Source organism: Mesorhizobium waimense, from assembly GCF_003601975.1.
Lineage (GTDB): Bacteria > Pseudomonadota > Alphaproteobacteria > Rhizobiales > Rhizobiaceae > Mesorhizobium > Mesorhizobium waimense.
This window is the reverse complement of sequence record NZ_QZWZ01000004.1, coordinates 1-110,807: the sequence shown is the minus strand read 5'-3', so window position 1 is coordinate 110,807 and position 110,807 is coordinate 1. Positions and strand designations below refer to the sequence as shown.

General features: G+C 63.1%; 111 protein-coding genes and 1 pseudogene (1 of these 112 running past the window's edge). 68 read left to right on the top strand and 44 right to left on the bottom strand.

Annotation, left to right across the window (positions count from 1 at the left end):
- The 4 genes in view from pstA to phoB are tightly spaced (at most 38 nt apart) and all read left to right on the top strand, a layout consistent with a single transcriptional unit that may run on beyond the window.
- A protein-coding gene (gene pstA / locus D3227_RS07320) for a phosphate ABC transporter permease PstA (protein ID WP_120013462.1) crosses the window boundary here: on the top strand, positions 1-1,033 show its 3' portion. It extends 284 nt beyond the left edge of the window; the window shows 1,033 of its 1,317 coding nt (coding positions 285-1,317); its start codon lies beyond the left edge, outside the window; its stop codon occupies positions 1,031-1,033.
- A gap of 15 nt (positions 1,034-1,048) precedes the next feature.
- Positions 1,049-1,873, top strand: a complete 825-nt coding sequence (pstB, locus tag D3227_RS07315; protein ID WP_120013461.1) for a phosphate ABC transporter ATP-binding protein PstB — start codon at positions 1,049-1,051, stop codon at positions 1,871-1,873.
- A 38-nt stretch (positions 1,874-1,911) separates the two neighbouring features.
- Complete coding sequence (gene phoU / locus D3227_RS07310) at positions 1,912-2,622, top strand: phosphate signaling complex protein PhoU (RefSeq protein WP_120013460.1); 711 nt, start codon at positions 1,912-1,914, stop codon at positions 2,620-2,622.
- A 16-nt stretch (positions 2,623-2,638) separates the two neighbouring features.
- Positions 2,639-3,328: a phosphate regulon transcriptional regulator PhoB gene (gene phoB / locus D3227_RS07305; protein WP_006203872.1), complete on the top strand. Its 690-nt coding sequence runs from the start codon at positions 2,639-2,641 to the stop codon at positions 3,326-3,328.
- 36 nt (positions 3,329-3,364) lie between these two features.
- Here the strand turns inward: phoB and D3227_RS07300 are convergent, their stop codons facing one another.
- A complete protein-coding gene (locus D3227_RS07300) occupies positions 3,365-4,600 on the bottom strand; it encodes an ROK family protein (protein ID WP_120013459.1) in 1,236 nt (411 codons plus the stop codon).
- A gap of 272 nt (positions 4,601-4,872) precedes the next feature.
- Between D3227_RS07300 and xylF the strand changes: the two genes are divergently transcribed.
- The 4 genes from xylF to D3227_RS07280 all read left to right on the top strand — a co-directional run bounded on the left by xylF (position 4,873) and on the right by D3227_RS07280 (position 9,943).
- On the top strand, positions 4,873-5,913 hold the full coding sequence (xylF, locus tag D3227_RS07295; RefSeq protein ID WP_120013458.1) for a D-xylose ABC transporter substrate-binding protein: 1,041 nt from the start codon (positions 4,873-4,875) through the stop codon (positions 5,911-5,913).
- A gap of 148 nt (positions 5,914-6,061) precedes the next feature.
- Positions 6,062-7,381, top strand: a complete 1,320-nt coding sequence (locus D3227_RS07290; RefSeq protein WP_120013602.1) for a sugar ABC transporter permease — start codon at positions 6,062-6,064, stop codon at positions 7,379-7,381.
- A 13-nt stretch (positions 7,382-7,394) separates the two neighbouring features.
- A complete protein-coding gene (locus D3227_RS07285; protein WP_120013457.1) occupies positions 7,395-8,192 on the top strand; it encodes an ATP-binding cassette domain-containing protein in 798 nt (265 codons plus the stop codon).
- A gap of 131 nt (positions 8,193-8,323) precedes the next feature.
- Positions 8,324-9,943 carry a CHASE domain-containing protein gene (locus D3227_RS07280; protein ID WP_120013456.1) on the top strand — a complete coding sequence of 540 codons (1,620 nt, stop codon included), beginning with the start codon at positions 8,324-8,326 and terminating at the stop codon, positions 9,941-9,943.
- A gap of 94 nt (positions 9,944-10,037) precedes the next feature.
- Here D3227_RS07280 and D3227_RS07275 read toward each other — a convergent pair whose 3' ends face one another.
- The 6 genes from D3227_RS07275 to D3227_RS07255 all read right to left on the bottom strand — a co-directional run bounded on the left by D3227_RS07275 (position 10,038) and on the right by D3227_RS07255 (position 13,604).
- Positions 10,038-10,280 carry a YMGG-like glycine zipper-containing protein gene (locus D3227_RS07275; RefSeq protein ID WP_120013455.1) on the bottom strand — a complete coding sequence of 81 codons (243 nt, stop codon included), beginning with the start codon at positions 10,278-10,280 and terminating at the stop codon, positions 10,038-10,040.
- A gap of 83 nt (positions 10,281-10,363) precedes the next feature.
- On the bottom strand, positions 10,364-10,690 hold the full coding sequence (locus D3227_RS07270) for a hypothetical protein (protein WP_120013454.1): 327 nt from the start codon (positions 10,688-10,690) through the stop codon (positions 10,364-10,366).
- Positions 10,691-10,837: 147 nt separating this feature from the next.
- A complete protein-coding gene (locus D3227_RS41515) occupies positions 10,838-11,011 on the bottom strand; it encodes a hypothetical protein (RefSeq protein WP_167480634.1) in 174 nt (57 codons plus the stop codon).
- Positions 11,012-11,255: 244 nt separating this feature from the next.
- A complete protein-coding gene (locus tag D3227_RS07265; RefSeq protein WP_120013453.1) occupies positions 11,256-12,290 on the bottom strand; it encodes a sensor histidine kinase in 1,035 nt (344 codons plus the stop codon).
- A gap of 149 nt (positions 12,291-12,439) precedes the next feature.
- On the bottom strand, positions 12,440-12,604 hold the full coding sequence (locus D3227_RS07260) for a DUF1328 domain-containing protein (RefSeq protein ID WP_006203859.1): 165 nt from the start codon (positions 12,602-12,604) through the stop codon (positions 12,440-12,442).
- A gap of 205 nt (positions 12,605-12,809) precedes the next feature.
- Entirely contained in the window at positions 12,810-13,604 is a 795-nt protein-coding gene (locus tag D3227_RS07255) for a response regulator (protein WP_120013452.1), read from the bottom strand.
- Positions 13,605-13,827: 223 nt separating this feature from the next.
- On the opposite strand from D3227_RS07255, the gene D3227_RS07250 reads away from it, so the two are divergent.
- Both D3227_RS07250 and D3227_RS07245 read left to right on the top strand, forming a co-directional pair.
- Entirely contained in the window at positions 13,828-14,031 is a 204-nt protein-coding gene (locus D3227_RS07250; RefSeq protein WP_120013601.1) for a NepR family anti-sigma factor, read from the top strand.
- 2 nt (positions 14,032-14,033) lie between these two features.
- The gene (locus tag D3227_RS07245; RefSeq protein ID WP_120013451.1) at positions 14,034-14,585 is read left to right on the top strand and encodes a sigma-70 family RNA polymerase sigma factor; all 552 of its coding nucleotides are present in this window, start codon (positions 14,034-14,036) and stop codon (positions 14,583-14,585) included.
- 7 nt (positions 14,586-14,592) lie between these two features.
- Here D3227_RS07245 and D3227_RS07240 read toward each other — a convergent pair whose 3' ends face one another.
- The gene (locus D3227_RS07240; RefSeq protein ID WP_167480641.1) at positions 14,593-14,931 is read right to left on the bottom strand and encodes a response regulator; all 339 of its coding nucleotides are present in this window, start codon (positions 14,929-14,931) and stop codon (positions 14,593-14,595) included.
- Positions 14,932-15,147: 216 nt separating this feature from the next.
- Between D3227_RS07240 and D3227_RS07235 the strand changes: the two genes are divergently transcribed.
- From D3227_RS07235 to D3227_RS07225, 3 genes are all read left to right on the top strand, one after another.
- Positions 15,148-15,909: a Crp/Fnr family transcriptional regulator gene (locus tag D3227_RS07235; RefSeq protein WP_120013449.1), complete on the top strand. Its 762-nt coding sequence runs from the start codon at positions 15,148-15,150 to the stop codon at positions 15,907-15,909.
- A gap of 152 nt (positions 15,910-16,061) precedes the next feature.
- Positions 16,062-16,388, top strand: coding sequence for an ElaB/YgaM/YqjD family protein (locus D3227_RS07230; RefSeq protein ID WP_120013448.1), 327 nt, complete (start codon positions 16,062-16,064; stop codon positions 16,386-16,388).
- A gap of 11 nt (positions 16,389-16,399) precedes the next feature.
- On the top strand, positions 16,400-16,864 hold the full coding sequence (locus D3227_RS07225) for a hypothetical protein (protein WP_120013447.1): 465 nt from the start codon (positions 16,400-16,402) through the stop codon (positions 16,862-16,864).
- A gap of 14 nt (positions 16,865-16,878) precedes the next feature.
- Here the strand turns inward: D3227_RS07225 and D3227_RS07220 are convergent, their stop codons facing one another.
- Positions 16,879-18,411 (bottom strand): sensor histidine kinase, encoded by a 1,533-nt coding sequence (locus D3227_RS07220; RefSeq protein WP_120013446.1) that lies wholly within the window; start codon positions 18,409-18,411, stop codon positions 16,879-16,881.
- 145 nt (positions 18,412-18,556) lie between these two features.
- Here D3227_RS07220 and D3227_RS41510 point away from each other — a divergent pair, with 145 nt between their 5' ends.
- Positions 18,557-18,730 (top strand): hypothetical protein, encoded by a 174-nt coding sequence (locus tag D3227_RS41510; RefSeq protein ID WP_085983167.1) that lies wholly within the window; start codon positions 18,557-18,559, stop codon positions 18,728-18,730.
- A gap of 26 nt (positions 18,731-18,756) precedes the next feature.
- Here the strand turns inward: D3227_RS41510 and D3227_RS07210 are convergent, their stop codons facing one another.
- Positions 18,757-19,677 carry a diacylglycerol/lipid kinase family protein gene (locus D3227_RS07210; protein WP_120013444.1) on the bottom strand — a complete coding sequence of 307 codons (921 nt, stop codon included), beginning with the start codon at positions 19,675-19,677 and terminating at the stop codon, positions 18,757-18,759.
- Positions 19,678-19,927: 250 nt separating this feature from the next.
- Here D3227_RS07210 and D3227_RS07205 point away from each other — a divergent pair, with 250 nt between their 5' ends.
- Complete coding sequence (locus D3227_RS07205; RefSeq protein WP_120013443.1) at positions 19,928-21,256, top strand: PRC-barrel domain-containing protein; 1,329 nt, start codon at positions 19,928-19,930, stop codon at positions 21,254-21,256.
- 82 nt (positions 21,257-21,338) lie between these two features.
- On the opposite strand, the gene D3227_RS07200 is transcribed toward D3227_RS07205, so the two are convergent.
- Positions 21,339-22,910 carry an alkaline phosphatase family protein gene (locus D3227_RS07200; RefSeq protein WP_120013442.1) on the bottom strand — a complete coding sequence of 524 codons (1,572 nt, stop codon included), beginning with the start codon at positions 22,908-22,910 and terminating at the stop codon, positions 21,339-21,341.
- A 219-nt stretch (positions 22,911-23,129) separates the two neighbouring features.
- On the opposite strand from D3227_RS07200, the gene D3227_RS07195 reads away from it, so the two are divergent.
- The 4 genes from D3227_RS07195 (at position 23,130) to D3227_RS07180 (ending at position 26,211) form a co-directional block, all read left to right on the top strand.
- Positions 23,130-24,062, top strand: a complete 933-nt coding sequence (locus D3227_RS07195) for a VOC family protein (protein WP_120013441.1) — start codon at positions 23,130-23,132, stop codon at positions 24,060-24,062.
- A gap of 5 nt (positions 24,063-24,067) precedes the next feature.
- Positions 24,068-24,691, top strand: a complete 624-nt coding sequence (locus D3227_RS07190) for an alpha/beta hydrolase (protein WP_120013440.1) — start codon at positions 24,068-24,070, stop codon at positions 24,689-24,691.
- Between the two features lie 2 nt (positions 24,692-24,693).
- Positions 24,694-24,993 (top strand): GNAT family N-acetyltransferase, encoded by a 300-nt coding sequence (locus D3227_RS07185; protein WP_120013439.1) that lies wholly within the window; start codon positions 24,694-24,696, stop codon positions 24,991-24,993.
- Between the two features lie 159 nt (positions 24,994-25,152).
- Positions 25,153-26,211: a dipeptidase gene (locus tag D3227_RS07180; protein WP_120013438.1), complete on the top strand. Its 1,059-nt coding sequence runs from the start codon at positions 25,153-25,155 to the stop codon at positions 26,209-26,211.
- Positions 26,212-26,224: 13 nt separating this feature from the next.
- Here D3227_RS07180 and D3227_RS07175 read toward each other — a convergent pair whose 3' ends face one another.
- The 4 genes from D3227_RS07175 to D3227_RS07160 are packed head-to-tail and all read right to left on the bottom strand — an operon-like array spanning position 26,225 to position 30,908.
- A complete protein-coding gene (locus D3227_RS07175) occupies positions 26,225-26,470 on the bottom strand; it encodes a hypothetical protein (RefSeq protein ID WP_120013437.1) in 246 nt (81 codons plus the stop codon).
- A 3-nt stretch (positions 26,471-26,473) separates the two neighbouring features.
- Positions 26,474-27,733, bottom strand: coding sequence for an aminomethyl transferase family protein (locus tag D3227_RS07170; protein ID WP_120013436.1), 1,260 nt, complete (start codon positions 27,731-27,733; stop codon positions 26,474-26,476).
- Positions 27,734-27,736: 3 nt separating this feature from the next.
- The gene (locus D3227_RS07165; RefSeq protein WP_120013435.1) at positions 27,737-29,302 is read right to left on the bottom strand and encodes a phytoene desaturase family protein; all 1,566 of its coding nucleotides are present in this window, start codon (positions 29,300-29,302) and stop codon (positions 27,737-27,739) included.
- A complete protein-coding gene (locus tag D3227_RS07160; protein ID WP_120013434.1) occupies positions 29,289-30,908 on the bottom strand; it encodes a phytoene desaturase family protein in 1,620 nt (539 codons plus the stop codon). The genes D3227_RS07165 and D3227_RS07160 overlap by 14 nt, the downstream gene beginning before the upstream one ends.
- Positions 30,909-31,108: 200 nt before the next feature.
- Between D3227_RS07160 and D3227_RS07155 the strand changes: the two genes are divergently transcribed.
- The 5 genes from D3227_RS07155 (at position 31,109) to D3227_RS07135 (ending at position 36,232) form a co-directional block, all read left to right on the top strand.
- Positions 31,109-31,903, top strand: coding sequence for a methyltransferase domain-containing protein (locus tag D3227_RS07155; protein WP_120013433.1), 795 nt, complete (start codon positions 31,109-31,111; stop codon positions 31,901-31,903).
- Between the two features lie 6 nt (positions 31,904-31,909).
- Positions 31,910-32,596, top strand: coding sequence for a transcriptional regulator BetI (gene betI, locus D3227_RS07150; protein WP_120013432.1), 687 nt, complete (start codon positions 31,910-31,912; stop codon positions 32,594-32,596).
- Between the two features lie 56 nt (positions 32,597-32,652).
- A complete protein-coding gene (locus tag D3227_RS07145) occupies positions 32,653-33,735 on the top strand; it encodes an ABC transporter substrate-binding protein (RefSeq protein WP_120013431.1) in 1,083 nt (360 codons plus the stop codon).
- 113 nt (positions 33,736-33,848) lie between these two features.
- Complete coding sequence (locus D3227_RS07140) at positions 33,849-34,925, top strand: extracellular solute-binding protein (protein ID WP_120013430.1); 1,077 nt, start codon at positions 33,849-33,851, stop codon at positions 34,923-34,925.
- Positions 34,922-36,232, top strand: coding sequence for a flavin monoamine oxidase family protein (locus tag D3227_RS07135; protein WP_167480633.1), 1,311 nt, complete (start codon positions 34,922-34,924; stop codon positions 36,230-36,232). The genes D3227_RS07140 and D3227_RS07135 overlap by 4 nt, the downstream gene beginning before the upstream one ends.
- On the opposite strand, the gene D3227_RS07130 is transcribed toward D3227_RS07135, so the two are convergent.
- Genes D3227_RS07130 through D3227_RS07120 form a run of 3 tightly spaced genes read right to left on the bottom strand, consistent with a single transcriptional unit; the run spans position 36,196 to position 39,066 of the window.
- On the bottom strand, positions 36,196-37,269 hold the full coding sequence (locus D3227_RS07130; RefSeq protein WP_120013428.1) for an ABC transporter ATP-binding protein: 1,074 nt from the start codon (positions 37,267-37,269) through the stop codon (positions 36,196-36,198). The genes D3227_RS07135 and D3227_RS07130 overlap by 37 nt on opposite strands.
- Positions 37,270-37,327: 58 nt before the next feature.
- Positions 37,328-38,152 carry an ABC transporter permease gene (locus D3227_RS07125; protein ID WP_120013427.1) on the bottom strand — a complete coding sequence of 275 codons (825 nt, stop codon included), beginning with the start codon at positions 38,150-38,152 and terminating at the stop codon, positions 37,328-37,330.
- A complete protein-coding gene (locus tag D3227_RS07120) occupies positions 38,149-39,066 on the bottom strand; it encodes an ABC transporter permease (protein WP_120013426.1) in 918 nt (305 codons plus the stop codon). The genes D3227_RS07125 and D3227_RS07120 overlap by 4 nt, the downstream gene beginning before the upstream one ends.
- Positions 39,067-39,114: 48 nt before the next feature.
- Between D3227_RS07120 and D3227_RS41505 the strand changes: the two genes are divergently transcribed.
- From D3227_RS41505 to D3227_RS07110, 3 genes are all read left to right on the top strand, one after another.
- A complete protein-coding gene (locus D3227_RS41505; RefSeq protein WP_167480632.1) occupies positions 39,115-39,264 on the top strand; it encodes a hypothetical protein in 150 nt (49 codons plus the stop codon).
- 99 nt (positions 39,265-39,363) lie between these two features.
- Complete coding sequence (locus tag D3227_RS07115; protein WP_120013425.1) at positions 39,364-40,779, top strand: aminotransferase; 1,416 nt, start codon at positions 39,364-39,366, stop codon at positions 40,777-40,779.
- 297 nt (positions 40,780-41,076) lie between these two features.
- A complete protein-coding gene (locus D3227_RS07110; RefSeq protein WP_245451684.1) occupies positions 41,077-41,592 on the top strand; it encodes a hypothetical protein in 516 nt (171 codons plus the stop codon).
- Positions 41,593-41,743: 151 nt separating this feature from the next.
- On the opposite strand, the gene D3227_RS07105 is transcribed toward D3227_RS07110, so the two are convergent.
- Positions 41,744-42,946, bottom strand: coding sequence for an aromatic ring-hydroxylating oxygenase subunit alpha (locus D3227_RS07105; protein ID WP_120013424.1), 1,203 nt, complete (start codon positions 42,944-42,946; stop codon positions 41,744-41,746).
- A 525-nt stretch (positions 42,947-43,471) separates the two neighbouring features.
- On the opposite strand from D3227_RS07105, the gene D3227_RS07100 reads away from it, so the two are divergent.
- Positions 43,472-43,879: a hypothetical protein gene (locus D3227_RS07100; RefSeq protein ID WP_120013423.1), complete on the top strand. Its 408-nt coding sequence runs from the start codon at positions 43,472-43,474 to the stop codon at positions 43,877-43,879.
- A 275-nt stretch (positions 43,880-44,154) separates the two neighbouring features.
- On the opposite strand, the gene D3227_RS07095 is transcribed toward D3227_RS07100, so the two are convergent.
- Positions 44,155-46,245 (bottom strand): sensor histidine kinase, encoded by a 2,091-nt coding sequence (locus tag D3227_RS07095; RefSeq protein WP_167480631.1) that lies wholly within the window; start codon positions 46,243-46,245, stop codon positions 44,155-44,157.
- 228 nt (positions 46,246-46,473) lie between these two features.
- On the bottom strand, positions 46,474-47,250 hold the full coding sequence (locus tag D3227_RS07090; RefSeq protein WP_208646348.1) for a response regulator: 777 nt from the start codon (positions 47,248-47,250) through the stop codon (positions 46,474-46,476).
- Positions 47,251-47,296: 46 nt separating this feature from the next.
- Between D3227_RS07090 and D3227_RS07085 the strand changes: the two genes are divergently transcribed.
- A complete protein-coding gene (locus D3227_RS07085) occupies positions 47,297-47,980 on the top strand; it encodes a response regulator transcription factor (RefSeq protein WP_120013421.1) in 684 nt (227 codons plus the stop codon).
- A gap of 73 nt (positions 47,981-48,053) precedes the next feature.
- On the opposite strand, the gene D3227_RS41500 is transcribed toward D3227_RS07085, so the two are convergent.
- Both D3227_RS41500 and D3227_RS07080 read right to left on the bottom strand, forming a co-directional pair.
- The gene (locus D3227_RS41500; RefSeq protein WP_167480629.1) at positions 48,054-48,221 is read right to left on the bottom strand and encodes a hypothetical protein; all 168 of its coding nucleotides are present in this window, start codon (positions 48,219-48,221) and stop codon (positions 48,054-48,056) included.
- 40 nt (positions 48,222-48,261) lie between these two features.
- Entirely contained in the window at positions 48,262-48,594 is a 333-nt protein-coding gene (locus tag D3227_RS07080; protein ID WP_120013420.1) for a hypothetical protein, read from the bottom strand.
- A 357-nt stretch (positions 48,595-48,951) separates the two neighbouring features.
- On the opposite strand from D3227_RS07080, the gene D3227_RS07075 reads away from it, so the two are divergent.
- Positions 48,952-49,404, top strand: coding sequence for a L,D-transpeptidase (locus tag D3227_RS07075; protein ID WP_120013419.1), 453 nt, complete (start codon positions 48,952-48,954; stop codon positions 49,402-49,404).
- Between the two features lie 161 nt (positions 49,405-49,565).
- Here D3227_RS07075 and D3227_RS07070 read toward each other — a convergent pair whose 3' ends face one another.
- Both D3227_RS07070 and D3227_RS07065 read right to left on the bottom strand, forming a co-directional pair.
- Positions 49,566-52,649: an efflux RND transporter permease subunit gene (locus D3227_RS07070; protein WP_120013418.1), complete on the bottom strand. Its 3,084-nt coding sequence runs from the start codon at positions 52,647-52,649 to the stop codon at positions 49,566-49,568.
- Positions 52,646-53,953, bottom strand: coding sequence for an efflux RND transporter periplasmic adaptor subunit (locus D3227_RS07065; RefSeq protein WP_120013417.1), 1,308 nt, complete (start codon positions 53,951-53,953; stop codon positions 52,646-52,648). The genes D3227_RS07070 and D3227_RS07065 overlap by 4 nt, the downstream gene beginning before the upstream one ends.
- A 146-nt stretch (positions 53,954-54,099) precedes the next feature.
- Here D3227_RS07065 and D3227_RS07060 point away from each other — a divergent pair, with 146 nt between their 5' ends.
- On the top strand, positions 54,100-54,633 hold the full coding sequence (locus D3227_RS07060; protein WP_120013416.1) for a TetR/AcrR family transcriptional regulator: 534 nt from the start codon (positions 54,100-54,102) through the stop codon (positions 54,631-54,633).
- A gap of 109 nt (positions 54,634-54,742) precedes the next feature.
- Positions 54,743-55,120 (top strand): annotated as a pseudogene (locus tag D3227_RS07055) (inorganic phosphate transporter); the annotation flags it as partial.
- A 96-nt stretch (positions 55,121-55,216) separates the two neighbouring features.
- Here D3227_RS07055 and D3227_RS07050 read toward each other — a convergent pair.
- Together D3227_RS07050 and D3227_RS07045 are read right to left on the bottom strand one after the other, a co-directional pair.
- A complete protein-coding gene (locus tag D3227_RS07050) occupies positions 55,217-56,377 on the bottom strand; it encodes a patatin-like phospholipase family protein (protein ID WP_120013415.1) in 1,161 nt (386 codons plus the stop codon).
- Positions 56,370-57,158, bottom strand: coding sequence for an acetoacetate decarboxylase (locus D3227_RS07045; RefSeq protein WP_120013414.1), 789 nt, complete (start codon positions 57,156-57,158; stop codon positions 56,370-56,372). The genes D3227_RS07050 and D3227_RS07045 overlap by 8 nt, the downstream gene beginning before the upstream one ends.
- A gap of 229 nt (positions 57,159-57,387) precedes the next feature.
- Between D3227_RS07045 and D3227_RS07040 the strand changes: the two genes are divergently transcribed.
- Entirely contained in the window at positions 57,388-58,176 is a 789-nt protein-coding gene (locus D3227_RS07040; RefSeq protein WP_120013413.1) for a 3-hydroxybutyrate dehydrogenase, read from the top strand.
- A gap of 169 nt (positions 58,177-58,345) precedes the next feature.
- A complete protein-coding gene (locus tag D3227_RS07035; protein ID WP_120013412.1) occupies positions 58,346-59,389 on the top strand; it encodes an ABC transporter ATP-binding protein in 1,044 nt (347 codons plus the stop codon).
- Between the two features lie 65 nt (positions 59,390-59,454).
- On the opposite strand, the gene D3227_RS07030 is transcribed toward D3227_RS07035, so the two are convergent.
- Together D3227_RS07030 and D3227_RS07025 are read right to left on the bottom strand one after the other, a co-directional pair.
- Positions 59,455-61,200, bottom strand: coding sequence for an ABC transporter permease (locus D3227_RS07030; RefSeq protein ID WP_245451683.1), 1,746 nt, complete (start codon positions 61,198-61,200; stop codon positions 59,455-59,457).
- A 19-nt stretch (positions 61,201-61,219) separates the two neighbouring features.
- Positions 61,220-62,197, bottom strand: coding sequence for an ABC transporter substrate-binding protein (locus tag D3227_RS07025; protein ID WP_120013411.1), 978 nt, complete (start codon positions 62,195-62,197; stop codon positions 61,220-61,222).
- Between the two features lie 245 nt (positions 62,198-62,442).
- Here D3227_RS07025 and D3227_RS07020 point away from each other — a divergent pair, with 245 nt between their 5' ends.
- From D3227_RS07020 to D3227_RS06985, 8 genes are all read left to right on the top strand, one after another.
- Positions 62,443-63,261 carry a chromate resistance protein ChrB domain-containing protein gene (locus D3227_RS07020; RefSeq protein WP_120013410.1) on the top strand — a complete coding sequence of 273 codons (819 nt, stop codon included), beginning with the start codon at positions 62,443-62,445 and terminating at the stop codon, positions 63,259-63,261.
- Complete coding sequence (gene chrA / locus D3227_RS07015; RefSeq protein ID WP_120013409.1) at positions 63,258-64,643, top strand: chromate efflux transporter; 1,386 nt, start codon at positions 63,258-63,260, stop codon at positions 64,641-64,643. Before D3227_RS07020 ends, chrA begins: the two co-directional genes overlap by 4 nt.
- A gap of 166 nt (positions 64,644-64,809) precedes the next feature.
- Positions 64,810-65,694 carry a dihydrodipicolinate synthase family protein gene (locus D3227_RS07010; protein WP_120013408.1) on the top strand — a complete coding sequence of 295 codons (885 nt, stop codon included), beginning with the start codon at positions 64,810-64,812 and terminating at the stop codon, positions 65,692-65,694.
- A gap of 18 nt (positions 65,695-65,712) precedes the next feature.
- Positions 65,713-66,372: a GntR family transcriptional regulator gene (locus D3227_RS07005; RefSeq protein ID WP_120013407.1), complete on the top strand. Its 660-nt coding sequence runs from the start codon at positions 65,713-65,715 to the stop codon at positions 66,370-66,372.
- A gap of 63 nt (positions 66,373-66,435) precedes the next feature.
- Positions 66,436-67,773: an ABC transporter substrate-binding protein gene (locus tag D3227_RS07000; RefSeq protein WP_120013597.1), complete on the top strand. Its 1,338-nt coding sequence runs from the start codon at positions 66,436-66,438 to the stop codon at positions 67,771-67,773.
- Positions 67,773-68,711, top strand: coding sequence for a carbohydrate ABC transporter permease (locus tag D3227_RS06995; RefSeq protein ID WP_120013406.1), 939 nt, complete (start codon positions 67,773-67,775; stop codon positions 68,709-68,711). Before D3227_RS07000 ends, D3227_RS06995 begins: the two co-directional genes overlap by 1 nt.
- On the top strand, positions 68,712-69,533 hold the full coding sequence (locus D3227_RS06990) for a carbohydrate ABC transporter permease (protein ID WP_120013405.1): 822 nt from the start codon (positions 68,712-68,714) through the stop codon (positions 69,531-69,533).
- 42 nt (positions 69,534-69,575) lie between these two features.
- On the top strand, positions 69,576-70,634 hold the full coding sequence (locus D3227_RS06985) for an ABC transporter ATP-binding protein (protein ID WP_120013404.1): 1,059 nt from the start codon (positions 69,576-69,578) through the stop codon (positions 70,632-70,634).
- Positions 70,635-70,795: 161 nt separating this feature from the next.
- Here the strand turns inward: D3227_RS06985 and D3227_RS06980 are convergent, their stop codons facing one another.
- Positions 70,796-71,824 carry a LacI family DNA-binding transcriptional regulator gene (locus tag D3227_RS06980; protein ID WP_208646345.1) on the bottom strand — a complete coding sequence of 343 codons (1,029 nt, stop codon included), beginning with the start codon at positions 71,822-71,824 and terminating at the stop codon, positions 70,796-70,798.
- Positions 71,825-72,100: 276 nt separating this feature from the next.
- On the opposite strand from D3227_RS06980, the gene D3227_RS06975 reads away from it, so the two are divergent.
- The 9 genes from D3227_RS06975 to D3227_RS06935 all read left to right on the top strand — a co-directional run bounded on the left by D3227_RS06975 (position 72,101) and on the right by D3227_RS06935 (position 79,770).
- The gene (locus tag D3227_RS06975; RefSeq protein WP_120013403.1) at positions 72,101-73,108 is read left to right on the top strand and encodes a sterol desaturase family protein; all 1,008 of its coding nucleotides are present in this window, start codon (positions 72,101-72,103) and stop codon (positions 73,106-73,108) included.
- 114 nt (positions 73,109-73,222) lie between these two features.
- Positions 73,223-74,203 carry a sugar ABC transporter substrate-binding protein gene (locus D3227_RS06970; RefSeq protein ID WP_120013402.1) on the top strand — a complete coding sequence of 327 codons (981 nt, stop codon included), beginning with the start codon at positions 73,223-73,225 and terminating at the stop codon, positions 74,201-74,203.
- Between the two features lie 174 nt (positions 74,204-74,377).
- Complete coding sequence (locus D3227_RS06965) at positions 74,378-75,382, top strand: ABC transporter permease (RefSeq protein WP_120013401.1); 1,005 nt, start codon at positions 74,378-74,380, stop codon at positions 75,380-75,382.
- Complete coding sequence (locus tag D3227_RS06960) at positions 75,379-76,203, top strand: ATP-binding cassette domain-containing protein (RefSeq protein WP_120013400.1); 825 nt, start codon at positions 75,379-75,381, stop codon at positions 76,201-76,203. The genes D3227_RS06965 and D3227_RS06960 overlap by 4 nt, the downstream gene beginning before the upstream one ends.
- Positions 76,204-76,314: 111 nt before the next feature.
- The gene (locus D3227_RS06955) at positions 76,315-76,626 is read left to right on the top strand and encodes a MocE family 2Fe-2S type ferredoxin (protein ID WP_120013399.1); all 312 of its coding nucleotides are present in this window, start codon (positions 76,315-76,317) and stop codon (positions 76,624-76,626) included.
- A gap of 1 nt (position 76,627) precedes the next feature.
- Positions 76,628-77,410: a hydroxypyruvate isomerase family protein gene (locus D3227_RS06950; protein ID WP_120013398.1), complete on the top strand. Its 783-nt coding sequence runs from the start codon at positions 76,628-76,630 to the stop codon at positions 77,408-77,410.
- Positions 77,411-77,414: 4 nt separating this feature from the next.
- The gene (locus D3227_RS06945; protein WP_120013397.1) at positions 77,415-78,245 is read left to right on the top strand and encodes a 3-methyl-2-oxobutanoate hydroxymethyltransferase; all 831 of its coding nucleotides are present in this window, start codon (positions 77,415-77,417) and stop codon (positions 78,243-78,245) included.
- Between the two features lie 118 nt (positions 78,246-78,363).
- Entirely contained in the window at positions 78,364-79,365 is a 1,002-nt protein-coding gene (iolG, locus tag D3227_RS06940) for an inositol 2-dehydrogenase (protein WP_120013396.1), read from the top strand.
- A 114-nt stretch (positions 79,366-79,479) separates the two neighbouring features.
- Complete coding sequence (locus D3227_RS06935; protein WP_120013395.1) at positions 79,480-79,770, top strand: MurR/RpiR family transcriptional regulator; 291 nt, start codon at positions 79,480-79,482, stop codon at positions 79,768-79,770.
- 272 nt (positions 79,771-80,042) lie between these two features.
- Here D3227_RS06935 and D3227_RS06930 read toward each other — a convergent pair whose 3' ends face one another.
- From D3227_RS06930 to D3227_RS06920, 3 genes are all read right to left on the bottom strand, one after another.
- Positions 80,043-80,714, bottom strand: coding sequence for a 4-carboxy-4-hydroxy-2-oxoadipate aldolase/oxaloacetate decarboxylase (locus tag D3227_RS06930; protein WP_120013394.1), 672 nt, complete (start codon positions 80,712-80,714; stop codon positions 80,043-80,045).
- 67 nt (positions 80,715-80,781) lie between these two features.
- Positions 80,782-81,804, bottom strand: a complete 1,023-nt coding sequence (locus D3227_RS06925; protein ID WP_120013595.1) for an amidohydrolase family protein — start codon at positions 81,802-81,804, stop codon at positions 80,782-80,784.
- A 96-nt stretch (positions 81,805-81,900) separates the two neighbouring features.
- On the bottom strand, positions 81,901-83,010 hold the full coding sequence (locus D3227_RS06920; protein WP_120013393.1) for an alcohol dehydrogenase catalytic domain-containing protein: 1,110 nt from the start codon (positions 83,008-83,010) through the stop codon (positions 81,901-81,903).
- 270 nt (positions 83,011-83,280) lie between these two features.
- Between D3227_RS06920 and D3227_RS06915 the strand changes: the two genes are divergently transcribed.
- Positions 83,281-83,637, top strand: coding sequence for a DoxX family protein (locus D3227_RS06915; RefSeq protein ID WP_120013392.1), 357 nt, complete (start codon positions 83,281-83,283; stop codon positions 83,635-83,637).
- Positions 83,638-83,694: 57 nt separating this feature from the next.
- Positions 83,695-84,309: a TetR/AcrR family transcriptional regulator gene (locus D3227_RS06910; protein ID WP_167480628.1), complete on the top strand. Its 615-nt coding sequence runs from the start codon at positions 83,695-83,697 to the stop codon at positions 84,307-84,309.
- Between the two features lie 78 nt (positions 84,310-84,387).
- On the opposite strand, the gene D3227_RS06905 is transcribed toward D3227_RS06910, so the two are convergent.
- The 5 genes from D3227_RS06905 to D3227_RS06885 all read right to left on the bottom strand — a co-directional run bounded on the left by D3227_RS06905 (position 84,388) and on the right by D3227_RS06885 (position 89,909).
- A complete protein-coding gene (locus D3227_RS06905) occupies positions 84,388-85,956 on the bottom strand; it encodes a bifunctional 3-(3-hydroxy-phenyl)propionate/3-hydroxycinnamic acid hydroxylase (protein WP_120013391.1) in 1,569 nt (522 codons plus the stop codon).
- 46 nt (positions 85,957-86,002) lie between these two features.
- Positions 86,003-87,040 (bottom strand): Ldh family oxidoreductase, encoded by a 1,038-nt coding sequence (locus D3227_RS06900; RefSeq protein ID WP_120013593.1) that lies wholly within the window; start codon positions 87,038-87,040, stop codon positions 86,003-86,005.
- Positions 87,041-87,072: 32 nt separating this feature from the next.
- On the bottom strand, positions 87,073-87,954 hold the full coding sequence (locus tag D3227_RS06895) for an alpha/beta hydrolase (protein ID WP_120013390.1): 882 nt from the start codon (positions 87,952-87,954) through the stop codon (positions 87,073-87,075).
- A 100-nt stretch (positions 87,955-88,054) separates the two neighbouring features.
- Complete coding sequence (locus tag D3227_RS06890) at positions 88,055-88,954, bottom strand: VOC family protein (protein WP_245451682.1); 900 nt, start codon at positions 88,952-88,954, stop codon at positions 88,055-88,057.
- 103 nt (positions 88,955-89,057) lie between these two features.
- Positions 89,058-89,909 (bottom strand): fumarylacetoacetate hydrolase family protein, encoded by an 852-nt coding sequence (locus D3227_RS06885; protein WP_120013388.1) that lies wholly within the window; start codon positions 89,907-89,909, stop codon positions 89,058-89,060.
- A 248-nt stretch (positions 89,910-90,157) separates the two neighbouring features.
- Here D3227_RS06885 and D3227_RS06880 point away from each other — a divergent pair, with 248 nt between their 5' ends.
- Both D3227_RS06880 and D3227_RS06875 read left to right on the top strand, forming a co-directional pair.
- Entirely contained in the window at positions 90,158-91,312 is a 1,155-nt protein-coding gene (locus D3227_RS06880; RefSeq protein WP_120013387.1) for an alcohol dehydrogenase catalytic domain-containing protein, read from the top strand.
- A gap of 61 nt (positions 91,313-91,373) precedes the next feature.
- A complete protein-coding gene (locus D3227_RS06875; protein ID WP_120013592.1) occupies positions 91,374-91,916 on the top strand; it encodes a cupin domain-containing protein in 543 nt (180 codons plus the stop codon).
- A gap of 53 nt (positions 91,917-91,969) precedes the next feature.
- On the opposite strand, the gene D3227_RS06870 is transcribed toward D3227_RS06875, so the two are convergent.
- On the bottom strand, positions 91,970-92,962 hold the full coding sequence (locus tag D3227_RS06870) for a LysR family transcriptional regulator (RefSeq protein ID WP_120013386.1): 993 nt from the start codon (positions 92,960-92,962) through the stop codon (positions 91,970-91,972).
- A gap of 64 nt (positions 92,963-93,026) precedes the next feature.
- On the opposite strand from D3227_RS06870, the gene D3227_RS06865 reads away from it, so the two are divergent.
- The 12 genes from D3227_RS06865 to D3227_RS06810 all read left to right on the top strand — a co-directional run bounded on the left by D3227_RS06865 (position 93,027) and on the right by D3227_RS06810 (position 104,862).
- The gene (locus D3227_RS06865) at positions 93,027-94,208 is read left to right on the top strand and encodes a cytochrome P450 (protein ID WP_120013385.1); all 1,182 of its coding nucleotides are present in this window, start codon (positions 93,027-93,029) and stop codon (positions 94,206-94,208) included.
- Positions 94,209-94,219: 11 nt separating this feature from the next.
- Complete coding sequence (locus tag D3227_RS06860; RefSeq protein ID WP_120013384.1) at positions 94,220-94,537, top strand: 2Fe-2S iron-sulfur cluster-binding protein; 318 nt, start codon at positions 94,220-94,222, stop codon at positions 94,535-94,537.
- 16 nt (positions 94,538-94,553) lie between these two features.
- Positions 94,554-95,816 carry an NAD(P)/FAD-dependent oxidoreductase gene (locus D3227_RS06855; RefSeq protein WP_120013383.1) on the top strand — a complete coding sequence of 421 codons (1,263 nt, stop codon included), beginning with the start codon at positions 94,554-94,556 and terminating at the stop codon, positions 95,814-95,816.
- A gap of 369 nt (positions 95,817-96,185) precedes the next feature.
- Positions 96,186-97,394, top strand: coding sequence for an amino acid ABC transporter substrate-binding protein (locus tag D3227_RS06850; protein WP_120013382.1), 1,209 nt, complete (start codon positions 96,186-96,188; stop codon positions 97,392-97,394).
- A gap of 61 nt (positions 97,395-97,455) precedes the next feature.
- Positions 97,456-98,322, top strand: a complete 867-nt coding sequence (locus D3227_RS06845; RefSeq protein WP_120013381.1) for a branched-chain amino acid ABC transporter permease — start codon at positions 97,456-97,458, stop codon at positions 98,320-98,322.
- The gene (locus D3227_RS06840; protein ID WP_120013380.1) at positions 98,322-99,290 is read left to right on the top strand and encodes a branched-chain amino acid ABC transporter permease; all 969 of its coding nucleotides are present in this window, start codon (positions 98,322-98,324) and stop codon (positions 99,288-99,290) included. Before D3227_RS06845 ends, D3227_RS06840 begins: the two co-directional genes overlap by 1 nt.
- On the top strand, positions 99,287-100,021 hold the full coding sequence (locus tag D3227_RS06835; protein WP_120013379.1) for an ABC transporter ATP-binding protein: 735 nt from the start codon (positions 99,287-99,289) through the stop codon (positions 100,019-100,021). The genes D3227_RS06840 and D3227_RS06835 overlap by 4 nt, the downstream gene beginning before the upstream one ends.
- A complete protein-coding gene (locus D3227_RS06830) occupies positions 100,014-100,742 on the top strand; it encodes an ABC transporter ATP-binding protein (protein ID WP_120013378.1) in 729 nt (242 codons plus the stop codon). The genes D3227_RS06835 and D3227_RS06830 overlap by 8 nt, the downstream gene beginning before the upstream one ends.
- Positions 100,743-100,790: 48 nt before the next feature.
- Entirely contained in the window at positions 100,791-101,789 is a 999-nt protein-coding gene (locus D3227_RS06825; RefSeq protein WP_120013377.1) for an SRPBCC family protein, read from the top strand.
- Between the two features lie 77 nt (positions 101,790-101,866).
- Positions 101,867-102,994, top strand: a complete 1,128-nt coding sequence (locus D3227_RS06820) for an S-(hydroxymethyl)glutathione dehydrogenase/class III alcohol dehydrogenase (RefSeq protein WP_120013376.1) — start codon at positions 101,867-101,869, stop codon at positions 102,992-102,994.
- A 156-nt stretch (positions 102,995-103,150) separates the two neighbouring features.
- On the top strand, positions 103,151-104,005 hold the full coding sequence (gene fghA / locus D3227_RS06815) for an S-formylglutathione hydrolase (protein WP_120013591.1): 855 nt from the start codon (positions 103,151-103,153) through the stop codon (positions 104,003-104,005).
- Positions 104,006-104,127: 122 nt separating this feature from the next.
- Positions 104,128-104,862 (top strand): FCD domain-containing protein, encoded by a 735-nt coding sequence (locus D3227_RS06810; protein ID WP_120013375.1) that lies wholly within the window; start codon positions 104,128-104,130, stop codon positions 104,860-104,862.
- A gap of 146 nt (positions 104,863-105,008) precedes the next feature.
- Here D3227_RS06810 and D3227_RS06805 read toward each other — a convergent pair whose 3' ends face one another.
- Both D3227_RS06805 and D3227_RS06800 read right to left on the bottom strand, forming a co-directional pair.
- Positions 105,009-105,572 (bottom strand): YceI family protein, encoded by a 564-nt coding sequence (locus D3227_RS06805; RefSeq protein ID WP_245451681.1) that lies wholly within the window; start codon positions 105,570-105,572, stop codon positions 105,009-105,011.
- Positions 105,573-105,643: 71 nt separating this feature from the next.
- A complete protein-coding gene (locus tag D3227_RS06800) occupies positions 105,644-106,507 on the bottom strand; it encodes a hypothetical protein (RefSeq protein ID WP_120013373.1) in 864 nt (287 codons plus the stop codon).
- Between the two features lie 271 nt (positions 106,508-106,778).
- Between D3227_RS06800 and D3227_RS06795 the strand changes: the two genes are divergently transcribed.
- The gene (locus D3227_RS06795) at positions 106,779-107,705 is read left to right on the top strand and encodes an ABC transporter substrate-binding protein (RefSeq protein ID WP_120013590.1); all 927 of its coding nucleotides are present in this window, start codon (positions 106,779-106,781) and stop codon (positions 107,703-107,705) included.
- 344 nt (positions 107,706-108,049) lie between these two features.
- On the opposite strand, the gene D3227_RS06790 is transcribed toward D3227_RS06795, so the two are convergent.
- The 3 genes from D3227_RS06790 to D3227_RS06780 form a co-directional block, all read right to left on the bottom strand.
- Positions 108,050-109,432, bottom strand: a complete 1,383-nt coding sequence (locus tag D3227_RS06790; RefSeq protein WP_120013589.1) for an aminomethyltransferase family protein — start codon at positions 109,430-109,432, stop codon at positions 108,050-108,052.
- A gap of 582 nt (positions 109,433-110,014) precedes the next feature.
- On the bottom strand, positions 110,015-110,446 hold the full coding sequence (locus D3227_RS06785) for an IS1096 element passenger TnpR family protein (RefSeq protein WP_120013372.1): 432 nt from the start codon (positions 110,444-110,446) through the stop codon (positions 110,015-110,017).
- A gap of 8 nt (positions 110,447-110,454) precedes the next feature.
- On the bottom strand, positions 110,455-110,807 hold a 353-nt coding region (locus tag D3227_RS06780), incomplete at its 5' end, for an IS66 family transposase (protein WP_147377584.1).

Here is a 110,807-nt window from a genome sequence, read left to right as displayed (position 1 = left end):
TTACCCCAAGCTCGCCGAACGCGCGCTGATCGCCAAGCTCGGCATCGATCCCAGCAACAAGCCGATGGTCATGAAGCTCAAGGGCTTCCTGTCGGAAGGCGCCCGCGTCCAGCTGCGCGACATCGTCGCCGCCGACCCGTCGGTCATCGGCACAACGCGCGACGTCAACATCCTCGCCGCCGCCAATCTCGACTCCGCCTTCAAGGGCCAGATCGACCTCAGTGTCGAGGAGGCGCGCCGCAAGGTCTCGGACCAGCAGATCACGTGGATGAACAAGCTCAAGGCCGACGGCGTGATGGCCGAGCATTTCAACACCGGCCTGTTCAGCTATGGCGCCTCCAGCCGACCGGAAACGTCGGGCATGGGCGTGGCGATCATCGGCTCGTTCTACATGATGGTGATCGTGCTGCTTTTGGCGCTGCCGATCGGCGTCGCCGCCTCGATCTATCTTGAAGAATTCGCCAAGAAGAACCGCCTCACCGACCTGATCGAAGTCAACATCAACAATCTGGCGGCGGTGCCGTCGATCGTCTTCGGCCTGCTCGGGCTTGCCGTGTTCATCAACTTCCTCGGCATGCCGCGCTCGGCCGCTTTCGTCGGCGGCCTGGTGCTGACGCTGATGACGCTGCCGACGATCATCATCGCCACGCGCGCTGCCCTTGCCGCCGTGCCGCCGTCGATCCGCTCGGCAGCGCTCGGCCTTGGCGCGTCCAAGATGCAGATGGTGTTCCACCACATCCTGCCGCTTGCCGCCCCCGGCATCCTTACCGGCACCATCATCGGTCTGGCGCGTGCGCTCGGTGAAACCGCGCCGCTGCTGCTGATCGGCATGGTGGCCTTTGTCGCCGATTATCCGACGACGCCTTTCGATCCGGCCACCGCGCTGCCGGTGCAGATCTACATGTGGGCGAACGAGGCCGAACGCGCCTTCGTCGAGCGTATGTCGGGCGCCATCATCATCCTGCTCGTCTTCCTCATGGCCATGAACATCACAGCGATCGTGCTGCGGCGCCGCTTCGAACGGCGCTGGTAAAAGAAGGCATCTGGTATGAACATCATGACAGAACAGTCCCTTGAAAACGCAGTGGGCGACAAGATGAACGCCAAGTCGAACGAAGTGATCAAGATGCGCGGCGACAAGGTCGGCGTGTTCTATGGCGACAAGCAGGCGCTGTTCGACGTCAATCTCGACGTCCGCCTCAACCAGGTGACGGCGCTGATCGGCCCTTCGGGCTGCGGCAAGTCGACCTTCCTGCGCTGCCTCAACCGCATGAACGACACCATCGACTCGGCGCGGGTGACCGGCAAGATCACACTCGACGAAGAGGACATCTACGACAAGAACATCGATGTCGTCGAACTCAGAGCCCGCGTCGGCATGGTGTTCCAGAAGCCCAATCCGTTCCCGAAGTCGATCTATGAGAACGTCGCCTATGGCCCGCGCATCCACGGGCTGGCCAAACGCAAGACCGACATGGACCAGATCGTCGAATCGAGCCTGAAGAAGGCGGCGATCTGGAACGAGGTGAAGGACCGCCTGCAAGAGCCCGGCACCGGCCTCTCCGGCGGCCAGCAGCAGCGCCTGTGCATCGCGCGCGCCATTGCCGTGTCGCCGGAAGTGATCCTGATGGACGAGCCCTGCTCGGCGCTCGATCCGATCGCCACCGCCCGTGTCGAGGAGCTGATCGACGAGCTGCGCCAAAACTACACGATCGTCATCGTCACGCACTCGATGCAGCAGGCGGCGCGCGTGTCGCAGCGCACGGCCATGTTCCACCTTGGCTATCTGGTCGAGGAGGGCGCTACCGACAAGATGTTCACCAACCCCGACGACAAGCGCACGCAGGACTATATCACCGGCCGGTTCGGCTGAGTGGTCCGGCGGCAACTTTCAGGCACGAGGACAGGATCATGGGTGAACATCATACCGTCGCCTCTTTCGATGAGGATCTCGGGGCGATCAGCAAGCTGATCTCCGACATGGGCGAACTGGCCGGCTCGATGGTCGGCGGTGCGACCAAGGCCCTTCTGAATTCCGACAATGCGCTGGCCCAGCGCGTCGTTTCCGACGACGCCATCATGGATGCGCGCCAGCGCGAGCTGGACGACCGCGCCATCACGCTGATCGCCAAGCGCCAGCCGATGGCCAATGATCTGCGCGCGGTGGTTGGCTCGATCCGCATGGCCGGAGATCTCGAGCGCATTGGCGATCTCGCCAAGAACATCGCCAAGCGCGTCGGCACCGTCGGCCTCAGCGTCACGCCACGCGACCTCTCGCACTCCATCGATGTGATGGCGCAGCTGGTGCTGGTCCAGGTGCAAGGGGTGATCGAGGAATACGCCGCCGCCGACGCTGCGGCCCTTGCCAAGCTTCGGAACGACGACGAGCGCATCGACGTCAAATACACCTCGGTGTTCCGTGAGCTGCTGACCTACATGATGGAAGATCCGCGCAACATCACGGCTTGCACGCATCTGCTGTTCTGCGCCAAGAACCTGGAGCGCATCGGCGATCATGTCACCAACATTGCCGAGAACGCCTACTATGTGCTGACAGGCTCGCAATTGCCCGCCAATCGTCCCAAACAGGACGAGACGGCGATGTCTGCGCCGGCGGCATGACAGGGGTAGCCGACTGATGATCGCGCCACGCATCATGGTGGTGGAGGACGAGGAGCCGCTGGGGGTGCTGCTCCGCTACAATCTGGAATCCGAAGGCTACCAGGTCGAGGTGGTGACGCGCGGCGACGAGGCCGAGATCCGCCTGCAGGAGAACGTTCCCGATCTTCTGGTGCTCGATTGGATGGTGCCGGCGGTTTCCGGCATCGAGCTTTGCCGGCGCCTGAGGATGCGGCCCGAGACCGAGCGGCTGCCGATCATCATGCTGACGGCGCGCGGCGAGGAGAGCGACCGCGTGCGCGGCCTCTCCACCGGCGCCGACGACTATCTGGTCAAGCCGTTCTCGACGCCGGAGTTCATGGCCAGGGTCAAGGCGCTGCTGCGCCGCGCCAAGCCGGAAGTGCTGTCCAGCATGCTCAAGGTCGGCGACATCGTGCTCGATCGCGAGTCGCACCGGGTCTACCGCAAGAAGAGCGAGATCAGGCTCGGGCCGACCGAGTTCCGGCTGCTCGAATTCATGATGCGGCATCCGGGCCGGGTGTTCTCACGCAGCCAGCTGCTCGACAATGTCTGGGGCGAGACGATCTATATCGACGAGCGCACGGTCGACGTGCATGTCGGCCGGCTGCGCAAGGCGGTCAACAATGGCCGCATGCCCGACGTCATCCGCACCATCCGCGGCGCCGGCTACGCGATCCGCGAAGACTGACGATCAGCGCCTGTTGCCGTTGCGCGAGTGCCGCTGTCACGCCACGTGCTTGCCGGGCTTCACCTGAACGCCCGGCGCGAAAATCTCCTGGTCGACGAAGCCAAGCGCGCGCATGGCGCAGCCCTCGCGGATCAGCGGCAGCTCGTTCGGCTCGGTGTCGAAGGAGATTGATTTCGAGTGCTGGCCGCCGGCGGTCTGGGCAATCGCCTCGCGCAGCGCCGGTTCGATCAGATCGAAGGCGGCGGCGCTGACGCCGACCATGGCGACCGGCGCCGGGTCGATCAATGCGAACAGGCTGCCAAGGCCGAAGCCGAGCGCCTCGCCGGCCTTGCGATAGGCTTCGCGCTCCGGGCCGTCGCTCTCGCGGGCGCGGGCGGCGAGCGCGCGCATGTCGGCGTCGCCGACATCGGCTGGTTCGGCATCCTCGCTCATCATCCTGGCGTTGCGCCAGATGGCATAGTTGCCGGCATAGGCCTCGACGCAGCCGCGCCGTCCGCAGCGGCAGAGCGCGCCGCCCGGCCGGTGGATCATGTGGCCGAACTCACCGCCGGAGGAATGCGTGCCGGTGAACAGCTCGCCCTTCAGCACCAGCCCCATGCCGATGCCGTGCGACAGCAGGATGGCGATGAAATCGTCGCGGTATCGCTCGGGATCGCGCCATTGCAGCGCCACCGCCATCATGTTGCAGTCGTTTTCCATGGTGGCGGGAATGCCGAATTCGCCTTCCAGAATGTCGGCAAAGGGGATGTCGGTCTGCGACGTGATTGGCGACCACAGCATGGCGCGGGCATGGGTGTCGGTGATGCCCTGGATGCCCATCGCGATGCGGGCGACGCTGCGCACATCGAGGTCGGGATCCTCGAACCGGCGCCGGACTATTGCCGTGCATTCGCCGATCAGTTCGTCGCGCGGCATGGTCAGCGTGTCGAGGCGGCGCTGTTCCTCGGCGATGACCTGTCCGGCATAATCGATGACGGCGACGGAGAGGAAGTTCAGCGACAGCACCACGGTCATCACCGCCGTGGCTTCCGGATTGAGGCCGAGGCCGACCTGTGGCCGGCCACGCTTCAGGGAAGCCGTCTCGCTCGGCTTGCTCTCGGTGAGGATGCCTTCCTGGATCAGGTCGGAGGAGATCGCCGAAATGGTCGAATGGCTGAGGCCGGTGGTCGCGGCGATCTCGGTTCGTGAGGGCTGGCCGGCCCGGCGCACGGCCGAAATCACCATCGCCCGGTTGCGCCGGCGAAGATCGTCGTGGCGGATACCAACCGACATGACCTGCGTCTCCTCCCTGCCGCCGCCGCAGCCTTTCGTGAACGTCGAAGGCCGTCGACGCGCTCACTGAATAGTGGCAGAATCGGGAAGTCCTGTCATTTATTTATTCCGAGACTCGAAAAAAATTCGCCGACCCATCAAAAACCATCAGAATCGATGTTGACAGCGCTTCGGCGTTGGATCAGTATTTTTTCGAGGCTCGAAAAAAAGAGAGCCTTGTGCCGGCCCATCGGGTCAGTTTGTCGCGCCGTGCGCGGCGCAGGGAGGATATCATGAAGAAATTTGCAGTCGCCATGCTGGCGGGTGTCGCCATGTCGCTGACACTGGCGTCGGTCGCGCAGGCGAAGGACAAGGTCATTGGCGTGTCGTGGTCGAACTTCCAGGAAGAGCGCTGGAAGACCGACGAGGCGGCGATGAAGGCGGCGATCGAGGCAGCCGGCGACAAGTACATTTCCGCCGACGCGCAGTCCAATCCCGGCAAGCAGCTGACCGATGTCGAAAGCCTGATCTCGCAAGGTGCGAATGCGCTCATCGTGCTGGCGCAGGACGCTTCGGCCATCGGGCCGGCGGTGCAGAAGGCGCTTGACGAAGGCATTCCGGTCGTCGGCTACGACCGGCTGATCGAGAACAAGGACGTGTTCTACCTGACCTTCGACAACAAGGAAGTCGGCCGCATGCAGGCCCGCGAAGTGTTCAAGGCGAAGCCCGAAGGCAACTATGTCTTCATCAAGGGTTCGGGCGCCGATCCGAACGCCGATTTCCTGTTCGCCGGTTCCATGGAAGTGCTGAAGGAAGCCATCGACGGCGGCAAGATCAAGAATGTCGGCGAGGCCTATACGGACGGTTGGCTGCCGGCCAATGCGCAGAAGAACATGGAACAGTTCCTGACCGCCAACGACAACAAGGTCGACGCGGTGGTGGCGGCCAATGATGGCACCGCCGGCGGCGTCGTTGCCGCGCTGACGGCGCAGGGGCTAGCCGGAACCGTTCCGGTCTCGGGCCAGGACGGCGACCACGCCGCGCTGAACCGCATCGCGCTCGGCACGCAGACCGTGTCGGTGTGGAAGGACGCGCGCGAACTCGGCAAGAACGCCGCCGAGATCGCCTCGCAGCTGGCCGATGGAAAGCAGATGACCGACATTGCCGGCGTCAAGGACTTCACGACGCCCGGCGGCAACACCGTCAAGTCGCTGTTCCTGACCCCGGTGGCGATCACCAAGGACAACCTCAACGTCGTCATCGATGCCGGCTGGATCAAGAAGGACGAAGTCTGCGCGGGCGTCGCCGCGGGCAGCGTCGCGGCCTGCAACTAAAACCGGCTGATACCGGTAGCGAGTTCGGCGCCGCGGCCCTAAAGCCGCGGCGTTTCTCAAAGGGGCTTTCCGCTTCAATTGAGCCGGGAAAGCAAATAGCATCGTGTTCCGGCAACCGCGCCAGACGGCAGACCGGTGGGAGGACATCATGACCGATACGACTTCCAACACGCCGGTCGCGGATCGGGCGCGGGCTGCCGAGCTCAGCGCCGTCGGACGCTTTCTCAAGGCAACCGAACTCGACACGCGCATGCTCGGCATGGTCGGCGCGCTGCTGGTCATCTGGATCGGCATCCACCTCCTGTCGGGTGGACTTTTCCTGACACCGCGCAATCTTTGGAACCTGTCGGTGCAGACCTCGTCGGTGGCGATCATGGCGACCGGCATGGTGCTGGTCATCGTCATGCGCAACATCGACCTTTCGGTCGGCTCCGTCGAAGGCGTGATCGGCATGATCATGGGCGTGGCGCAGGCCGAATTCCTCATTCGGGTCATCGGCTTCCAGCTCGGCAATCCCTGGCTTTGGATCATCGCACTCGCCGCCGGCGTGGCGCTCGGTCTTTTGATCGGCGCGTTCCAGGGCTTCGTCATCGCCTATATGGAGGTGCCTGCCTTCATCGTGACGCTGGGCGGCCTGCTGGTCTGGCGTGGCATGGCGTGGCTGATCACCAGCGGCCGCACCGTCGCGCCGCTCGATGCCACCTTTCAGCTGATGGGTGGCGGGCCACGCGGCGCCATCGGCGCTAGCGCCAGCTGGATCGTCGGTGTCGTGGCTTGCGCGGCAGTCGCCTTCGCACTGCTCAACGGCCGCTCACAGCGCAAACGCTTCAGCTTCCCGCTGCGCCCGGTGTGGGCGGAGACATTCCTTGGCGTGGTCGCCTGCGCCGCCATCCTCGGCGCGGTGTGGATCGCCAATTCCTATCCGTGGCCGGTCGGCATCGTGCGCCAGTATGCGCAGCAGAACGGCATCACCATTCCCGAAGGTGGCCTGTTCATCGCCCATGGCATCGCCATCCCGGTGCTGATGGCGGTCGCGGTCGGCATCGTCATGACCTTCATCACCAGGCGGACCCGGTTCGGCCGCTATGTGTTCGCCATTGGCGGCAATCCGGAAGCGGCGGAACTCGCCGGCATCAACACGCGCTGGGTGACGATGAAGGTGTTCATGATCATGGGCGTGCTGGCGGCAATCAGCGCGGCAATCTCGTCGGCGCGCCTCAACGCCTCGACCAATGCGCTGGGCACGCTGGACGAGCTTCTCGTCATCGCCGCCGCCGTCATCGGCGGCACGTCGCTCGCCGGCGGCTCAGGAACGGTGCTGGGCGCCATGCTCGGCGCGCTGCTGATGCAGTCGTTGCAGTCCGGCATGGTGCTGCTCGGCATCGATTCGCCGCTGCAGAGCATCGTCGTTGGCGCCGTGCTGGTCGTCGCCGTGTGGCTCGACACCGTCTATCGCAAGCGTGTCTGAGGAGGACGCGGCCATGGAAAAGACTACTCCCACGGGCACACCGCTGATCGACATGCGCAACATCTCGATTGCCTTCGGCGGCATTCGCGCCGTCGACGATGCGTCGATCGATCTCTTCCCGGGCGAGGTGGTGGCGCTGCTCGGCCACAATGGCGCCGGCAAGTCGACGCTGATCAAGATCCTGTCCGGCGCCTATAAGCGCGATGCGGGCCAGATCTTCGTCAACGGCGAGGAGGCCTCGATCGCCAACCCGCGCGACGCCAAGAAGTATGGCATCGAGACGATCTACCAGACGCTGGCGCTGGCCGACAATGTCGACGCCGCCGCCAACCTGTTCCTTGGCCGCGAGCTGAAGACTGGCTGGGGCACGCTCGACGATGTCGCCATGGAGGCCGAGGCGCGCAAGGTGATGGGCCGGCTCAATCCGCGCTTCCAGCGCTTCAAGGAACCGGTGGTCAAGCTCTCGGGCGGCCAGCGGCAGTCGGTGGCGATCGCGCGCGCCATCCTGTTCAACGCCCGCATCCTGATCATGGACGAGCCGACGGCCGCACTTGGGCCTCAGGAAACAGCCCAGGTCGGCGAACTGGTCAGGCAGTTGAAGGCCGACGGCATCGGCATCTTCCTGATCAGCCACGACATCCACGATGTGTTCGAGCTTGCCGACCGGGTCTGCGTGATGAAGAACGGCCAGGTCGTCGGCACGGCCCGCACCGGCGATGTCACCCAGGATGAAGTGCTCGGCATGATCATCCTCGGCAAGTGCCCGCCCGGCGCCATTCCCGGGCCAGGTGCACTGAAAATCGCTGCCTGAGGCATAAAGTAAGCCGGCTAATTGTCTTCCATGTGATATGCCAGCCGTCATGATGGTTTGGCCGCGCCATTGTGTTGGTGCGGGGACTTGCCCATAAAAGGGTCCGAATCGCCCATGGACAACTCCATCCGTTGAAGAAGTTTTTCCCGATCGTCGCCTTCATCGCCGTCGCGCTGATCAGCCTGACGATGGCGGGCTTTGCCTATTTCGCCACGCAGGAGGCAGCGCGCATCAAGTTCGCTGCGACGGCGGATGACGCGCTCAACCGCATCGAGAGCCGCATCGATCTGCATCTGTCGCTGCTGCGCTCGACCCAGGCGCTGTTCGACGCCCGCAACGGCGACATTTCGCGCGGCGAGTTCAAGGCTTTCTTCAGCGCGCTCGATGTCGACAACAATTTCGCCGGACTGCGCGGCATCGGCTATCTCAAGCTGGCCAAGACCGGCGACGAGGCCGCGGTCGAGCGCGACATACTGCGCGACCAGGGTGTCGCGCATGCGGTCTATCCGGCGACGACGCAGCCATGGCGCACGCCGGTCGTGCTGTTCGAACCGATGGATCCTTCCAACCAGGCCAGCATCGGCTTCGACATGTTCACCGAACCGGTCCGGCGGGCGGCGATCGAAAAGGCGATGGCCGACGACCAGCAGCATGCAAGCGGCCTGATCCAACTCGGCCAGGGGACAGGTGCCGCGCAGACCTTTACCGGCTTCCTGGTCTTCGTGCGGCTCAATGTCGAAACCGCGCCTGATGTCATCAACGCCACGCGCTCCTCGACAGCGGGTTTCCTCTATGCGGCCTTCCGCGCCCGCGACCTGTTCCAGATCGCGCTCAGCCGCGCGCCGTTGCTGCCGGTCAACACCGAGATCTATGACGGCGAGGTGGATGCCGGAAATCTTCTGTTCCAGTCTGAGACGCCGCCGGTTTCGATATTCGGCGACCGGCTGCTGGTCACCCGCAAGCTCGTCGTGGCAGGGCGGCAATGGACCGTCCTGTTCAGGCCGACAAGCGCCTTCTCGCAGCCCTCGTCGCGCGCCATTCCGGTGATGCTCGGCCTGTTCGGGCTGCTGCTTGCGGGCGCCATTGCGCTGGTGGCTCGCTTTCAGGAGCGGGCCTATGACGCGGTTTCGCTGCTGCACGAGACGACCGAAAAGAGCCTGCTCGAAAAAGACCTGATGCTGCAGGAAATGAAGCATCGCATCAAGAACTCGATCACAAGGGTGCTGGCGATCGCCCGCCAGACGGCGTCGCACGCCACCGACGTGAAGGAGTTCTCGTCATCCTTCTCGGCCAGGCTGCAGGCGATGGCCGCTTCGCAGGACATGCTGACGCGTTCGCGCTGGCAGAAGGCCGATCTCGGCGACCTGCTGCGCATCGAGCTTGGCCAGGTGTTCGGCAAGGAGCTTCCAGAGGGGATATTGTCGGGGCCGGAAGTGCTGCTCGACGAGACCACGACGCAGGCGCTCGGCCTGACCTTCCATGAACTGGCGACGAATGCGCTGAAATATGGCGAGGCCGGCAATTCGGTAGGCGCGCTCAAGGTCGACTGGTCGGTCGAAGGGCGCGGGCGTGACCGGACGCTGGCGCTCAATTGGCGTGAAACCGGGGGCAAGAGACTGGAAGCACCAGCCAAGACCGGCTTCGGCACCAAGCTGATCGACCTCAACGTCACGCGCGAATTGGGCGGTACGATCAAGCGCGACTTTCACGCCGACGGGCTGAAGGTGGAAATCAGAATCCCATTGGTTTGAATCGCCGCTGCGGCTAGCGAACCAGCCCGCGCTACGCAGAAAAACGGAGACCGGACGACCGGTCTCCGGCGCTATGCTTGCATGCCGAAGCGGATCAGCAGCGGGCCGTGTAGAGACGACCGCGATTGTCGCGGTACTGGCAATAGCCATTGCGCAGGTTGCGCACGAGCAGGCCGGATCCGGCACCGACGGCTGCGCCGATGAGCGCACCCCTGCCGCCGCCGATCAGGCCGCCGGCCACTGCGCCGACACCGGCGCCGACGCCAACGTCCTGCTCGGTCGTGCTGCAGCCGCTGATTGCGACCACGGCAACCATGGCAATAATCACTTTCCGCATAGAGTCTCTCCTCACTTTTGTCCTGATTTTAGCGAGTGCCAGCCGTCATTTAGCATGAAACAACGGCCTTTGCCCGCCCGATTTTACTGTTGGCTAAGATAGTATTTTTCGGGGCGCGCAGCGTTCGATGCAACCACAAGGTTGGAAACCTGCAAGGAGGCGTCGAGCGTGCCGTCCGGGCGCACGTTCCAGACGATCTGGTCGTAGTCATCCTCCAGCGCCGGATCGACAGTGAGGCACTCGGCAACGATATGCGGAGCTTTGCCCTGGACATCGGTCAGGGCGAAAGGCCTTTCGGCGGTGCATTCCGCGGCGGTCTCGAAGACGCTGACCGGTACGGACAATTCACGGCACTCGGTCATGGTGTTCGAGCAGCCGATGACCAGCAGCAAAGCGGCGATGTGTTCCATGGCGACAAACCTCTCGCCATAAGAACGGTCGAAATCAGCCAAAGTTCCTGCGCCGGAGGCGCGGGCACCACCAACAATTGGGGGCAGCAGCTCGCCGAAGCCTCCGCAGCGATTTTCAGACGAGCGCGAAAGTATTCTGGTTCGACGTCAGGTCAGATGCCATGCCGCCGCCAGCACTACGGCAGCGACCAAAACGACAGCGGCGAAGTGAAGCATAGGGTGGAAGTGCCGCGATCCCGAGGCAGGGGCCTCGGGATCCTGGAATCCACTCATCGAGACGCGGGCGGCTTGCTCAAGCCTGTTCATGTCGGCAACCGTCAAGACCAATCCTCCCCTAGGAGCGATTCAGCTTTTGATAGATGCGCTGTCCCGCTCCAAATATTTGTTTTTGCGCAATTCCGGACGGCAAAACCGCTGCGCACTTTTCCTGAAATTGCTCTGTTGCGCTGCGACCGCGGCGGGGACATCCGCCGGGTCGGCAGGCTCCAGCGCTATCCGGGTAAGGCAGCATCCAATTTTATGGTGAACAGCCGGTTAAGAACTGCAACTTCTCGGCGATATCCGGTCAGTCCGTTTCGAAATTGCCGTGCGGCACGACCAAGTGGTATTCGACACGGTCGCCGGTGATCTCAAGCGTCGCCGTTCCGTTCAGCGATGTCGGTACGACGCGCTCGAGCGCAACGCTGCCAAAACGCTTCTCGCTGGGTTGCCGGTCACGGGCGCCGATGGCTTCGGCCCATGTCAGCGACAGGGCAGGCTTGTCGGCGGAAGCGGCGGTCAGTTTGGCTGTCACCTCGACAAAGCCATCCGGCCGCGACAGGGCGCCGTAGCTCACCGAATTGACGGCGAGTTCGTGCATCGCCAGGCCGATATGCAAGGCCGCATTGGGGTTGAGGTACGGGTTTTCGCCTTCGAAACGCAAGCTGCGCTTCGGGTCGGAACCGTAGCGCGCAACCTGCCCGGAGACCAGTTCGTGCAGGGCTGCACCTCGCCAGTTGGAAGACGTCACCAGATCCTGGGACGAGGCAAGCGACTGCAGCCGGCCACGAAAGCGGGTCAGGAAATCACCGAGCGTTTCGGAATAGCGGCCGGTCTGGGTGGCGATGCTCTGGATGATGGCCAAAAGGTTCTTCGAGCGATGGCTGACCTCGCGCAGCAGTGTCTTCAGGGTCTGCTCGCGGCGTTTCTGCTCGGTCGTTTCCACCATGGTGGTGACGACGCCCTGGACGGCACCGCTTTCGCTGTGATCGGCATCGATCCACACCTGGAACCAGCGTATGCCGTCCTCGGCGGGAACACCGAGTTCGAGACGCTCCGGACTGCCGGAGGCGATGACGTTGCGTTTGGCGGCGCGGATGCGCTCTGCCTGCGCCGGCGGCAATATGCCGTTACTGTCGGCGGTGTCGGACGCCCATGGCGCGCGCATGTTGCGCGCCCAGACGGTCTTCATCTCGCGATCCTGATAGAGAACGGAAATGCCGGCATTGTGCAGCGCGTGAAGAAGTGCCCGGCCAAGCTGCATTCCGCCTTCGCCTGGATGCAGAGCGATGACTTCATCACTCTGCCGGCTGTCGCTCATGTCTGCGGCCTTGGAACGCATCGATCATTGCCACCGATCCCAGGCTGAACGGTTCACTGTGAAATGGGTTCCCTCAAACGGTCCGCCGGGCGGCACCTCGTTGGAGTGCACCGCCCGGCGGTGGCTGGAAACCGTTTGAGGGGTGCGGCTTCCAGTGTCCGACGCTTACCTCACGCCCGTCTAAATAGGCCGGCAAGCAGCGAGATGATCAAGAAGGCGAGAAAGATGAAGAACAGTATCTGTGCAATGCCGGCCGAGGTGCCGGCGATGCCGCCGAAACCAAGCGCGCCGGCGATGATCGCCACGACAAGAAATACCAGCGCCCAGTAAAGCATGATCCGTCTCCTTCCAATGCTGAGGCAAAACGTGGTTGGTTGGTGTTTGTTCCACCATTTGCCGAAAAAGACGACCCCTGGAAAACCGCTCCGACGCGAAATTTGGCCATGCGGCGCCAACCGCCGACTCGGCGGGCGCTGAGTTGCAAAACGTCATTTCATCGGAGAGAAAACGGGCCGCGCGCCCCGAAGGCGCGAGCCCCTGCTATGCGGCTGCCTTGGCCTGCCTGTCGAAGAACAGCGCCTGACTGATCAGCGCCTTGACCATGTCCGGATTGAACGGCTTGGTGACGAGGAAGGCCGGTTCAGGCCGTTCGCCGGTCAGCAGGCGTTCGGGAAAGGCGGTGATGAAGATCACCGGCACCGATGTGGAAGACAGGATCTCGTTTACAGCCTCAATGCCCGAGCTGCCGTCGGCAAGCTGAATGTCGGCCAGCACCATCTTCGGCCGCGTCTTGCCGAATATCGTCACCGCCTCGGCATGGGTGCGTGCCGTTCCGACGACGCGATGGCCCAGACTCTCGACCATCTCTTCGATGTCCATGGCAATCAGCGGCTCGTCCTCGATGATCAGCACATCGGTCGCCACCTGGCGGGAAATCTCGTTGCTCGCCTGGGCAAGCAGATCCGAGAACTCCTGTTCGTCGGCATCGAGGATTTCTGCCGCCTCATCCTCGCTGAAGCCCTCGACAGCGACCAGCAGGAAGGCCTGGCGCGGGCGCGGGGCGATCGCGTTCAGATTGGCCGCCGCGCGCTGCTCCCATGCTGATTGCGCATGCTCCTGCGGAACACGGATGGCGATCGAGGTGAACAGCCTGGCGAAAACCTTGTACAGCGCAATGCGGTCGTTCGATGCATCGGGAAAGATATCGACGTCGGCGATGATGGCTTCGAGCATCGCGGCGACCAGTGCATCGCCACTTTCCTGTGATCCGGAAACGGCGCGCGAGAAACGGCGCAGGAACGGCAGGTGTGGCGCGATGGTTGCGGACAAGCTCATGATGGACGTCTCCCTCAGATGACGCAATTTGCATAAGTCGCAGGTCAAGCCGAACGCAAGCCCCGAAGACACAAACGCCAGCTTTCCGAAAAAGTTCCGATCAACGTGGAACTAATATAACAGGAGGGCGTTCTGAGCTGGGATGGGCAACCAGACGAGGGTGCCGCTTGCCTTGTGTTTTGTGTTGTTGGGGTGCGGCTCGGGTGCTGGAATCAAGGGCAAAATGAAAGATATGACGAAAGATATCACGGCTGGCGCCGCGGGCAGGCGCCGGGCTGTTTCCGGTGACCCGCTCGGGCCAAATTCGGAAATCGGCCGCAAACTCAAGCAGTATTACGATGAGCTGGTCTCCGATCACGTGCCGGATCGTTTTGCCCAGCTGCTCAGCCAGCTGGAGCGGACCGAACCCGCACCGAAGAAAGACTGAGCATGACGGCCGTTTCCCAGAGCTTCAAGACCGATTTGCTCGGCTCGATCCCGAGCCTGCGCGCCTTTGCCGTGTCGCTGACGCAGAACGCCGACAAGGCCGACGACCTGGTGCAGGAAACGCTCGTCAAGGCCTGGGACAAGCATGAAAGCTTCCAACCGGGCACCAATCTCAAGGCTTGGCTGTTTACCATCCTGCGCAATGAATTCTACTCTCAAATGCGCAAGCGCGGCCGCGAGGTGCAAGACAGCGACGGCATCATGACGGCGAGGCTCGCGGTGCATCCGGCCCAGCACGGTCAGCTCGACCTCAAGGATTTTCGCGGCGCGCTCGAGCAATTGCCTGAGGACCAGCGCGAAGCCATCATCCTGATCGGCGCGTCCGGTTTTTCCTACGAGGAAGCCGCCGAGATCTGCGGCTGCGCGGTCGGCACGATCAAAAGCCGCGTCAGCCGCGCCCGGACACGGTTGCAGGAAATCCTGAAGATTTCCGGCGAGGACGAATACGGCCCGGATGCGATCTCGACGCAGGTGACAGGGTCGAACGCCGCGTGAGCTTCAGCTAGTCCCGGTACCGGCATCCTGATTCAGACGAGCGCCCGCAGGCCGCGGCCACAGCCTCGACGAGGTCGTCTCCCGAATAGGGCTTGGCGACCAGCCTGACGCCCGGAAAGGACGCCTTGATCTCGTCCGGGTCCGAATGACCGGAGGCGAAGATAAAGGGCACGCCCGATTCGCGCAGTGCCGAGGCGAAGTCGCGTGTCGAAGCGCCGCCCAGCATGAGGTCGACGATGGCCGCGTCGAATTGCGCAACAACATCCTGGGGCTCGATGTCCGCAAGGTCGCGGGCAATCACCACGTTGCCGGCGCCATAGTCGCGGCACAGCTGCTCGACATCCATAGCAATCAGGAATTCATCTTCGAGGACGAGGATCCGCAATCCGTCGAGCAATGAGGGCACCGGGCAATGTCTCCTTGAAACGGAGCGAGTCATGAGCGCTATTTGACGGTCTGTCATTTAAAAAAGACATGGCCATGGCGATTGCGGAACCTTCCGTTCCGGCAACGCGTTTGCAGTCGGCCCCGTCAGAGGCCGGGTTTCGAAGAGGGGGTCGAAATGCCCGCGCAACATGGTCGTTCTTTCTCCAGTCGTCAGTATCCATGCGAAGACTGCCCGCTGCGGCCGCTGCCGGCGTTCCGCGAGTTCGAGGAGAAGGAACTGCTGTTTGTCAGCACGTTCAAGAAGGGGGAGTTGGCTGTCGACAAGGGCGCCACGGTTCTGGTCGAGGGCAGTCACAGCGCGCATCTCTACACGGTACTCTCGGGCTGGGCCTTCCGCTACAAATTGCTGTCGGACGGCCGCCGCCAGATCCTGAACTATTCGATGCCCGGCGATCTCATCGGCCTGCAGGGCAGCCTGATGGGCGAGATGCAGCACTCCGTCGAGGCGCTGTCGCCGATGCTGCTTTGCGTCTTCGAGCGCGAACAACTGCATGAGCTCTATCGCAATCATCCGGGGCTCGCCTACGACATCACCTGGATCGCGTCGCGGGAGGAACGCATGCTGGACGAGAACCTGCTCAGCATCGGCCGGCGCACGGCTATGGAGCGCGCCGCCTATCTCATCGCCTTCATCTCAAGCCGCGCCCGCGCGGTTGGCCTCAACGGCAAGACACCGGTGCAGATACCGATCACCCAGCAGCACGTCGCCGACACGCTGGGCCTGTCGCTGGTCCATACCAACAAGACGATCCGCAAGCTGATGGACCGCAAGCTGATCGTCTGGCGCGATGGCGGCTGCGAGGTGGTCGACAGCGACAGACTCAAGGAGCTCGCCCATTGGGAGGGGCTGAGCGAGGATCGCAGGCCGCTGATCTGACGCTTCAGCCGAAGGAATTCGAACTGGGCTGGACCCATAAGCGCAAACACCCTTTCATGGCCGTCGTTTCGATTTCGGAAGCTTGGGGCGTATCTTCGGAACCTCGGCGTGTGTCGGGCGTTTGAAATCAAGCAAACGCAAGGAGTTAAGCAATGGCGACTGCCACTGGAAAGACCGCGAACGAAAGCCGGACGAATTCGGATCTCGAAGCCGACATCAGGCAGTTGAAAGCCGACATCGAAAAACTCACCAAGCAGTTGGCCAAGACCGGCGAACATGGGTATGGCACGGCGCGCCGCGCCGCCACCGAAGGCGTCGAGCAATTGCGCGCCCAAGGCGAAGCCGCCTTCGACAGTTTGCGCGGCAACGCCAAGGACATCGAAGCGCAGATAGCGGCGAATGTGCGCGAAAAGCCGGTGACCTCGCTGGCAATCGCCGCCGGTGTGGGCTTCCTCTTCGCGCTGTTGGCGCGGCGCTAGTTCCTGCACAGATGGGAATGCTGGCATCGCTGATCTCAGCCCTCGCCACAGGCGAAACGGTTGCGGCCCTGCGCCGCGCGCGCAGGGCCGCAATCGTTTATGCGGTTGTCGCGGCTGCCGCACTGTGCGGCCTCGGCTTCCTCATCGGGGCGGCCTATATCTGGGCGGCTGAACGCTATGGCTCGTTGGCCGCCGCCATTGGCTTCGGCGTCGGCTTCTTGGCGGTCGCGGGGCTCACTCTCATCGTCTATCAGCTGTCGGCCGGTGCCCGCGCGCGGCGCCGGGCGCGCAGGCGCAGCGCGGACATGAAAGCAATCGGCATCACGGCGGCCCTTGCCGTATTGCCGGCGCTGCTCAAGGGCAAGGGCGGCCTGGGTGCTATTCTCGGCCCGGCGGTCGCGCTCGCCGCCTACGCCATCTACCGCGAGAATGTGAAGCCCGATGCCGACGACAAGGATACCGGCGAAGCGGACTAAATTAGATTCGGGGCTTACTTCGGCAGATCCTCCAGCGGCATCGAGATTTCGGCAAAGACGCCCTCGGGACGGAATTCGTGGGTCACCTCGCTGGAGATGACCTTGGCCAGGCTGCGGCGGATCAGGATCGAGCCAAAGCCGTGGCGGTCGGGGGGCTCCACCTGCGGGCCGCCGCTTTCGCGCCAGGTCAGCACCAGGCGCCGCGCGCCTCGTTTGCCTTCGGCCTTCCAGGTGAGATCGACCCTTCCGGACGCCACCGACAGCGACCCATATTGCAGCGCATTGCTGGCAAGCTCGTGCAGGATCAGGCCCAGCCCAACCGCCTGGTCGGGCGTAAGCAGGAGATCCGCGCCGGAAATGGTCATGCGCGGCCGCTCAGTGCTGTCGAACGGTTTGACCTCGATCTGCACCAGCTCCCTGATGCCGATGCCGCGCCATTCGCGGTCCGACAACAGATTGTGGGCAACGCCCAGCGCCTGCAGCCTGGCGCCGAAGGCTTCGAGGAATTCGCTGGGCTGGCGGGCATGGCGAACGGTCTGCGTCGCCAGCGCCTGCACTGTCGCCAGCGTGTTCTTGACGCGGTGATTCAGCTCGCGCAACAGCAACCTTTGCCGCTCGTCGCCGAGCTTGCGCTCGGTGATGTCGTAGTTGACGCCGAAGATCAGTGTCGGTTTGCCGTCGCCGTCGCGTTCGATGACACGGCCGCGCGTGGCGACCCAGCGCGGCGGATGCATGCCCTTGACGCGATATTCGCCAAAGTAGTCGTCGCTGCCGGTCAGCGCATCGCGAAAGCGGGTCTCTGTCTGGTAGACGTCGCGCGGGTCGATGGCGGCCAAGATGTCGCGGGCCCTCAGCCGGTTGGAGCGCGGCAGGTTGAACAACTCCGACAGCAGTACATCGCATTCGATGATGTCGGTGCGGATGTCCCAGGCCCAGCTGGCAAGCGATGCAGCGTCGAGTGCGATGGCGCGGCGCTTTTCCTCGCGCTCAAGTGCGGCCGCGGCGATGGCGCCGTTGCGGGTGGCGTCCTTCAGCGTGAACAGGCTGGCGGCAAGGCCGGCAAGCGCCTTCAATTGCTCGAGCTTGGCGGCCGAAGGAAAGGCGTGCGGCTTGCGGTCGAGCACGCAGAGCGTGCCGATGCGGGTGCCGGCCACCACCATCGGCGCGCCGGCGTAGAACCGGACATGGTGTTTGCCGGTGACCAGCGGATTGCCGGCGAAGCGAGGATCGAGCGTGGCGTCGGCCACCACCATCGGCTCGTCGCCGGCGGCAATCGCATGGGCGCAGAAGGATATTTCGGTCGCCGTTTCGGTCTCTTCGAAGCCAATGCAGGATTTGAACCACTGCCGCTCGGCATCAACCAGGGTGATCAGTGCGACAGGCGCCAGCATGACGGCCACGGCGAGGCCGCTGATGCGATCGAAGTCCGGATCGGCTGCCGTGTCGAGCGCATCGAGGCCGTGGAGCACGGCAAGCCGGTCCGGCGCGTTTACGGCGCCAAACACGTCTGCCGGTAGTCCCGGTGCACTCTCAACCCTGTTGTCCACCGAGCCCCCAAATACCCGGGTTTGTGGTCGCAAGCCGCCACGCAGTCAGACGCGGCTGTCTGCGGAACTTTCGTAGCAAGGAATCGTTACCCGACAATGTTTTGCCAGTCCCGCCCGCCGTCGCCAATCCATGGGGAAGCCGACCATGAAGATCATCCCTGAAGACAAAGCCCGTCAAGGGCGGTGGGGACGGCACGGCCTCAGGATTCTGATCGCGGCCCTGCTTCTGGCTTTTGTCGCATGGGGCATCGCCGAGATTTATGGCGAGATGATCGACACCAACACGCCCGCAGATCAAGACCAGGCACCCGCCGGCTAGCTGTGGCTTCATGGCGTCGGGCTGCATTACGCGGCCTTTGCCCGGGCAGCGCGCGCGGGCACAAGGACATTAAGCGCACTGGGGTGGATCTCGATCGTCGTTTCGCGATCGAGCCTGACCAGTTCGCCGTCCATGACAGCGCGGAATTTCTTCGCCGCCGAATGGATTTTCAGGATCGCCCTGTCGGACTGGTGGATTTCGACGTGCTCGCTGTCGCGCCATCTGCCGCGCGCCATGTCGAGGAAGAACCTGGCCAACTCGCCACGCTGCCGCGCCACGGCAATGTAGATGCCGAGCACGCCGCCGGTGGGATTGTCGGCGTAGGGCAGGTGGCCTTCGCCGAACAGATTGTTGGTGATGCCGATGCCGGTGGTGCGGGTGATGATCTCGGCTTCGCCGATGGACAGCGTCACGTTCATGGCCGGCGGGTTGTTGATGGTTACCCAGGCGGCACGGACCGAAGCCCTCATCTTGCCCAGGCGTGAGCCGAACTCCATCTTCTGGCGCAGTTGCACCATTTTTGCATGCAGGCCGACCGAGAACTGATGCACGAATGGCCGGCCATTGGCGCTGGCAATGTCGACGGCGATCATCTCGCCATCGGCAAAGGATTTCACAGCAGCGTCGAGCGTTTGCGGGATGCCGAGTCCACGGGCGAAAAGGTTCATGGTGCCGGCGGGCAGGATGGCCAATGCCTTCTTGCGATTCATCAGCAGGGCCGCCGCGGCCGAGATGGTGCCGTCGCCGCCACCGGCAAGGACGACGTTGACACCGCGCCGCGCCGCGGCTTTCTCCAGCGCAGCCTCTATGTCGCCACCGGCAACGATGTCGATGTCGATGGAATGGCCCGCTGCCTCCAGCGTCTTGCGCATCTGCTCGCAAAAGGCTGGAAGATCGGTCGTGCGCAAGGTGCCGCCGTCCTGGTTCAGCACCGCCGCAAATCGCATGCCCGCTCCGATTTTTCACAACCCATCGGGCCGGGAAGGCCCCCAGCCACAGGCTGAACGAAATGGCCGATGAAAGGTTCCCTGGATGGGCGAAATCCCCCAAGGTTTCCGGCGGCTTATGCGGATGCGCCGAGCACACCTAATTTCGGAACAACAGCGTGGTCACGACGTTGTGAACCAGTAGGAGGATGCCGAGGCTGACCTCTCGTCGGGTTCGGCGTGCAGAAATCAGGCACGAGGAGAGACGATCATGATCCGCACTCTTTTAGCGACGACAGCGTTGGCAACGCTGATTGCAACCGGCGCTTTTGCACAGACGGCAACAACCCCAGCGCCTGCACAGGCACCCGCCACCGAGAGCGCTCCCGCGGCTCCGGTGATGCGCGCTGAAGGGAGCCTGATGACCAACATCATCGGCGAATCCGTCTATAACGGCACGGCCGACGATGCGCAAAGCATTGGCCAGGTCAGCGATGTTGTCTTTGACGAAAACGGCAAGGCGAAATCCGCTGTCATCGGCGTCGGCGGCTTTCTTGGCATCGGGGCGAAGGATGTCGCGTTCGACTATGACAAGCTGCAATGGGTCGAGAAGAACGGCGACCGCTGGCTGGTCGCGGAGACGTCGAAGGAAGCGCTGACGGCTCTGCCGGACTTCGACAGGAAGCCTTATGACCCAGCCCCGGCAGCCTCGACCGATACGTCGGCGACAGCGCCGGCGGCTTCAACGGACGCTACCGGAACACAGAAGCCTGTCGACATGAACGCGGCGCCGGCTGAACCCGTTGTAAAGAAGGCTGATGGGAACCTGGCTACCAACATCATTGGCGAATCCGTCTATAACGGCACCGCTGATGACGCCCAGAACATCGGCGATGTGAACGACATCGTTTTGACCAAGGACGGCAAGGCGCAGTCGCTTGTCATCGGCGTCGGCGGGTTCCTTGGCCTTGGCGAAAAGAACGTCGCCTATGACTTCGCAAAGACGGAATGGGCCGAGCGGAACGGCGATCGCTGGCTGGTCGTGCAGACGACGAAGGAAGAGCTGCAGGCGCAGCCGGACTTCAACCGCAAGGCCTATGATCCGGCCCCGGCGGCCAGCACGGCCTCGAACGAGGTCCCGAAGGCTGCCGCCCCAACAACGACCGCCCCGGCCCCGGGGGAAAAGACAGCTGAGGCTCCGGCTACCCCCGCGCCCGATGTGAAGGCAACCGACCCCACGCAGACCGCGGCGATCGACAAGTCGACGCTGACAGAGATGCCGGTCGGCGAAATCAGGGGTGACGACCTCAAAGGCACGACCGTCTACGGCGCCAACGACGTCAAGGTCGGCGAGATCGGCGATGTCGTGCTGGCGCCGGACAACAAGCCTGACGCGGTCATCGTCGACGTTGGCGGCTTCCTCGGCGTCGGGGAGAAAGAAGTGGCTGTCGGCATGGACAATCTGAAATTCATGACCGACAAGGACGGCAAGAAGTATCTCTACACCACCTTCACCAAGGAACAGCTCGAGGCACAGACCGCCTACGACAAGGGCAGCTATGCCGAGCAGCGCGATCAGCAGCGAATGATGGTGAAGTGAAGTAAGGCAGTAGGGCAGTAGGGCAGTAGGGCAGTAGGGCAGTAGGGCAGTAGGGCAGTAGGATCAGCCTTGTTCCTATTCCCTACTGCCCTATTCCCTTACTCCCCCTATCAACGTACCCCACAACGCCGTCCTCCGTCAGTTCGGCCAGCGCCAGCGACTGGTCGAGATGGGTGGCGCGCCAGGCGAGGAGTTTCTCGGCAAACTCCAGCCGCGCTGCGAGATAGGCCGGGTCGGTGGCGACGTTGGTCAGCTCGCCGGGGTCCTTCGTCAGGTCGAACAGCAGCGCCGGCAGGCCGCCGCCGAAATGCACATATTTGAACTTTTCCGCGCGGATGACGGCAAGATTGCACTGGCGCGAGTCGATGCCGAAATGGCGTTCAGGTTCGCCGCCGGCGATCGAGCGGAAATCGAATTCCCAATGTGCCGCGTCGCGCCAGTCCTTGGGCACCTCGCCCTCCAGGAATGGCTTCAGCGAAAATCCGTCGAGATGCGGCGGCGGGTCCTGGTCGAGCAGGTCGAGCAGCGTCGGCAGTATGTCCACGGCCTCGGTGAAGCGGTCGACCTGGCTGCCTGATGTCCCGCTGCGACGCGGGTCGCGGATGATCAGCGGGATGTGAAAACTGCCGTCGAAGAAACCACCTTTGCCGAGCATGAAATGATCGCCCATCAGCTCCGCGTGGTCCGAGGTCAGCACGATGACGGTGTCGTCCCATGCGCCAGCCGCCTTGAGCGCTTGCCAGAGGCGGCCGAGCTGCGCGTCCACTTCGGAGATCATGCCGTAATAGAGCGCGCGGACGGCGCGGACATTGTCGTCGCCCCAGTCGCGCACCTTGCCCTCGGCGCCGGGGCGGAAGTTTTTCCGTTTCTGCCGGTCGAGATCGTAAGCGAGATAGGGATGGCTCCCGGCTTCGGTTTGCCAGCTCTCGGCGCGGCGGAAGGCGGGGCCATCGGCTGGATCGTATAGTGTGTTGTAGGGTTCCGGAACGATGAAGGGCGGGTGCGGGCTGATGAAGGAGAGGTGCGCGAACCATGGCGCGTCGCGTTCCTGTTCGCCCAGCCAGCGGATGAACTCGCCGGCGAGGAAGGCCGTCGGCGTCTCGTCCTTCGAATAGACGGGCGGCGTGCTGGTCACGTCATTGCCGGCCTCTCCACCGACGGGGCGATGGATGTCGGGAAAGCCGGCGTCGGTTTCGACGCCGCGCGCCTGCAGCCATGACAGCCAGGGTTTCTGGTGCTCGGGCAGGAACTGCCGCACGCTGAAGCCGGGCAGCACGCCCTCGTAGCTCTTCAGCCTCGGGTCGCCGGGCGCCAGGCGGCGCGGGTCGAGCGAGACGTCGGTGTAGCCGAACAGCGTTGGATCATAACCCAGAGCGCGGATGGCGAGCGCGATGTTGCCGTGGCGAGCGTCGAGCGGCGTGCCGTTACGGCAGACGCGGTTGTTCATCTGGTAGAGGCCGGTATAGAGGCAGGCGCGCGCCGGCGAGCATGGTGCGGCGCCACCATAGTGTCGCCGGAACAGGACGCCTTCGGCGGCAAGCGCGTCGGCGTTGGGCGTCCTAACCACAGGATGGCTGGCCACCGACAGGCAGTCGCTGCGCCACTGGTCGCAGGTGATCAGGAGAACGTTGGGGCGTTTGCCAATGCTGGCCAATTGCTATCTCCTCATCCCGGCACGCTGTTCATGGAGCCGAATTCGAGCAGTGGCGCAAGTCTCGTGCGCTTACGGTTTGGTGAACAAAATAAGTGCAGCTGTTCACTTATACAGCACAGTCCATTCTGTGTTTGCCGCCTTTAACGACGGCCTGCCTATCCTCATATTGGCGTGGACAGCGGCATGGGCCGCACCAGAACCAAGGGAAGGAGCAGAACAATGCTCGACCAGATCAAGGGCCTGCATCACGTCACCTCGATGGCCAGCGATGCGCGCCAGAACAACGAGTTCTTCACCAGAAAACTCGGCCTGCGCCGGGTCAAGAAGACGGTCAACTTCGACGCGCCCGACGTCTACCACCTCTACTATGCCGACGAGGTCGGCACGCCGGGTTCGGTGATGACCTACTTTCCGTTCCCGAACATCGGCAAGGGCCGCCATGGCGTCGGCGAAGTCGGCACCACTGTCTATTCGGTGCCCGAAGGCACGCTCGCCTATTGGGAGAAGCGTTTTGCCGACGAGGGTGTCGCCGGGCTTTCGCGCGAAGAGACGTTCGGCGAGAAGCGGTTGGCCTTTGCCGGTCCCGACGGCGACGGTTTCGCGCTGGTCGAGGGCAAGGCCGACAGCCGCGCGCCCTGGGTGAAGGGCGGCGTTCCCGCCGACGAAGCGATCCGAGGCTTCCACTCGGTGTCGCTCCGGCTCAGGGATGGCGGCGCTACCGAGGAGCTGTTGAAGTTCATGGGCTATGAAGAGGTCGACAAGTCCGGCAATGTCAGCCGGCTGGCGGTGAAGAATGGCAACGGCGCCGATGTCGTCGACATCGAATCGCTGCCGGGTGCGGGCTTTGCCGATCTCGGCGCCGGCTCGGTCCACCATGTCGCCTTTGCCGTCGAGAACCGCGCCAGGCAACTCGAAGTGCGCAAGGCGCTGATGGACACCGGCTACCAGGTGACGCCGGTGATCGACCGCGACTATTTCTGGGCGATCTACTTCCGCACGCCGGGTGGCGTGCTGTTCGAAGTCGCCACCAACGAGCCCGGCTTCGATCGCGATGAGGACACTGCCCATCTCGGCGAGGCGCTGAAGCTGCCGTCGCAGCACCAGCATCTCAGGCCCTATCTCGAACAGCATCTGCAGAAGCTGGAAGGCTGAGAGCCATGAGCAAGGACGCTTACATCCACAAGGTGCTGCCAGGTTCGCCTGGCGGCCCGCTGCTCTTCGTCTTCCATGGCACCGGCGGAGACGAAAGCCAGTTGCTTTCGCTCGGGCGCGATCTCGTTCCAGACGCAACGATAGTGTCGCCGCGCGGTGACGTTGCCGAAATTGGCGCGGCGCGCTTCTTCCGCCGCACCGGCGAGGGCGTCTACGACATGGACGACCTGTCTCGGGCCACGGACAAGATGGCGGGTTTCATCAAGGCGCATATCGAGGCGGCAAAACCGTCTTCGGTGCTTGGGCTCGGCTATTCCAACGGCGCCAACATCCTGGCCTCGGTGGTGTTGGCGGCACCCGACCTGTTCGATGCGGCGGTGCTGATGCATCCGCTGATCCCGTTCGAGCCGGAGGTGAAGGGCAGTCTTGCCGGCCGCCGCATCCTGGTCACCGCGGGCAAGCGCGACCCGATCTGTCCGCCGAACCTGACGTCACGGCTCGAAGCCTATTTGCGCGCCGATGGCGCCGATGTCACTGTGGAATGGCATGACGGCGGACACGAGGTGCGGCCGAATGAAATCGAGGCGGCGCGGCGGCTCTTTGCCGGCATGCCTGTTGAAGGAGCCTAGCGATGCCTGACCAATTGCCTGAGGTCGAGTTGGAGGACCGCGGCTCCAAGGGGCGTTATCTCTTGCGCGGACCTGGCGGCGCCGAGGCGGAGATGACCTTCACCAAGATCGGCGAGCACCAGCTCATCATCGATCATACCGAGGTGCCGGATGCGTTTCGCGGCCAGGGCGCGGGGCTTCGGCTTGTCACCCGTGCCGTCGAGGATGCCCGCGCGGCCGGCAAGAAGATCATTCCGCTCTGCCCTTTCGCCAACGCCCAGTTCCGCCGCCACCCGGAATGGGCCGACGTGCTGAAGCAATAGGAGTTTGCCCGCGCGGGGACAGACGGCCGCACGGGCAGAAACGAACGCAATCACCCGTCTGGCATTTGCGCGATTTGGCCATCTTGCCTAAGTAGAGGTATCGCCCGCGGGCCGGCTCACGGTCCGCGGCCTCGCTTATCTCAACCGAATGGCTTCCTGATGACCGAAACCGATCTCGTCCCCGTGTTCGACGGCCACAACGACACGCTGCTCAGGCTCTACCAGTCGAAGGACGCGGATGTCGAAAAGCTGTTCATCGAGGGGACGCAGGGCGGCCATATCGACCTGCCGCGCGCCAAGAAGGGCGGCTTTGCCGGCGGCATGTTCGCGATCTTCCCGCCGCCGGTCGAGAAAACCAAACGCGCCTCGGTGCCGCCGGCGCCGAGCGACAACGAGCCCTTGCCGCCGGAGCTTCCGCGCTCTGAAGCACTCGCCTCGACCATCGCCATGGCCTCGATCCTGTTCCGGCTGGAGCGGGCGGGAGCGGTGACCGTCTGCCGCAGCGCCGGCGATGTGCGCGAGGCGATGGCGAAGGATGCGATCGCGGCGGTATTCCACATCGAGGGTGTCGAGGCGATCGACCCCGAGCTCACCATGCTCGACGTTCTGCACGCCGCCGGCCTGCGTTCGCTCGGCATCGTCTGGAGCCGCCCCAACGCCTTCGGCAATGGCGTGCCGTTCCGCTTTCCGTCGTCGCCCGACACCGGCCCTGGTCTGACCAACGCCGGCAAGGCGCTGGTCAAGGCTTGCAACCAGCTCAGGATCATGATCGACCTCTCGCATCTCAACGAGAAGGGTTTTCGCGATGTCGCCGCGATCAGCGACGCGCCGCTGGTGGCGACCCATTCCAACGTGCATGCGATCTGCGGCCATTCGCGCAACCTCACCAACTGGCAGCTCGGCGCGATTCGCGAGACCGGCGGCATGGTCGGGCTGAACTTCGCCACCGGGTTTCTGCGCGAGGACGGCCGTATGAACGCCGACACCAGCCTCGAGATCATGGTTCGCCACGTCGACTCGCTGCTGCAGGCGCTGGGCGAGGACGGCGTCGGCCTGGGATCGGATTTCGACGGCGCTATGATCCCGGCCGTCATCGGTGACGTTGCCGGCCTGCCGAAGCTGATCGACGCGCTTGCAGTACGCGGCTTCGGGCGGGCGCTGATTGAGAAGATCGCTTACCGAAACTGGATCGGCATGCTCGAGAAGACGATCGGATAATCGACCCGCGTCACTATTTGTAGCCCATGCGCTTCAGCCAGTCCTGGCCGCCGCCGCGATCGCGGATGATCGGCAACGGATCGGTGGAGTCCAGCCGCGCGCAGATACGGTAGACTTCGAGCGTCTCGGCGCTCATCTCGCCGCGTTTGTAGAAGAACATGGCAGCGGCATAGCGCGTACGGCCCGACCATTTTTCACCGAGCGGCGTATTGACCAGTTGCCACTGATCGGCGGCTTCGAGCTCTGCCTCGTCACTCATGGATCAGAAATCCGCCGGCGGATTGGCGGTGCGGCGGTCGAGCTTGATGAAGGGGCGCTGCACCACCTTGGCCCGCTTCATCAGCTTTTGGTACTGCAACTCGCGCATGGCATAGATCTCGACCCAGAGGTCTTCGACCATCGTATCGCCAAACGGCCGCTTGAGAGAGGCGAGGGCGATGTTGCGCTTGGCCATCGGCGACCACATGGCGGCGCTGACCAGCCCGACTTCTTGGCTTTTCTTGTAGTAGACGATGGCGTGCTCGGCCGGGATGTTGCCCTCGATCTCCAGCCCGACCAGCACATGCCGCAGCTTGCGCTTGGTGCGGGCCTCGAGGATGGCGCGACGGCCGTTGAAATGACCTTTCTCCAGGTCGATCATGAAGCCGAGACCGATCTCGTCAGGCATACGCAAGCGGTCGGTGCGGATGGCATGTTCGGCGGTGGTGAAGTCGGCATTTGCGACGATCAGTCCGGCTTCCAGCCGAGCGCGGTTCAGCGCCGTATAGCCGATGGCGCGGATGCCGCGCAGTTCGCCCGCAATCATCAGCCGGTCCCAGAGGCTCAGCGCCTTTTCGGCTGGCACGAACAGTTCGTAGCCGAGGTCGCCGGTGAAGCCGGTGCGCGAGATGGTGACGGTGCCGCCGTCATGCGGGAACTCGGCGAGGTCGAATATTTTCAGCTTGTCGACGCCGGCGAAACCGGCGTCGACAAGCACGGCGAACGAGGTCGGGCCTTGCAGTGCCAGGCCGCCGACGGCCTCGGTTTCTTCCTCAACGGTGACCTCTGAGCCGATAGCACTGTCGAGCAGCCAGGGCAGATGCCGCTCCTGCGAGCAAAGACGAAAGCGCGTCGGCGACAGCCGGAACAAAGTGCCGTCGTCGAGGACAAAACCTGCGTCGTCGCACCAGGCGGTATAGTGGACGCGGCCCGGCTTGAGCTTCGCCACATCGCGCAAGGTGACGCGATTGAGGAAGGCTTCGGCGTCCGAGCCCTCGATACGGTATTTCGTCATCGGCGAGATGTCGAACAAAGCGGCCTGGCTGCGGATGGCGAAATATTCGAGCTCCTCGTCCCACAGCGAATGCGGGGCGCGATAGCCGGCCCAATTGTACCAGTCATCGGTCCTCGCCAACGCATCGATGCGCGGCTGGAACGGCGTGCCGAGCCGCAAGGTCCGGAAATGGGATTGAGCGGCTGTGCGAGCATCGGCAGGCGCATCGATCTCGGTCACGGCGGGCTTCTTCCTGGTTGCCTTTGCCATGGTCTATCCCCTCATCGCGATGATGCGCCGGGCGGCGTTCAAACCGGGCCTGCCGGAGACGCCACCTCCCGGATGCGAACCGGCGCCGGCGAGGAACAGGCCTTCGACCGGCGTGTCGTAGCCCGACCAGCCGGAGACCGGCCGCGACATCAGCATCTGGTCGGCCTGCAATTCGCCGTGATGCCAGTGACCGCCGGGCATGCGGTAACGCGCCTCAATGTCGGTCGGCGTCAAAAGCTCGCTGTGAAGCACGGTCTTGGAGATCCCTGGCGCATAAGCCTCTAGCTGAGCCATGATCGCCTTCAGGAATTTCGGTTTGCTGGCGCCCCAGCCTTCCTTCAGCGCATAGGGCGCATACTGCACGACCGCCGAGAGCACGCAGGCACCTGCTGGCGCGAGCGACGGATCGGCAAGCGAGGGCAGCGTGATCTCCATCACGGGTTCGGGCGAGAACTCGCCATATTTGCAGGGATTGAAGGCACGCTCGACATGGTCGGGCGAGGGCGCGATGACCAGGCGGCCTTTGTGGCCGGCGGCGTCGACGCCGACAAATTGCGGCGGCCGGTCGAGCGCCAGGTTGAGCTTGGCCGCATTGCCCTTCATCCGGATGTTCTTGACCTTGCGCACGAAACCTGTGTCGACCTCGCGCGGTCCGACGAGGTCGAGGACAGTGGTTGCCGGATTGATGGCGGAGACGATCGCTTTCGCATGCAGCACCTCGCCGTTGTCGAGTGCGACGCCGACGGCGCGACCTTTTTCGACGATGATCTTGGCCACCGGTGAGGCGGCGCGGATTGTCACGCCAGCCTTCTCCGCCGCTGCGCGGATGGCGGTGACGACCGCGCCCATGCCGCCCTTCGGCAGCGCCTGCGCGCCGGCAGCACCGCCGATCTCGCCCGCCAGCCGGTAGTAGAGGCCGAGCAGCGAGGTCGGCGAACGCGGACCGAGATGGCCGCCGAGCGTCGCATCGAAGGCGAGCAAGCCTTTCAGCCGGTCGTCGGTGAGCTGCTCGTCGAGCAGGTCGGCGACATTCATTAAAAGCACGCGCAGGAAATCGCGCATGTCTTCCTTGCCGAGTTTCTTCAGCGCCAGCGCGGTCTGGCCGAGCGCTGCCGTCTCTAGCAGCGACATGGCGCTAAGATCGGGCGGACGGCGTGACAGAAACGGTTTCAATATGCCGGCATAGCGCAGCAGTTGGGCGCTTAGTTCCTTCCATGCGGTTTGCTCGGACGAACTGGCGCCGGTCAGCGCCTCTCCATAGGCGCCATGCAGTACAAGCGGTGGCCCATCCCTGGACAGCGCCACGGAAGGCACGAAGTCGCCGCGCGCAATCTCCAGCCCGTGACGTTCCAGCTCCAGCGTCTTCACCACATCGGGATGCAGACGGTTCAGCACATGGGCGACGGAAGAGACGCGAAAGCCCGGCGCGAATTCCTCGGTCCGCGCCGCACCGCCGATATCCGTTGCGGCTTCCAGCACCAGCACTTTGCGGCCGCTCTTTGCCAGCACGGCGGCGGCGACGAGGCCGTTATGGCCGCCGCCAATGACGATTGCATCAAATGACGTCATGGGCCGGGCTCATATGCGAGGTCGATTTGGCGAGGTCGCGCAGGATCTCGGCGGCGGCGTTGCGGCCGGGCGCGCCCATGACGCCGCCGCCGGGATGAGTCGACGAGCCGCACATATAGAGCCCACTGAGCGGCGAGCGGTATTGCGCGTAGCCCGGCACCGGTCGATTGAAAAGCAGCTGGTCGAAGGTCAGTTCGCCCTGGAAGATATTGCCTTCGGTCAGCCCGACCTCGGCTTCGATCTCGCGCGGCGTGCGCACCTCCATGTGGACGATACGATCGCGGAAGCCGGGCGAATATTCGGCGATCTGCGAAATCACGCTTTCGGCGAACCCATCGCGATCAGCGTCGGTCCAGTCCGCCCCTGCTATCTTGGGTGGAGCGTATTGCACGAAGCAGCTCATGAAGTGCTTGCCCGGCGGCGCCATGGTCGGGTCGAGCGTCGTCGGGATTACCATGTCGAGGAACGGGTCGGCCGACCAGCGCCCGGCTTTCCAGTCGTCATAAGCGCGCTCCATGCGCTCCATCGAATCGGTGAAATGCATGTCGCCGCGATAGGCCGGAGAATCCTTCGGCAGCGCCGGGAATTCGGGCAGCGAATCGAGCGCAATGTTGACCTTGCCGGACGAGCCGCGAATCTTGAAGTTCCTCACCCGGCGCAGAAAGATGTCGGGCAGTTCCTTTTCCTCGACCAGCTTGAGGAAGGTGCGCTTCACGTCGGCGTTGGATACGACGAGCTTGCCGTAAATATCCTCGCCGCCGGCCAGCGCCACGCCTTTCGCCTTGCCTCGGCTAACCAGCACGTGGTCGACCTCGGCGCCGGTGCGGATGGTGCCGCCGGAGGCCTTGAAGGACGCCGCGAGCGCCTTGGTGACGGCGCCCATGCCGCCGCGCGCATAGCCCCAGGCGCCGACCGAGCCGTCGACTTCGCCCATATAGTGGTGCAGCAGCACGTAAGCCGTGCCGGGTGACATCGGTCCAAGCGCGGTGCCGATGATGCCGGACAAAGCGAAGTTCGCCTTGATGACATCGGTCTCGAAATACTCATCGAGGAAGTCCGAGATCGACATCGTCCAGAAGCGCAGCGTCAGTGCCATTTCTTCCGCCGACAGCCCGGCGAATTTCTTGCCGAGATAGAGAAGCTCGCCGAGGTCACGCGGTCGAAAACTGGTCGGGTCCGGCGCGGTGCGCATCAGCAGCGGCTGGATGAAGCGGCACTGCCGCGTCACGTCGCGGGCGTAGCGGTCATATGCTTCGGCATCGCGCTTGGAGAAGCGGGCGAACTCGCGCCGGTGGGCGTCGTGATCGCGGTAGTTGGCGAGATAGTCGCCGTCCCTGGTGAAGACCGCGCCACCCTCGTAGGAAATCACTTGCAGGCCGAAGCGCGGCAGCTCCAGGTCGCGCATGATCTCGGGCCTGAACAGCGAGCAGACATAGGAGCAGTTGGAATAGAGGAAACCAGGTGTCAATTCGCGGCTGGTGGCCGCACCGCCGACCCAGTCGTTCTTCTCGACCACCAGCACGTCGAGGCCGGCGCGCTGCAGGTAGCAGGCGTTGACCAGTCCGTTGTGGCCGCCGCCGATGACGATCGCATCCCACGCCTTCATATACGCCGAGCCTTCATGGCGATCTCACCGTTCATTTTATGTGATCTGTTTCCCCAATGCGAGGAATTTGGCACGGCTTCGGCCATTTTGTCCAGCCATATTGAATGAATGTTCAACAAATGATGTTGCGTTTTCCTGTTTATGCGCTAGGCTTTGCCGACATTCTTGACTGCTCAATCGGCAGTTGGGGCTGAGGTCAGATGATCGAAACGGCAGACGCCGAGCCGGAATATGACGACACCGCCATCCGCTTCCTGGAGGCGCTCTGGGGCGACGGCTATCTGTCGCCAGGCGGGCCGGACGAAGTCGACCGCGTCGTCGAAGGCCTGTCGCTCGCGGGCAAGACGGTCCTCGACATAGGCTGCGGCTTAGGCGGCATCACGCTGCATCTGGTCGAGCGTCATGCTGCTGCCCACGCCACGGGTTTCGATGTCGAGCGCCCGGTGATCGAGACGGCCAGGCAACGGACAGCGGCGCGCGGGCTTTCCGATCGCGCCAGCTTTATCCAGGCGCCGCCCGGTCGTCTGCCGTTCACCGATGCTTCCTTCGATATCGTCTTCTCCAAGGATGCGCTGCTGCATGTGCCCGACAAGGACGCGCTGTTTGCCGAAATCTTCCGGGTGCTGAAACCGGGCGGCGCCTTCGCCGCGTCGAACTGGATGATCTCGCATGACGGCCAGCCGTCGCCCGAGATGCAGGCCTATGTCGCCGCCGAAGGCCTGTCCTTTGCCATGGCCTCGCCTGAGCGTTATGCGCTGGCGATGCGTCGGGCAGGCTTTGCCGATGTCACCATACGCGACCGCAATCCGTGGTATCGCGAGGTCGCCCGCGGCGAGTTGGAAAGGCTGAAAGGTCCGCTCTATCCGACGGTCGCGGCCGCGGTAGGTGCCGCCTATGTCGACAAGAACATCCGGACCTGGGAAGCCATGCAGAAGGTGCTTGACAGTGGTGAGCACCGTCCCACTCATCTTCGCGGTCGAAAGCCGGTTGGGTAGCCGGCAATGCTGGAGATCATGACACCGATGAAGACCGCAGATGCCAAGGATGTTCTGCCTGAACCAGCACGAAAAGGCGATCCCGAAAAGCGCGGCCGCAAGGCGTCGAAGGAAGTCCGGCAGCAGCAGTTGATCGAGGCGACGATCGATTCGCTGGCCAAGCGCGGCTATTCGGAGACGACGATGGCCGATGTCGCCGATGGCGCAGGCCTGTCGCGCGGCATCGTCAACTTTCACTTCGAAAGCAAGGACAAGCTGCTCGTCGCCACGTTGCAATACATGGCCGACGAATATGCCGCGCACTGGCGTGCCGCATTGACCAGGGCCGGCGAGGATCCGGCCCACCAGTTGCGGGCGCTGGTCGCCGCCGACTTCGACCGCTCGATCTGCAACAAGCGCAAGCTGGCCGCCTGGTGCGCCTTCTGGGGCGAGGCAAAGTCGCGGCCGACCTATCAGGCGCTGTGCGGCGCGCGCGACGCCGCCTACCAGAAGATCTTCATCGACCTTTGCGCGACGCTCAAAGAGAGCGGCGGCTATGCCTATGAGCCGCAAGTCATCGCGCTGGCGCTGAGCGCCATGCTGGAGGGCCTGTGGCTACGGCTGATGATGGGGACCGAGGACGTCACCCGCGAGAGCGCGCTGCAGGCGGCGAACGCGTTCCTGTCGGCGGCGTTTCCAAAGCACTACGCCTGAGAAAGCCGGCGGCTTCAAGCCGGTATGAACAACCAAGAAAAGAGGATGGAACAGCAATGAAAACACTCAGCCGACGCCTGACACTGACATTGGCACTGACTGCTGCGCTGGCGGCTTCGGCGGCGGCGCGGGCCGTTGCCGCCGACAAGGACCTGATCGTGTTCGACTGGTCGGGCTATGAGGATCCGAGCTTCCATCCGAAATATGTCGAGAAGAACGGCGACTCGCCGACCTTCACTTTCTTCGGCGACGAGGACGAGGCGTTCGAGAAGGTCCGCTCCGGCTTCAAGGCCGATCTCGGCCATCCCTGTTCGCAGAGCGTGGTAAAATGGCGCGAGGCAGGGCTGCTGCAGCCGCTCGACACCTCGAAGATATCAGGCTGGAAAGACCTCAATCCCGGCATCATGGCGATGAAGGATCTTGCCACCACCGCCGACGGCAAGGCCTGGTTCATGCCTTGGGATTGGGGCAACAGCCAACTGACCTACAATTCCAACAAGGTCGACGAGAAGGACGTGCAGTCGCTGAAGGCGTTCGCCGATCCCAAGTTCCAGGGCAAGGTGTCGATCGGCGACAATGTCGACGACGCCTACGCGCTGGCCAGCCTCGCCATCGGCCTGAAGGACTGGACCAAGATGACGGACGACCAGTTCAAGCAGGCATCCGATTTCCTGCGCCAAGTGCACAAGAACGTCCGCTCCTACTGGACCGACACCACCGACATCGTCCAGCAGCTGAGCGGCGGCGAGGTCGATCTCGCCTGGGCGTGGAATGACGCCACGGTGCAGTCGGTGGCCGCCGGCGTGCCGATCAAGGCTAAGAAGGATACCGCCGAGGGTATCTCGACATGGGTCTGCGGCTATGTGCTGTTCAAGGATGCGCCCGATAATGTCGACAAGGCCTATGATTATCTGAACGCCATCAACGATCCGGAAATCGCCAAGGTGCTGGTCAAAGACTGGGGCTACGGCCAGGCTAACGCCCAGGGCATGGCGGGAGTCGACCAGGCGATCCTGAAGGAAAAGGGCTATGACGACGTGCAGAAATTCGTCGACAAGACGCTGTTCCAGTCGCCGGTTCCCTCCGATCTCAAGCTCAAGATGATCGCCGAATTCGAGAAGATAAAAGCCGGCTATTGATGTTGCTCCGGCCGGTCCGTCCGCCGCCGACATGGCGGGCGGACGGGCTCGCCAAAGCGCGGGAATTCTCCTAACGTCGCCGCGCCGTTTTCGCGATGGGGGAGTTTCGCGCCATGAATTCCATGCTTCGCCGCCTTGCGCTTGCCGCCGCCTGCACCATCGGCGCGGGTGCGGTCTACGCGCTTGCCGAAGGCGGCGGCGACCTCGTCGTGTTCGACTGGTCGGGCTACGAGGACCCATTGCTGCATCCCGAATACGCCGCCAAATACGGCGCAGAGCCGACCTTCGCTTTCTTCGGCGACGAGGACGAGGCGTTCGAGAAGATGCGCGCCGGCTTCAAGGCCGACATCGCGCATCCCTGCTCTCAAAGCGTGGTGAAATGGCGGGATGCCGGGATGCTGCAGCCGCTCGACACGTCAAAAATATCAGGCTGGAAGGATCTCAATCCCGGCATCATGGCGATGAAGGATCTGGCGACGACCGCCGACGGCAAGGCCTGGTTCATGCCCTTTGACTGGGGCAACACTTCGCTGCTCTACCGGACCGACAATGTCACCAAGGAAGAGGCGCAGTCGCTCAAGATATTCGCCGATCCGAAGTTCAAGGGACGCGTCACCATCGGCGATAATGTCGACGATGCCTATGCGCTGGCAAGCCTGGTCATCGGGCTGAAGGACTGGACCAAGATGACCGACGCCCAGTTCAAGGAGGCGTCCGATTTCCTACGCGCGGTGCACAAGAACGTGCGCTTCTACTGGACCGACGATACCGACATCAACCAGGCCTTTTCCGGCAACGAGGTCGATCTCGCCTGGGGCTGGAACGAGACCTTCGTGACGCTGAAGGGCCAGGGCGTGCCGATCGAAATGAACCGCGACACCAAGGAGGGCCTGTCGACCTGGGTGTGCGGTTATGTGCTGATGAAGGATGCGCCCGGCAAGCTCGACCAGGCCTATGATTTCCTGAACGCGGTCAACGCGCCCGGGGTTTCGGACTATATGGTCAAGACCTTCGGCTACGGCCATGGCAACGGCGCCGGCATGGCGGCGATCGACCACGGCATCCTGGTCGAGCGCGGCTTCGACAATCTCGACAAATTCCTCGACAAGACGCTGTTCCAGCAGCCGGTGGCGCCGGAGCTCAAGCAGCGCATGGTCGCCGAGTTCGAGAAGATCAAGGCCGGCTATTGAACAAAGAAATCGAAAAAACCGGCGTTGTCATCGTCGGCGCCGGCTTCACCGGCCTGTCGGCCGCCCATGAGCTGCAAAAAGCCGGCATCGATTTCGTGCTGCTCGAGGCACGCGACCGCGTCGGCGGCCGTGTGGAATCGAGCCTGAATGGCCTTGGTGACTTGATCGACAGCGGCGGTCAGTTCCTGTGCGAGGACATGCCGGAATTGATGGCGCTGATCGAGGCGCGCGGCAAGACGCTGGTCGAGACCTATGTCGAGGGCGATTTCATCGCGCGGCCGTCAATGTCGCCGCAAGCAGCCGAACGGACTTATTTCGCTGCGATGGCGATCCGCGAGCGCATGAATGCGATCGCGCCTGACAATGCCTCGATTGCCGGGCTGACCGTCGCAGCCTGGCTCGACCGCCAGAACGATACCGGCGAAGGCAAGGCAGCCTTCCGGTCGATGATCGAGGGCCTGTGGTGCCTGGCACTGGAAAAGGTGCCGCTCTGGCACCTGATCAACAATGATCGCCGTATCACCAACGAGGTGCCGGAGCTGCAATATTTCTTGCGCGAGACCATGCAGTCGCTGGCGGATGATCTGGCCGGCGACCTCGGCGACCGGTTGCGGCTGAGCGAACCTGTGACGCAGATCGAGCACGGGCCGAAAGGCGTCCTTGTCATCTCGGCCAGCGGCGCGATCGAAGCGCGCCAAGTCCTGGTCGCGCTGCCGCCGGTGATGGCTGCGAAACTCGATTTCGCACCATCTCTGCCGGTTAGCTTGAAGAGGGCGCTCGGCGTTTGGAAGAGCGGTGCGGTGATCAAGATACTGGTGCGCTATGCCACGCCATTTTGGCGCGACCGCGGCTTGAGCGGCATGGTGATGTGGCGCGACCGGCCGGGACTGTTTGCCTGTGACTCCAGCAAGGATGCGGTCCATGCCGCGCTCGTCGTGTTCGTCGGCGGACCGCTTGCGCTGCGCTGGCGCGAGTTCAGCGATGCAACACTTCGCGCCGAAGTGACCGCAAGGCTCGAGGAAGCGCTCGGCCCGGACGCGGCCGATATCCTCGATTTCAGCCAGCGCGACTGGACGCATGATCGCTGGAGCGGCGGCGCCTACAGCGACCTCATTGTCGATGTGACGGCGACCGATGCTGAGCGCACGATCCTTGCAGGCGCGCCGCCCGTCCATTTCGCCTCGTCGGAAGTGTCGCCGTCATTTCCCGGCTATGTCGAGGGCGCGATCGTGGCGGGACGCATCGCCGCCAAGAAGATCACCGCCGAACTTCAGTCTGCCATCGCCACTAAAGCTTCAGGATCATAAGCGAGGCGGATCGAGGTGCCGACCGGGATGTCGTCGGCGCCGAAGTCGTTGGTTTCGGTCACCGAGAGCGGCTTTTCCAGCCCTGGGATCTCGACGATCAGATGGGTGATCTCACCAAAATAGTGGCGCTCGACCACCTTGCCGGCGACTTCGAATTTCGCCGTGGCATTGTCCCACAGAACGCGCAGCCGCTCCGGTCGTATGCCGAGCGTCGCGGCTTCGCCATTGCGGACAAACGCTTTGGGTTTGTCGGCCTTGACGCGGCCGAAGCCCAGCGTGTCGAGGACCAGCGAAGCGCCGTTCTCCTCGACGATCTCGGCCTTGACGAAATTCATGCCGCCGAGAAAGTCGGCCACCTGGCGGTTGACCGGCCGCTGGTAGATCTCCTTGGGCGATGCGACCTGGGCGATCTTGCCGCCGAACATCACGGCGATGCGGTCGGACATTGCTAAAGCCTCATACTGGTCGTGGGTGACCAGCACGAACGTAATGCCAACCGCCTGCTGCAGGCGGCGCAGTTCGACCTGCATCTGCTCGCGCAGTTTCTTGTCCAGCGCCGACAGCGGCTCGTCGAGCAGCAGCACTTTGGGCCGCATCACCAGCGCACGGGCGAGCGCTACGCGCTGGCGCTGGCCGCCGGAAAGTTCGGTGGCCAGACGCTTGCCGAGACCGGTCAACGAGACCTGTTCCAGCGCCTCCTCGACGCGGCGCTTTTCCTCCGTCCCCTGCAGCTTCAGGCGCTTCAGCCCGTAAGCGACATTCTGCTCGACATTGAGATGCGGGAAGATCGCATAGCTCTGGAACACCATGTTGGTCGGCCGGCGGTTGGCGGGGATGCCTTCCATCGGCTGGCCGCCGACGGCGATCGAGCCGGTGGTCGGATTGTCGAAGCCGGCGATCATGCGCAGCAGCGTGGTCTTGCCGCAGCCGGACGGGCCGAGCAGCGAGAAGAATTCGCCTTCCCGGATGGTCAGTGTGGCATCGTCCAGCGCCTTGAAGGCGCCGTAGCTGCGGGTGACGTTGCGGATCTCGATCATGGGCCTTTCGGATAGCGGGGGCCGTTCGGACTGATGAGGCCGTGCGGCCTGCGATTGTTCAGGCATAGAGGCCTCCCTCGTTCTGGGTGCGCCCGGCCGCGCGGCGGCGCAGGATTTCGGCGACGGTCATCAGCAGGAACGAGGCGACCAGCAGCAAGGTGCCCAGCGCCAGCACGCCGGGCAGCTTCGACGCAAAACGCAGCTGTCCCCAGATGTAGATCGGCAGCGTCGCATCGGTGCCGGTCAGGAAGAAGGCGATTATGAACTCGTCGAGCGAGATGGTGAAGCAGACCAGCAGGCTGGAGATGATCGCCGGCGACACCATCGGCAGCGTCACCCGCCGGAAGGTGCCGAAGGCGCTCTCGCCGAGATCGGCGGAGGCCTCTTCCAGGCTGCGGTCGAACCCTTCGAAGCCGGAGGTCAGCACCGTCATCGAATAAGGTATACAGACCAGCACATGGCCAAGCACGACCGTGAACAGCGACAGGCTCAAGCCCAGTTGCAGCATCACCAGCAGCATCGAGATGGCGACGATCACCTCCGGCAGCACCAGCGGCGCCATGATCAGGCCGTTGATCGCACGGCGGCCGGGGTAGCGGTAGCGGGTGATGGAGCGGGCGGCGAGGATGCCGAAGACGGTGGCGAGGATGGACGCCGAGACGCCGACGACGAGGCTGTTCCAGGCGGCGTCGAGCAGTGCCGGCGTGCGCGGCAGATCCTCGTACCATTTGAGGGTGTAGCCGGAGAGCGGGAATTTCGGCGTCGCCGCGGTGTTGATCGAGAAGATCGGCAGGAAGATGACCGGCAGATAGAGGAACACCACGTAAAGAAAGGCATAGGCCGACAGCCAGCCGCTGCCCAGGAGACGCCGCAACGCCGTCATCGTGCCAGCCTCTGGGCGGCGCGGATGACCAGCACCATGGCGCCGGCGATCAGTGTCACGATCACCATGGTGGTGACGGAAAGTGCGGCGCCCAGCGGCCAGTTGGACGCCTTGCCGAACTGCGCCTGGATGGCGTTGGCGATCATGACGCCGTCCTTGCCGCCGACAAGCTTCGGCGTGACGTAGTCGCCGACGGTCGGGATCATGACGATCAGCGCCGCCGAAATGACGCCGGGCACCGACAGCGGCAGCGTCACGCGCAGGAAGGAGCGCAGCGGACCGTCGCCGAGATCCTTGGCCGCCTCGACCAGCGTGCGGTCGACTTTTTCCAATGACACAAAGATCGGCAGGATTGCGAAGGCCGCCCAGGCATGGGTCAGCGTGATGATGACGGCGGTCGAATTGTAGAGCAGTGCGGTCGACGGCTCGTCGATGATGCCGAGGCCCATCAATCCGGAATTGAGCACGCCATTGTAGCCGAGAATGACCTTCCACGACATCACGCGCAGCAGATAGCTGGTCCAGAACGGGATGGTGATCAGGAACAGCCACAGGCTCTTGTGGCGGCCGCCATGGAACGAGATGAAATAGGCGATCGGGTAGGCGAGCACGACCGTGAAGAAGCTCACCATCAGCGAGATGTAGAGCGAGCGCCAGAGCAGGTCGCGATAGATCGGCTCGGTCAGCGCGATGCGGTAGTTCTCCAGCGTGAAGGTGCGGTCGATGGTGAGGTAGTTCTGCGTCCAGAAGGAGTGGGCGATGACCACCAGGATCGGCAGGACCAGAAGGATGAGGGCATAGAGGAAGGTGGGGCTGATCAGGGCAAAGCCCTGGACGGGTTCGGACTGCAGAAGAGCGTTTCGCCTGGCCCGCGTCATGCGCCGTGCAGGCGACCCTTCGGCAGCCGCCGTCATTGCAGCGCCCCCGGCGCGATCTTCGTTGCTGGCTCGGACTGTCCTGCCATGCTGCATCCCATTGTTGGTACCAGCTGCCTGTTCCCAATTTATGCCTGGAGCACGATTTGCGGGTCGCGCATCAAGCTTGCCGGCTTTCTTTCATCATGCGCGCATCCGGCGATTGAAATCAAGCGCTATTTCTGTAATATTGATTGAACGGACATTCAAAATGAAGTGAAAAAAGCCGCTTTTCCCATGGCTTGGAGCTTGATTTCGTGTCCGCTGAAAATTGTCACGAGAGCATGTGAGGCAAAGATGGCGGCAGCAAGAGACCTGAAGGCGATGGAGGCCGCGGATGCCGGTGTTGACGCCGTCGAACTGGCCAAGCGCCATCTCGTCCAGCCCTGGCCGTTCGCGGGCTCGGTCGGCGCCGAGGCGCGCGCGCTGATCGGCGAGGGCGAGGGCATCTACATCACCGATGCTTCCGGCAAGCGGCTGATCGACGGGCCGGCCGGCATGTGGTGCATCAATGTCGGCCACCGCCGCGAGGAGCTTGCCAAGGTGATGTACGACCAGGCGATGGCGCTGTCCTACAACACGCCATGGTACACGATGAACGCGCCGTCGGCGGAGCTCGCCATGCGCATCGCGGGGCACGCGCCGGGTGACCTCAGCCATGTCTTCTTCACCACCGGCGGCTCCTCGGCGGTGGAGACGGCGCTGCGCTTCATGCAGTTCTACAACAATGTACGGGGACGGCCGGAAAAGAAGCTGATCCTCAGCCGCGGCGGCGCTTATCACGGTTCGACTTATCTGTCGGCCTCGCTCAACGGCCGTCCGCGCGACCGCGACTGGATGGATGGCGCCGACGAGCTGGTGGTCAAGCTGTCCTCGCCCGATCCGTTCCGTCGCCCGCAAGGCACGAGCATCGAGGCATTCACCGATTTCCTGGTCGATCAGTTCCGCGACACTGTCGCCCGCGTCGGCGCCGACAGGATCGGCGCCTTCGTCGGCGAGCCGGTGCAGGCATCGGGCGGCGTCATCGTGCCGCCGGACGGCTATCTGAAGCGCATCCGCGAGATCTGCCGCGACAACGACATCCTCTATGTCTCGGACGAGGTGGTGACCGGCTTCGGCCGGCTCGGCCACGTCTTTGCCTCCGGCGAAGTGTTCGGCATCGACCCCGACATGATCACCTTCGCCAAGGGCGTCACCTCAGGCTATTTCCCGCTCGGCGGCGTCGTCATCTCGGAGCGGATTTTGCAGCAGTTGCGCCGTTCGAACCACCCCGACGCGCTGTTCGGCCATGGTCTGACCTACACCAGCCATCCCATCGGCTGTGCGGTGGCGCTGAAGAACCTCGACATCCTCGAGGAGAGCGTGCTCGCCCACACGCGCGAGGTCGCGCCCTATTTCCAAGCGCAACTGAAGACGCTGGAGGAACTGCTTCTGGTCGGCGAGGTGCGCGGCATGGGGCTGATGGGCTGCGTCGAATGCGTCGCCGACCGCGAAAGCAAGGATCCGTTGAAGCTCGACAAGGATGTCGGCAAGCGGATCGACGCGCATTGCCATGATCTTGGCCTCTTGGTCAGGCCGCTGATCAACATGTGCGTGATGTCGCCGCCGCTGATCATTTCGCGCGAGCAGATCGACGACATGGTGGCGATCCTGCGCGAAGGCATTTCGCGCACGATGGAGGACCTGCGTCGGGAAGGTGTGTGGCAAGGATAATTCCTTACTTCCCGTTCGACGGGAAGAAAGTGCCGGCAGGGGCGCAGCGAAGCTGATCGCGGCCCAGCCGGCGCCGTGAATTGCCCTGCTGGGTCGTCGCCCATCGGCAACTCGCCTTGGGGGCCAGCTCGGCATCATAGCAATTTTCCCCAAGCGCAGGACACCGCTCCGCTGCAAGTTGTGGCGGCAATTCTGTCGCAAAATCCCACAAGGCGCGCTTGCGGCAGGCCGGCGCGACAATGGACCGGCGGAGCTGCGCTGGCAGTTCAATCCGTCTGCTTGGAAGCGAAAGGCAGTATGACGATGACGATTTCTCCGTTTCTCATCGCTCTCGGATCCGAAGGTCCCCCAGCCGACCGAGCGAAAGACATGGACCTTTATGGATGGCTAATTGGAAGCTGGGAAATGGACTCGGTCCACTACCTCGACGACGGCACAATCCAGAAATGGGATGGAGAATGCCATTTTGGCTGGGTGCTCGGAGGCCGCGCGATTCAGGACGTTTGGATCAGGCCCAAGCGCCCTGCGCCGTCCACGATGTATGGCACGACTTTGCGCATCTTCGATCCTGGGATCGATGGCTGGCACATCATATGGAACGACCCGCTCAACCAAGATCACTCGCGCCAGATCGGGCGGGCCGAAGGTAGCGACATTGTCCAGCTCGGCAGTGATTCGTGCGGTCTGAAAACTCGATGGCGTTTTACCGAGATCACTGCCGACAGCTTCCATTGGATCGGCGAGGAACGATCTTCCGAGAGCGATGCTTGGCAAATCACGTATGAGCATTTTGCACGCCGAACAAAACCCTGAAGCTGGTGGTTGCTCAGGCTTCATTTGGATTCGACTCGCGGTGCGCAGTCCGAAATGGGTTACCACGGGATGGTGCCGAGTTCCGCGTGCGTGAATGTGCCTGTCGGGCCGTCCGGGCCGAGCAGCCCGCACATGGTCCGGCTTCGCCGTCCTACGACTGCGACCTCAGCGCGTCGTTCAGCGCCCACATGTCCTTCTCCTCGGGCGCCGTCTCCAGCCCGAGCACGGGGATCTGCTTGCGCAAATGGTCGTGGTGGGTGCGCACGCCGTATTCGAGATCGGAGAGGTAAAAGCCGCCGAAGGCTTCCGACAGCATCGATTCGTTCGACCACACCGAGAGCTGCACGTCCTCGTTCATGGTGTCGCGATCGATGCGGTAGGCGAGATAGCGTGCCGCCGCCTGCTCCCTGGTCTCGTCGGGGTAGCGGTAGATGGCGCCGCGCAGCAGCGTCTCGCCAGTCGACAGCGGGAACTCCTGATAGAACTGCACCGATTCCGGCATGATCGACAGCGCGTTGTTGGGGAAGATGCCGTAGTAGATCCAGGCCTTGCGCAGGTGCTCCGGCAGATGCGACGCGTCGGGGGCGAGCTTGATGTACTCCCGCACGCTCCAGCGCCGCCCGGCATGCCGATTGTAGGTGGCGAAGGAGCGCGACACGCCGTTGATGAACGGCTCGTCGAAATAGGTCGCGCCGTAGAGGTCCTGCAGCGCCGGATGCGCCATGGCGACGTGGTAGCCTTCATTGTCGACATCGCGTACCGACTTCCAGTTGACCGGCGATTTCTGCGTCCAGATGCCCCAGGACGGCACCATGTCGGCAACATTGTAGTAAGTCATCTCGGCCTCGATCGGCTTCAGCAGTTCGGCCACCGATGGCTGCGGGCCGCCCTTGCGGAAGCGGATGAAGACGAAGCCCATCCAGATTTCCAGGTCGAGCGGTACCAGGCCGAACTCGGTCTTGTCGAGATCGGGGAAGGAGCGCGGACGGGCAGCACCGCGCAGCGTGCCGTCAAGATTGTATACCCAGCCATGGAAGGGGCAGACCAAGGCGTTCTTGCAGGTGCCCTGGCTGTCGGCGACGACGCGGCTGCCGCGGTGGCGGCACATGTTGTTGAAGGCGCGCACGACGCCGTCCTTGCCGCGCACGATCAGCGCCCGCTCGCCGACCACGTCCATGGTCAGATAGTCGCCGGCATTCGGCACGTCGCAGACATGGCCGGCGATCTGCCAGTGGTTGCGGAAGACGTATTCCTTCTCGAGTTCGAGAAGGGCGTCGGAGTGGTAACTCCAACCCGGCAGGCCCCGCCGGTCCCAATTGTTGGGGATCGCCACGTCACGGAGGTGCGGGTTCATCAAAGGCTCTTCATTTGTTGAATACTCATTCAATAAAATCATATTTTGCTTTAAAATGCAATGGCTTGCGAAAATAGGAAATTTTCAAGATGGCTGAATTGAGCAGACCTGGATCTGGCCCGACCAGAGAAAATCCCGGAAATTCCGGGCCTTAGCGCCGGTTGTGGAAGATACACCGGGCGCGGGGATTCGTGGGCGCCGCGCCTGGAAAAATGAACCCATTTCCGAGGAAAAAGCCCCGGCGCCGGCAGATTGCCGCCCGGAGTGTGATCTTGCTCATAGTCTGGCCGGGCAGGTCCGGGCATAGCTCAACGCTAGAACCGTCTAGGCAACATCCTGATCATGCACATGAAACAGCTTCGCAAACGAAACACGCCATCGGCGCTTGCCCGGTTGTGCCCGGATTTGCCCGATTTTCTTGTTTCATCCCTGTTACACGGGCAACCTTCGCGCGTCGTTCGTCCGTTACCAGGCGCGATTAAGTTCGTTATATAGCAAAGACAAAAATAAACGAGGGGAAAGGCGATGTTTACGAAGGTTCACGCCAACAGCGACCGCGGCAGGGAAGTGCCGGAGCGCAATGACAGGCGTCCGAAGCTGGCACTGCGCCAGCGCGCCAGCGATCATCCGATGGTGATGTTCATGATGATGGGCGCCTGCGCCTTCGCAATCATGGCATTCACGCCGGCGGCCGGTCCGGCCTTCGCCTCGTTCAATCCGCCAGCCAACGTCATCGACGGCGCCTCGACCACGGTCAAGACGGCGCGGCTGCCGATGCCGGAGATCGATTTTGCCTGCAAGGGCCAGGCCTGGGGCGCCGAGAGCGCGGATTGCCTGCGCGTCATTGCCGCCCAGTCCGGCGTGCATAGAGACCGCGCCGTCCGCATGATTGCCAATGCCGCGCCAATGAGCAACACGCCGAATGTTTTTTGAGTTCTGCTAGGCATGATCCGACAGTAGGTATCTAGTCTTCGGATCATGCTTGGACCTCCCAGAGCGCACCTCCAGCGCTCAGTCAGGCTCCCGCCGCACGTCGGTCGGGAGTCTTTTTTTTGGGGCCTGTTGATATTCAGGTGAGGCCGACCTGCGAATGGCGGTATCCTGCGCTTCCGATAGTCACGTACCCAAATATGCGCCCCATTTCGGTTCTCGGAAACCACCACTCTCGGCCAGGCCTGACCTGAATCTCAACAGACCCCAAGCACAGGTCAGCCGGCGGCCACGGCGACCTGCTCGGCAATGGCCGAGAGCACGCCGCGGACGTCCAGCGTGCTGAAAGGCTTCTCGAGGATTTGCGGGCGCTGTGGCGCCGGCAACGCCTCGATCTCGGCCTTGGCGCCGATCAGGTCGCCGGTGACGAGCACGAAGCGCTGCGCCAGGTCAGGCCGTTCGGCAAGCAGCTCGCGATAGATGGCGATGCCGCTGGTGCCGGGCATGCGCAGGTCGGAAAAGACGATGTCGGGCGGCATATGCCCTGCGAGGATCCCGGCTGCCGATGTCCAGGCCGCCACCACCCTCGACTTCAAGCCCATCAGCTCCAGAATGTCGGACAGCGAGCCGGCGACATCGGGCTCGTCGTCGATGATCAGCGCATGCCGCAGGCCGCTCGAGCGCGCCGGGCTTTCGCCGGCCGCGGTAGCACCGGCGGCGATCGCCGGCAACTGAACGACGAAGCGGGCACCCCTCGGCAGGACTTCCTCGAACCAGATGTTGCCGTTGTGCCGTTCGATGATCGATTTCGAGATCGACAGGCCGATGCCGGTGCCGACGCCGACCGGCTTGGTGGTGAAATAGGATTCGAAGATGCGCGAACGGATCGCTTCCGGCACGCCCGGTCCGTTGTCCTCGATCGAAAAGCCGGGATTGCCGCGGTCGCTGCGAAATGTGCGCACCTTGATCAGCCGGTCGCCCGCGACCCCGGCCAAAGCATGCTGGCTGTTGATCAGGAAATTGGCCGCCACCTGTGTCACGTGGTCGGCATCGGCCATGGCCAGCAGCGGGCCGGCGGCGAAATCGGTGTCGATGATTATGCCGCTCGACCGTGCGCCATAGGCGGTCACTTCGAGTGCCGCGCGGATCACCTGGTTGAGATCGGTCTCGGCCTGTGCCGCCGGATGCAGGCGCACCATAGACAGGAAGCTCTTGACGATACGGCCGCAGCGCTCTGCGGCGGCGCGGACCTTTTCGGCACGCACCTTGGTCTGCGGGTCGGTGGCGAATTCGTGCAGAAGCGTCGACTGCGCGACGACCACGGCAAGCGGGTTGTTCAGCTCATGCGAGACACCTGCCAGCAGCGAACCCATCGCCGCCATCTTCTCGTTCTGATGCAGTTTCTCGCGCTGGCGGCCGATCTCCTCCTCGGCGCGCAGCTTGTCGCGCAGGTCGCGGATCGAGCCGAAGATGAGACGGCGGTCGGCGACCCGCATCTCGGTCGCCGTCAATTCGATCGGAAAGACCTCGCCGGCCGCATTCTGGGTGACCGTTTCGAGCCGCTGGCCGACCATCGGCGAGCCACGGCCCGACATATAGTCGGCGCCCGACGCATAGCCCTTGCGATAATATGCCGGAACCACCGTATCGAGCAGGTCCTTGCCGAGTATGTCAGAGCGTCGGAAGCCGAACATCTTTTCGGCGGCCGGATTGAATTCGATGATCGAGCCGGTCTCGTCGATGACGATGATGGCGTCGAGCGAGGCCTGCAGCATGGTACGGCGGATGACTTCGCTGGCATGGGCGTCCGAGGGCGAGCGCTCGATGGCGTCGCCGATGGCGAGCGCGATGATGTGCAGCGTCGCCTCTTCCTCGTCGGTCCAGTCGCGCTCGTCGACGCAGTCGTTGACCGCGAGCGTGCCCCACAGATGGCCGTGCGCGAAGACCGAAACCGACAGGAACGACTTGATGTTCTGCTTTTCGAAGTCGGTTCTGAGAAAGCCTTCCAGATTGCGCGTATGACCGGCGAAGACCTTGCCCTGACGCTCGTCCTCGCCCAGCCGCTCCAGCAGCGGATCCGAATTGACGACCGATTGCATGATGACCGTCGGTGATGCCAGTTCGCCGCCGAAGTCGGCGTCGATCCAGTAGGCCGAGACAGACTGGGCAAAGCCCTGGCCAGGCAATTCGCGCAACCGGAACAGGATGCCGCGCTGGCAATCCATGGCGCGGCACAGCGTCTCCAGGATGGTCTCCATCTCGCGCTGCCAGTCGCCGGCCTCGCGCAGCCGGCGAACGACGCGCACAGCCGCCATCGCCGCGCCTTGGCGGTCGCTCTTCATGTCCGTGTTTGCTGCGTCGGCAGTCATGATCAGCAATTATCCAAAAGCCACATCTGATAAACCACGGAATTCAGCGCATGAGCCCTAAAATCGATGCCGATTTCCGGAAGCATCCTGCGCAAAATCAGAATGCTACAGCTTCGCTTGCGTGTCCGAAAGGACGCGCGGCGCTGTCTTACGGTTTTGAATCCTGAAAATTGGCGAACCCTATCGCCGAAACAGCGAGAACTTCAATCCACGACGCCGGGCCGCGGCCTATTTGCTGTCGCCATTCGGCAGCGAGAAGATATAGCCTTCGCCGCGTACCGTGCGCAGGAATTTCGGATTGGCAGGATCGGCCTCGATCTTCTTGCGCAGCCGCATGATGCGAATGTCGACCGCGCGCGAGGATTCCGGATCTTCGACAAACCCGATCGCTTCGGAGATTGCGGCGCGCGTCAAAAGACGGTTGGCGCGGGTCAGGAAGACCTCCAGCACGTCGAACTCGCTCTTGGCCATGTCAATGACCGCGCCGTTGGCGCCGGTGACGAGCCTGCCGTCGAGATCGGCCTGGAAGGAGCCGAAGCTCAGGCGGCGCCCGGCGCCCGTCTCGGCCTTGGCGGCCTGCGGCACGGTCGGCTGCGGAACGCGGCGCAGCACGCTGCGCACCCTGGCCAGAACCTCGCGCAACTCATACGGCTTGACGATGTAGTCGTCGGCGCCGAGCTCCAGTCCGACGATGCGGTCGAGCGCGGTGCCGGCGGCGGTGGCATAGATGATGCCGATCGGAGTTTTGGAGCGCAGCCAGCGGCCGAACGACAGACCGTCCTCGCCGGGCATGGCGATGTCGAGAATGGCCAGATGGAAGGATTGCGTTTCCAGCAAGGTCCGCGCCTCGGCGGCACTTTCCGCCATCGCCACCTCATAGCCGCTGGCGCCAAGATACTCGGCGACCGCCTCCCTCAGGTCAGGCTCGTCCTCGACGACTACAATCCGTGCCCGCACTATGCTCTCGCTCCCGCTTTCAGCGGAAAGTAGATTGGGTATAAACATCATGTCCAGCACTCATCTTGAGATGTCTGTCGCGGGGTGGAAAAACATGGCACGATCGGTCATCGCGCTCGTATCCGTAGCGCAAGTGGTTGCGAGCGATCTCGCCGACCATCTTGAGCGGCGTGGCCACGACGTGCGCGAAGCGCGCCAGCCCTGGGAAGCGGAATCGCTGCTTTCGGCCAAGGGCATCGACGTGGTGGTTGTCGGCGACAGTCTGAGCCAGGCCGAGGGACGCGATCTGCTCAGGCGCCATGGCGGCGAGGGCGGGCCTGATTTCATCCTGATCTGCCGGCCGGCCGACCTTGTCGACAAGGTGCTGGCGCTCGAGCTCGGTGCCGCCGACGTCGTCGAAAGTCCGCTCAATGTCCGCGAGCTTGCCGCGCGCATCGGCGGCCTGCTGGCGCGGCGCGGCAGAGGTGCGGGGGAACTGGTGGTGCTGGAGAATGCGACCGTCGATCTGAGGTCGGCCATGGTCATGCATCGCTCGGGCACTGAGGACCAGCTCTCGCCGGGCCAGGTGGCGCTGCTCAGGCTGTTTCTGGCCAGCCCGCGCAAGGTGCTGACGCGCGACGACATCATTGCGGCGGCACCTGCTGAGAACGCCGACGCCTTCGATCGCTCGATCGATTCGCGCATCGTGCGGCTGCGCCGCAAGCTCGACACAGATACCATCACCACGATAAGAGGAGCCGGCTACCGGTTCGATCCGCCGACGCAGCGCGCCGACTGAGAACAGGGCGGTCATCCTGTTTCTTTGTTTCAGCATCGGACCGGTCTCCATCTTCTGGGTCCGATGCAATCGCTCAGCGCACCACGAGTTCGGATGGCCCTGACGGCATATCGCTGGCGAGGGTGACCTCATAGGTCTGGGCACGATCCCGCAACAGCACCGCGGCAAGGCCGGCAAAGCCGAGCAGGGCTTGGGCATAAAGCAATGCAGAAAGCACCGCGGCGGCAGATTTCGTGTTCATTTTTCCATCCCTTCAGATCAGACCAAAATATATTGGCGCTTCAGGAAACCCCCGAAGTGCCCGCGCCGCCCACGGAGCCCCCCGTCGCGGCGCGGGCCTTCGGTCCTCTCGGCAGCAAGTAGCCGGAGGCGCCGCGCATCCACTTCAGCCCAAGGCCGACCCGCCAGAGGGCCTTGAGCCGGTTAATGCGCAGGCTGGAGACGATCCAGACCGTGGCTATGAACAGTGCGGCATGCAGTGTCGAAACCTCGCCCGTATTCATCGCCGCAAGCGTTGTCATCGGGCTTCCGGCAACTGTGCCGACGCCGCCGACGATGATCGCCGCGATGCTTATCCTGAAGATCCAGAACGGGATGTTCGTTTTCCTGCTCATTTTCGTTTGGTGCCGACTGCTTTTCGTTACGTCAACTGTGCGGCCGGGCTGTATCCAGATCATGCCGCGCGGGCGGGACTTTGTTGCAGATTGGTTTCGAGACAGCTTAAGTCCCTTTCTTGTAAAGGAAAATCGCGTCTTTGTTTCGCAAAAGCGTGAGAGACTGGTTGTGTTGGGTTGCAGAGCCGCCAGACCATAGTGGCCTGAACCGGTCGGTCGGGGTAACCATTCTTGTTAATATTAGGAAACAGATTCGAAACAAAAGCGAGCATCAAGCGAAGTCAGCCTGAAACATGACGCAGCGATAAGTCCGCCATCGAATTGGAGCCGGCCGGACCGGCAGAGAGAGGGGACATCATGCACACCACCATTTCCGCCAAGCTTATCAACATCACTGCTGCTGCGCTCACCGGCGCGGCCTTGCTCTTCGGCAGTGGCGCGGCTCACGCCAACCAGATCCTGGCCCGTGTCTCGCTTTCGCAGCAGACCATGGAAGTGCTGGTCGACGGCCGGCCGACGTTCGCCTGGAAGGTGTCGACCGGCGGCAGGGGGTATGTCACGCCGACCGGCTCGTTCAAGCCGACCCGCATGCATGAGATGTGGTACTCGAAGAAATACGACAATGCGCCGATGCCGCATTCGGTGTTCTTCAACGGCGGCTATGCCGTGCATGCGACCTATGCCATCAAGCACCTCGGCCGGCCGGCCTCGCATGGCTGCGTGCGGCTGCATCCTGACAATGCCGCCGATTTCTACCAGCTGGTCGAGGCCTTTGGCCCGGCCAACACCAGTATCGTCATCGTCAAGTAGCAGGCTGTGGTTGGAGCCGGCTGTGAAGCTTCGGCAAGCTGCCGCGCTTTTCACCGTTTCAGGCTCCCGCTGGAAGGCGCTGGAAGTGGCTTCGGCGGTAAATCAGCTCAGCCAAAAAAGAGGCCGGAAAATCCGGCCTCTTTTTTTGTCTCTTGTCTTTGTCAATCCACCGGCACCGGCATCAGCTTCGGATCCGGCTTCTCGGCATGATGCGGCAGGTCCTTGCTGGCGATGAAAGTGTAGAACATCGGCACCACGAACAGCGTGAACATGGTTCCGACCAGGATGCCGGTGAAGATCACCAGGCCCATCGAGTAACGGGCTGCAGCGCCGGCACCACTGGAGACGATCAGCGGCACCACGCCCAGCGCCATCGCCGCCGTCGTCATCAGGATCGGCCGCAACCGGACCTTGGCAGAGGCGACGATCGCTTCGCGTCGCGACATCTGGTGCTTCTCGCGCTGCTGGTTTGCGAACTCGACCAGCAGGATGCCGTGCTTGGTGATCAGGCCGATCAGCGTGATCAGCCCGACCTGGGTGTAGATGTTCAGCGTTCCGAGGCCGAGATTGAGCGGCACAATGGCGCCGAAGATCGACAGCGGCACCGCCATCATGATGATCAGCGGATCGCGGAAGCTTTCGAACTGCGCCGCCAGCACCAGATAGATGACCAGCACGGCGGCCGCAAAGGCAATCAGGATCGTGTTGCCTTGTTCCTTCTCCTGCCTGGACTGGCCGGAATAGTCGACGAAGAAGGTTTCGGGCAGGCTCTCCTTGGCGATGTCCTCCAGGGCCTTCAGTCCGTCGCCAGTGGTGACGCCTGGCAGCGGCAGCGCGGAAATCGTCGCCGAGTTCAACTGGTTGAACTGCTCGATGGCCGCCGGCGACGCGTTGGTCGAGATCGTTACCACGGAAGAAAGCGGCACCATCTCGCCCGAGGCGCTGCGCACGAAATACTCGGCCAGCTTCTCGGGATTGTCACGGAATTCCTGCGGCACCTGCGGGATGATGTCGTAGCTGTTGGAGTCGCGGTCGAACTGCGCCACTTCGGCGCCGCCGACCAGCAAGGTCAACGTGCGGCCGATGTCTGCGATCGGCAGGTTGAGGGCCGCGGCGCGATCGCGGTCGATGGTCACCGTCACCTGTGGCGCGTCATAGGACATGGAGTTCTGCACGACGATGAAACGGCCGGAGGCCTGCGCCTTGTTCTTGATCTGCTCCGCCGCCTCGTAAACCTCCGACGCGGCGCCGGTCGAGCGCACCACCATCGAGATCGGCAGGCCGCCGCCGGAGCCCGGCAGCGTCGGCGGCGCGAAGACGAAGGCCTCGACGCCGGCGACCTTGCCGAGACGCCCCTGTATGTCGGCCTGGAGCTCCTTCGAACTGCGGGCGCGCTCGGCCCAGTCCTTGAACGCGAAGCCGACGAAGGCGCCGTTGGTCTGGCCGCCGAAGGCGACCGCCGAGAACTGCGCCCGTGTTTCCGGGATATCCTTCACCAGACCCAGGATCTGATTGACGTAGGTCTCGGTATAGTCCGACGTCGCGTAGCGCGGCCCGGTCACGATCGACAGCAGGAAGCCCTGGTCTTCCTCCGGCGCCAGTTCGCTCGAGGTCTTGGTAAACGCGAAGCCGGTGACGCCGACCAGCGCAAGGACGATGATCAGTGTCACCGGGCGATAATTCAGCGAGCCTTTGACCGCCTTCTCATAAACGCGCTCGACCCATCCGAAGGTGCCGTCGACAGTGCGCTGGAAACGGCCGGGCGCGCCGGCCTTCAGCAGGCGCGCCGACATCATCGGCGTGATGGTGACGGCGACGATACCCGACAGCACCACCGAACCGGCAAGGGTGACGGCGAATTCGCGAAACAGCGCACCGGTCAGGCCGCCGGTGAAGGCCAGCGGCGCGAACACGGCGGCCAGCGTTATCGTCATGGCGACGATGGCGGAAAAGATCTCCCGCATGCCGTTGAAGGCCGCCTGCATCGGCGACATGTGGTCCTCTTCCATGTGGCGGTGGATGTTTTCTACCACCACGATGGCGTCGTCGACGACCAGGCCGATCGCCAGCACCATGGCCAGCAACGACAAGAGGTTGATCGAATAGCCGACCGAAAACAGCAGGAAGCAGACGCCGATCAGCGACAGCGGAATGGTGACGATCGGCATCATCACCGAGCGGAACGAACCGAGGAAGAGCAGGATGACGACAATGACGATGGCGACCGCCTCGGCGATGGTCTTGAATACCTCCTCGATCGAGGCGCTGATCTGTTCGGTGGAATCGTAGACGATCTCGATCGTCATGCCCTTCGGCAGCGTGTCCTGGATCGTCGGCACGATTTTGTGGATCGCAGCCGCCGTCGTCAGCGGGTTCGCCGCCGGCGTCGGGAAGATAGCGAGGAAGGTGCCGGGCTTGCCGTTGAAGCTGACCCTGGTGTCGGTGTTCTCCGCACCCAGTTCCACGCGTGCAACGTCGCGCAACCGCACCACGTTGCCGTCCTTTGAGCGAAGCGGAAGCTCGGCGAAAGCCTCCGGGGTCTGCAATGTCGAGCGTACGGTGATCGACGAGACGACGTACTCGTTCTGGGTATTGCCGGGCGCGGAGAGAAAGTTGGAGTCGTTGATGGCGGTCAGCACGTCCGCCGCGGTGACGCCGCGCGCGGCAAGCTTGACCGGGTCGATCCAGACGCGCATCGAATATTCCTGGGCGCCGAAGATCTGCACGTCGGCAACGCCTTCCACCGTCGAGATACGGGGCCGGATGACGCGCTCGATATATTCGGTCAGCTGCTCCTTCGTCATGTTCGGATTTTGCATCGAGATGTACATCATCGCGAACTGATCACCGGTGCCCTTGACGATCACCGGGTCCTTGGATGCATCCGGCAAGGTGCCGCGCACGCCCTGGACCTTCGACAGCACTTCAGTCAGCGCGACATCGGGATTGGAACCGAGCTTCATCTGCACTGTCACGGTGCTAGACGACGGCCGGCTGGCGGAGGTGACGTAATCGATGTTTTCGGTCGAGGCGACGGCACGCGCGATCGGCGCGGAGATGAAGCCCTGGATCAGGTCGGCGCTGGCGCCGGGATAGGCGGTCGTGATCGTGATCGCGGTTTCATCGACCTTCGGGTATTGCCGGATCGACAGGTTGAAGATGCCCTGGAAGCCCAGGAGCAGGATCATGCAGGCCAGAACGGTCGACAGGACCGGGCGGCGGATGAAGATGTCGGAAATGCTCATTGCTGGGCGGCCTGGTTGTTTGCCGATTTGGTCGGGTCGATCGTGTTGTCGACGGCAACGGACATGCCGTTGTAGAGCCGGTTCTGACCGGCGGTGACGACCTCGTCGCCAGCAGCGATGCCTTCCAAGACCTCAACCATGCCGTTGTTACGGCGGCCCGGCTTGACGAAGACCTGGGACAGTACGAGCTCCGGCTTCGGCGCTTCTGTTGCAGGCTTGGCCGGGTCCGCGGCCGCCTTGTCAGCTGGTTTTGCCGCAGCACCTTCGGCAGCGGGTTTCTTCGCATCCGCCGCGGGCTTGGCGGCATCCGCCGCAGGTTTGTCGGCCGGCTTTTCTTCCGGCTTGGCTGCCGGGGCCGGAGCGGCTTCTTGAGCCTTGGCCGGACGCACGACGAAGACGAAGTCGCCATAGAGGCTGGATGTCAATGCCGTCTGCGGCAGCGCCAGCACGTTGTTTTCCTCGGGCAGTTCGACACGCACCTGCACAAACTGGCCAGGCGTCAGCTTGCCTTCCGTGTTGGCGACTTCGGCCCGGATGCTGACAAGCCGGCTCGCCGGGTCGATCTTGGGGTCGATGCCGCGGATCTTGCCGGCGAAAGGCATGTCGCCGCCGCCGATTCCCAGCCGCACTGTCTGATCGATCTTGAGCAACGGAAGCTGCTGTTCGGGAACCGAGAAGTCAACCCGCATCGTGTCGAGGTCCTGCAAAGTCACCACCGCGGTGCCTGGCGCGAGATACTGGCCAAGGTCAATTTTCGGGATACCCACCGTGCCGCTGAAAGGCGCCGTCAGCCGCTTCTGGTCGAGCACCGCCTGCAGTTTGGCCACTTGGGCTTCGGTGGCGGCTGCGGTTGCACGCGCCGTGTCGAGCGTAGCTTCCGGATTAACGCCGCGCCTCTGCAGTTCGATGGCGCGCGTCAGCGCAGTCTGGACGACCGCCACTTGCGCCTTCGTCGCTTCTAGATCTGCGCGCTCGACGGCATCGTCGAGCTGCAGGAGGACCGCGCCGTCCGCAACCTTCTGATTGGCGTGAAAGAGGACCTGCCTGACGATGCCGCTGGTTTCGACGGTAAGGTCCACGCCGTGTACGGCACTGACTGTGCCGATCGCCTCGATGCCCGGCGTCCACGCTGTCGGCTTGACGGCGAATGTCGACACGGTCGCCGCCGGCGGTTTCATCGTGGCGAAGTATTGCTTGATGCCGTTGTCGCGCAGGAAGTTGAAGCCGACGATGCCGCCGCATACCACCGCGAGCACGAGCAAAACCAAGGCGATGACGATTGTCTGGATTGTGCGCTTGAACAAGAGTGCCCCCTCAACCGGCGACCGGCATGGCGGTCGATCCGGGACAGATATTCTTCTCATGTCCCGATTTCAAATGATGGCGGTCTTACTGTACCGTCTGGACGGTCTTGTCAATTCCACATAGGCTAATGTAAGGGGAGGCGCCGATGAAAACCCGCAGAGCAAATTCCCGCGACAAGATCCTCGCCGCCGCCGCCGAGGTGGCGCGGGAAACCGGTCCCGGCAGCCTGTCGCTCGACGCCGTCGCCAGCCGCGCCGGCGTGTCGAAGGGTGGCCTGCTCTACAATTTCCCGACCAAGGCAAAACTGATGCAGGGCCTGGTGGAGGACTATCTGCGCGAATTCGAGCAAGCGCTGGAGTCCCGCGCGGCCGACAATGGCGGCGAAAGCCGGCTTGCGGCCTATGTCAGGCTTTCGGCCGATGACTGCGAGGAGCCGAAACCCTCGGCATCCTGGATCTTTTCGGCAATCGCCGAGGATCCCGATTTCATGACGCCGATAAAAACCTTCAAGCAGCAGTTGTTCGAGCGGCTGAAGGATGAGACGCCCGATATCAAGGCGCTGCTGGTCTGCTTTCTCGCCATAGAAGGGCTTCGCAGCATGAATCTCTTCGATTCCGACGTGCTCTCGCAGGACGAGCGCCGGCTGCTGGTGGCGTCGCTGCTGGAGATTGCAAAATGAGTTGCCGCGCCTGCTGAGGTTGGGCTCGGGTTCAACCGAATGCAACCGCCGGTCGAAATCGTCATACCAGCTTCATCGTCCGGACATAGCGTCTTCCCGTCTTTTGTGCATTGCAAACGCGACGAAGTTCATCCCGCTCTGGGTGAAGATCACCGTTGCGCTGGCGCTCGGCCTCGGCACGATGGTAGGCTGGAAGCGCATCGTCGTTACGGTCGGCGAGAAGATCGGCAAGCGTCACCTGACCTATGGCCAGGGTGCCGCCGCCGAACTCGTCGCCATGGTGACCATCGGCATGGCCGACCGGCTGGGCCTGCCGGTGTCGACGACGCATGTGCTGTCTTCCGGCGTCGCCAGCACGATGGCCGCGAACGGTTCGGGCCTGCAGTGGTCGACGGTGCGCAACCTGCTGCTTGCCTGGGTGCTGACGCTGCCATGCTCGATTGCGCTCGCCTTCGTGCTTTTCATTGTCTTCCGCCAGGTGTTCTGAGCGAAACGTAACAGTCGTTACAAAGTTAAAGGCAGCGCCGGAGGGACGCTGCCTTTAACTTGTTCAGAGCAATCCTACCGAGGCTGAAGGCCTGGTTTAGGTGGGATCTTCGCGGTGCAGATCGTGGATGGCGACGCCCTCGACATCGGTCGGCAGGGTCAGCCACTGGCGATGGCGCAGCGTGCGCTGCGTGTCCTCCAGGCCCATCTCCCAATGCTCGCGCATCGAGGTGCCGGAGAATTCGTAATCCTTTGCGTGCCCCTCGTAGCCCTTGTGCTGGTAGATGAGGTGGACGATGTTGACGACGCCGGCATCCGAATAATCGGCGATCAGCTCTTTCTCGCCGTCCTTCAGCAGTTCGGGAGGAACGCGATTCAGCGCATCGAGCAGCTTCATCTTCAGCGCGTGAATGCGCTGGAAATTGTCGGTGTTCTGGCGCGTGCGGCTGGAATACATGATGTCCTTGTGGCGCGACAGCACGTCAGCCATGCCGCGCGGCAAGGTGCCGCGCGCGCTGAACAGGTCGACCTGAAACACCAGCGATGAGCGGTCCTCTTCCTGGTCGAGCAGATATTGCAGCGGCGTGTTGGAGACGATGCCACCGTCCCAGTAGTACTCGCCGTCGATGCGGACCGATGGGAAGGCCGGCGGCAGCGCGCCGCTGGCCATGATGTGCTCAGGGCCGATGCGCACATTGTCGGTGTCGAAATAGACGAAATTGCCGGTCCTGACATTGACCGCGCCGACGCTGAGCCGCTTCCTGCCGTCGTTCAGAATGTCGAAGTCGATCAGTCTTTCCAGCGTGTCCTTCAATTCCGCGGTGTCGTAGAAGCTGGTGGCGCCGTCGGCACCCGGCTGTTCGAACCAGGGATTGGGATTGCGCGGCTTGAAGAAGCCGGGCTGGCCCATGGCCATCGTCATCCACGAGGAGGTGCGGTTGCGGATGTCGCGGTAGATGTCGCCTTCGGGCGTAAAGGCCCAGATCTTGCGCCCCGAAATCGTCTGCCAGAATTGCTCGAGACGCTGCAGCCGGCGGCTCGGCTCATTGCCGGCGATGATCGACGCGTTGATGGCGCCGATCGACACGCCGGACAGCCAACTCGGCTCGCAGCCGGCTTCGGCCAGCGCCTGATAGACGCCGGCCTGATAGGCGCCGAGCGCGCCGCCGCCCTGCAACACCAGCGCGATGCGGTCATATTGCGCCGTGATTTCCGCAATGGTGGCGGCGGGCGCGTTGTTGTGGGTGCGTTCAAGCACGAGCCTTCTCCGGCTGGGTTGTGCTGGTCCCGGAGTGGCCGTGGCCGGCGAGGTAATCGTGGACGACTTCGCCCAGCCCGAGCGTCAAATCGGTGGTGAAATGGACGGCGGACACGATATCGAGCACCGGCAGCTTTGCCACGTCGGCCATGACATGAGGCCTGAGGTCGAGCGCGGCAGGTGCGGTCCAAGCCTCTTTCAGCGTTATATCGGTGAGGTAATAGCGAACCAGCTCGCAGATACGCGGCGTGCCGTCGACATGCGGTATGATCTTGAGAAGGAAATTGGGCGCGGCAAGCGAGGCCAGCACTTGATCGTGGTCGGCCTCCCGGTGCTTGTAGCCCATCGTGCCGGTGGCGCACAGAACGCTGCCGTAGTGAAGGGTACCGACCACCACCTCGCCCTCATGCGCGATCTTGGGGCTGGCGAGCTTCTTCGGGAAACCCCAAAGCTCGCGGCCACCGGCGATCGGCGCGTCGTCGTCGAGATACATCGAATGGACATATCCGCCGTGTTGGCCCTTGTAACGCACCGGGATGACCTGGCCGGTCTCGGTATAGTCGCCGAAGCCGGTCGAATCCGGCATGCGGATGAATTCGTACTTGACCAGCGGCTCGTCGATCTCCAGCGGCGCCGGCACGACGGCTTCGAGCGCCTCGCGCGTCGTGCGGTAGGTGATGATGACGTATTCGCGGTCGAAGAAACGATAGGGACCGGGCGGGAAGGACGGGTTGGTGAGCGGCATCGCATAGGCGCGCTTCACGACATCGGCGATTTCCAAGTCTGTACCCCATTCATTCGGGATGACTGCGCGAACGCGCAGTCAAATTATGTTGCACGGCACCATGACAGTCCCGTGTCAGCCGGGCGACCATGGCCGCAAGGTCAATCGCGGACCGGGTTGGGCCGCAATCTGGCTGTAATCGCATCGACATATGGCTCTGGCATTGTCGTGCTGCAATGCACAAATATATGATCGTACCTCCCTCCCACTTCGCGCGAGATCCCCCATGGGTTTGCTGTCTTCGAAAAACGCCCTCGTCACTGGCTCGACCAGCGGTATCGGCCTGGCCATAGCCCGCGCCTTCGCTGCCGAGGGCGCCAACATCACCATCAACGGGCTGGGCGACGCAGTGGCAATCGAGCAGGAGCGCGCCGGTATCGAGAAGGATTTCGGCGTCAGGTGCCGCTATTCCGGCGCCAATATGATGGACGGCGCGGCGGTGAGCGCCATGGTGCGCGAGGCCGAGGAAGCCTTCGGCAGCCTCGACATCCTGGTCAACAATGCCGGCATCCAGCATGTCGCGCCGATCGAGGAGTTTCCCGACGACAAGTGGGAAGCCATCATCCGCATCAATTTGCTAGCGGCCTTCTATGCGATCAAGGCCGCGCTCCCCGGCATGAAGGCGCGCAAATGGGGCCGCATCATCAACACGGCTTCCGCGCATGCGCTGGTCGCCTCGCCTTTCAAATCGGCCTACGTCTCGGCCAAGCACGGCATAGCCGGCCTGACCAAGACGGTGGCGCTGGAAGCCGCGCAGGACGGCGTCACCGTCAATGCGATCGCTCCGGGCTATGTCTGGACGCCGCTGGTCGAGAAGCAGATTCCCGACACGATGAAGGCGCGCGGCATGACCGAGGAACAGGTCAAGCACGACGTGCTGCTCGCGGCACAGCCGACGAAGGAATTCGTCACCGTCGAGGAACTTGCCGCACTTGCGCTGTTCCTGTGCTCGGACGCGGCCAGGCAGATCACCGGCACGACCTTGCCGATGGATGGCGGCTGGACGGCGCAGTAAGGCGCTGCGCGTAGGGCGTAACGGTTTTTCATGGATCTGTGCAGGCGCGGCCGGCGTCGCGCCACGCAACACCGGTCGTCGACATTGCCAGGTTCAGCCTATTGCCGGCCGGATGCCGTAACGGCTATGCCTGCGCCGACAAGCGAAACGACGCGCGGATGAGCCAGGCATGAGCGAAATCAGGGTGGACCGTCTCACCAAGCGGTTCAACGACACGGTCGCGCTGGACGCCGTTTCGCTGGATTTCCCGGCAGGCACCTTCACCGCGCTGCTCGGGCCGTCGGGATGCGGCAAGACCACGATGCTGAGGCTGATCGCCGGCTTCGAGGCGCCCAGCGATGGCTGCGTGTTCTTCGGCGACGAACTGATGGCCGATCCGCAACGGCAGGTAGCGCCAGAAGTACGCGGCATCGGCGTCGTCTTCCAGTCCTACGCGCTCTGGCCGCACATGGACGTGGCCGCAAACGTCGCCTATCCGCTGAAAGCCAGGCATGTCAAAGCTGGCGAGATTGCCGGCCGTGTCGGCGCGGTGCTCGATATCGTCGGGCTCGCCGGTTTTGCGGGCCGCCGCATCGAGGAGTTGTCTGGCGGCCAGCGCCAGCGGGTGGCACTGGCGCGCTGCCTGGTAGCCGACGCCAGGATCATCCTGTTCGACGAACCACTAGCCAATCTCGACATGCATCTGCGCGCCTCGATGGTCGAAGCGTTTCGCGATATCCATCGCCGCACCGGCGCCACCATCGTCTACGTCACCCACGACCAGGCCGAAGCCCTGGCGCTGGCCGATCGCGTCGCCATCATGAGCCAAGGCAAGGTGCTGCAAGTGGCTCCGCCGCAGGAAGTCTATCGCGCGCCCGCCGACACCATTGTCGCCGGCTTCGTCGGGCGTGGCAGCGTCGTCACGGCGACGGCGGTCGATCATGATGCAACGAGCGCGAGGATCGACATTGCGGGACATCGGGTCATCGCGCGAAGCGCCGGGGGTGATGCCGGCGCGGTCAAGGTCCTGCTGCGGCCGGAAGCACTGCGGCTGGCCGCCGAAGGCCTGCCGGCAACGGTGCTCGACAGCATCTATCGCGGTCCGGTCCATGAGGTCAGGCTGGCATTACCGGTTTCGAGGCAGGAATTGCTGATCGACAGCGCCGATGCGCTGGCGATCGGCCAGCAGGTGCATGTGGCGGTTTCGGACGCCTGGGTGATCCCGGGCGCCTGATTCCCGGAATTTGCTTTTTCGCAATTCCGGACGGAAAACCGCAAAACACTTTTCCTGGAATTGCTCTACCTCCAGGGCAAAACGCCTGCCGGAAGCCGGCGCCCGAACCGGTCCAGCACCAGCAGCAAGGCGATGACGACGGCGATCGTCGACACGGCGATCGCCGAAGCCTGCGTGCCCAGTCCGGCCTCCTCGAGGCTGAACAGCACGACGCCCAGCGTCTCGTTGCCGCTCGACCAGAGCAAGGCCGAGACCGTCAGCTCGTTGAAGGCGCCCATGAAGACGAGCAGCCCGCCGGCCACCGCCGCCGGCGCGGCGAGCGGCGCGGCAATCGTTGCCAGCCGGCGAAGCGGGCCGGCCCCGGAGACCGCGGCCGCCTCGTCGAGATCGCGTGAAATCTGCCCGACGGCGGTCGCCACCGGCTTCAAGGCAAGGGTGAAAAACCGCATCGCGTAGGCGATGACGATGATCGATGCCGTCGCATAGAGGCTGCCAATCAGCGGCAGCGGGCGCAGGAACAGCAGGATGCAGGCGATGGCAAGGACGACGCCGGGAACCGCATAGGGCAGGTCGACGATGCCACCAAGGAGGCGCTGCCAGCGCCGGCCGAAACGGTCGAGCACGACGCTGACCGGAATAACGCCGATCGCCAGGATCAGCGCCGCGCTGCCGGCAAAGAGAGCGGAATTGCGGAAAGCGCGGACGGTCGAGGCCTGCCGGACCAGCACTTCCGCATAGTTGGAGGCGGTGATGGTGCGCAAGCTGAGCGGCACACCGAAGGAGGGGATGAGCGAGGTCGTCAAAAGCGCGCAAGCCGGGAGGACGAGGATGGCGCCGATCACCAGCCAGGCGAGCCCCGCTAGCGGCAGGCGCCAGGCGCCGAGTTCGAAACGCGCCGGGGTGCCGCCGGTAAAACGATGGGGCGCACCGCGCAAGGCCAGCGACTGGTAGGCGACTCCGGCCAGCGCCAGAACGCCGACCAGCACCGACAGCGCCGCGATCTGCGGCAGCACGCCGGGACCGAAGCTCGACAGATCCTGATAAATCAGCGTCGGCAGCGTCAAATAGTTGACCGGCATTCCGAGCAGGGCCGGGATGCCGAAATTGCCGACGCCGGAGACGAATGCGAGCGCGGCCGCGGCGACGACATACGGTCGCACGACCGGCAGTGCGATCGATCGCAGCGCGTAAAGCGGTGTGGCGCCCGAGGCCCTGGCGGCCTCGATGAGATCGCGGGGCACCCGGGAAAGCCCTGCCCGCAGCGTGATGAACACGATCGGCGCGTGCTGGACGGCGTAAAGCAGGATGATGCCGTTGCGGCCAAGCATCGGATTGGGAGTTCCCGGTGGCGGCGCCACGCCAACCATGCCGAGCAGCGTGCTGGACGGGCCGAACAGATGCAGCCACGACAGCGCCGTGACCTGCGGCGCGATCATCAACGGCAGCAGCAACAGGAAGCCGAGCGCCTTGCGCCCGGGCAGGTCGGTCATGGTCACCGCGACGGCGAACGGGCCACCGAGACAGACGGCAAACACGGCGCCGAAGAAGGCGGTGTCCAGCGTGTGTCCCATCGCCCGCAAGGCGGCCGGCCTGGCGAGGCGATCGGCGAAGGCGCCGAAGTCGAGTTCGCCACCCGGCGCGACGGCCGCGATGACAAGCCTCGCCATCGGCAGCAGGCTGAGCAGAGCGATCACCAGCAGAACGGCCAGCGCCGACACGCGAAAGCCTGATGTCGCTCGCCCGGAGATGTACCGGCGACTTGCCGGCGCCGATACAGGCCGCCCGGGCAGGATATGCTGCGCGGATGACATTGCTGGCTGCCGGGCCGGCCTACTGGCTCATCACGGCGCCGAACTTCTCCTTGTTGGCGGCATCTGTGGCAAGTGCGGCGGCCGCATCGTAGCCCAGCACCTTGATCGAAGCGCGATCGGGATAGCCGGCCGGCAAGGCGACATCGGCGCGCGCCGGGATGTAGCCCATCTTGGCGGCGACTTCCTGTCCGTCCTTCGACAGCAGGAAATCGACGAAGGCCTTGGCGGCCTCGGTGTCCTTGGCCGTCGACAGGATGGCCACCGGCTCGGTGACGGCCGAAACGCCTTCCTTTGGGAAGACGAACTCGACCGGAGCGCCCTTGGCCTTCTCGCGGATCGGCATGTAGTCGACGATCATGCCGAACAGCTTGTCGCCGCCGCTGACGGCCTTCAGTACGTCGCCATTGCCGCCGCTCGCCTGGGCGCCGTTCTTGGCCAGCGCGCCGTAATAGTCCCAGCCTTGCGGCAGATTGCCGGTCAGCGTCACAGCATGGATCATCGCCGCACCCGAGGTCAGCGGGCTCGGCATGGCGACGAGGCCTTTTGCTTCCGGCTTCGTCAGATCTTCCCAGCTCGTCGGCACGAAGGGCGCCTTGGTGTTGTAGACGATGCCGGTGGTGATCAGCTTGGTCGAGAAATAGGTCTTGCCCTTGTCGTAGAGGGCGGCGTCGATGCCGGAGACGTCGGCGCCGGGATAGGCGAGCAGGCGGCCTTCCTTCTTCAGCCCTTCCATGCTCACGACATCAGCGATCAGAAGCACGTCGGCCTGCGGCTGGCCGGCTTCGATCTCGGCGCGCAGCTTGGCCAGGATTTTCGGCGTTCCATCACGCACCCACTCGACCTTGATGCCGGGGTTCTTGGCCATGAAGGCATCGACGGTCTGCCGGGCGTCGGTGTTGGGCTGGCTGGTGTAGAGCACGAACTTGCCATCGGCAGCCGAAGCGCCTGTGGTGACGGCCGATGCCAGCATCATGGCGGCGAAAATGATCTTGTGCATGGAAAGCTCCAAAGAACGAGAGAACCGGCCCGCGGGCGCCGGCTAAAGGCACACCCGTATCGCTGCAGGATAACTGTATTGTGACGGCATTGGGGAATGAAGGCACAGCCGGCACCAGCTGCTGCTCTTTCTTGACAAAGGCCGAGGATCGTTCCAGCATTATGGCAAGGGGTTCATCGCGATGACCCCGTGAGGCGTCAGCCCAACGATCGCGTCCAAGCTCTCTTTTCCTGGAGGTGGACGCCATGCCGTCAACAACCGCAATCACCGTAGCGCAGCTCTCCCGTCTCGTCGGCTTGCCCGATGCGCCCGATCTCGTCGACGTGCGCGTCGACGAAGATTTTGAAGCCGATCCGCGTCTGCTGCCGGCGTCGTGCCGGCGCGATTTCAGAACCGTCTCGACCTGGGCGGCCGACTTCGCCGGGCGCCGGGTCGTCGTCATCTGTCAAAGAGGGCAAAAGCTCTCGCAAGGCGTCGCCGCATGGCTGCGCCATGAAGGCATCGCTGCGGAATCGCTGGAAGGCGGCTTCGAGGCCTGGGTCGCGGCCAAGGGGTCTCTCGTCAAGGCAGATGCAATACCGCCGCGCGACGACAAGGGCCGCACGGTGTGGGTGACGCGCGCGCGGCCCAAGGTCGACCGTATCGCCTGTCCGTGGCTGATCCGCCGCTTCGTCGATCCATCGGCCGTGTTCCTGTTCGTCGAACCGTCCGAGGTGCTGGCGGCCGGCGATCGCTTTTCGGCGGTTCCCTTCGACATAGACGACGTGTTCTGGAGCCATCGCGGCGAGCGCTGCACCTTCGACACCATGATGGAAGAGTTCGGACTGCGGTCGGAGGCGCTTGATCGCCTTGCCCTGATCGTGCGCGCCGCCGACACAGCGCGCCTCGATCTCGTGCCGCAGGCGTCGGGGTTCCTTGCCGCGTCGCTCGGCCTGTCGCGCATGTTCCGCGACGATCTCGAACAACTCGACGCCGGCATGCTGCTCTACGATGCGTTCTTCCGGTGGTGCCGCGACGCGACCGATGAAACGCATAACTGGCCGAGCGGGAGCAAGGCGCCATGAGCTCCCTTGCCGCGGACAACGACGCCGAGACCACGCAGCCCCCGGCCATGCCGACCTTCAAGCAGGCGGTGAGGCTGTGGGCGAAGATCGGCCTGCTGTCCTTCGGCGGGCCGGCCGGCCAGATCGCGCTGATGCACAAGGAGCTGGTCGAGGAGCGTCGCTGGATCGGCGAACAGCGGTTCCTGCATGCACTCAACTACTGCATGCTGCTGCCCGGTCCGGAGGCGCAACAGCTTGCCATCTATATCGGCTGGCTGCTGCACCGGACCCTCGGCGGCCTTGTCGCCGGCACCCTGTTCGTGCTGCCGGGCGCCATCGTCATGCTCGGCCTGAGCAGCTTCTACATGCTCTACAACGACGCGCCGGTCGTCGAGGCGCTGTTTTTCGGCGTCAAGGCCGCGGTGCTGGCCGTGGTCGTCGAGGCCGTCATCCGCATCGGCAAGCGGGCACTGAAGAACCGGGTGATGGTGGCGATCGCGGTCGCCGCCTTCCTCGCCATCTATGTGGTCAAATTGCCGTTTCCGCTCATCATCCTGGCAGCCGCGCTGACCGGCTGGATCGGCAACCGCCTTGCGCCGCTGCCGTTTTCCGGAGCGGCGCACGGCAAAGGTAACGCACCCGATATTCGGGGAGTGGTCGACCTGATGTTCGAGCGCGGCGAACTCGACCACACCAGGCCGACGAGATGGCATGCGCCGCGCACCATCGCCATCTGGCTGCCGATCTGGCTCGGGCCGGTGGCGCTGATCGCAGCTCTGACCGGCTCGAACAGCGTCTGGACGCAGCTCGGCAGCTTCTTCAGTGTCATGGCGGTCGTCACCTTCGGCGGCGCCTACGCGGTTCTCGCCTATGTCGCGCAGGCGGCCGTCACCTCTTTCGGCTGGCTCGCGCCCGGCGAAATGGTCGACGGCCTCGGTCTCGCCGAGACGACGCCGGGGCCGCTCATCCTGGTGCTGCAGTTCGTCGGCTTCGTGGCAGCATACCGGCACGCCGGTGCGATGAGCCCGCTCATCGCCGGATCGCTCGGATCGCTGCTGACGCTGTGGGTGACTTTCGTGCCATGCTTCTTCTGGATATTCCTCGGTGCGCCCTACATCGAGCAACTGCGGCAGAACAAGGCGCTCTCGGCGGCGCTCGGCGCCATCACCGCGGCCGTCGTCGGCGTGGTGATGAACCTTGCCTTGTGGTTCGCGCTGCATGTCGTCTTTGGTCAGGTGCGCAGCGTCGGCCTCGGTATGGAGGTCCCGGTGCTCTCGTCGCTGGACTGGCGTGCCGCACTTTTGGCGGCCGCGGCGATGGTCGCCATGCTCAGGCTGAAGATCGGCATGCTGCCGACGCTGGCCGGTTCGGCGCTGGCGGGGCTGGTGCTGCAGGCCGTGTGAAGCCTGGCCCGTGGTGGCGCCCCATCACCTTCGCCTCCTGTGATGTTTTCGATACGTTGCCACCGTGGTGGGAAGCATCGTTTCGAAAAATGCACGCCTCCCTGTTTACAACTGACATGTTAGTTTGATAGAACTGCCTGCAGATTGATATCTGGAGAGCATTCTGGTGGCTTCGCGCTTTGGTCTTTCGGTTGCGCTTGCAACGCCCTTTCATGTGTCCGGGCAGATCGCGGTTCCCGCCATGGTCGCGCAGGCCAAGGCTTGCCTTGGCGCCGGCTGCAGCAGTGCGACGCTGTTCGGCACCACCGGCGAGGGTGCTTCCCTGGGCACCGAAGAGCGGCGGACGGTCATCGAGGCCATGCTCGTCGCCGGCATCCCGGCGCATCAGCTGGTCGCCGGCGTGCTGGTCGATGCCGCCGAAGACGCGGCCGAACAGGCACGCCACGCCCTGCAGCGCGGCGCCCGCAACATCCTTCTGGCACCGCCAAGCTATTTCAAGAATGTCGGCGACGACGGCCTGTTCGGCTGGTTCTCAGCCGTCTTCGCGGCGCTCGGTCCGCTCGCTCGGGGTGTGCTGCTCTACAACATCCCCTCGGTCACCGCGGTGAAGTTGTCGCTCAGCCTGATCGGCCGACTGCGCACCGCCTTTCCGGCCGTGGTCGCCGGGGTCAAGGACTCGGGCGGCGACTGGAGCTACAGCGAGGCGCTGCTTGCCACCCATGGCGATCTGGTGATCCTGATCGGCGACGAGCGGCATCTGGCGAGAAGCGTGCGCCAGGGTGGACAGGGCGCCATTTCCGGCATGGCCAATTTCGTCACCGGCGAAATCCGCGCCATGGCGGTGGACGGCCGCGATGATGCCCGCGTCGAGAATTTCGTGCTCGAACTGCTCAAATATCCGGTCACGCCGGCGGTGAAGGTGATGGTGGCGCGCAAGACCGGCGACGAAGGCTGGCTGGCGGTCCGCCCACCGCTGGAGCCGATCAGCGCGCAGGGACGGCAGCAACTGGCCGCCGCCTATGACCGGCTGTTTGCGACAGAGCCGGTCTGACCGGCAAGGAAGTGCTGAATGGACGACAGCAGCGAACCGGCAACCCTGAGGGAAAAGGCCTATGCCAGCTTCACGCGGCATCTCCTGGCGCGTGACCTCAGGCCAGGCCAGTTCGTGTCGCAGCGCGAGCTGGTCGCCTTCACGGGGCTGCCGCTTGGCGCCATCCGCGAGATCGTGCCCCGGCTCGAGGCCGAGGGGCTGCTGACCACCATTCCTCAGCGCGGCATGCAGATCGCGCATATCGACATCAACCTGATCCGCGAAGCCTTCCAGTTCCGTCTGTTCATGGAACGCGAAGCGGTGGCGCTGTTCACGGTCAACGCTGCCGATGCCGAACTCGCCCGGCTCAGGCGCGAGCACGAGGAGATGCTGGCGCACGCTTTGGCACAGGCAGCGACGCCGGAGATGGAAGCAAAAGCGCAGACCATCGACTGGGCGATGCACGACACCTTCATCGACGCGCTCGACAACGAGATCATCGCCAAGGCCTATCTGGTCAATTCGGTGAAGATCCGGCTGATCCACCAGGAGCGTTTCCGCATCGACGGCCGCGTCGTGCCGGTCATGCGCGAGCATCTGACGGTGATCGAAGCCATGGAAAGCCGCAATCCGCAGAAGGCGGTCGAGGCGATCAGCCTGCATATCGACAATGCACGCCGGCTGGCGCTGCAAATCTGAGGAAGCATGAGCCGCGCCGCAACCGCTGCGCAACCCACAAACGACAGCAACCGGGAGGAAGAAATGTCGTCCAATCTGTTCAACCCAACCAGGAGGCAACTCCTCCAGGGAACCGCGGCTCTCGCCGCCGCCGGCCTTGCCGGCCTGCGCCCGGCCTTTGCCGCCGGCGTCGACTGGAAGCGCTTTGCCGGCACGACGCTCGACGTCAACCTGGTGAAGAGCCCGCGCAGCGACACGCTGATAAAGTATCTCGCCGAGTTCGAGGAACTGACCGGCATCAAGGTCAATGCCGAGGCGACACCCGAACAGCAGCAGCGCCAGAAGACGGTGATCGAGCTCAGCTCCGGCAGACCGAGTTTCGATGTCGTGCATCTGAGCTACCATGTGCAAAAGCGTCAATTCGAGAAAGGCGGCTGGCTGGCTGACATCTCCGGTTATCTCACCGATGCCACGCTCACCGATCCGGCGCTGGTCGAAACCGACTTCGCCGATGCCGGCATGCTCTTTGCCAAGGACGGGCAGGGCGTGCTGCGCTCGCTGCCATTCTCGGTCGACTATTGGATCGTCTACTGGAACAAGGAATTGTTCGAGGCCAAGGGCCTTAAATACCCTGAAACGTTCGAGCAATTGGTGGCCGCCGCCGAAGCGTTGACCGATCCGTCGACCAACACCTACGGTTTCGTCGCCCGCGGCCTCAAGAACGCCAACACGCCGGTGTGGACCTCGCTGATGCTCGGCTACGACATGACGCCGCTCGACGACAAGGGAAAGTTGCGCACGACGTCCCCTGAGGCGATCGAGGCCGCCAGCCTCTACCAGAGGCTGATGACCAAGTCCGCACCTCCGGGCGTCACCGGCTTCAACTGGGCCGAAGCGCAGTCCGCCTTCCTGCAGGGCAAGATTGGCATGTGGTTCGACGGCGTCGGCTTTGCCCCGCCGATGGAGAATCCGGAAAAGTCGCGGGTGGTCGGCAAGGTCGGCTATGGCGTCATGCCCAAGGGTCCCAAGGCGCACGCCGCGGGCACGTTCGGCGACGGCCTCGGCGTGACGGCCGCCAGCGAGAAGAAGGAAGCAGCCTATCTGTTCTGTCAGTGGGCGATCTCCCCCGCCATGGGCGCGCGCCTGCTGCAGGCAGGTGCTGGCGTGCCGTTCCGCAAGTCGGTGCTTGAAGATCCCAAGGTGCGCGAAGGCGTCACCATGCCGGCGAGCTGGCTCGATGCCGTGGTCGGCTCCGGCAATGTCAGCCGGCTGTCGCTGCCGGTCATCATCCCGGTCACCGAGTTCCGCGACATCTATGGGGTGGCGCTGACCAATTTGATCGCCGGCGCCGATCCCGCCGAGGAGCTGAAGAAGGCCACCGAGCAATTCCAGCCGGTTCTCGACAGGAGCGAGCAAGGCTGATGTCCGCCACCACCCCAGAACGCACCGGGGTGACGATTGAAGCCATCGAAGGGAGCCAGACAATACGGCTGGCTCCCAACTACTGGCCCTTCGTCGTTCCGGCGCTCGTCGTCGTCGGCGCAGTGATCGTCTTTCCCTGGGCCTTCACGCTGTGGATGAGCGTCAACAGCTGGACGCTCGGCCAGGCGCGAAGCTTTGCCGGGATGGAGAACTATCTGCGCCTGGCCAGCGACCCGCGCTTCTGGGAATCGCTTCTTCATACGTTGAGCTACACCTTCCTTTCGGTTATCGCGCCGATGTTTCTCGGCACTGTCGCGGCCCTGATCTTCGATGCGAAATTTCCGCTGCGCGGCCTGCTCCGCGGCGTCTTCGTGATGCCGATGATGGCAACGCCGGTTGCCGTGGCGCTGGTCTGGACCATGATGTTCCATCCGCAGCTCGGGGTGCTCAACTACCTTCTGTCACTGGTCGGCATCCCGGCCCAGGAATGGATATTCAATGCCAAGAGCGTCATCCCTTCGCTGGTCGCGGTGGAGACCTGGCAGTGGACGCCGCTGGTGATGCTGATCGTGCTGGGCGGCTTGGCGTCCGTGCCGCGCGAGCCGTTCGAAAGCGCCGAGATCGACGGCGCCAATGCTTGGCAGCAGTTCCGCTACCTGACGCTCCCGATGATCGCGCCGTTCCTGATGATCGCGATGATCATCCGCACGATCGATGCGCTGAAGAGCTTCGACATCATCTACGCGATGACGCAAGGCGGGCCGGGCACGGCGTCGGAGACCATCAACATCTATCTCTACAATACCGCCTTTTCCTACTACGACATCGGCTACGGCTCGGCCATGGCCGTGGTGTTCTTCGTCGTCATCGTGGCGCTGTCCTTCATACTTTTGATGCTGCGCCAGCGTTCGCAATGGATCGATGTGGAGGGCAAATAGATGACGTCACGGCTGCTCAACCAGATTGGGCTGTTCTTCGCGGCCCTGGTCTTCGTCTCGCCGGCGATCCTGTTCTTCCTCTGGATGATCTCGCTGTCGCTGAAGTTCGAGATCGACAACGGCGCCTATCCGCCGATCCTGATCCCCGAACATCTCGCCTGGTCGAACTATGCAAAGGTATTCGAGGAGAACAATTTTCTGCTCTATTTCTGGAATTCGGTCCTGGTGACCGGCACGGCGACGCTGCTGGCGTTGCTGATCGGCGTGCCTGCCGGCTACGGCATCGCGCGGCTCAAGGCCGAACGGTCGGCGGTCGTCATCATGATCGCCCGCATGACGCCGGGGCTTTCCTATCTCATCCCGCTATTCCTGCTGTTCCAGTGGATCGGGATTCTCGGCACGCTCTGGCCGCAGATCATCATCCATCTGGTGGTGACGGTGCCGATCGTGGTCTGGGTGATGATCGGCTATTTCGAGACCACGCCGATGGAGCTGGAAGAAGCGGCCAACATCGATGGCGCCAGCTCCTGGCAGGTGTTCCGGCTGGTCGCTTTGCCGATCGCCAGGCCGGGCATCGTCGTCGCCTTCATCCTGTCCATCATATTCTCGTGGAACAATTTCGTCTTCGGCATCGTGCTCGCCAGCCGCGAGACGCGCACGCTGCCGGTCGCCGTCTACAACATGCTTTCCTACGAGCAGGTGAGCTGGGGGCCGCTGGCCGCCGCCGCGCTGGTGGTGACGCTGCCGGTGCTGGTGCTGACCATGTTCGCGCAAAGGCAGATCGTCGCGGGGCTGACCGCCGGCGCCGTCAAGGGCGGCTGAGGTGCGGCCCGAGCGGACATTACTTTTTTCTGGAGGAATCCAATGGCATCGGTAACCATCAACAATGTGCAGAAGGCATTTGGGGCCACCCGGATCATCCACGACGTCAGCGTCGATATCGCCGATGGCGAGTTCGTCATCCTGGTCGGGCCGTCGGGCTGCGGAAAATCGACGCTGCTGCGCATGATCGCCGGGCTCGAGACGATCTCGGGCGGCAAGATCGCTATCGGCGAGCGCACCGTCAACAATCTCAGGGCGCGCGACCGCAACATCGCCATGGTGTTCCAGAACTACGCGCTCTATCCTCACATGACGGTGGCCGACAATATGGGCTTTGCGCTCAAGATCAAGAAAGCCGATCCGGCCGACACCGCCGGCCGTGTCAAAAGGGCCGCAAATATCCTTGGCCTGGAGAAGTTGCTGGATCGTTTTCCGCGCCAGCTTTCCGGCGGCCAGCGCCAGCGCGTCGCCATGGGCCGCGCCATCGTGCGCGACCCGCAGGTCTTTTTGTTCGACGAGCCACTCTCCAATCTCGACGCCAAGCTGCGCGTCCAGATGCGCGGCGAGATCAAGGCGCTGCACCAGCGGCTGGGCACTACCACCATCTACGTCACGCATGACCAGATCGAGGCGATGACCATGGCCGACAAGATCGTTGTGCTGCATGACGGTCTGGTCGAGCAGATCGGCGCGCCGCTCGACCTCTACGATCGTCCGGCCAATCTGTTCGTCGCCGGCTTCATCGGCTCGCCGTCGATGAACTTCATTGCAGGCCGCATCGAGGAAGGCATCTTCCGCAGCAATGGCGGACTGACCCTGCCGCTGCCGGAAGGCATCCACCCGGCGCACGCCACAGGCGGCGAACTCATCTACGGCATTCGTCCCGAACATATCCGTGCAACAGCCCAGGGCATCTCCGGCACGGTCACGCTTCTGGAAGCGACCGGTTCGGAGATCTTCGCCAAGGTCGACTGCGCCGGCGAGGAGATCTCCTGCCTGTTCCGCGAGCGGCTGGCGCTGAAGCAGGGCGAGACGGTGCGGATCGAGGTCGACCGTGCCTGCGCGCATCTGTTCGATGCCAAGACCGGGCGGCGGTTGTGATTGGGTCGGGCGATGCCCGCGCCGATAGCCACGCCTGCGTCGGTTCACCTTTGCGTTGGCACTGCTCCCAAGCGACATGAGGTTCGGCTTCGTCGCGGGCCGAACTACGACGGGACGGACTACGACGGGACGGACGGCAAGTTCCGAAGCCGCAAGCCGCTTCAGATGTTCTCCGGGGTATAAAGCTCAAAGGGTATCACTGAGGTGAAATTGACCGGATCGCTGCCGGCCGAAACAGCTCCGACCATGCCGCTCACGGCCGCCTTAGCAAGCTGCTTTAGGGGGTGCGCAATGGCAAGCGTCAGGGTTCCGTCGAGCAGAGCGCCACGCGTGGTGTCCATAAGCTCATATCCCACCACTATCAGCTTGCCGGCCCGGCCGCTTCCCCGTAATGCTGCCAGCGCACCGCTGATACCGCCGCCGGCAACGTAAAGGCCGGCGAGATCAGGATGCTTGCTCAATAGACTTTCTGTCATTTCGTGCGCTACCGCAGACGACTCGAATGTCGGCAATGGCTCCAGCAAGACAAATTCAGGTGCATGCTCGCGAAAGTACGAGCGGAAGCCGGTTTCGTTCATCTCCTGATTCCGATAGCGGTGATTTCCCATCAGGATGCCGAGCTTGCCCGGGGCCGGGCACATCTTGGCGAATGCCCATGCGGCGGTCCGGCCGACCTTCCAGTTGTCGAGGCCGATGTAGTGGACTTGTCCAGTCGCCGCCAGCTGTGAAATCAGGGCGAATACCTGCACTCCACTGGATTGAATTGTCTCGACCGCCTGCATGACCGTTGGATGCACGGCCGTCGTCAGACAGATCGCCTGGCAGGTTTCAGCGAGGGCGAGCGCACGCGCCGCGGTGTTTTCGGGCGACAGGTCCTCGAGATGCTCGATCTTCAGTTCAATGTCCGCGTCTGCGCTCGCAGCGGCCGCGCTCAAGGCTTGTGCGAGAAGTTTATAAAACGGCCGGTGCGGCTGAAGCAGAAGCGCACCGAAATGAAATTTTGGCTGGACGGCTGCGTTGCGCGACTGGATGGCGCCGAGCCCATAGAAACTTATTTGTTCGGCCGCGGCACGCACCTTTTCCCGGGTCGGCTCGCGAACGCCTTCGGCCCCGGAGAGCACGCGGTTCACGGTGGCAACGGAGACGCCGGCCACCTCCGCCAGATCGCGAATTGTTGGTCTGGCTATCAAGACTGACCCCCTGATGACTTTTGTATCATCCCTGCATTGCCTTGATACATTTGAGACAATCTTATTTGACAGCCATTATCGACGCTTGCTTTGTTCCGCGTCAATGCCCCTTATTTCGAAGGCATAACGAACAGACCTGCAACAGCAACTGTTGGTTATGGGAGGAGTACCGAACAGATCGGCATGGCGCCAAAGGCGCCAAAAATCACCGGGCACGCCCGCGTGGTCGCCACTTTCTGTTGTCGGATCGCCACCAAGCCAAAAGAGAGAATTGCAATGGACGATCTCAAATACGGTACGCGTAACAAGCGGGGCGACTGGAAGCCGAACGGGCGTATCGAGGCCGTGCCGTTGTGGAACTGGCCACCGAAGCTGCCGAAGATCCTGGCATGGCTGCCCGGCTATATCTGGCCATGGAATGCCTTCCACATGGCCACTGCCCTCATCTACTGGTTCTATGTCGTCCCCGACGTCGAGACAATGAAAACGATCAGCTGGGGCTGGGCGCTGTGGCTCTACGCCGTCAACGCCGCGGCGATCCTGGTCTTCTACGGCATATTCGAGCTGCGCTACTACATCAAGCGCGCCCAGCAGACGCGGTTCAAATACAACCACAAATTCCCCGGCGATGCGCCTTCGGACGTCTTCTGGTTCCAGAGCCAGAACCTCGACAACTTCCTGCGCTCGTTCTTCATCACCATTCCGTTGTGGACCGTGGTCGAAGTCATCTTCCTGTGGTGCTTTGCCAAGGGCTACGTGCCGTGGGTCGGCTGGCAGGACCACCCGGTCTATCTCGCGGCACTGGTGCTGGTCGCGCCGGCCATCCACGAAGTCCACTTCTTCTTCATCCACCGCCTGATCCACTGGGGGCCGCTCTATCGCTGGATCCATTCGGTCCACCACAATTCGATCAACCCGTCGCCCTGGTCGTCACTGTCGATGCATCCGGTGGAAGGGTTCCTCTATCACGCGGTCGCCTTCTGGCACCTTGTCATCCCGTCCAATCCGATTGTCGCGCTGTTCCAGCTGCATGTCGCCGGCTTCGGCGCCGTCAATGGTCATCTCGGCTTCGACAAGCTGGAGGTGACCGAGGACACGGCCATCAACAGCCACGCCTACACGCATTACCTGCACCACAAATACTTCGAGGTGAACTACGGCGGCGACGGGCTGATCCCGCTCGATCGGTGGTTCGGCACCTGGCACGACGGCACCAGAGAGGGCGACGCCATGATGGACGCCCGCTTCCAGAAGAAGAGGGAGCGCATGAACGCCAGGGCGTGAGCAACGCCCGGGCGAACCATCGATCACGGCGCGTAACCGGGAGAGTCGTGCGCGCGGAGATGAATTCACTGTTTTTGTAAACCCGTCTGAAGACGGCAACTGGGAGGAAATGAAATGAACCATATCACGAAGCTTTTGACGGCGATGATGACGGCCGCCGTGGTGGCGACGTCAGCCACGGCTGCAATGGCCGATGGGGCGAAGATCTTCGTCATCGGCGGCAAGGCGGACGACCCGTTCTGGTCGAAGGTCAAGAAGGGCGCCGACGACGCCGGCAAGGTCGCCGAACTGACGGGCGGCTCTGTGACCTGGCTCGGCCCGCAGAATTACGACAATCTCGGCCCGGATGCCGCCAAGCTGATCCGCACCGCGCTCAGCCAGAAGCCGAGCGCCATCGTCGGCCCGGACTGGGTGCCCGAGGCCATGGATGACGCCTTCAAGGAAGTCGTTGCCGCGGGCGTACCCCTCATCATCTACAATTCCGGCGGCATGGATGCAGCCAAGCGGCTCGGCGCCATGAACTATGTCGGCAACGAAGAATACGCGGCCGGTCTCGGCGGTGGCGAATATTTCGGCAGCCATGGCGCCAAGAACGTGCTTTGCGTCAACACCTTGCCGGGCTCCACCAACACGGAAGACCGCTGCAAGGGCATCGCCGACGCCATCGCCAAGAGCGGCGGCAAATCCACCCAGTTGCCGCTGCCCTCATCCAGCTTCGGCAACCCGACCGCGGTCGCCGAGGCGATCAAGGCCGCCGTGCTGAAAGACAACACCCTCGACGGTCTCATCACAATCAGCGCCGGGGACGCCAACAGTGCGGCCAACGCGATCAGCCAGGCCAATGTCGGCGACAAGGTCAAGCTCGCTTCGTTCGACATGGACGAGACCGGCCTGCAGCGTATCAAGGATGGCACGCAGATGTTCTCGATCGACCAGCAGCCCTATCTGCAGGGCTATCTTGCGGTGTCGCTGCTCAACGGCTTCGTCAACTATGGGCTCGACCTGCCGACGAAACCGGTGCTGACCGGACCGGGGATCGTCGACGCAGCCAATGTCGAGGCGACGTTGGCTGGTGCTGCGGCAGGCGCCCGCTAGCGTCGCAGACCGAGTGTCCGGCCCATCCAAGGGCCGGACATCACCGGCCCAGCGCCGCCGACGAAAGGCGGCGCCAGGCTCCCCTTTGTTCAAGCCAGGGACACTTCGATGACATCCCAAGCCCATGACCAACCCGCCGTGGTAGCGACTGCGCCGCCCGCCCCGCATTCCTCAATGCCCTCGATCGGCAGCCTTGTGCGGCGCCCTGAGGTCGGCTCGCTGATCGGCATGATCGCCGTGCTGGTCTTCTTCTCGATCTTCGGTGGTGCCAATTTCATGTCGGCCGGCGGTTCCGCCAGTTGGCTCAACGTCGCCTCGGAACTCGGTATCATCGCACTCCCCGTGGGGCTATTGATGATCGCTGGACACCTCGATCTCTCCGTCGGGTCGATGATCCCGGCCAGCTCGATGACAATTGCCATCATCTCGGGCCACTACGACTTGCCGATCATTGTCGGCATCCTTGCGGCGCTGAGCCTTGGGCTGGCCGTCGGCTTCATCAGCGGGGTCTTGGTGATCCGCACCAAAGTGCCGTCCTTCGTCGTCACCCTGGCAACGCTGTTCGCGCTGGCCGGCCTGACGCTCGGCCTTTCGATCATCCTGTCCGGCAGCACGAGTGTCGCGCTAAAGAGTGGACCGGTCGCCAAGCTTGTGTTCGGCGACTATCTCGGCGGCAAGTTTCAGGTGACCCTGTTCTGGTGGATCGCCATCGTCCTTATCGTCGGCTTCATCCTGAATTTCTCGCGTTTCGGCAACTGGATCCTGGCCATGGGTGGCGACGCCGTCAGCGCCCGCAATGCCGGCATCCCGACCGACCGGGTAACCATCGCGCTGTTCATGAGCAGCGGCCTGTGTGCAGCCTTTGTCGGCATGTCGCAGGCGATCCTCTACAACAGCGCCCAGGTGGCGGCCGGGCAGTCATTCATCTTCAACTCGATCATCGCGGTGGTCATCGGCGGCGTGCTGCTCACTGGCGGCTACGGTTCAGTGGTCGGCATCGTGCTGGGCACGCTGACCTTCGCTATCGTCAACCAGGGTATCTTCTACACCGGCTTCGACGCCAACTGGGCGAGCCTGATCATCGGCGTCCTGCTGCTCGCCGCCGTGCTGATGAACAACACGTTCCGCACCATGGCGTTGACCTACTCGCCACGCGCCAAACCGAGGGCCCGCTCATGACCACGCCCCTGCTCAGGCTGACCGGAATCAACAAGTCGTTCGGTCCGATCGATGTTCTCCACGACATTTCGCTCGAGGTTAACAGAGGCGAGGTGCTGTGCCTGCTCGGCGACAATGGCGCGGGAAAATCCACGCTGATCAAGATCCTCTCCGGCGTCCACAAGCCGACATCGGGCAGGATGGAAATGGACGGCAAATCCGTCGAATTCGGCAGCCCGCGCGATGCCAGCGACCATGGCATCGCGACGGTCCACCAGTTCGGCGGGACGTTCCCGCTGATGAGCATCGGCCGCTCCTTCTTCGTCGGCGCCGAGCCGACACGGCGCTGGGGGCCGCTCACCATCTACGACCGCAAACGGGCCAACGAGATCGCCGTCACCGAGATGCGCCAGCTCGGCATCACCCGCATCGATGACGGCGATCGCCTCGTCGGCGGACTGTCCGGGGGCGAGCGTCAGGCCCTGGCCATTGCCCGTGCCGTCCATTTCGGTGCCAGCGTGCTGATCCTCGATGAGCCGACAGCCGCGCTCGGCGTCAAGGAGGCGGCGCATGTGCTGCGCATTGTCCTGCAGGCGCGCCGCAAGGGCATTGCGGTGATCTTCATCACCCACAATGTCGTCCATGCGCTGACCGTCGGCGACCACTTCGCCGTCCTCATCAGAGGTTCCAAGGCCGCCGATTTCCGCAAGGGTGAGAAAAGCCGCGAGGCGATTACCGATCTCATGGCCGGCGGCGAGCAGATGGCTGAACTCGAAGCCGAAATCGAGAGATTCTCGGCGACCAACGATGGGCATGCGCCGCGTGACGGAGAGCATCCGTAAACCCAGTGAAGATGCTCACCACACGGGGCATCTTCCCTCCCGGGCGGCCGGCGGACACGTGTTCCGTCGGCCGACTTTTCGACCAACCGAGGACCAAGGCTCAGGGCGACAATGGCAAAATGGATTGATGCGTGTGCAACGGACGATATCGAGGAAGAGGATGTCATCCGCTTCGATCACGGCGGCCGGACATTCGCCATCTACCGCAGCCCGGACGATACGTTCTTCTGTACCGACGGCCTGTGCACGCATGAGAAGGTACATCTGAGCGACGGGCTGGTTATGGAATACAGGATCGAATGCCCGAAGCACAACGGCGTGTTCGATTACCGCACCGGCGAAGCGATGCGCGCACCGGTCTGCGTGAACCTTAAAACCTACACCACCAAGGTCGAAGACGGCCGCGTGTACATCGAGGTCTGACATGTCCGACACCTTCATCCTTGCGGCCTGCGCCGAGATGCTGTGGCGCGACCGGCCGATGGAATTCCGCGTCAAGCGTCTGACCGAAATGGGTTTTCAGGTCGGTCTCTGGAACTGGCCCGAGCATGATCTCGCTATGCTGGAAAGCTCTGGCGCAACCTTCTCGATCATGAACGGGTATCTCAGGGGCCGGCTGCCCGATGACGATGGTGCTGCCGAACTTTTGAAGACGGCGAAGGAGACGGCGGCGGTCGGCAAGCGCCTCGGCGTCGCGCGGCTCAATCTGCATGGAACCGGGCTGGGCGAGGGCGGCCTGCCGGTCGCGCCTTGCGAGACGGTCACCGGTGCGATGTGGCTCAAGGCGCGCGACACGCTCAACCGCGTCGCCGACCTCGCCGAGGCCGAAGGCGTGACCTTCACGCTGGAGAATTTGAACCTGCCGGTCGACCATCCCGGCGTGCCGTTCGCACGTGCCGAGGATACGCTTGCGCTGGTCTCGAGTGTGAACCGGCCTGGCTTGCGCCTCAACCTCGACCTCTACCATGCGCAGATTGGCGAGGGGAATTTGATCGAACTCTGTCGCGCCTGCCTGCCGTGGATCGGCGAGGTCCAGGTGGCCGACGTGCCGGGGCGGATGGAGCCCGGCACCGGCGAGATCAACTACCGGGGCATCGCCCATGCGCTGAAGGGCATGGGCTATCGCGGGCCGGTGGGCATGGAGGCGTTTGCCTCCGGCGATCCCGAAGTCGCACTCGACGCCTTCCGCAACGCATTCACGGTGTAGGTCCATGGTCAGCAAGAACATCCGCCCCACCGTCGCCGACATTCGCGCCATGAAGGCGCGCGGCGAAAAGATCTCGATGCTTTATGTCACTACGGAAGAAGAGGCCGCTGCCGCGAACGCGGCGGGGATCCACATGCTGTCGATCGAGGGGCGCTTTTTCAGTCCTCAAATGCGTGAGGCTGCTGGGCGCTGCTTCGTGCAGGTCGGTCTGCCTTATGGCGGCTGGGGAACCTTTCAGGGCCGGCCTCTCGCAACTGCCGAGGACTATCTGCGGGCAGCTTTCCACTTCGCAGCGATGGGAGGTGACTGCTTCTATTGCGCTGCCTCTTATGACATCCAGAAGACATTGTGCGATAACCACGTGCCAATCGTGGCGCATGTCGGCCTCATTCCTTCCTACATCACCTGGACAGGCTTTCGCGCGGTGGGCAGGACCGGGCAGGAAGCCCTGAAAGTCTGGCAGCAGGTGAAGCAGCTTGAGGCCATCGGCTGCTTCGGCGCCGAGCTTGAAGTTGTCCCTGACAAAGTCAGTGCATTCATCTCGAAGAACACTTCGATGATCATGCTCGGCATGGGAGCCGGGCCGGGTGCTGACGCCCAGTATCTCTTCGCCGAAGACGTATTGGGCCATACCCAGGGCCACAAGCCACGGCACGCGCGTACCTATCGCAATTTCGCAATCGAATACGAGCGGCTGCAGAACGAGCGGGTTGCGGCTTTCAAGGAGTTCATCGCCGATGTCAATTCTGGCGCCTATCCGGCGCCGGAACACAATGTTGCGATCGCCGACGAGGAGTTTGCTCGCTTCGTCAATCAAGCCCAAGCCGGATCCTAGACTCAGCGAGGGGCCACGACGGCGCAAGAAGGAACACGAACGCTTGCGGATGTGGATCGTCTCAGAGCAGCGAAAGCTGACCCTATCAATTCAATGTTGTACGGAGCTTTGGAAACTGATGCTTAATGTTGGACTTCTCGGGGCCGGGCGGATTGCCGGCGTTCATGCGACGGCGATCTCGTCGCACCCTGGCAGCAAACTCGTCGCCGTGTCGGACATCAATACGGCGGCCGCCGAAAAGCTCGCTACTCAGTACCGGGCTGAGGCACGAACCACAGAAGCCGTCCTGAACGATCCCGCCATCGATGCGGTTTTGATTGCCACCTCGACAGACACCCATTCTGATTTGATCGAGCGTGCGACCGCCGCTGGCAAAGCTGTTCTTTGCGAGAAGCCGGTGGACCTCAGTCTTGCGCGCGCGCTGGAATGCCGCAAGGCAGCTGCCGCCACCAAGCGCCCGGTAATGATCGGCTTCAACCGCCGCTTCGACCCAAATTTCGCGGCGCTGAAGACTGCCGCCGACAGAGGCGAGATCGGCAAGACCGAACTCCTGTCAATTACATCCTTCGATCCCGCGCCGCCGCCCGTTGCCTACATCAAGGTCTCGGGTGGACTGTTCCGCGACATGATGATCCACGACTTCGACATGGCGAATTTCATCATGGGTGCCGCGCCCATGGCGGTGACCGCCGTGGGATCCTCGATCGTCGATCCTGAAATCGGGGCTGCGGGCGATGTCGACACGGCCGTGGTCACGCTCACCTACGATGATGGCCGGATTGCTGTCATCAAGAACAGCCGGCGCGCGGTCTATGGCTATGACCAGCGGTTGGAACTGCTGGGTTCGCAAGGGCTGCTGCAGGCGCAGAACATGCTGGAAAACACGGTGGTAAAGTCCACCACCTCTGGCGTGACGGGGGCCAAGCCGACCTACTTCTTCCTGGAGCGCTACATGCCGGCCTATGCCGCCGAATGGGCCGGTTTTGTCGAGGCAGTCAATGGCGGTAAGGCGGTTCCCGTCACCCTGGACGACGGCATTGCCGCGCTGGCGATGGCGGAGGCAGCAACGGTGTCGGCGAAGACCGGCGCTCCTGTGAAACTCGCCAGCGTGCTCGGCTGACAGTGCTTGCGAGCAAGCGCAATCCGATTTCAAACCTCAAGCGACTTAACCGAATTTGCAACATGACAGCCATGGTGTCGAACGCCTTCTTCTCGTTCTTTAAGAGCTACAGCCATGAACAAACCTCGAACTCTCGATGAAATCAAAGTAGCTATCGCCAAACGCGAGCTGGTCTTGCCAAAGGCGATGGAGCAAGTAGCGAGAAAAATTCTTGAGAAGCCCGAGATTGCCGCTTTCGATAGCACTTCTGTAGTCGCTTGCCGCTGCCACGTGGGAACCTCGACGGTTTCGCGGCTTGCTCGTCACTTGGGGTTCGCGAATTATCGGGAACTCAGACGGGTGTTCCAGGATCATCTTCGAACCCAGTCCCTCAAGACGTCAGACATGCGCATGCCTGCATTTTGAGATAGCTCGACGTTCGTGGCGATATTGGTGACCTTGCAGCTGTCGGCGCCAGTCTCAATCACCATCGCGCAGCTGCCGGCTCCTGGCTTGTGGATCGGGTCTTTGACGCGGAAAAGCGGCGGTTCGAAAATCTCCCGGGCACTCGGGGCGGCTGCTTGCAGCTGCCGACGATGGCAACCACGATACGTCGAAAGCTCGAGCGTTTGGCGCAATAGCGCACTGGTGCCACGGATCCGCTTATTTTATCAGTCGCGCAACCGGCGAGGCGGTCCCTACTCGTAGATGAGACCCTTGCGCTGCAAGCGCTCGCGCATGTCGTTGACATCGAGACTTAGCTTGCCGGCTGCGTAAAGGCTTCGCTTTTCTTCTTCCATCGCCTCGCGCCTGCGGGCGGTTTCGAGGACTTTTTCCGCGATTTCACGCGGCACGACGCACACGCCATCGTCATCAGCCACGACGACGTCGCCAGGCCGGATATGGGCGCCGGCGCAGACGATTGGCACCTGGACATTGCCGAGCGTCTCCTTGACCGTCCCCTGTGCGCAGATCGCCTTCGACCAGACCGGGAAGGCCATGGAGCGCAGGGTCGACACATCGCGCACGCCAGCATCGATGATGAGGCCCCTGATGCCTTGCGCCTTGGCCGATTCAGCCAGCAGGTCGCCGAAATAGCCGTCCTCGCAGGGCGAGGTCGGGGTGACGACCAGGATGTCGCCTGGTCGTGCCAGTTCCAGCGCGACGTGGATCATCCAATTGTCGCCCGGCGCAACTTCACAAGTCAGCGCGTTGCCGCCGATCCTCACACCGTCATAGATAGGCCGCAGGCGCGCGGCGAGCAGGCCCGTCCGCCCCTGCGCCTCGTGAACCGTGGCCACGCCAAGTTGGCCAAGAGCATCGCACGTCTCGATCGGCGTGCGCTCGGTCTTGGTGACGACTTTGGCCATAAGTGTTCTCCCGGAACGATGAGGTGCGGCATCCGGCGCCGCACCCGAACAATGCTCATTGGCTGGTCTAACGCCCTTGTGCCTTCAGCCGCGCATCAAGCCTCGGATAGACCTTCCGGGCATTGCCTTCGAACACGGCGTGCCGTTCGACCTCACCGAGCGAAAGCGCGTCGACGTAGCGCCGCGTGTCGTCGAAGGCGAAGCCGGTTTCCGGATCGATGGCCTTGACCGCTCCGAGCAACTCGGAGCCGAACACGATGTTGGCCGGGCCAACGACGCGGAACAGCGTGTCGATGCCCGCCTGATGATAGACGCAGCTGTCGAAGAAGACGTTGCGCATCAGATGCTCGGCCAGTCCGGGCCTGTCCAACATCATCGCCAGGCCGCGATAGCGTCCCCAATGGTAGGGCGCGGCGCCGCCGCCGTGCGGGATAATCAGCCTGAGACCGGGAAACGCGCTGAACAGGTCGCCCTGGATCAGCTGCATGAACACGGCGGTGTCGGCGTTGATGTAATGCGCGCCGGTCGTATGCAGGCAGGAACTGCAGGAGCCGGAGACATGGATCATGGCCGGCACCTGCAGCTCGACCATTTTTTCGAAGAGCGGATACCAATAGCTATCGTGGATCGGCGGTGCCGACCAGAAGCCGCCGGACGGATCGGGGTTGAGGTTGCAGCCGACGAAGCCGAGTTCGAGGACGCAGCGCTCGAGTTCGGCAAGCACCGGCTTCAGGTCGCCGCTCATCGATTGCGGCAGCTGGCATACGCCCGCGAAGTTGGCCGGGAACATCTCGACGATGCGGGCGATCAAGTCGTTGGAGATACGCGACCATTCGGCATTGTTCTCGGCGCTGCCAATATGGTGGCCCATGCCCGAAGCCCGCGGCGACAGGATGGTCAGGTCGGTACCGCGCTCGCGCTGCAGGCGCAACTGGTTCTGCTCGATCGTCGCCCTTAGCATTTCGTCGGTGATGCCGGGATAGACGGGCATGGCGTCGCGCATGCCTTCGACGAACTCGAGCTGCGTCTTGCGAAAGGCATGGTGCTCCGGCGGTTCGCTCGTGTAGTGGCCGTGGCAATCGATGATCATTTCGTTCTCTTCGCGCATAAGATAGCGGATCGCTGCGCCGTTCCGCGGTTGCCGGCAAGCGGCGGACGGTGAAGCCCGCCGATGCCGATGGCCCAGCTATGGTTCGAGCACGTAGTTGGTGAAGCCACCGTCACCGGAGGCGACGCCATTGATGGCCTCGTTGATGCGCTCTAGCGGATACGTCCGCGCCTCCAGCACCGAAAGGTCGATCGCGCCGGAGCCCACCATTTCGGCGACCTCCATGCCCTCGGCCGTGGTCAGCCAGGCCGAGCCAAGAAGCTGCATCGAATTGTCCATCCACCATTTGGTGTTGAACAGCATGTCGCTGCCGGTACCGCCGATGTTGACGATGCGGCCGCCGCGCTTGACGCCCATCATGGCGTCCTTCATGGCGTTGACGTCGGCCACCGCACCGAGGCAGTCGAGCATGAAGTCGGCGCCGAGACCGCCGGTCTGCGAGCGGACCCAGTCGGCGACCTTGCCGTCCTGGTTGGAGAAAGTCTGGATCCGGTTCGGGGCAAGCTGCTTCAGCCGCTCGAGCAGAGGCTTGCCGCGTGCTACCGCATAGATCGTCGAGACGCCCATGGCGAGCGCGAAGAGTGTCGCGCCGACGCCCAGCGTGCCGGTCGCACCATTGATGATCAGCGACTTGCCGGCCGGTATGCCGAACTTCTTGAGCGCGGAATACGCCGTGCCGAGGTAACCCATGCGGGCCGCCTGTGGGTAGGTCATGTTGTCGGGGATCTTGACGATCGCATTCTGGGGCGCGCGCATGAACTGGGCGAAGCCCCCCTCAGGATAGCGCTTGTAGATTTCCAGGCTGTTCCTGTTGAAGCCGAAATAGCCGTTGAAGGTGAAATATTCGCACTTCGCCTGATGGCCGCTGACGCAGGCATGACATGCACCGCAGGAACGCAGCGGGTTCACATACACGCGGTCGCCCGGCTTGATCGCCACGACCTGTTCGCCGACCTGATGCACGATGCCCGCAGGGTCGAGGCCGAAGATCGCGGGCTTCGCCGGCAGCGGCTGATGCGGGTACCAGGTCTCCCAGTTGTTGAGCACGTTCGCGAGATTGGGCACCATCCCGCAGGCCTTGACCTCGACGACCACATCCGTTCCGGATGCCATCGGCTTGGCCACTTCCTCGACACGCATCGGCTCGTTCACGGCATGAAGCCGTGCCGCCCGCATCATGATCGTCATCGTCTGTTCCTCCCAATATGCCAGTTCGCAGAGATGCCTCGTTGACATTCCTCGTAGACTGTGGATACCGTATAGTATCTGGATTGGGTGACGCAAGAGCCGATTTCCACTGACGACAGCATTTGCGGGAAATGTCGGCGAAGGCCGCATCGGTTGCGGCCTGGCGACAAACGCTTCGGCTCCGCTGGATGAGAGAACGTCGCCCGATATGGCAACAAGGACGGGAGGAAGGGCCGGGCGGTCCGTTCGACGTTCTACACGGAGGAATCAATGCCGGAGTTCATGCTAACGCCAATCGATCTCCTGCGCATTCTGTGCGGGATCTGGTTCATTCCGCATCTCATTGGAAAGATCAGGAACTTCGAAAAGGCGACAAAGACGTTCGAGGCCGCCGGGCTGAAGCCAGGAAAACCCTTCATCGTGCTGACGGTTGCGCTGGAATTTGTTGCCGCCGTTGGAATGGTGTTCGACATCTATCCGCGATGGGCTGCGGCGTGCGGCGTGGCCGTCTTGCTGGGAGCGGCCTATGCGGTGGTGCAGATCAACGGCCCGCGCTGGCGCTGGCAGTTGATGGGCCCCGAATACCCGATCTTCTGGGCGCTTGCCTGTATTGTTTCGGCCTTCTAACCTTCGGCCGATTCGGATACCAAAGGTATCCCAATGAATGGCTTGGAAGGATAGAGAATGGCGCGACTGACGCGCGAACAGAGCCAGGCTCTGACCCGCGAGAAGCTCTTGCTGTCAGCGAGCGAAGTCGTGGCTCGCGACGGCTATTCCGGGGCGACCATTGAACGTATCGCAGAAGAAGCCGGCTACTCGAAGGGCGCCTTCTATTCGAACTTCGAGAACAAGGAAGACATCTTCCTTCAATTGCTCGAGCGCCATGCCGGTGGCGACGTGGTCGAGCTCACCGGCCTGCTCGACGGCTACGATGACCCGAAGGAGATCATCGATGCGATGTGCGATTGGGCCAATCAGCGGGCGAAGGACAAGCGGTGGGGAACGCTTGCCATCGACCTGTTGCGGATCGCCCGCCGCGACAACACACTGGAAGAGCGGCATCTGCGCCTGTTCAAGGACCAGTGGGAGGGCCTGGGCAAGTTGCTGTCCGGAAAGCTTTTTCCCCATGGCGGTGCCGATATCGAACCACTCTATGTGGGCGGTGTCGTTCTGGAACTCATCTATGGCGGCCTCTCCAGCTTCATGAAGGACGATTCGCCGGGCGAGATGGTGAGGGCCACGCTCACCTCAATGCATCTGGCCCACCTCTACCGCCACATGCCAGCCGCCCGCGTATAGGGGACGCCGCTTCCGAGGTGCACTGGCCGGTCCTGACTTGCACCCGAGATCGTCCCGGCGCACACGACGCATGAACCATCATTGCTCGGTCGCTGCCAGCATCGTGTGCAATTGGCGGACGAGCTGCTCGGCTTCCCCTGCGTCCGCGGCCGTACCGAAAACCACATGGTCGGGCCGCACCAGGACGGCGCGTGCACCCTTCGACGTCAACCAGTCCGCCAGCACGCGATCTTCTTCCACCAACAGCGAGGGATAGGACCTATCCTGCGCCACGCGATGCACGGCAACGCCAGCCTCACGCGACTTCTCCAAAAGGTTGAGTGAAACGTCCATATCGCCGCTGATGAGAAGCTGGAACCCGGGCGGCAAAGCGTCGTCGAGCCGCATCCGTCCGAAAGGCCCGACGACCCACGGCTGTGGACAGGGCTCGCCCGCTCCGGCTGTCGACGACCCGTCAACACCACCGGCGACAAGTCCATGACGGATGGGCGGAAAGAGGTTCTGCCGGACCTGGACACCATGGCCCGCGTGCATCGCCACTACCATCTCGGCATCGCGGGCGCGGGCCTTGTCCGGATCCAACTCGCAGATGACTTTTCCCAGCCGCTTCGTGACCTCGATGACTTCGCGAATGAACGGCCTTCGCTCGGCCTGGTAGGTGTCGAGCAGGCGCTCCGATCCACCGCCGATCACTTGGGCCAGCTTCCAGGCAAGATTGGCTGCATCCTTGATGCCCTGCACCATCCCCTGCGCGAGAAACGGCGGGGTCATGTGGCAGGCATCGCCGGCAAGAAAGACGCTGCCCACCCGCCACTGCTGCGCAACAAGGGCGTGGAAGTTGTAGGTCGCCGAGCGCCAAAGCCTGGCCTGATCCGGCTGAAGCCAAGGCGAAAGCAACTGCCAGATCCGTTCCGGTCGGTTGATCTCCACTGGACTTTCACCCGGTAGGATCATGAACTCCCAACGTCGGAGCCGATCGGGACCGCAAACATATGTGTGCGGGCGCGCGGGGTCGCAGAACTGGACGTTGGTGTCCGGCAACGGCACGTGCCCATCCCCCAGTATCATGTCCACCACGAGCCAGGGTTCGTCGAAGTCAAGGTCCTCCAGCGCCACACCGAGCCTGCGCCGGATGAAGCTGGCTGCGCCGTCGCACCCGACGACATAGCGCGGGGTGCGCGTTGTGTGCTCGCCGCTCGCCTTGTCGCGCAAAGTCAGGACCGGCCTATCGGGGTTCTCAAGGCCGACAAGCTCCGTTGCCGTGCGCAGCGTCAGGTCAGGGAACCTCTTGCCGTTGGCGCGCAGAGCCCTCTCAAGCTCCGGCTGAATGAAGGTCAGATAGGGCGGCCAGCCAAGCGGGTAGGGCTCAGCAGGGGACTCGAACCGGCGCAACAAGACACCGTCGGCGGATCTGTATTCCGACGCGCGATACTGCCCCGTTGCCGCGGCAATGGCGTTGGCCGCGCCGATGTTCTGGAAGATCCGCATCACCTCGTGGTCCATGCCGATCGCGCGAGGCAGTGCGTAGACGTCGTCAGCGGCATCGATGCCTTCAACCCGAACTCCTGCTGCCGCAAGCAGATTGCACAAGGCGATGCCGACGGGGCCGAGCCCGACCACCACGACGTCCGCCTCATCTTGCGTCATCCAGGGATACCCCTCTGGCCGGCCTTGGTGCGGCTGTCGTGCGGCATCACTGCAGGAAAGCCGGCACCGCGAGCCCCAGCCGTACGGCTGCATCGGCGAGGTTCCTGGCGGTGCCCTTCGCCAGCGGGATGCCGTTGGCGGTGCGCTCCCGCCCGGTTTGAAAGCCGCGTTCGCCGGGCAGTTTCACGCCATCGGAGCCGGCTGCCGGATCGAGCGCATGGATTGCGCCGGCCAGGGTTTCCACCGAGGCGAGAAAGGACGACGGGTCGCCGAAGGCCGCCGGATCGATGGCGAGCATAAGGCCATTGAAGCCGCCTTTCTTCTCGCCGCGCAGGAACGGCGCAATGACGGCGTTGCCCACCAGCACGCTTGACAGAATTTCGATCATCAGCGACAGACCGGATCCCTTCGGCCCAGCCATGGGCAGTATGGCTGTCACCTTATGCGGGTCCTGCGTTTCGACGCCGTTGGCGTCGATGGCCCAGCCTTTGGGGATCGGGTTGCCCGAATCCTTGGCCGCCATGATCTTGCCGAGCGCCACGGCGGCGGTAGACATGTCGAGCACGATCGGATCGGCGCCGCCAGGTCGGGGAACGGCGATCGACAGCGGATTGGTCGACAGCGCCTCGCCCTTTGCGCCAAAATAGCTCATGAGCGGCCTCGACGCGGTCATGGCGATGCCAATCAGGCCGCGGACGGCCAGTTGGGTGGTGAAGTAGCCGATTGCGCCGGCATGGGATATGGCGCGGGCGCCGCACCAGCCGATGCCGAACGCTTCCGCCAGATCGCCGGCTTTGCCGGCCGCATGCATCATGGCGACGGCGCCCGGGGCCTTTCCGTAGTCGAAGACGCAGGTCGCCCCGAACTCCCGGATCAGCTTCGGCTGTTGACCGGAGCGCACGACAGCGGTCTCGATCATCTCGATGTAGCGCGGGATCCTGAGAACACCGTGCGAATCCGCGCCACGCAGATTTGCCCAGACCAACAACCGCGCGCTCTGCACCGCCTCGTCGGGCGTATAGCCGGCAGCATTGAGCAGCGCGGTCGCAAAATTGGTCAGTTCGCTTTCCTGGGCGACGGGCATGCCGAATGTCTCCTGGTCTGGCCGCATCGCCCTCAAGCTGCCGGCGTTGCCGGGAAGAATTTATCGAGCCAGCCCTTGAGCATCATCTTGGTGCGCGGCGCGTCTTCCGGTGCGAGCGGGAAGTGGGCGGTGCCCGAAATCAGCATCAGCTCGGCCGGCTGCCCGGCCTTCTCGAACAGGCGGATGGACTGCTCGGTCGGCGTGATGATGTCGTCGGCGGTGTGAAAGAACAAAACGGGGCGGGGCGCGATGTTGGCAACCACGTCTTCCGCCCTGAAGTTCATCATGCTCCATGCCGTCTCGGTCGGGATCTCCATGATCGCCTTGGGCGACAGGTTCTTGCGCAATTTTTCCGGGATCGGCACGGCGTCGAACCGCGAGATCCACATGCTCTCGCCCGTCGCGCGCTTGTGCTCACGGCCCTTCTCGAGCAGGCCCATGAAGCGCTCCCAGGCCTCCGGTGTTGGGTGCTGGCCGCGGAACTTCCGCTCGCCGTGACCCCAGCCGCATGAGGAGATGACGCAGGCGAACCGCTCGTCGACGCCTGCTGTATAGACCGAAACGGCGGCGCCGAAGCTGTGGCCGGTGATGCCGATCCGCTTCGGGTCGATCTCGGGGCGCCCGGCAAGGAAGGTCAGCGCGTTCTTCGCGTCGGTGACCTGATCGAAGCAGCGGACCTGGGCGCGCTCGCCCTCGCTCTCGCCGCAGCAGCGGAAATCGAAGCGCAGCGCGGCATAGCCGAACGTCTCCATCATCTCAGCCTGGATCTGGGCGTGCGACTCGTCCTTGGAACCGACGAAGCCGTGGCAGACGATGAACGCCGGCAGCTTCTGTCCGGGGCGGTGGCTGTCGGGAATGTGCAGAACCGCCGATAGTTTCAGGCCATCGGATTCGAACGTGAGTTTTTCCTGCATAGCGATCTCCTGTCGAAAGCAGCGTCCATGCGGTCGAGCTGCTTCGCCTTGCTTGCTTGTCCCGTCTGCCGAAGCGCGGCCGGCCGCCGGGCCTTCCTGATCAGTCGATCCTGGCGAATGGAAAATGGTGCTCGCGCCATTCCTGGGGGGCGGGAGAGCCCCAGACATTCATTTGGCGGACATTTCCGGGGCGCTCCAGGTTGGTGATGACGTTGGGCACGAAATGGGCGTCGTCGGCGACCGTGTGCATGGCGCCGGAGCACTCGACCATCGCGCCGCTGGCATCGAGATAGTAGGCATAGGTGTTGTCGCCCGGACGATGGCGGCCCGGCCCCCAAAGCACCTGCCGGTCGAACCCGTCGAGAATGTCGCCGAGCCGGCAGTAGTCGCTGAAATGGCTGAATTCGAAGGAGTAGTGGTGAAGCCCGACCGGACCCTTCACCAGGCCCAGAATGTGGTGCTGGCGGTTGCCGCCATGCATCCAGCTCAGAGCCTCGTTGACCATGCGCTCGGTGAGCTGCATGCCGCAAATCTCGGAGAGCTGCCGCCTTGTGGCGACCGGGTCGGGGGTGATGAGATTGATGTGGTCGAGCCGCCGCGGCTTGATGCCGTTGGTCGGGTAGCGCGGATTGTACATGTCGTCGCGCGCTGGGGTGTGCACTTCGAAGCGCAATCCGTCCGGCGTCGCGAAGGTCACGCCGGCATCGCAGCAGGCTAGGCTCGGTTCACGCGAGAGGATCCGGCAGCCGGCATCGTCCACGCGCGAGGCGGCTTCGGCGACAGCCTCGGCGGTCAGCGCTTCGAGCCCGATCGTGTGGCACGAATTCTCCTCAGAGTGGAGAAGCACGAGTTCGGCCTTGCGGCCGTTCGAGCTCAGCCATGTCTCGCCCGTCGCCTGCCTGGTGACGCGCAAGCCGAGGATTTCCGTCGAGTCGTGGATCACGGCCCCTACGTCGCGGACATTCAGCTTTATGTGACCGACCCCAAACACCAGGTGCATCACCATTATCCTCCTACGGCCGCAGCTTGACCCTGGCGACCTGCTTAGATCAAACTCGGCTGGATGGCAACAAATTTCGAAAATAATATGTTATTGCGAAATATCACGAGTCGGAGATGTCTTCGGCCACCATATTGCGCAGGATGCCAATGCCCTGGATTTCGATCTCGACCTCATCGCCAGAGAAAAGGAACTCCGGCGGGTTACGGCTGGCGCCGAAGCCCGATGGGGTGCCGGTAACGATAACGTCGCCGGGGTCAAGCGGAGCAAAGGTCGAGATGTAGGAGATCAGCCAAGGGATATCGAAGATCATTCGGTCGATCGCGATCGACTGCCTTGCCACGCCATTGACGCGGCTCTCCAGATGAAGACGCGCCGGATCCGGAATCTCGCGCGTACAGACCATCCACGGGCCGAACCCGCCGCTGTGGTAAAAGTTCTTTCCGGGCGTGAACTGGGTCGAGTGTTTCTGCCAGTCGCGGACGCTGCCCTCGTTGAAGCAGGCATAGCCGGCGACATATGCCATCGCCTCGGCAGGTGCGATCTTGTGCGCGCGGCGGCCGACGATCACCGCCAACTCGCCCTCGAAATCCAGCCTGTCGGAAACAGCAGGCTTCAAGATGGCGCCTCCGTGACCGGTCTGCGCTTCCGCGTGGCGCATGAACAGGAGCGGAAATTGCGGCGCTGCCTTGTCCTCCTCATGGAAATTGGTGGCGACGCAGAAGATCTTGCCGGGGTTGGGGACCGGAGGGAGCAGTTTGACGTCGGCCAGTGGCAAGGTCTCGAGCTCGCGTTCGCGGGGAGCGAGGTCGGGAAAGTGGATGCTGAGATAGGTTTTCAGATCCGGTGGTGCATCGGGAATGGAATCCAGCCGCAGGATCATTTCACCCTCAACAATTCCGTAGCCGGCACCGTTGCGTTCAGCGAAAGAAGCGAATTTCAAAAGCTCACCCATTTAGGACGTACCCTGAAAGCAGGTACTTCTGGCCCGGAGTAAACCGGATTTTCGAAAATAGGCAAGCCATGGACGAAACCGGCAAAGCGCACCGATCTCGGATGAAAATGGCCTCACCGCCACGCCGGAGCGGCGCCAGTCCTCGGTCATCACCATAAAGTTACGAAAAAAGATTGATATTTCGAAAAAACTATGCGACCACCGAACTGGCCTCGGGAGGAGGCCCATATGTGTGCAAAAAACTTGGCATGCACTGGTTTGAGCGAACGGGAGGTATCGACGTGACAGCAATTCCGCAGACGATGAAGGCCGCGCGCATGCACGAGATCGGCGGCCAGCTGAGGATCGAGGAAGTGCCGGTCCCGAAGCTTGGGTCGATGGACGTTCTCGTCCGCGTCAAATCGTGCGGCATCGTGCCGAACCTCGCCAATATCCTGGCGATGTGGCCGACCTGGTTCCCCCACATGCCGCAACCGCCGCTGCCGGCGATCTTTGGCCTCGACCCGGCTGGCGAAATCGCCGCGGTCGGCAGCCAGGTCCACAGTCTGAAGCCCGGGGATCGCGTCTACGTCAATCCGGGGCGCTCCTGCGGCAGCTGCCGTCATTGCCGGCGCGGCGATACGATCTCCTGTCGCCACTACGCCTTCCAGGGCTATTTCGGCTTCAGCCACGACGCGCTGCAGACATTTGGAGATTACCCCGTCGGCGGCATTTCCGAGTACATGGCCGCGCCGGCATCTGCGATCGTGGCGCTTCCCGACAACATGAGCTTCGACCAGGCGGCGCGGCTCGGCTACATGGGAACTGGCTATTCCGCTCTGAAGAAGGCCCAGGTCGGCCCCGGGGACACGATCCTCGTCAATGGCATCTCCGGCACACTCGGCATATCGATCGCGGTGTTCGGTCCGTCCTTCGGGGTCAAGAAGATCCTCGGTACGGGTCGTGACAGGAAGCTGCTGAAGGAGATCGAAGCGCTGGCGCCGGGCATCATCGAGACGCATTCGCTGGAAGACGGGTCGGCAGACGAATGGGCCCGTTCCAAGACGTCGCATGGCGAGGGTGTCGACGCCTTTATCGACTGCAACGGCCCCGGCACGCCGCAAGACCCTTTCCTGGCGGGCCTCAGGGCGTTGCGCCGCGGCGGCACCGCCGTCGACATCGGCGCCGTGATGGGCGCGGTTCCCATCGATGTGCACACGATGATGGACCGCAATCAACGTCTTATCGGTTCGGCATGGCTGACGACATCCGAGGGCCAGGAAATGGCCGACCTCGTCGGGATCGGCAAGGTCAGCTTCGATCTCCTGGAAACCCAAGCGACGCCCATGAGCAAGGTCAATGAGGCCATCTCGGGCATCGCCCAGCGCCATGGCGGGTTCTCGAATTTTGTGATCCATCCATAATTGAATACGTACTAGTATGCTGATACCGAATGGTATCCATGTTGTCTGGGAGGATCAAGACATGAAGATTCGCCGCGTTGTCACTGGAAAGAATGCCGCAGGAAAATCGGTATTCATCAGCGACGGTTCCTCGCCGCGCGAGATGGCGCTGCAGCACACGCCCGGTTTCGTTTCGTCTCCGCAGTGGAAGATCGACGGGACGCCGGATCTGGCCAGACGGGGCGGCGCCGATCCGATGGCGAGCGAGAGCACGATGCTTGCTTCGGTTGGGGGGTCGGTATTCTGGATGATCACCTTTCCGCCGGACAGCGTGATGATGTCGCCCGAGTGGAAGCCCGAACTGGCGGGTCCGGAGCACCTGAAGGCCGCGCCCGGCGTCGCCGAGTGCTTCGAGATGGACAATCCCGGCATGCACCAGACGCCGACGATCGACTACGTGACCGTCGTCAAGGGTCGGCTTGTCCTCGAGCTTGACGACGGCAAGACCGTCGAGCTGAAGCAGGGCGATACGGTCGTGCAGCAGGGAACGCGTCACGCCTGGCGCAATCCCTTCGCCGAGCCGGTGACGGTCTCGGTCGTCATGCTCGGCGCGACCACGGCCTAGGCGGCGCCACTCTCAGGCTGCCCCGCCCATCCGGCGCGGCCTGCTGCCCAGACTTACTGTTCACCCGGCAGGCGGGCGCTCCTTCTTGCCTCGTGCGAGTTCTCGTCGCCGAGATTCCTCTCGGCGACCTCAGCCAGGATCTGGCGGGCCCAGCGGTGCAGGCCGGAATGGTGGGTGCGCTCGGTCCAGTACATGTCGACCTGGATGAAGACATCCATCGGGAAGGGACGCAAAGCGAGCCTGTCCGAAAGGCGGCGCGCCAGCCGATACGGGATCGTCGCCACCAGTTCCGAGCCCGGAATCAGCCGCTCCAATATGTCGTGGCTCGACACGGTGACTTCCGGCTGGAGCTCGATACCCGTTGCGCGCAACGCGGCGAAATAGAGCGCCTCCCAGCGCCCATTGTGCGTGACCGCGACATGCCGCGAGGCGCAGTAACTGTCGAACGTCGGCGTGCCCCGCGCCAGCGGATGGGCCGGGTCCATGACGCAGGCGTAGTGATCGGTGAACAGCTTCCTGCGGTAGTAGATGTCGCCGAGGATCGCGACCGGTCCAAGCACGATGTCGCACGTGTTCTGCTTCAACTGCTGCTTGCCGTCGACGGCGGATTCGAAGATGTGGATCGTCGCTTTCGGCGCCTCTATCTGCGCCCGGCGCACGAAGTCGGGAATGACGAACATGCGCTCATGGTGGTTGCAGGAGACCGTCACGCTTCCTTCGGCCGTGGCCGGGTGAAAACCCGAAGGTGAAGACAGCGCCGCCATCTGTTCGAGGATGCCGCGCGCATGCTGGGCGAGTTCCTCGCCCTTGTCGGTCGCCACGATCGCGTTGCCCTGGCGGACGAACAGCGGATCGTTGAAAGCCTTTCGCAGCCTCTTAATGGCGTAGCTTATGGTGGACTGGTTGACGCCGAGAAGCTGCGAGGCGTCGGAAAACGAGGCGCGGTCCTGTACCGCGACAAGCGCCTGCAGCGCGGCGAGGTCTATGCTGGCAAGGTCGTCGGACAGCACGGCCTTTTCTCCATGCAAATTTTCGATGATATCCATTTAACCCATCGCATTGCTGAATACACGCCGATTTCGTACCTCGTCTGCCGACAGGGAGGAAATCATGAGCGAAGCCGTGAAAGTGGTCGACGACGTTGCGTTCGAAGACCTGCTTGCCAATCCGTATCCGGTCTTTAAGCGCGTCCGTGACCTCGGACCGGTCGTCAAGGTCGAGGCGGCGAACATCATGATGGTCACGCGCTTCGACGACGTCATGGCCATCGAGCGCGATCCCGAGACGTTTTCCTCCGTCAATCCGCAGTCGCTCCTGAACACGGTGATCGGGCCGAATTTGATGCGCAAGGACGGCGAAGACCATGCCCGCGAACGGGCGGCGATAGATCCGAGCCTGCGGCCCGGCGTCGTCAAGCGCTGCTGGGCCGACCCCATGCGAGCCATTTGCGACGACGTCATCTCGCAGATCGAGCACAAGGGCGAGGCCGAACTTTTCGAGGAACTCGCCGCGCCGATCGCGGCGCGCGCCCTGGCCGACATATTGGGTTTCGATGGCGTCGACTGGCGCACGATGGCACTGTGGTCGCAGTCGCTGATCGACGGTTCCGGCAACTACTCGCACAACCCGGAGATCGCGCGTAAGGCGAAGGAGGCAGCCAGCGGCGTCGAGAGCGCCGTCGACAGGATGCTTTCCCATCATCGGGACGATCCAAATCCTTCGATGCTGTCTTCGATGCTCCAGGCCGATCCTGCGCAGACGGTCGAGCAGATCTACGCCAACATCAAGGTCGCGATCGGGGGCGGGCTGAACGAGACCCGCGACTCGATCCTTACGCTGATCCTGGGCTTGCTGCAGAACCCGGACCAGTTCGCGCGCGTTCTTGCCGAGCCTTCGCTCTGGGGGCAGGCCTTCGAGGAAGCGGTGCGCTGGATTTCGCCGATCGGCATGTATCCGCGCCGCTTGACCCGCGACACGGAGATCTCGGGCACGCTGGTCCGCAAGGGCGAGCAGGTGGGTCTGTGCGTCGGCGCCGCCAACCACGACGACCGCCGCTTCAACGATCCTGAAAAGTTCGACCTCTTCCGGGAGAAGAAGTCCCATCTGGCGTTCGGCGCCGGATCGCATTTCTGCGCCGGCACGTGGGTGTCGCGCGCGCTGGTGAGCCAGATCGCCGTGCCGATGGTGTTCGAGCGGCTGCGCAATCTGAGGCTCAGGGATCCGCGACTCGTCCGCATCCGGGGCTGGGTGTTCCGTGGTCCCACACATATGCCTGTCGTCTGGGACGCTTGAGGGAGACTGTCATGCCGAAGATCAAGTTCCTTCTCGCAGATGGCGCGGAGCTTACCGTCGAGGCCCAGAACGGCCGCACCTTGATGGAAACCGCGCTTGAAAACAGCGTTCCCGGCATCATCGCCGAATGCAACGGTTCGGCGGCCTGCGCCACATGCCATGTCGTGCTTCCCGAGGAAATCATGTCGGCGCTCGGACCTATCAGCGAGCATGAAAACGACATGCTGGACTTCGCCGAAGCGTCGCGCGAATCCGGAAGCCGGCTGAGCTGCCAGATCAAGGTCAGCGACGCGATGGACAACGTTTCCGTCCGCGTTCCGGCCGCCTAGCAGTTGCGACCCAACCATGTCCCTTGACGCCGATCATCCCGCCGCGGCCAGGCCTGGCAACGAAAGCAGCATCGTGATCGTCGGCGCCGGACAGGCCGGGCTGTCCACAGCCGAGAAGCTGCGGACCAACGGGTTCGCGGGTTCGCTCACCCTGATCGGCGACGAGCCCGATGCTCCCTACCAGCGTCCTCCGCTGTCGAAGACTTATCTTCTCGGCGAACTCGAGCGCGACCGGTTGAAGCTGAAAGCGGAGGACTGGTACGCAAAGAACCGGATCGCCTTGCGCCTGGGAACGCGCGTCGCATCCATCGATCGCGTCCCGCGGTGCGTATGTCTCGCCGATGGCAGCATGCTTGCCTACGACCGTCTCGTGCTCGCAACCGGATCGACCTCCCGAAAGCTTCCGCAGGCGATCTCGCGCGGCCTTGCGGGTATCTTCACGATCCGCACGCTCGCCGACATCGATGTGTTGCGGCCTGCGCTCGAAGCGAGCGGCAAGCTCCTTGTCATCGGCGGTGGGTATATCGGCCTCGAGATCGCTGCGGTCGCGCGTGGGCTCGGCATGACAGTGGATGTGGTGGAAGCCGCCGATCGGCTGCTAGCGCGGGTGGCCTCGGCGGAAACAGCCAGGGCTGTCGAAGACCTTCACCGTTCCAGGGGCGTGACGTTCCACCTCGGCAAGGCGGTGAGCGAATTGCTCGGCGCGGACCGCGTCGCCGGCGCCAGGCTCGGCGACGGCACGATCATCGCCGCCGACGTGGTCGTGGCGGGGATCGGCGGCATGCCGGAGACGGCTCTGGCGGCAGAGGCGGGTCTCGCCGTCGATAATGGCATCGCCGTCGACGCGTCCGGGCGTACCGACGACCCGTCCATCTGGGCCGCCGGTGACTGCGCCAACTTCTCCTTGCCGGGAGGAGGTCTGCGGATGGAGAGCGTCGGCAACGCGATCGACAGCGCCGACCTGGTCGCCCGCAACATCATGGGCGCGCGCCAACCCTACAAGCCGAAGCCATGGTTCTGGTCGGATCAGTTCGATCTCAAGCTGCAGATCGCCGGCCTGTCCAGGCCGGGCGATACGGTGGTTGTCAGGCAGGGGGCGGGACCGGGACGGTCTCACTGGTACTACCGCGAGGGGCTGTTCGTCGCCGTCGATGGGCTGAACGCGCCGCGCGACTATCTGATTGGAAAGCGCCTTCTTGCCGTATCGGCCAGCCCCGACCCCACTCAGGTAGCGGATCCGGTGCTGGCGCTCGAGGCCCTGGCGAACTCCTCGAAATGAGGGCCGCGCCCGGCCGAGCGCTGGCGTTCCGTTTCTTCCTGACGCGGACAAGAGGGAAGCAGAGCGCGCCGGTTGTTCTTTTCGCATTGACATCCCGTATCGTATCTGAATACTATGTGGTATCTAAATGGCATGAGGCGGAACCGCTCCGCCAAGCGGATACAGCGGCCATATTCCGGCTTGCCTCGGGGAGATAGGAATATCGTCGCTCCAACAAAATAACGAAAATATTGAATATTACGAAATTTGCTGGATCATCGGAGGAAAATGGCCTAAGCAATTTCGCTAGGGAGGATCGGGCGATCAACTCGTTCTCGCGAACCGCGAGGCGAGTGCAGCGCCCACTGCAACCAGCACTGGGAGGAATCGATGTTGCGACGCAGTTTCAACGTACTCATGCTTTCGGCGGCCTTGGCGGTCGGCACGTTCGGCGGCGCCTTGGCGCAGGACCCAGTCAGGATCGGCGTGAGCGCCTCCAAGACCGGGCCGCTCGCAGGTGGCGCGTCAGGCGTGCTTTGGCCGAACATCAAGCTGTGGGTCGAGAAAGTGAACAAGGCCGGCGGCCTCAAGGTCGGCGATCAGATGCGGCCGATCGAGATCGTCGAATATGACGACAAGTCGTCGCCGGAAGAGGCGGTCAAGAACATCCAGCGTCTTGCCACCCAGGACCAGGTCGACCTGATCATCCCGCCATATTCGACAGGACTCAATCTCGCGACCGCCCCGTTGATCGCGAAATATGGCTATCCGCAGATCGTCTCGACCGGCAATGCCAACGATCTCGACCAGTTCGTCAAGCGCTGGCCGAACACGTTCTGGCTGCTCGGCCGGGCGCAGGGCATCGCCGATGGTATTGTCGGCACGCTCAAGGATTTGCACGACGCCGGCAAGATCGGCAACCGGGTGGCGGTGGTCAACGTCTCCGATGCCTTCGGCCTCGAGATGATCAAGACCGGCAAGCCCGCGCTCAAGCAGGCCGGCTTCGATATCGTTTACGAAAGCTCCTATCCGCTCGGCAATCAGGACCTCGCTCCGGTCATAGCAAGCGCCAAAGCGGCGAACCCCGACGCCTTCATCGCCTACTCCTACCCACCCGACAGCTTCGCCCTCACGGAGCAGGCGCAGTTGCAGAAGTTCGACGTCAAGGCGTTCTTCGTGAGCGTCGGCGGCAATCTCGACGCTTATAGAAAGCGCTTTGGCGCTGCTGCCAACGGCATCCTGATCATGGGCGGCGTCAATGCGAGCGCCCCCATCTTCCAGGCCTATCGCAAGGAGCACCTCGAGGTGACGGGTCAAGAAGCCGATTGGTGGGCGAGCCCGGTGGCCTATGCCAGCCTGGAGATCCTGCAGCAGGCCGTCGAGCACGTCGGCAGCCTGGACAAGAATGCGCTCAACAAGGAAATCCAGTCGGGCACCTTCAAGACCGTCATCGGCGATGTTCACTTCGACAACAACATTAACAACAACAACTGGACGGTGGGCCAGTGGAGCGATGGTGTCGTTCATGGCGTCAGGGCGACCGGCAACCTCCAAGGCGCGCAACAGCCAGTACTCAAGCCCGCCTGGCCCAGCAATTGATCCGATCCTCCCAGGGGCCTCGGCGTCCTCGTGACGCCGGGCCCTCACTGCGAGAGTACCAATGCTCATCCTGCTGACAGGCCTGCTCCTTGGGGGCACCTATACGCTCATCGCGCTCGGGCTCACGCTCCAGTACGGCGTGGCGCGGATAATGAACCTCGCCAATGGCGAGACGCTCGTAGCCGCATGCTTCTTCACCTTCTGGCTGTATACGGGCTATGGCATCAATCCGCTTGTGGGCCTGCTGGTGATCGGCCCCGGCGCGTTCGTCATCAACTGGCTGATCTATGCCTGGCTGATGCAGCCTCTGGTGAAGCGGGCCAAGAACCGCGGCATGCTCGAGGTCGATTCGATCCTTGCGACTTTCGGACTGCTGTTCCTGTTCCAGGGGCTGATGCTGCAGGCCTTCGGCGGATCCTATTTCAACTATGAGTTCCTCGCCCAGCCATTCTCGATCATGGGTGACTCGTTCGGCCTGAACCGCGTCGTGGCTTTTGTCGCCGCGGCCGTTATAGCCGCCGCGCTCTACGTCTTTCTTTACCACACCGACCGCGGCACGGCGGTTCGCGCCGTCGCCGTCGATCCGCGCGCGGCACGGCTCGTGGCAATCGATGTGCGCAGGACAGCGGCCTTCGCCTTTGCCCTGGGAGGAACGATCACGGCCTGCGCCGGCACGCTGTTGTCGACCTTCTACACGTTCAACACGTCGATGGGGGTGCTCTTCACCATGAAGGCGCTGATTATCGTGATCATGGGCGGTGTTGGTGACATTCGCGGCGCGGTTCTTGCCGCTCTCGTCCTGGGCCTGACCGAGACGCTCGTCGCCAGCCTGCTGGATCCGGGACTGACGCTGGCGGCCAACTACGCCCTTTTCATCCTCGTTCTGCTGTTGCGGCCGCAGGGCATCTTCGGAAAGCGGCCGGCGTGATGAACATCCCGCGCAATGAACTTCTGGCTCTTGGCGCTGGCCTTGCCTGCGCGGCTGTGCTGGCATTTCTCCCCTTGGTCACCGAGGGGTTCTGGTTGTCGCTCAGCGTGAACATCATGCTGTATGCGGCCATATGCACGGCCTGGGCGCTGTTTTCCGGACCGACGCACCTGGTCTCGCTGGCGAGCGCCGCCTTCTTCGGGGTCGGAACCTATTCGGTCGCGATCTTCATCGACGTCCTGCCTTTCCCCGCGCTCATCCTCATCGCGGTCGCGGCCGGCGCCTTGCTTGCCATGCTGGTCGGATTGGCGACTCTCAGGCTCTCGGGCGTCTATTTCGTGATCTTCACCCTCGGCCTTACCGAACTCATGGGCCAGATCGTGACCTGGGTACAAACCAATTTCGGTGGCGCGATCGGGCTCTACGTCTTCACCGATCTCACCGAGGCGCATCTCTACTGGCTGCTGCTTGCGCTGACGGTGATTGTCTTCGTGACCGGATGGCTCATCAACAGGTCCCGGCTCGGCCTGGCCTTGCGTATCATCGGCAATGACGAGGCCGTGGCGCGCCATGTCGGTGTCGACACTGCTCGAACCAGGATCATCCTGTTCGCGGTCTCCGGAGCCTTCATTGCTGTAGCCGGCGCGATCATGGCGCCACGCTACTCCTATATCACGCCGGACGCGGCGTTCAGCCCGATGACGTCCTTCTTCGTGGTCATCATGGCACTGCTTGGTGGCACGCGCCGCCTGTGGGGGCCCCTGGTCGGCGTTGTCCCATTCACCCTGGTGATGGACTTCATCTCGGGCCACTTCCCCAACCAGACTGCGGTGATCGTCGGCATCGCCTTCCTCGCGATCGTGTATGTGCTTCCCGACGGCGTCACGGGGCAGCTGGAAAGCCTGTTCCGTCGCCGCCGCCCAGCCGAGCAGAGCTTGCTGACATCGACAGTGGAGGAGGGCAGATGAGCGTTCCTCTGCTGGCCATCGACAGGGTGCGCAAGGCCTTCGGTGGCCTCGTCGCCGTCAATGACGTGAGTTTCGAGGTTGCTGAGGGCGAGTTGCTCGGGCTGATCGGCCCGAACGGTTCGGGCAAGACCACGATGCTCAACCTGATATCGGGGACGCTGTCGCCAACGTCGGGCAACATCCTTCTGTCCGGTCAGCCGATCGCCGGACTGCCGGCCCACAAGATCGCTCGGATCGGGGTTGCCCGAACCTTCCAGCTGGTGCGCGTTCTGCCGACGATGAGTGCGCTGGAGAACGTCGCAGCCGGCGCCGTATTCGGGCACAACAAGCTCTGGGGCGACGAGGCGTTGGCACTGGCCCGCGATCTGCTGGAGCGTGTCGGGTTGAAGGGTCGCGAGGAGGTTCCCGTCGCGGCGATGACCTATATCGATCAGAAGAGGATCGAGCTCGGCCGTGCCCTTGCGGGCAACCCTCACGTCCTGTTGCTCGACGAGTGGCTCGCCGGCCTCAACCCCAGCGAACTCAGGATCGGCATGGAGCTCATCCGCGAGATCAGCGCGCAGGGCCGGACGATCATCATGGTCGAGCATGTGATGGATGCCATCCGCTCGCTTTGCCAACGCTGCGTGGTCATGAATTCCGGTACGAAGATCGCCGACGGCAAGTCTGCCAGTGTCCTGGCCGACCCGGAGGTTGTCCGCGCCTATCTGGGGGACGACGACGATGCTTGAGGTGTCCAATCTCGGCGTCCGCTACGGACGCCACGTCGCGCTCGAAGGCGTTTCCGCACGTGTTTCCAAAGGCGAGATCTGCGTCATCCTGGGTGCCAACGGCGCCGGAAAGTCCAGCTTCCTCGGTGCTGTCGCCGGGCTTGTCGGGACGGAGGCCGGCACCAGGATCGTCATGAACGGCAAGGATGTCACGAAACTCGACGCCCATCTCATGGTGGAGGAGGGGATCGCGCTTGTCCCGGAAGGCCGAGGTATCTTTGGCGAACTCACCGTGGCTGAGAACCTGCGGCTTGGAAGCCATGCCAGGCGCGCGAAGGCCGATGCGGGCAAGAGGCTTGATTTCGTCTACGGCCTGTTCCCCCGGCTCGCCGAGCGTCGCCGCCAGCTGGCGCAGACCATGTCGGGCGGCGAGCAGCAGATGGTCGCGATCGGCAGGGCGCTGATGGCGAAGCCCGACATTCTTATGCTCGACGAGCCCTCCCTCGGCCTGTCGCCGCTGCTGTCCAAGGAGCTGTTCAAGTCACTGGCCACCATCGTCGCCGAAGGTTTCGGCATCCTGCTCGTCGAGCAGAACGCGCGGCTGAGCCTCAAGACCGCCGCTCGCGGCTATCTGATCGAGACGGGAAGGATCGTCGGAGAGGACACGGCGTCGAACCTGCTCAAGGATCCAAAGGTCATGAGCGCCTACCTCGGCGACGTTGCCGCGGCGGCCGCGCATTAGCGCACTGCCGCACGCCAAAACAATCTGCTCCATGAATGAGGATGTCCCATGCGCTTGCTTGAAACCGAGATCGTCATCGACGCGCCGCCACAGACCGTGTGGGCCGTTCTGGACGACATCGAGCTTTACCCCGACTGGAATCCGGCCTTGCCGGCGCTGCGTGGACGCACGACGGTCGGACAGCAGGTCGTCGGGACGCTGCGCCAGCCCAACGTACCCGAGCGCGAGGTCACGCCGACCATCACCCGAATCGTGGGGGCGCGGGAACTACGCTGGCTGACCCAGGCGCCTGGCGGCGTGTTCAGCGCGGAGCACATCTTCATCCTGGAGCCGACCGGGAATGGCGGCACGCGGGTACGCCACAACGAGATCTTCGATGGTCCGATGGCCGACGAACGCTGGCCCAGCATCGATACCAACCTGCGAACCGCCTATCACGACTTGAACCGCGCGCTGAAGGCGCGGGCGGAGGCGCTGCGCGGCGAGACCGCCGTGCTGCACCCTGCTGTCGGCCGAGACGTGGCGGCTTCGCCGGCCGGAGCATTCACCGCGCGTTGCAGATGTGCCAGCGAGCCAGTGGAGATCGCGGCGGACCAGGCGGTGGCGCACAACCATCTGTGCGGCTGCTCGAAATGCTGGAAGCCTGCCGGTGCCGTCTTTGCGCAGATCGCCCTTGTGCCGGCCGGCAGCATCTCCGTCGCGGCGCAGCGCGATAAGCTCGAGGCCGTGGACGCCACGCAGAAGATCGAACGCCACCGCTGCAGGTCTTGCGGGACGCATATGGTCGGCAAGGTGTCCGATCCGGATCACCATTTCTACGGGCTTGAATTCGTGCATCCCGAACTGGCGACGGACGGACACCAGCCGAGGATCGAATTCGCGGCCTTCGTGTCTTCGCTCGTCGAGACCGGGACGCCGGCGACCGGCATGGCCAGCGTGCGTGGCGCGCTGGCGAGGGCCGGGGTTCCCGCCTATGACGCATTCTCGCCGGAACTGATGGACATCATCGCCTGGCACAAGGTGAAGCTCGCGAAAGCGGTCGACTAGCGACCGCCGTGCCCGCGAGCCGTGAAGAACCGCACTGTCGACGGCAGGCCGGTGACGATTAGAATTGGAGAAAACGCATGAAAACCCGTGCCGCTGTCGCTGTCGCCGCCGGAAAGCCGCTGGAGATCATGGAGGTCGACCTCGACGGCCCGCGCGACGGCGAGGTGCTGGTCGAGATCAAGGCGACCGGCATCTGCCACACCGACGAGTTCACGCTGTCGGGCGCCGACCCGGAAGGCCTGTTTCCGGCCATTCTCGGCCATGAGGGCGCCGGTATCGTCGTCGATGTCGGCAAGGGCGTGACCTCGGTCAAGAAGGGCGACCATGTCATCCCGCTCTATACGCCCGAATGCCGACAGTGCCCCTCCTGCCTGTCCAGAAAAACCAATCTGTGCACCGCGATCCGCGCCACGCAGGGCCAAGGCCTGATGCCGGACGGCTCGTCGCGTTTCTCGATCGGCAAGGACAAGATCTTTCACTATATGGGCTGCTCGACCTTCTCCAACTTCACCGTGCTGCCCGAGATCGCTCTGGCCAAGGTCAATCCCGACGCCCCCTTCGACAAGATCTGCTACATCGGCTGCGGCGTCACCACTGGCATCGGTGCGGTCATCAACACCGCCAAGGTCGAGCAGGGCGCCACCGCCGTCGTCTTCGGTCTCGGCGGCATCGGCTTGAATGTCATCCAGGGCCTGAAACTTGCCGGCGCCGACATGATCATCGGCGTCGATCTCAACAACGACAAGAAGGCCTGGGGCGAGAAGTTCGGCATGACGCATTTCGTCAATCCGAAGGAGATCGACGGCGACATCGTCCCTCACCTCGTCAACATGACCAAGCGTGGCGCCGACCAGATCGGCGGCGCCGACTACACGTTCGACTGCACCGGCAGCACCAAGGTGATGCGCCAGGCGCTGGAGGCCTCGCATCGCGGTTGGGGCAAGTCGGTCGTCATCGGCGTCGCCGGTGCTGGCCAGGAAATCTCGACCAGGCCGTTCCAGCTGGTCACCGGCCGCAGCTGGATGGGCACCGCCTTCGGCGGCGCGCGCGGCCGCACCGACGTGCCGAAGATCGTCGACTGGTACATGGACGGCAAGATCCAGATCGATCCGATGATCACCCACACGCTGAAGCTCGAAGACATCAACAAGGGCTTTGACCTCATGCATGCCGGTGAGAGCATTCGCAGCGTTGTGGTTTACTGATCGTCTCGCGTGACATGCCCACTTGATGGCACTGTGCTCTTAGAACGCTGGTGCCGGCCCGACATCGGGGCAACCTGGTCCACCAGGGTTGCCGTGGCCGCAGCCGATGCCATAGATGGCTATCATTGGCGCTTGAAATTGGTGGAGAAGGACTACATGCCGGAACCCATGAAGACCATCTCCCAGGCAAAATCCCATGGCGGGGTGCAGGGCGTCTATTCGCACCTGTCGACGAGTTGCTCTTGCGATATGACGTTTGCCGTTTTCGTGCCTCCACAGGCTGAGGAAACGCTTTGCCCGGTGGTGTGGTATTTGTCGGGACTGACCTGCACCCATCAAAATGTCATGGACAAAGGCGAATACAGGCGCATGGCCGCCGAACTGGGGCTGATCGTCGTTTGTCCGGACACCAGTCCGCGCGGCGCCGACATCCCAGATGAGAAGGACAATTGGCAGTTTGGCTGCGGCGCCGGCTTTTATCTCGATGCGACGCAGGAGCCTTATGCGAAGAACTACCGGATGTATTCCTATATCGTCGAGGAACTGCCGGCGTTGATCGCTGCGAATTTTCCGGCAGACATGTCGCGCCAGGCTATCACGGGCCATTCGATGGGCGGCCACGGCGCACTGACGATTGCCCTGAAAAACCCGCAGCGGTTCAAGAGCTGCTCGGCCCTCGCGCCGATCGTGCAGCCAAGCACAGCCGGCTGGTCGAGACCGGCCTTCGAAAAATACCTCGGGACGGACGAGGCCTGGTGGCGGGCGTATGACACCACATCGCTTACCGAGGACGGATGCCGCTTCCCGGAATTTCTCGTCGATCAGGGGACATCGGACGGGTTCCTGAATGACGGGCTAAGGCCCTGGCTTCTGGAGGCGGCCTGCGCAAAGGCCGGCATTCCGCTGAAACTGCGCATGCAGGATGGGTACGATCACTCTTATTTCTTCATTTCGACCTTCGTGGACGACCATCTGAGATGGCACGCTGAGAGGCTGTCGCCTAACAGCTAAGAATCAACATGGCTCGCCTTTCACTGCCGGATCGGAGTATCCCGCCACTTCGGTGCGATAGGTTTTGATTATTTCGAAAATCGGCAGTAATCTCCGCGATAATTCAATGCGGAGTCGTATGCATGGGTAACACCCTCAAGCCCGCCGGAGAGACACGTGCCGGGGACGTGTTGGCGCGCATGCGGAGCGACATCATCAGCTGCGCCTTGAAGCCGGGAACCAAGCTGCGCTTCGAAACGCTGAGGGAGTTGTATGAAGTAAGCTTCTCCACTCTGCGCGAGGCCCTGTCGCGGCTGGTGGCCGAAGGCCTGGTTGTGGCGGAGGGGCAGCGCGGGTTCCTGGTCGCGCCGGTCTCGCTGTTCGATCTCAACGATCTGACGGATGTCCGTGTGCTCGTCGAACGGCAGTGCATCAAGCTGGCGATAGAGCGTGGCGACGATCGCTGGGAGGCGGACATCATGGCCGCGTTCCATCGGATGGATCGCCTGCAAAGCCGGCTTGGTGCGAGCTACTATCTCTCCGACGAATGGGCGACGTTGCACAGTGCGTTCCACCTTTCGCTGGTCGCGGCATGCGGCTCGCCCAATCTGCTCGAGATCCGGCAGAAGCTCTTTGAGCGCGCCCACCGCTACCGCAGGATGTCCTCGCAGTTTCGCCCGCAATGGCGCGCAAAGGACGTCGAGCACAAGATGATCATGGACAGGGTCATCGCCCGCGACACCGCCACGGCGCAGGATCTGGTCGACCGGCATATCCGCGAGACGACCGAGAACGTCATTGCCCATGCAAGCCACCTTTTCGCGCAAGGTGGGGCGGGCGATCCTTTCAAGCGTTCGGATCCCGTGGCCGCAGAGTAGGCCACGGCAAGTTGCACTTGGCGCAATCCGTGGGGCGGCAGAACCAGCCTGAATGAAACTGACCGCTGCCGATGGGATCCGCTTCCGGCCATTGCACGCAATCGAGGCGTCCGGCAGGCGACAGCCTGCCGGACGGTCACCGTGAGTTATGCACGGGCACGCCCTTCAACCTGAATCACGAGGCTCACCTCGTCGCCGATCATTCCGAGCGCGGCCTTCATGCCGAAGTCGCTGCGTTTGATCGAAGTACGGGCACTGAAGCCGACGACATGGCTCTTGTCCCACGGGTTCTCGCCTTCCTTGTTGAAGGTGACGTCCAGCGTGGCCGGCTTTGTCACCCCTGCGATCGTGAGATCGCCCGTGATCGTTCCGGATTTGGCGTCGACCGCCTTGAATTCCCACCCGACAAAGGTGATCTGCGGGAACTCGGTTGCATTGAACCAGTCCGCGCCCTGAATGTCGCTATCGCGCTGGCTATTGTTGGTCGAGATGCCGGCAACTTTCACCGCAACCTCAAGACTGCTGTTTGCTGGCTGGGTGGCGTCGAACGCGAACGTGCCCGAGAACTCTTTCGCCGTTCCGATCACTTGTGAGAAGCCGAGATGATCGATGAAGAATGCGATGCCCGAATGTACGGGATCGATTTCGAAAGTTCCGGCCGCGGCCCTTTCGGCGGCCAGCGGCAGCCAGGCGATCGTGGCGGCAAGCAAGGTGGTGCGCAGTAGTTTCGACATAAGTGTAACTTCCTCCCTAAAATGGTTTCCGACAGTTCTCTTCCGGGTCATACCGGGAAGCTCGAGCCATACCGCGCGATCACAGTCGCCAGGGATGCACCGACAGGCAGCAGGCACATCCCGACAAAAGCGGCGAGGCGGACGGCTTTGTTCGTGGTAGGGATCCGGCTCAAAACCGGATCGACGACAAATGGCGCGACAAAGACCAACGACAGCACAGCCAGCGCCAACATGTCGGTCTTGCGCGTGATGAGCGTGACGGTCTGCGCGACCGCTATCATGCCTCCCGCTCCTCCCAACAGGGATGCGGAGCGGAATCCGAAATCCGGATTTGAGATGTTGGCGGCGACAATGGCCGCCACGGCGGCTGCAAAAAGCAGGCTGAGCTGGAAGCTCGAGGATGATGCTCCCAATAGGGCGATCGGCGCGAATCCGGTGCATGCGATGCCGAGCAGAGCGGCGCGTCTTGTTTCGGTTTCGTCCTCGGCCTGGCCTATTCTGCCGGAAAGGCCATACATCGCCAGCAGCCCCCACAGCCCAGCCACCGCCACTTCCGGGAGAGCATCGGGCAGCCGAGCCGTTCCTATATAGGCGGCGGACGCGATCGGTTGGGCAAGGACAAGTGCGCGACCCAGCCTGCTACGGCCGGCGGCCTCGGCCAGGATAGCGAGCGCCGTTCCGATCAAGGCGACGAAAAAGATCTTGTTGACCGCGCCCACTGGCGGGAAGGACGGCACCTTGTTGTAGGTGAGCCAGTAAGCGACAAGGAAGGAGAGCGGCACCAAGAGGTCTGTCCAGACCCGCCCGGCGCGAAGCCAGCGCAACAGCCCAGCAGCGACAAGCGCCAGCAAACCAGCCGTAACCATGCACAGGATCATCGCTTCCTGTGGCGATCGCGCCAGGCCGCTCATGTCAGCTGTCCCGCGGCGCTTCGAACTGTCGCCTGCGGATATCGGCGACACTCTTTGTGGGGCGCATGTTTCCTCCTTCGGCTCGATGTCAGCCGGCTCCCTCGTTCGGTATGTTGACATACCGTATGTTTTTTAGATACTATTTGGTATCTCAAATTTACATGTCTCTGTCAACATGGGCGGCGCCACGGTCGCAGGCCCGAACCGCATCTCACCAGACGGAGGAGCAGGCCGGTGCTCCGAGCCGGAAGTTTCAAGGGAGGATATCGCCATGACTGACCAAAAACCTGCCGGCCTCGCCGAACTTTGGCTCGCGGGCGGCGCGCAAGGGTTCAACTGGCTTCCTGTCTTCGTTGCCGACGAACAGGGCTTTTTCGAAAAGCACGGCGTGCGGATCGTCTACAAGCGCATGGGCAGCGTCGACAAAGCCACCGCTGCCGTTCTCGAGGGTGAAGCGGACTTGGCGATCACGCCGCCGGAAGGCGCCGTTGCCGACTTTGTGAGGGGAGGGGAGCTGCGCATCGTCGCAGCCAACGCCGTGCGCCTGCCTATGTCCATTGTGGCGCGCCCGGATATCGGTTCGCTCGCCGAACTGAGGGGCAAGAAGGTCGGCACCTCGTCGCTGACGGAAGGCACCGCGATCTACACGCAGATCATGCTGGCCGCGGAAGGGCTGCACTATCCCGGCGACTATGAGTTTGCCCTGGCCGGCATCCACACCAAGCGGTGGGAGGCACTGCAGGCTGGCGAAATAGACTGCGCTCCGCAGCCCGCGCCATGGAACTTTCTCGCGCAGGACAAAGGCTACAACCTGCTCGGGGAGGTCTGCGCCGCGATCCCCGAGATCGTCTTCACCGCCGTCATCGGCAAGGCTTCCTGGCTCAGCGCGAACCGCGATCTCGTAACCCGCTTCCTCAAGGCGCTGATCGAGGCGCATGCGGTCACGAATGACGCGGCCGGCCAAGGCATCACGCTGCCGATCTTCCAGCGCATCACCACGCCTGACAGTGAATCCCTGGCGCGACGGGGCTTGGAATACATGCGCGGCATGGGCATGTGGCCGCAAGGCCTTGCCGTGCCGGACAGGGCGCTCAAGACGACGATCGACCTGATGGTCAGGGCAAACCTGCTCGACAACTCGAAGCGCGATGCGGCCGAAGGCGTCTTCGACAGGCACTATCTGGAAGGCGCCGCCTGATCACCGAGGGCGAGCCCGCTCGCCTGGCCGTGGCCTATGCGTTCGACGATCGGTAGGCGATTGCGGTCGGTCGCCAATTGCCCGTTCCTCAGCCACACGCCGTGTTCCTGATGCCACCGAATGGGAGGGATGTGCAGTTGCTCTATGGGAGAACCGGTATGGCGACGGCCGCGACGATGCCCGGGCGGTTCCTGCAACCAGAAGATACTCTCTCATCCGTCTGGCCTCGCTCCGAGCACAGCCATCCCGTCTGCGGCCTCGATGTCGAGGCCGCCTTCCAAGATGATCTGGACATGTTTGGCAGCCGGCAGCTCGATCAGAGCCGTGCGGCGTTGGGCAGCTCGTCAGTGCTTGCCGGTCTTGATCACCTTGTCGAAATAGGGTGCCGGCGCGACCTTTGCCCTGATCTCGCGGACCTGGTGCTTCTCCACCGTGTTGCGGCGCGACCCCGGCTCGCCCCACAGAAGCGTAACCTCGCTTCCCGGTTGTGCGTGCTCGAGGTCGACAAGCCCCAGCGAGATGAAGCGATTGGCGTTCGCCGTGAAGGACGGCCAGGTCGAGATGCCCGACACCTTGCCCTTCTTCATGACGGCATCGACCTGGAATGTTGCGTACATGGGCATCGGCATGTTGAGAAACTTGGCCGGGGTCCCGTTGGCCGGGAAGATGGAGTCCCGCATCACGACGGCCGCATCTTCGTCGTTCCACTCGAGCGTGACCTTGGTGCGGCGCTGGTTATTGGCCTTCTCGAGCAAGGCGTCGCGGCCGATGAAGTCGCGGCCGAAGTCGATCACGTTCCTGTAGCCGAGTTCGATCGGATCGACATAGTAGTCCGTGATCTCGTCCGACACGAAACTGCCGCCGAGCGAGGCGACCGACTCCAGGAAGTAGCTGTTCAGCCACTCGCGGTAGGGCTTCATGTCGTCGCCATGATAAATGGCAGGTAGCGGCATCGGCACCCAGCCGGACTCCTGTGCAGTGGTCGAGTAGGCGAGCGCGCCGATCTTGCGCAAGCCGTACTTCTCCCCGGTCTTCTCCAGCGCCTCGCGCACCGCCTGCTGGTCGTCCCAGGCTCCGTAGATCTCGAAGCCGGGTTCGCCCGCCATGCCGTGCCGCAGGGCGCGGACGGGTTTTCCGGCGATCTTGAACTCACCGATGTTGAAGAACTTGATCTCCGGCAGGCTGCCGCCCGTCACTTCCCGCATGAGCGCGAGGGCGTTCGGCCCCTGGATCTGGACGCGGAACACCTCGCGGGTGCCGGAGCGGATCGAGAAATTGTCGTCTTTCTTCGCCTCCACGTCGTAGCTGCTCTTTTCGGCGTTGTAGAGCACCCAGTCGCTGGCGAAGGGAGCGCCGACGATGCGGAAGAAGTCGTCAGCTTCCCGGAAAATGATGGCGTCGGCGATGTAGTATCCGTCATGGCCGGCCAGCACGAGCTGTTTGGCGCGCAGGACCGGGAACGGGTCGAACTTGTTGACCGCGATCTCCGAGAGAAAGGGGATGACCTGCGACCCGCGCAGGTGCAGTTCGGTCATATGGTAGGACTGTTCGAGCAGTGCGCAGCCATCCTTCCACGCGCGCACTTCGTCGCGCCAGTTCGTAAACTCCGGCGGAATGACGGGAAACCGGTAAGGCCCGAGGTTGGATCCGCGCAGCAGGTTTACTGGTCCACCCGCCGATTTCAGGATGCTCTCGAGGCTCTTCGGTGCCTCATTCGTTGTTGCCATGTCGATTCCTCCATTTGTCATGTGACCTGGCTGCCCGGATGCTTGCGGGGGCTTCGGCAAGTTCACTTGAGAACAATGCCGTGACCCGTCTCCTGTAGGCGTCTTCCAGCGCAACTATCCGCCGCGGCGCCAGGACGACGCTCGCTTCGCGCGGAGAGAGGCCGTGCGGAAAGCCAGGATATCCTCCCAAATGAGCGTCAATTAAGCTGGCTGGATCCGATCCGGTCGTGGGCTTGCGTGGACAGAACCCAGAGCTTGGGAACTCACTCGGATGCCAAAAGGTATCCAAAAACTAATTGGAATGTCAATGTGTTATTTTCCTGGGAAAACGCGTCAGCTGGTTGGCCGTCTGCCGCGTTGGTCGCTTGTTTGGGCGAGTCCTGAGCTGAGGGGATGCACGCCGAAACCAATTTCGGAAAAAAGTACGGCGGGTTGCCAGCTAAGCCATTGAAAACGTGGTGATCCCGACAGGAACCGAACCTGCGACCTACAGATTAGGAATTTGTCAGACGGCCTTTTCTGTTGTTTCCCAATACCGGTCGTTGGTAATTACCCACCCTTTCGATGCGGCACGGTGCGTCGTCACTCGTCGTCGATGTCCGGGTACTGCGGGGGAGCCTTGCCGATCTTGCTGACGATCCTCTGGTAATTGGCATCGGGCTGCGCCTGCCCTGTTCCAATAAGTTCAACGCGGAAGCGCCACTCGTCACCGTAGTCGTACAAGAAGGTCATTGCCGAGCCCACCTTCTGGAAGGCTGTGCTGACGCGCGTGCCCTTCACGCTGCGAGAGCCGCTCCCCTCTATGTCGGCGAAGAGTTCGAACCGCAGGGGCGAGTCGAACAGCTTTCCCGTCAGCTTTGAATAGAAGCCGTAGGCGTGGTCCAAGTCGAAGCCAAATGCCGCTACGATGGCTTCGGCCAGATCCGCCAGCGTGCTCGAACTCGACACCTCGATGTCCCGACAAAGCCGTGCCCGAAGAGAGGCTCGGAAGATCAAGGTCGCGGGCTCAGTCATCGCAGATTTCAGGCGCTGACGGTTTGAAGGATGATTTTGAAGGGGTTCGTGCCTGGCGCGAGACGAGCCGTGTCGACGACGGTTCGAATGTCGGCTTCGCCCTGGGCGGCCCACATGGCGCGATAGCCGTTGGTGATCTTCCGTTGAACGACGGCGGGTCTCAGCGCCCGTTCGCAGGCGTTGTTCGTCGCGTCGACCATTCCTGGCCATTGGGCAAAGGTCAAAAGTTGATTACGAGCTCGCCTGAACTTGTTTTGGATGTCGCGGGCCAGATCGCACGACGTTGTGGTGGCGAAGATATCGTCCAGACTTCGCTCCAGGGCGCGACGCTTGCCGGCGATGGTCGAGGCGGCGAAGGTTT

What these genes read in the sequence shown, in the direction of transcription:
- pstB (WP_120013461.1), top strand. Translation starts at nt 1,049, where the DNA reads ATGAACATCATGACAGAACAGTCCCTTGAAAACGCAGTGGGCGACAAG.
- phoU (WP_120013460.1), top strand. Translation starts at nt 1,912, where the DNA reads ATGGGTGAACATCATACCGTCGCCTCTTTCGATGAGGATCTCGGGGCG.
- phoB (WP_006203872.1), top strand. Translation starts at nt 2,639, where the DNA reads ATGATCGCGCCACGCATCATGGTGGTGGAGGACGAGGAGCCGCTGGGG.
- D3227_RS07300 (WP_120013459.1), bottom strand. Translation starts at nt 4,600, where the DNA reads ATGTCGGTTGGTATCCGCCACGACGATCTTCGCCGGCGCAACCGGGCG.
- xylF (WP_120013458.1), top strand. Translation starts at nt 4,873, where the DNA reads ATGAAGAAATTTGCAGTCGCCATGCTGGCGGGTGTCGCCATGTCGCTG.
- D3227_RS07290 (WP_120013602.1), top strand. Translation starts at nt 6,062, where the DNA reads ATGACCGATACGACTTCCAACACGCCGGTCGCGGATCGGGCGCGGGCT.
- D3227_RS07285 (WP_120013457.1), top strand. Translation starts at nt 7,395, where the DNA reads ATGGAAAAGACTACTCCCACGGGCACACCGCTGATCGACATGCGCAAC.
- D3227_RS07275 (WP_120013455.1), bottom strand. Translation starts at nt 10,280, where the DNA reads ATGCGGAAAGTGATTATTGCCATGGTTGCCGTGGTCGCAATCAGCGGC.
- D3227_RS07270 (WP_120013454.1), bottom strand. Translation starts at nt 10,690, where the DNA reads ATGGAACACATCGCCGCTTTGCTGCTGGTCATCGGCTGCTCGAACACC.
- D3227_RS07265 (WP_120013453.1), bottom strand. Translation starts at nt 12,290, where the DNA reads ATGCGTTCCAAGGCCGCAGACATGAGCGACAGCCGGCAGAGTGATGAA.
- D3227_RS07260 (WP_006203859.1), bottom strand. Translation starts at nt 12,604, where the DNA reads ATGCTTTACTGGGCGCTGGTATTTCTTGTCGTGGCGATCATCGCCGGC.
- D3227_RS07255 (WP_120013452.1), bottom strand. Translation starts at nt 13,604, where the DNA reads ATGAGCTTGTCCGCAACCATCGCGCCACACCTGCCGTTCCTGCGCCGT.
- D3227_RS07250 (WP_120013601.1), top strand. Translation starts at nt 13,828, where the DNA reads ATGAAAGATATGACGAAAGATATCACGGCTGGCGCCGCGGGCAGGCGC.
- D3227_RS07245 (WP_120013451.1), top strand. Translation starts at nt 14,034, where the DNA reads ATGACGGCCGTTTCCCAGAGCTTCAAGACCGATTTGCTCGGCTCGATC.
- D3227_RS07240 (WP_167480641.1), bottom strand. Translation starts at nt 14,931, where the DNA reads ATGGATGTCGAGCAGCTGTGCCGCGACTATGGCGCCGGCAACGTGGTG.
- D3227_RS07235 (WP_120013449.1), top strand. Translation starts at nt 15,148, where the DNA reads ATGCCCGCGCAACATGGTCGTTCTTTCTCCAGTCGTCAGTATCCATGC.
- D3227_RS07230 (WP_120013448.1), top strand. Translation starts at nt 16,062, where the DNA reads ATGGCGACTGCCACTGGAAAGACCGCGAACGAAAGCCGGACGAATTCG.
- D3227_RS07225 (WP_120013447.1), top strand. Translation starts at nt 16,400, where the DNA reads ATGGGAATGCTGGCATCGCTGATCTCAGCCCTCGCCACAGGCGAAACG.
- D3227_RS41510 (WP_085983167.1), top strand. Translation starts at nt 18,557, where the DNA reads ATGAAGATCATCCCTGAAGACAAAGCCCGTCAAGGGCGGTGGGGACGG.
- D3227_RS07210 (WP_120013444.1), bottom strand. Translation starts at nt 19,677, where the DNA reads ATGCGATTTGCGGCGGTGCTGAACCAGGACGGCGGCACCTTGCGCACG.
- D3227_RS07205 (WP_120013443.1), top strand. Translation starts at nt 19,928, where the DNA reads ATGATCCGCACTCTTTTAGCGACGACAGCGTTGGCAACGCTGATTGCA.
- D3227_RS07195 (WP_120013441.1), top strand. Translation starts at nt 23,130, where the DNA reads ATGCTCGACCAGATCAAGGGCCTGCATCACGTCACCTCGATGGCCAGC.
- D3227_RS07190 (WP_120013440.1), top strand. Translation starts at nt 24,068, where the DNA reads ATGAGCAAGGACGCTTACATCCACAAGGTGCTGCCAGGTTCGCCTGGC.
- D3227_RS07185 (WP_120013439.1), top strand. Translation starts at nt 24,694, where the DNA reads ATGCCTGACCAATTGCCTGAGGTCGAGTTGGAGGACCGCGGCTCCAAG.
- D3227_RS07180 (WP_120013438.1), top strand. Translation starts at nt 25,153, where the DNA reads ATGACCGAAACCGATCTCGTCCCCGTGTTCGACGGCCACAACGACACG.
- D3227_RS07175 (WP_120013437.1), bottom strand. Translation starts at nt 26,470, where the DNA reads ATGAGTGACGAGGCAGAGCTCGAAGCCGCCGATCAGTGGCAACTGGTC.
- D3227_RS07170 (WP_120013436.1), bottom strand. Translation starts at nt 27,733, where the DNA reads ATGGCAAAGGCAACCAGGAAGAAGCCCGCCGTGACCGAGATCGATGCG.
- D3227_RS07165 (WP_120013435.1), bottom strand. Translation starts at nt 29,302, where the DNA reads ATGACGTCATTTGATGCAATCGTCATTGGCGGCGGCCATAACGGCCTC.
- D3227_RS07160 (WP_120013434.1), bottom strand. Translation starts at nt 30,908, where the DNA reads ATGAAGGCGTGGGATGCGATCGTCATCGGCGGCGGCCACAACGGACTG.
- D3227_RS07155 (WP_120013433.1), top strand. Translation starts at nt 31,109, where the DNA reads ATGATCGAAACGGCAGACGCCGAGCCGGAATATGACGACACCGCCATC.
- betI (WP_120013432.1), top strand. Translation starts at nt 31,910, where the DNA reads ATGCTGGAGATCATGACACCGATGAAGACCGCAGATGCCAAGGATGTT.
- D3227_RS07145 (WP_120013431.1), top strand. Translation starts at nt 32,653, where the DNA reads ATGAAAACACTCAGCCGACGCCTGACACTGACATTGGCACTGACTGCT.
- D3227_RS07140 (WP_120013430.1), top strand. Translation starts at nt 33,849, where the DNA reads ATGAATTCCATGCTTCGCCGCCTTGCGCTTGCCGCCGCCTGCACCATC.
- D3227_RS07130 (WP_120013428.1), bottom strand. Translation starts at nt 37,269, where the DNA reads ATGATCGAGATCCGCAACGTCACCCGCAGCTACGGCGCCTTCAAGGCG.
- D3227_RS07125 (WP_120013427.1), bottom strand. Translation starts at nt 38,152, where the DNA reads ATGACGGCGTTGCGGCGTCTCCTGGGCAGCGGCTGGCTGTCGGCCTAT.
- D3227_RS07120 (WP_120013426.1), bottom strand. Translation starts at nt 39,066, where the DNA reads ATGACGGCGGCTGCCGAAGGGTCGCCTGCACGGCGCATGACGCGGGCC.
- D3227_RS41505 (WP_167480632.1), top strand. Translation starts at nt 39,115, where the DNA reads ATGCTGCATCCCATTGTTGGTACCAGCTGCCTGTTCCCAATTTATGCC.
- D3227_RS07115 (WP_120013425.1), top strand. Translation starts at nt 39,364, where the DNA reads ATGGCGGCAGCAAGAGACCTGAAGGCGATGGAGGCCGCGGATGCCGGT.
- D3227_RS07110 (WP_245451684.1), top strand. Translation starts at nt 41,077, where the DNA reads ATGACGATGACGATTTCTCCGTTTCTCATCGCTCTCGGATCCGAAGGT.
- D3227_RS07105 (WP_120013424.1), bottom strand. Translation starts at nt 42,946, where the DNA reads ATGAACCCGCACCTCCGTGACGTGGCGATCCCCAACAATTGGGACCGG.
- D3227_RS07100 (WP_120013423.1), top strand. Translation starts at nt 43,472, where the DNA reads ATGTTTACGAAGGTTCACGCCAACAGCGACCGCGGCAGGGAAGTGCCG.
- D3227_RS07095 (WP_167480631.1), bottom strand. Translation starts at nt 46,245, where the DNA reads ATGACTGCCGACGCAGCAAACACGGACATGAAGAGCGACCGCCAAGGC.
- D3227_RS07090 (WP_208646348.1), bottom strand. Translation starts at nt 47,250, where the DNA reads ATGTTTATACCCAATCTACTTTCCGCTGAAAGCGGGAGCGAGAGCATA.
- D3227_RS07085 (WP_120013421.1), top strand. Translation starts at nt 47,297, where the DNA reads ATGGCACGATCGGTCATCGCGCTCGTATCCGTAGCGCAAGTGGTTGCG.
- D3227_RS41500 (WP_167480629.1), bottom strand. Translation starts at nt 48,221, where the DNA reads ATGAACACGAAATCTGCCGCCGCGGTGCTTTCTGCATTGCTTTATGCC.
- D3227_RS07080 (WP_120013420.1), bottom strand. Translation starts at nt 48,594, where the DNA reads ATGAGCAGGAAAACGAACATCCCGTTCTGGATCTTCAGGATAAGCATC.
- D3227_RS07075 (WP_120013419.1), top strand. Translation starts at nt 48,952, where the DNA reads ATGCACACCACCATTTCCGCCAAGCTTATCAACATCACTGCTGCTGCG.
- D3227_RS07070 (WP_120013418.1), bottom strand. Translation starts at nt 52,649, where the DNA reads ATGAGCATTTCCGACATCTTCATCCGCCGCCCGGTCCTGTCGACCGTT.
- D3227_RS07060 (WP_120013416.1), top strand. Translation starts at nt 54,100, where the DNA reads ATGAAAACCCGCAGAGCAAATTCCCGCGACAAGATCCTCGCCGCCGCC.
- D3227_RS07040 (WP_120013413.1), top strand. Translation starts at nt 57,388, where the DNA reads ATGGGTTTGCTGTCTTCGAAAAACGCCCTCGTCACTGGCTCGACCAGC.
- D3227_RS07035 (WP_120013412.1), top strand. Translation starts at nt 58,346, where the DNA reads ATGAGCGAAATCAGGGTGGACCGTCTCACCAAGCGGTTCAACGACACG.
- D3227_RS07030 (WP_245451683.1), bottom strand. Translation starts at nt 61,200, where the DNA reads ATGTCATCCGCGCAGCATATCCTGCCCGGGCGGCCTGTATCGGCGCCG.
- D3227_RS07025 (WP_120013411.1), bottom strand. Translation starts at nt 62,197, where the DNA reads ATGCACAAGATCATTTTCGCCGCCATGATGCTGGCATCGGCCGTCACC.
- D3227_RS07020 (WP_120013410.1), top strand. Translation starts at nt 62,443, where the DNA reads ATGCCGTCAACAACCGCAATCACCGTAGCGCAGCTCTCCCGTCTCGTC.
- chrA (WP_120013409.1), top strand. Translation starts at nt 63,258, where the DNA reads ATGAGCTCCCTTGCCGCGGACAACGACGCCGAGACCACGCAGCCCCCG.
- D3227_RS07005 (WP_120013407.1), top strand. Translation starts at nt 65,713, where the DNA reads ATGGACGACAGCAGCGAACCGGCAACCCTGAGGGAAAAGGCCTATGCC.
- D3227_RS07000 (WP_120013597.1), top strand. Translation starts at nt 66,436, where the DNA reads ATGTCGTCCAATCTGTTCAACCCAACCAGGAGGCAACTCCTCCAGGGA.
- D3227_RS06995 (WP_120013406.1), top strand. Translation starts at nt 67,773, where the DNA reads ATGTCCGCCACCACCCCAGAACGCACCGGGGTGACGATTGAAGCCATC.
- D3227_RS06990 (WP_120013405.1), top strand. Translation starts at nt 68,712, where the DNA reads ATGACGTCACGGCTGCTCAACCAGATTGGGCTGTTCTTCGCGGCCCTG.
- D3227_RS06985 (WP_120013404.1), top strand. Translation starts at nt 69,576, where the DNA reads ATGGCATCGGTAACCATCAACAATGTGCAGAAGGCATTTGGGGCCACC.
- D3227_RS06975 (WP_120013403.1), top strand. Translation starts at nt 72,101, where the DNA reads ATGGACGATCTCAAATACGGTACGCGTAACAAGCGGGGCGACTGGAAG.
- D3227_RS06970 (WP_120013402.1), top strand. Translation starts at nt 73,223, where the DNA reads ATGAACCATATCACGAAGCTTTTGACGGCGATGATGACGGCCGCCGTG.
- D3227_RS06965 (WP_120013401.1), top strand. Translation starts at nt 74,378, where the DNA reads ATGCCCTCGATCGGCAGCCTTGTGCGGCGCCCTGAGGTCGGCTCGCTG.
- D3227_RS06960 (WP_120013400.1), top strand. Translation starts at nt 75,379, where the DNA reads ATGACCACGCCCCTGCTCAGGCTGACCGGAATCAACAAGTCGTTCGGT.
- D3227_RS06955 (WP_120013399.1), top strand. Translation starts at nt 76,315, where the DNA reads ATGGCAAAATGGATTGATGCGTGTGCAACGGACGATATCGAGGAAGAG.
- D3227_RS06950 (WP_120013398.1), top strand. Translation starts at nt 76,628, where the DNA reads ATGTCCGACACCTTCATCCTTGCGGCCTGCGCCGAGATGCTGTGGCGC.
- D3227_RS06945 (WP_120013397.1), top strand. Translation starts at nt 77,415, where the DNA reads ATGGTCAGCAAGAACATCCGCCCCACCGTCGCCGACATTCGCGCCATG.
- iolG (WP_120013396.1), top strand. Translation starts at nt 78,364, where the DNA reads ATGCTTAATGTTGGACTTCTCGGGGCCGGGCGGATTGCCGGCGTTCAT.
- D3227_RS06935 (WP_120013395.1), top strand. Translation starts at nt 79,480, where the DNA reads ATGAACAAACCTCGAACTCTCGATGAAATCAAAGTAGCTATCGCCAAA.
- D3227_RS06930 (WP_120013394.1), bottom strand. Translation starts at nt 80,714, where the DNA reads ATGGCCAAAGTCGTCACCAAGACCGAGCGCACGCCGATCGAGACGTGC.
- D3227_RS06925 (WP_120013595.1), bottom strand. Translation starts at nt 81,804, where the DNA reads ATGATCATCGATTGCCACGGCCACTACACGAGCGAACCGCCGGAGCAC.
- D3227_RS06920 (WP_120013393.1), bottom strand. Translation starts at nt 83,010, where the DNA reads ATGACGATCATGATGCGGGCGGCACGGCTTCATGCCGTGAACGAGCCG.
- D3227_RS06915 (WP_120013392.1), top strand. Translation starts at nt 83,281, where the DNA reads ATGCCGGAGTTCATGCTAACGCCAATCGATCTCCTGCGCATTCTGTGC.
- D3227_RS06910 (WP_167480628.1), top strand. Translation starts at nt 83,695, where the DNA reads ATGGCGCGACTGACGCGCGAACAGAGCCAGGCTCTGACCCGCGAGAAG.
- D3227_RS06905 (WP_120013391.1), bottom strand. Translation starts at nt 85,956, where the DNA reads ATGACGCAAGATGAGGCGGACGTCGTGGTGGTCGGGCTCGGCCCCGTC.
- D3227_RS06900 (WP_120013593.1), bottom strand. Translation starts at nt 87,040, where the DNA reads ATGCCCGTCGCCCAGGAAAGCGAACTGACCAATTTTGCGACCGCGCTG.
- D3227_RS06895 (WP_120013390.1), bottom strand. Translation starts at nt 87,954, where the DNA reads ATGCAGGAAAAACTCACGTTCGAATCCGATGGCCTGAAACTATCGGCG.
- D3227_RS06890 (WP_245451682.1), bottom strand. Translation starts at nt 88,954, where the DNA reads ATGCACCTGGTGTTTGGGGTCGGTCACATAAAGCTGAATGTCCGCGAC.
- D3227_RS06885 (WP_120013388.1), bottom strand. Translation starts at nt 89,909, where the DNA reads ATGGGTGAGCTTTTGAAATTCGCTTCTTTCGCTGAACGCAACGGTGCC.
- D3227_RS06880 (WP_120013387.1), top strand. Translation starts at nt 90,158, where the DNA reads ATGCACTGGTTTGAGCGAACGGGAGGTATCGACGTGACAGCAATTCCG.
- D3227_RS06875 (WP_120013592.1), top strand. Translation starts at nt 91,374, where the DNA reads ATGAAGATTCGCCGCGTTGTCACTGGAAAGAATGCCGCAGGAAAATCG.
- D3227_RS06870 (WP_120013386.1), bottom strand. Translation starts at nt 92,962, where the DNA reads ATGGATATCATCGAAAATTTGCATGGAGAAAAGGCCGTGCTGTCCGAC.
- D3227_RS06865 (WP_120013385.1), top strand. Translation starts at nt 93,027, where the DNA reads ATGAGCGAAGCCGTGAAAGTGGTCGACGACGTTGCGTTCGAAGACCTG.
- D3227_RS06860 (WP_120013384.1), top strand. Translation starts at nt 94,220, where the DNA reads ATGCCGAAGATCAAGTTCCTTCTCGCAGATGGCGCGGAGCTTACCGTC.
- D3227_RS06855 (WP_120013383.1), top strand. Translation starts at nt 94,554, where the DNA reads ATGTCCCTTGACGCCGATCATCCCGCCGCGGCCAGGCCTGGCAACGAA.
- D3227_RS06850 (WP_120013382.1), top strand. Translation starts at nt 96,186, where the DNA reads ATGTTGCGACGCAGTTTCAACGTACTCATGCTTTCGGCGGCCTTGGCG.
- D3227_RS06845 (WP_120013381.1), top strand. Translation starts at nt 97,456, where the DNA reads ATGCTCATCCTGCTGACAGGCCTGCTCCTTGGGGGCACCTATACGCTC.
- D3227_RS06840 (WP_120013380.1), top strand. Translation starts at nt 98,322, where the DNA reads ATGAACATCCCGCGCAATGAACTTCTGGCTCTTGGCGCTGGCCTTGCC.
- D3227_RS06835 (WP_120013379.1), top strand. Translation starts at nt 99,287, where the DNA reads ATGAGCGTTCCTCTGCTGGCCATCGACAGGGTGCGCAAGGCCTTCGGT.
- D3227_RS06830 (WP_120013378.1), top strand. Translation starts at nt 100,014, where the DNA reads ATGCTTGAGGTGTCCAATCTCGGCGTCCGCTACGGACGCCACGTCGCG.
- D3227_RS06825 (WP_120013377.1), top strand. Translation starts at nt 100,791, where the DNA reads ATGCGCTTGCTTGAAACCGAGATCGTCATCGACGCGCCGCCACAGACC.
- D3227_RS06820 (WP_120013376.1), top strand. Translation starts at nt 101,867, where the DNA reads ATGAAAACCCGTGCCGCTGTCGCTGTCGCCGCCGGAAAGCCGCTGGAG.
- fghA (WP_120013591.1), top strand. Translation starts at nt 103,151, where the DNA reads ATGCCGGAACCCATGAAGACCATCTCCCAGGCAAAATCCCATGGCGGG.
- D3227_RS06810 (WP_120013375.1), top strand. Translation starts at nt 104,128, where the DNA reads ATGGGTAACACCCTCAAGCCCGCCGGAGAGACACGTGCCGGGGACGTG.
- D3227_RS06800 (WP_120013373.1), bottom strand. Translation starts at nt 106,507, where the DNA reads ATGAGCGGCCTGGCGCGATCGCCACAGGAAGCGATGATCCTGTGCATG.
- D3227_RS06795 (WP_120013590.1), top strand. Translation starts at nt 106,779, where the DNA reads ATGACTGACCAAAAACCTGCCGGCCTCGCCGAACTTTGGCTCGCGGGC.
- D3227_RS06790 (WP_120013589.1), bottom strand. Translation starts at nt 109,432, where the DNA reads ATGGCAACAACGAATGAGGCACCGAAGAGCCTCGAGAGCATCCTGAAA.
- D3227_RS06785 (WP_120013372.1), bottom strand. Translation starts at nt 110,446, where the DNA reads ATGACTGAGCCCGCGACCTTGATCTTCCGAGCCTCTCTTCGGGCACGG.